This window comes from Mesorhizobium sp. M0019 (assembly GCF_040323975.1).
In the GTDB taxonomy this organism is placed as follows: domain Bacteria; phylum Pseudomonadota; class Alphaproteobacteria; order Rhizobiales; family Rhizobiaceae; genus Mesorhizobium.
This window is the reverse complement of the sequence record NZ_JAMYVK010000014.1, coordinates 1-114,257: the sequence shown is the minus strand read 5'-3', so window position 1 is coordinate 114,257 and position 114,257 is coordinate 1. Positions and strand designations below refer to the sequence as shown.

The 114,257-nt window shown below is 62.5% G+C and carries 100 protein-coding genes (1 of these 100 running past the window's edge); 41 read left to right on the top strand and 59 right to left on the bottom strand.

Features of this window, described 5'->3' with window-relative positions:
- Both NKK47_RS13075 and NKK47_RS13070 read left to right on the top strand, forming a co-directional pair.
- Positions 1-884, top strand: partial view of an FAD-binding oxidoreductase gene (locus NKK47_RS13075; RefSeq protein ID WP_352577117.1) — the 3' portion only. Its footprint begins 514 nt before the window's first position; the window shows 884 of its 1,398 coding nt (coding positions 515-1,398); its start codon lies off the left edge, out of view; it ends in the stop codon at positions 882-884.
- A 225-nt stretch (positions 885-1,109) separates the two neighbouring features.
- Positions 1,110-1,691, top strand: coding sequence for an NAD(P)H-dependent oxidoreductase (locus NKK47_RS13070; protein WP_023676544.1), 582 nt, complete (start codon positions 1,110-1,112; stop codon positions 1,689-1,691).
- A 214-nt stretch (positions 1,692-1,905) separates the two neighbouring features.
- Here NKK47_RS13070 and NKK47_RS13065 read toward each other — a convergent pair whose 3' ends face one another.
- From NKK47_RS13065 to NKK47_RS13045, 5 genes are all read right to left on the bottom strand, one after another.
- Positions 1,906-4,380: a GcvT family protein gene (locus NKK47_RS13065; RefSeq protein WP_352454635.1), complete on the bottom strand. Its 2,475-nt coding sequence runs from the start codon at positions 4,378-4,380 to the stop codon at positions 1,906-1,908.
- Entirely contained in the window at positions 4,377-5,558 is a 1,182-nt protein-coding gene (locus NKK47_RS13060) for a pyridoxal phosphate-dependent aminotransferase (protein WP_352454634.1), read from the bottom strand. Before NKK47_RS13060 ends, NKK47_RS13065 begins: the two co-directional genes overlap by 4 nt.
- Positions 5,558-6,457 carry a homocysteine S-methyltransferase family protein gene (locus NKK47_RS13055; protein ID WP_352454633.1) on the bottom strand — a complete coding sequence of 300 codons (900 nt, stop codon included), beginning with the start codon at positions 6,455-6,457 and terminating at the stop codon, positions 5,558-5,560. Before NKK47_RS13055 ends, NKK47_RS13060 begins: the two co-directional genes overlap by 1 nt.
- A complete protein-coding gene (locus NKK47_RS13050; RefSeq protein ID WP_352454632.1) occupies positions 6,454-8,907 on the bottom strand; it encodes a GcvT family protein in 2,454 nt (817 codons plus the stop codon). The genes NKK47_RS13055 and NKK47_RS13050 overlap by 4 nt, the downstream gene beginning before the upstream one ends.
- Before the next feature lie 77 nt (positions 8,908-8,984).
- Complete coding sequence (locus NKK47_RS13045) at positions 8,985-9,578, bottom strand: helix-turn-helix domain-containing protein (protein ID WP_352454631.1); 594 nt, start codon at positions 9,576-9,578, stop codon at positions 8,985-8,987.
- Positions 9,579-9,848: 270 nt separating this feature from the next.
- Between NKK47_RS13045 and NKK47_RS13040 the strand changes: the two genes are divergently transcribed.
- Complete coding sequence (locus tag NKK47_RS13040) at positions 9,849-10,547, top strand: nitroreductase (RefSeq protein WP_352452121.1); 699 nt, start codon at positions 9,849-9,851, stop codon at positions 10,545-10,547.
- A 19-nt stretch (positions 10,548-10,566) separates the two neighbouring features.
- Here the strand turns inward: NKK47_RS13040 and NKK47_RS13035 are convergent, their stop codons facing one another.
- The 4 genes from NKK47_RS13035 to NKK47_RS13020 form a co-directional block, all read right to left on the bottom strand.
- Positions 10,567-11,154: a sarcosine oxidase subunit gamma gene (locus NKK47_RS13035; RefSeq protein ID WP_352454630.1), complete on the bottom strand. Its 588-nt coding sequence runs from the start codon at positions 11,152-11,154 to the stop codon at positions 10,567-10,569.
- Complete coding sequence (locus NKK47_RS13030) at positions 11,147-14,143, bottom strand: sarcosine oxidase subunit alpha (RefSeq protein WP_352577091.1); 2,997 nt, start codon at positions 14,141-14,143, stop codon at positions 11,147-11,149. Before NKK47_RS13030 ends, NKK47_RS13035 begins: the two co-directional genes overlap by 8 nt.
- Positions 14,140-14,436: a sarcosine oxidase subunit delta gene (locus NKK47_RS13025; protein ID WP_023676536.1), complete on the bottom strand. Its 297-nt coding sequence runs from the start codon at positions 14,434-14,436 to the stop codon at positions 14,140-14,142. The genes NKK47_RS13030 and NKK47_RS13025 overlap by 4 nt, the downstream gene beginning before the upstream one ends.
- A gap of 70 nt (positions 14,437-14,506) precedes the next feature.
- Complete coding sequence (locus tag NKK47_RS13020) at positions 14,507-15,766, bottom strand: sarcosine oxidase subunit beta (protein ID WP_023676535.1); 1,260 nt, start codon at positions 15,764-15,766, stop codon at positions 14,507-14,509.
- A 250-nt stretch (positions 15,767-16,016) separates the two neighbouring features.
- Between NKK47_RS13020 and NKK47_RS13015 the strand changes: the two genes are divergently transcribed.
- The 9 genes from NKK47_RS13015 to NKK47_RS12975 all read left to right on the top strand — a co-directional run bounded on the left by NKK47_RS13015 (position 16,017) and on the right by NKK47_RS12975 (position 26,366).
- Positions 16,017-18,506, top strand: coding sequence for a mechanosensitive ion channel family protein (locus NKK47_RS13015; protein ID WP_352577089.1), 2,490 nt, complete (start codon positions 16,017-16,019; stop codon positions 18,504-18,506).
- 156 nt (positions 18,507-18,662) lie between these two features.
- Positions 18,663-18,926: a hypothetical protein gene (locus tag NKK47_RS13010; RefSeq protein WP_023676533.1), complete on the top strand. Its 264-nt coding sequence runs from the start codon at positions 18,663-18,665 to the stop codon at positions 18,924-18,926.
- Positions 18,927-19,194: 268 nt separating this feature from the next.
- Positions 19,195-21,756: a GcvT family protein gene (locus NKK47_RS13005; protein WP_352454626.1), complete on the top strand. Its 2,562-nt coding sequence runs from the start codon at positions 19,195-19,197 to the stop codon at positions 21,754-21,756.
- A 7-nt stretch (positions 21,757-21,763) separates the two neighbouring features.
- Positions 21,764-22,216, top strand: a complete 453-nt coding sequence (locus NKK47_RS13000; RefSeq protein ID WP_352454625.1) for a zinc metalloprotease — start codon at positions 21,764-21,766, stop codon at positions 22,214-22,216.
- Complete coding sequence (locus NKK47_RS12995) at positions 22,156-22,725, top strand: site-2 protease family protein (protein ID WP_352454665.1); 570 nt, start codon at positions 22,156-22,158, stop codon at positions 22,723-22,725. Before NKK47_RS13000 ends, NKK47_RS12995 begins: the two co-directional genes overlap by 61 nt.
- 100 nt (positions 22,726-22,825) lie before the next feature.
- A complete protein-coding gene (locus tag NKK47_RS12990) occupies positions 22,826-23,674 on the top strand; it encodes a DUF1194 domain-containing protein (protein WP_352454623.1) in 849 nt (282 codons plus the stop codon).
- Positions 23,675-23,788: 114 nt separating this feature from the next.
- Entirely contained in the window at positions 23,789-24,739 is a 951-nt protein-coding gene (locus tag NKK47_RS12985) for an ABC transporter substrate-binding protein (RefSeq protein WP_352452114.1), read from the top strand.
- 71 nt (positions 24,740-24,810) lie between these two features.
- Positions 24,811-25,587, top strand: coding sequence for an ABC transporter permease (locus tag NKK47_RS12980; protein WP_023676527.1), 777 nt, complete (start codon positions 24,811-24,813; stop codon positions 25,585-25,587).
- Positions 25,584-26,366, top strand: coding sequence for an ABC transporter ATP-binding protein (locus NKK47_RS12975; RefSeq protein WP_352454622.1), 783 nt, complete (start codon positions 25,584-25,586; stop codon positions 26,364-26,366). The genes NKK47_RS12980 and NKK47_RS12975 overlap by 4 nt, the downstream gene beginning before the upstream one ends.
- 26 nt (positions 26,367-26,392) lie before the next feature.
- Here the strand turns inward: NKK47_RS12975 and NKK47_RS12970 are convergent, their stop codons facing one another.
- From NKK47_RS12970 to NKK47_RS12950, 5 genes are all read right to left on the bottom strand, one after another.
- Complete coding sequence (locus NKK47_RS12970) at positions 26,393-26,884, bottom strand: GNAT family N-acetyltransferase (RefSeq protein WP_352454621.1); 492 nt, start codon at positions 26,882-26,884, stop codon at positions 26,393-26,395.
- The gene (locus NKK47_RS12965; RefSeq protein ID WP_352454620.1) at positions 26,881-27,171 is read right to left on the bottom strand and encodes a type II toxin-antitoxin system TacA family antitoxin; all 291 of its coding nucleotides are present in this window, start codon (positions 27,169-27,171) and stop codon (positions 26,881-26,883) included. The genes NKK47_RS12970 and NKK47_RS12965 overlap by 4 nt, the downstream gene beginning before the upstream one ends.
- Positions 27,172-27,252: 81 nt before the next feature.
- A complete protein-coding gene (locus NKK47_RS12960; protein WP_348625928.1) occupies positions 27,253-28,191 on the bottom strand; it encodes a GlxA family transcriptional regulator in 939 nt (312 codons plus the stop codon).
- 350 nt (positions 28,192-28,541) lie between these two features.
- A complete protein-coding gene (locus tag NKK47_RS12955) occupies positions 28,542-28,676 on the bottom strand; it encodes a hypothetical protein (protein ID WP_013894968.1) in 135 nt (44 codons plus the stop codon).
- A 335-nt stretch (positions 28,677-29,011) separates the two neighbouring features.
- Positions 29,012-29,197 (bottom strand): hypothetical protein, encoded by a 186-nt coding sequence (locus NKK47_RS12950; protein ID WP_352452109.1) that lies wholly within the window; start codon positions 29,195-29,197, stop codon positions 29,012-29,014.
- A 229-nt stretch (positions 29,198-29,426) separates the two neighbouring features.
- Between NKK47_RS12950 and NKK47_RS12945 the strand changes: the two genes are divergently transcribed.
- Positions 29,427-30,326: a LysR substrate-binding domain-containing protein gene (locus NKK47_RS12945; RefSeq protein ID WP_023676521.1), complete on the top strand. Its 900-nt coding sequence runs from the start codon at positions 29,427-29,429 to the stop codon at positions 30,324-30,326.
- Between the two features lie 6 nt (positions 30,327-30,332).
- Here the strand turns inward: NKK47_RS12945 and NKK47_RS12940 are convergent, their stop codons facing one another.
- The 10 genes from NKK47_RS12940 to NKK47_RS12895 form a co-directional block, all read right to left on the bottom strand.
- Positions 30,333-31,316, bottom strand: a complete 984-nt coding sequence (locus tag NKK47_RS12940) for an alpha/beta hydrolase (RefSeq protein ID WP_352454619.1) — start codon at positions 31,314-31,316, stop codon at positions 30,333-30,335.
- A 268-nt stretch (positions 31,317-31,584) separates the two neighbouring features.
- The gene (locus NKK47_RS12935; RefSeq protein WP_352454618.1) at positions 31,585-31,767 is read right to left on the bottom strand and encodes a hypothetical protein; all 183 of its coding nucleotides are present in this window, start codon (positions 31,765-31,767) and stop codon (positions 31,585-31,587) included.
- A 186-nt stretch (positions 31,768-31,953) separates the two neighbouring features.
- On the bottom strand, positions 31,954-34,023 hold the full coding sequence (locus NKK47_RS12930) for an ASKHA domain-containing protein (protein WP_352454617.1): 2,070 nt from the start codon (positions 34,021-34,023) through the stop codon (positions 31,954-31,956).
- A 113-nt stretch (positions 34,024-34,136) separates the two neighbouring features.
- Positions 34,137-35,111 carry a methyltetrahydrofolate cobalamin methyltransferase gene (locus NKK47_RS12925; protein ID WP_023676516.1) on the bottom strand — a complete coding sequence of 325 codons (975 nt, stop codon included), beginning with the start codon at positions 35,109-35,111 and terminating at the stop codon, positions 34,137-34,139.
- A gap of 80 nt (positions 35,112-35,191) precedes the next feature.
- Complete coding sequence (locus NKK47_RS12920) at positions 35,192-36,283, bottom strand: methylenetetrahydrofolate reductase (protein ID WP_023676515.1); 1,092 nt, start codon at positions 36,281-36,283, stop codon at positions 35,192-35,194.
- Complete coding sequence (locus NKK47_RS12915) at positions 36,280-36,903, bottom strand: methylenetetrahydrofolate reductase C-terminal domain-containing protein (RefSeq protein ID WP_352454616.1); 624 nt, start codon at positions 36,901-36,903, stop codon at positions 36,280-36,282. Before NKK47_RS12915 ends, NKK47_RS12920 begins: the two co-directional genes overlap by 4 nt.
- Positions 36,896-37,198 carry a virulence factor gene (locus NKK47_RS12910; RefSeq protein WP_352452105.1) on the bottom strand — a complete coding sequence of 101 codons (303 nt, stop codon included), beginning with the start codon at positions 37,196-37,198 and terminating at the stop codon, positions 36,896-36,898. The genes NKK47_RS12915 and NKK47_RS12910 overlap by 8 nt, the downstream gene beginning before the upstream one ends.
- 235 nt (positions 37,199-37,433) lie before the next feature.
- Positions 37,434-38,345, bottom strand: a complete 912-nt coding sequence (locus NKK47_RS12905) for a fatty acid desaturase (protein WP_352577087.1) — start codon at positions 38,343-38,345, stop codon at positions 37,434-37,436.
- A gap of 43 nt (positions 38,346-38,388) precedes the next feature.
- Entirely contained in the window at positions 38,389-39,171 is a 783-nt protein-coding gene (locus NKK47_RS12900) for a formyl transferase (RefSeq protein ID WP_352454614.1), read from the bottom strand.
- Positions 39,172-39,250: 79 nt separating this feature from the next.
- Positions 39,251-39,826, bottom strand: coding sequence for a DUF4893 domain-containing protein (locus NKK47_RS12895; RefSeq protein WP_352454613.1), 576 nt, complete (start codon positions 39,824-39,826; stop codon positions 39,251-39,253).
- Positions 39,827-39,947: 121 nt separating this feature from the next.
- Here NKK47_RS12895 and NKK47_RS12890 point away from each other — a divergent pair, with 121 nt between their 5' ends.
- Positions 39,948-40,871 carry an NAD-dependent epimerase/dehydratase family protein gene (locus NKK47_RS12890; protein WP_352454612.1) on the top strand — a complete coding sequence of 308 codons (924 nt, stop codon included), beginning with the start codon at positions 39,948-39,950 and terminating at the stop codon, positions 40,869-40,871.
- Between the two features lie 8 nt (positions 40,872-40,879).
- On the opposite strand, the gene NKK47_RS12885 is transcribed toward NKK47_RS12890, so the two are convergent.
- Positions 40,880-41,509 (bottom strand): DUF1638 domain-containing protein, encoded by a 630-nt coding sequence (locus tag NKK47_RS12885; RefSeq protein WP_352454611.1) that lies wholly within the window; start codon positions 41,507-41,509, stop codon positions 40,880-40,882.
- A 64-nt stretch (positions 41,510-41,573) separates the two neighbouring features.
- Here NKK47_RS12885 and NKK47_RS12880 point away from each other — a divergent pair, with 64 nt between their 5' ends.
- On the top strand, positions 41,574-41,714 hold the full coding sequence (locus tag NKK47_RS12880; protein WP_023676507.1) for an entericidin A/B family lipoprotein: 141 nt from the start codon (positions 41,574-41,576) through the stop codon (positions 41,712-41,714).
- An 81-nt stretch (positions 41,715-41,795) separates the two neighbouring features.
- Here NKK47_RS12880 and NKK47_RS12875 read toward each other — a convergent pair whose 3' ends face one another.
- Positions 41,796-42,494, bottom strand: coding sequence for a cobalamin B12-binding domain-containing protein (locus tag NKK47_RS12875; RefSeq protein ID WP_023676506.1), 699 nt, complete (start codon positions 42,492-42,494; stop codon positions 41,796-41,798).
- A gap of 308 nt (positions 42,495-42,802) precedes the next feature.
- Between NKK47_RS12875 and NKK47_RS12870 the strand changes: the two genes are divergently transcribed.
- The 5 genes from NKK47_RS12870 to NKK47_RS12850 all read left to right on the top strand — a co-directional run bounded on the left by NKK47_RS12870 (position 42,803) and on the right by NKK47_RS12850 (position 48,749).
- Complete coding sequence (locus NKK47_RS12870) at positions 42,803-44,377, top strand: trimethylamine methyltransferase family protein (protein WP_292654762.1); 1,575 nt, start codon at positions 42,803-42,805, stop codon at positions 44,375-44,377.
- 148 nt (positions 44,378-44,525) lie between these two features.
- Entirely contained in the window at positions 44,526-45,155 is a 630-nt protein-coding gene (locus tag NKK47_RS12865; RefSeq protein WP_352454610.1) for a hypothetical protein, read from the top strand.
- Positions 45,156-45,259: 104 nt separating this feature from the next.
- On the top strand, positions 45,260-46,015 hold the full coding sequence (locus tag NKK47_RS12860; RefSeq protein ID WP_352454609.1) for a dienelactone hydrolase family protein: 756 nt from the start codon (positions 45,260-45,262) through the stop codon (positions 46,013-46,015).
- A 68-nt stretch (positions 46,016-46,083) separates the two neighbouring features.
- Positions 46,084-46,644 (top strand): RNA polymerase sigma factor, encoded by a 561-nt coding sequence (locus NKK47_RS12855; RefSeq protein WP_352454608.1) that lies wholly within the window; start codon positions 46,084-46,086, stop codon positions 46,642-46,644.
- A gap of 2 nt (positions 46,645-46,646) precedes the next feature.
- A complete protein-coding gene (locus NKK47_RS12850; RefSeq protein WP_352577085.1) occupies positions 46,647-48,749 on the top strand; it encodes a vWA domain-containing protein in 2,103 nt (700 codons plus the stop codon).
- A 149-nt stretch (positions 48,750-48,898) separates the two neighbouring features.
- On the opposite strand, the gene bmt is transcribed toward NKK47_RS12850, so the two are convergent.
- Together bmt and NKK47_RS12840 are read right to left on the bottom strand one after the other, a co-directional pair.
- The gene (bmt, locus tag NKK47_RS12845; protein ID WP_352454606.1) at positions 48,899-49,915 is read right to left on the bottom strand and encodes a betaine--homocysteine S-methyltransferase; all 1,017 of its coding nucleotides are present in this window, start codon (positions 49,913-49,915) and stop codon (positions 48,899-48,901) included.
- An 88-nt stretch (positions 49,916-50,003) separates the two neighbouring features.
- Positions 50,004-50,846 (bottom strand): helix-turn-helix domain-containing protein, encoded by an 843-nt coding sequence (locus tag NKK47_RS12840; RefSeq protein ID WP_352454605.1) that lies wholly within the window; start codon positions 50,844-50,846, stop codon positions 50,004-50,006.
- Between the two features lie 236 nt (positions 50,847-51,082).
- Between NKK47_RS12840 and NKK47_RS12835 the strand changes: the two genes are divergently transcribed.
- Positions 51,083-52,084 (top strand): fatty acid desaturase, encoded by a 1,002-nt coding sequence (locus tag NKK47_RS12835; RefSeq protein ID WP_502903553.1) that lies wholly within the window; start codon positions 51,083-51,085, stop codon positions 52,082-52,084.
- Between the two features lie 83 nt (positions 52,085-52,167).
- Complete coding sequence (locus NKK47_RS12830) at positions 52,168-52,968, top strand: phosphate/phosphite/phosphonate ABC transporter substrate-binding protein (protein WP_352454603.1); 801 nt, start codon at positions 52,168-52,170, stop codon at positions 52,966-52,968.
- A 109-nt stretch (positions 52,969-53,077) separates the two neighbouring features.
- Here the strand turns inward: NKK47_RS12830 and NKK47_RS12825 are convergent, their stop codons facing one another.
- From NKK47_RS12825 to NKK47_RS12805, 5 genes are all read right to left on the bottom strand, one after another.
- Positions 53,078-54,391, bottom strand: a complete 1,314-nt coding sequence (locus tag NKK47_RS12825) for a M24 family metallopeptidase (protein ID WP_352454664.1) — start codon at positions 54,389-54,391, stop codon at positions 53,078-53,080.
- A 25-nt stretch (positions 54,392-54,416) separates the two neighbouring features.
- Positions 54,417-55,994, bottom strand: coding sequence for an ArnT family glycosyltransferase (locus NKK47_RS12820; RefSeq protein ID WP_352454602.1), 1,578 nt, complete (start codon positions 55,992-55,994; stop codon positions 54,417-54,419).
- 88 nt (positions 55,995-56,082) lie between these two features.
- Positions 56,083-58,668 carry a GcvT family protein gene (locus NKK47_RS12815; RefSeq protein WP_352454601.1) on the bottom strand — a complete coding sequence of 862 codons (2,586 nt, stop codon included), beginning with the start codon at positions 58,666-58,668 and terminating at the stop codon, positions 56,083-56,085.
- Positions 58,665-59,168, bottom strand: coding sequence for an endonuclease domain-containing protein (locus NKK47_RS12810; RefSeq protein WP_352454600.1), 504 nt, complete (start codon positions 59,166-59,168; stop codon positions 58,665-58,667). Before NKK47_RS12810 ends, NKK47_RS12815 begins: the two co-directional genes overlap by 4 nt.
- A gap of 130 nt (positions 59,169-59,298) precedes the next feature.
- Positions 59,299-60,876, bottom strand: coding sequence for a trimethylamine methyltransferase family protein (locus tag NKK47_RS12805; RefSeq protein WP_352454599.1), 1,578 nt, complete (start codon positions 60,874-60,876; stop codon positions 59,299-59,301).
- A 208-nt stretch (positions 60,877-61,084) separates the two neighbouring features.
- On the opposite strand from NKK47_RS12805, the gene NKK47_RS12800 reads away from it, so the two are divergent.
- The 3 genes from NKK47_RS12800 (at position 61,085) to NKK47_RS12790 (ending at position 66,024) form a co-directional block, all read left to right on the top strand.
- A complete protein-coding gene (locus NKK47_RS12800; RefSeq protein WP_352577083.1) occupies positions 61,085-62,245 on the top strand; it encodes an MFS transporter in 1,161 nt (386 codons plus the stop codon).
- A gap of 95 nt (positions 62,246-62,340) precedes the next feature.
- A complete protein-coding gene (locus tag NKK47_RS12795) occupies positions 62,341-64,410 on the top strand; it encodes a prolyl oligopeptidase family serine peptidase (RefSeq protein WP_352577082.1) in 2,070 nt (689 codons plus the stop codon).
- A 234-nt stretch (positions 64,411-64,644) separates the two neighbouring features.
- Positions 64,645-66,024: an aspartate aminotransferase family protein gene (locus tag NKK47_RS12790; protein WP_352577080.1), complete on the top strand. Its 1,380-nt coding sequence runs from the start codon at positions 64,645-64,647 to the stop codon at positions 66,022-66,024.
- 326 nt (positions 66,025-66,350) lie between these two features.
- Here the strand turns inward: NKK47_RS12790 and mmsB are convergent, their stop codons facing one another.
- Positions 66,351-67,235 carry a 3-hydroxyisobutyrate dehydrogenase gene (gene mmsB / locus NKK47_RS12785; protein ID WP_352577078.1) on the bottom strand — a complete coding sequence of 295 codons (885 nt, stop codon included), beginning with the start codon at positions 67,233-67,235 and terminating at the stop codon, positions 66,351-66,353.
- A gap of 147 nt (positions 67,236-67,382) precedes the next feature.
- Positions 67,383-68,549 (bottom strand): isobutyryl-CoA dehydrogenase, encoded by a 1,167-nt coding sequence (locus tag NKK47_RS12780; protein WP_352577076.1) that lies wholly within the window; start codon positions 68,547-68,549, stop codon positions 67,383-67,385.
- 152 nt (positions 68,550-68,701) lie between these two features.
- Here NKK47_RS12780 and NKK47_RS12775 point away from each other — a divergent pair, with 152 nt between their 5' ends.
- Positions 68,702-69,316, top strand: a complete 615-nt coding sequence (locus tag NKK47_RS12775; RefSeq protein ID WP_352577074.1) for a dimethylsulfonioproprionate lyase family protein — start codon at positions 68,702-68,704, stop codon at positions 69,314-69,316.
- A gap of 1 nt (position 69,317) precedes the next feature.
- Positions 69,318-70,787 (top strand): cobyric acid synthase, encoded by a 1,470-nt coding sequence (locus NKK47_RS12770; RefSeq protein ID WP_352577072.1) that lies wholly within the window; start codon positions 69,318-69,320, stop codon positions 70,785-70,787.
- Positions 70,788-70,839: 52 nt separating this feature from the next.
- On the opposite strand, the gene NKK47_RS12765 is transcribed toward NKK47_RS12770, so the two are convergent.
- From NKK47_RS12765 to NKK47_RS12755, 3 genes are all read right to left on the bottom strand, one after another.
- The gene (locus NKK47_RS12765; protein WP_352577070.1) at positions 70,840-71,259 is read right to left on the bottom strand and encodes a VOC family protein; all 420 of its coding nucleotides are present in this window, start codon (positions 71,257-71,259) and stop codon (positions 70,840-70,842) included.
- A 73-nt stretch (positions 71,260-71,332) separates the two neighbouring features.
- Complete coding sequence (locus tag NKK47_RS12760; RefSeq protein ID WP_352577068.1) at positions 71,333-72,160, bottom strand: helix-turn-helix domain-containing protein; 828 nt, start codon at positions 72,158-72,160, stop codon at positions 71,333-71,335.
- Between the two features lie 111 nt (positions 72,161-72,271).
- Complete coding sequence (locus NKK47_RS12755; protein WP_352451984.1) at positions 72,272-72,442, bottom strand: hypothetical protein; 171 nt, start codon at positions 72,440-72,442, stop codon at positions 72,272-72,274.
- A 153-nt stretch (positions 72,443-72,595) separates the two neighbouring features.
- Between NKK47_RS12755 and NKK47_RS12750 the strand changes: the two genes are divergently transcribed.
- Complete coding sequence (locus NKK47_RS12750; RefSeq protein ID WP_352577066.1) at positions 72,596-73,027, top strand: TerB family tellurite resistance protein; 432 nt, start codon at positions 72,596-72,598, stop codon at positions 73,025-73,027.
- A 173-nt stretch (positions 73,028-73,200) separates the two neighbouring features.
- On the opposite strand, the gene NKK47_RS12745 is transcribed toward NKK47_RS12750, so the two are convergent.
- The 7 genes from NKK47_RS12745 to NKK47_RS12715 all read right to left on the bottom strand — a co-directional run bounded on the left by NKK47_RS12745 (position 73,201) and on the right by NKK47_RS12715 (position 81,797).
- Positions 73,201-73,509 carry an immunity 53 family protein gene (locus NKK47_RS12745; protein ID WP_352577065.1) on the bottom strand — a complete coding sequence of 103 codons (309 nt, stop codon included), beginning with the start codon at positions 73,507-73,509 and terminating at the stop codon, positions 73,201-73,203.
- A gap of 818 nt (positions 73,510-74,327) precedes the next feature.
- A complete protein-coding gene (locus NKK47_RS12740) occupies positions 74,328-74,783 on the bottom strand; it encodes a CPBP family intramembrane glutamic endopeptidase (protein ID WP_352577063.1) in 456 nt (151 codons plus the stop codon).
- 448 nt (positions 74,784-75,231) lie between these two features.
- Complete coding sequence (locus tag NKK47_RS12735; RefSeq protein ID WP_352577061.1) at positions 75,232-76,851, bottom strand: ABC transporter ATP-binding protein; 1,620 nt, start codon at positions 76,849-76,851, stop codon at positions 75,232-75,234.
- Complete coding sequence (locus tag NKK47_RS12730; protein ID WP_352577059.1) at positions 76,848-77,717, bottom strand: ABC transporter permease; 870 nt, start codon at positions 77,715-77,717, stop codon at positions 76,848-76,850. Before NKK47_RS12730 ends, NKK47_RS12735 begins: the two co-directional genes overlap by 4 nt.
- On the bottom strand, positions 77,714-78,661 hold the full coding sequence (locus NKK47_RS12725) for an ABC transporter permease (protein ID WP_352577057.1): 948 nt from the start codon (positions 78,659-78,661) through the stop codon (positions 77,714-77,716). Before NKK47_RS12725 ends, NKK47_RS12730 begins: the two co-directional genes overlap by 4 nt.
- Before the next feature lie 236 nt (positions 78,662-78,897).
- On the bottom strand, positions 78,898-80,376 hold the full coding sequence (locus NKK47_RS12720; protein ID WP_352577056.1) for an ABC transporter substrate-binding protein: 1,479 nt from the start codon (positions 80,374-80,376) through the stop codon (positions 78,898-78,900).
- Positions 80,377-80,507: 131 nt separating this feature from the next.
- Positions 80,508-81,797 carry an acetylornithine deacetylase/succinyl-diaminopimelate desuccinylase family protein gene (locus NKK47_RS12715; protein ID WP_352577054.1) on the bottom strand — a complete coding sequence of 430 codons (1,290 nt, stop codon included), beginning with the start codon at positions 81,795-81,797 and terminating at the stop codon, positions 80,508-80,510.
- A gap of 222 nt (positions 81,798-82,019) precedes the next feature.
- On the opposite strand from NKK47_RS12715, the gene NKK47_RS12710 reads away from it, so the two are divergent.
- Complete coding sequence (locus NKK47_RS12710) at positions 82,020-82,448, top strand: L,D-transpeptidase (protein ID WP_352577115.1); 429 nt, start codon at positions 82,020-82,022, stop codon at positions 82,446-82,448.
- Positions 82,449-82,591: 143 nt separating this feature from the next.
- On the opposite strand, the gene NKK47_RS12705 is transcribed toward NKK47_RS12710, so the two are convergent.
- The 7 genes from NKK47_RS12705 to NKK47_RS12675 form a co-directional block, all read right to left on the bottom strand.
- Positions 82,592-83,584, bottom strand: coding sequence for a lipid A biosynthesis lauroyl acyltransferase (locus NKK47_RS12705; protein WP_352577052.1), 993 nt, complete (start codon positions 83,582-83,584; stop codon positions 82,592-82,594).
- Position 83,585: 1 nt separating this feature from the next.
- A complete protein-coding gene (locus NKK47_RS12700) occupies positions 83,586-84,614 on the bottom strand; it encodes a zinc-binding dehydrogenase (protein WP_352577051.1) in 1,029 nt (342 codons plus the stop codon).
- 83 nt (positions 84,615-84,697) lie between these two features.
- Positions 84,698-85,987 (bottom strand): beta-ketoacyl-ACP synthase, encoded by a 1,290-nt coding sequence (locus NKK47_RS12695; RefSeq protein ID WP_352577049.1) that lies wholly within the window; start codon positions 85,985-85,987, stop codon positions 84,698-84,700.
- 75 nt (positions 85,988-86,062) lie between these two features.
- The gene (locus tag NKK47_RS12690; protein ID WP_352454579.1) at positions 86,063-87,250 is read right to left on the bottom strand and encodes a beta-ketoacyl-ACP synthase; all 1,188 of its coding nucleotides are present in this window, start codon (positions 87,248-87,250) and stop codon (positions 86,063-86,065) included.
- Between the two features lie 39 nt (positions 87,251-87,289).
- Positions 87,290-87,574, bottom strand: a complete 285-nt coding sequence (locus tag NKK47_RS12685) for an acyl carrier protein (RefSeq protein ID WP_023676462.1) — start codon at positions 87,572-87,574, stop codon at positions 87,290-87,292.
- Positions 87,575-87,787: 213 nt separating this feature from the next.
- Entirely contained in the window at positions 87,788-88,336 is a 549-nt protein-coding gene (locus NKK47_RS12680) for a histidine phosphatase family protein (protein ID WP_352454578.1), read from the bottom strand.
- Positions 88,337-88,442: 106 nt separating this feature from the next.
- Positions 88,443-91,454 (bottom strand): caspase family protein, encoded by a 3,012-nt coding sequence (locus tag NKK47_RS12675; RefSeq protein WP_352454577.1) that lies wholly within the window; start codon positions 91,452-91,454, stop codon positions 88,443-88,445.
- Between the two features lie 149 nt (positions 91,455-91,603).
- Between NKK47_RS12675 and NKK47_RS12670 the strand changes: the two genes are divergently transcribed.
- From NKK47_RS12670 to NKK47_RS12640, 6 genes are all read left to right on the top strand, one after another.
- The gene (locus NKK47_RS12670) at positions 91,604-92,554 is read left to right on the top strand and encodes an AEC family transporter (RefSeq protein WP_352451970.1); all 951 of its coding nucleotides are present in this window, start codon (positions 91,604-91,606) and stop codon (positions 92,552-92,554) included.
- 210 nt (positions 92,555-92,764) lie between these two features.
- On the top strand, positions 92,765-94,222 hold the full coding sequence (locus tag NKK47_RS12665) for an NAD-dependent succinate-semialdehyde dehydrogenase (protein WP_352454576.1): 1,458 nt from the start codon (positions 92,765-92,767) through the stop codon (positions 94,220-94,222).
- A gap of 82 nt (positions 94,223-94,304) precedes the next feature.
- Positions 94,305-95,330 carry an aldose epimerase family protein gene (locus NKK47_RS12660; RefSeq protein ID WP_023676458.1) on the top strand — a complete coding sequence of 342 codons (1,026 nt, stop codon included), beginning with the start codon at positions 94,305-94,307 and terminating at the stop codon, positions 95,328-95,330.
- Between the two features lie 335 nt (positions 95,331-95,665).
- On the top strand, positions 95,666-97,594 hold the full coding sequence (locus tag NKK47_RS12655; protein ID WP_352577047.1) for an adenylate/guanylate cyclase domain-containing protein: 1,929 nt from the start codon (positions 95,666-95,668) through the stop codon (positions 97,592-97,594).
- Positions 97,595-98,909: 1,315 nt separating this feature from the next.
- Entirely contained in the window at positions 98,910-100,646 is a 1,737-nt protein-coding gene (locus NKK47_RS12645; RefSeq protein WP_352577045.1) for an adenylate/guanylate cyclase domain-containing protein, read from the top strand.
- A gap of 133 nt (positions 100,647-100,779) precedes the next feature.
- Positions 100,780-101,268 (top strand): GNAT family N-acetyltransferase, encoded by a 489-nt coding sequence (locus tag NKK47_RS12640; RefSeq protein WP_352577043.1) that lies wholly within the window; start codon positions 100,780-100,782, stop codon positions 101,266-101,268.
- A 548-nt stretch (positions 101,269-101,816) separates the two neighbouring features.
- Here the strand turns inward: NKK47_RS12640 and NKK47_RS12635 are convergent.
- The 5 genes from NKK47_RS12635 to NKK47_RS12615 form a co-directional block, all read right to left on the bottom strand.
- Positions 101,817-102,809 carry a phosphorylase family protein gene (locus NKK47_RS12635; protein WP_352577041.1) on the bottom strand — a complete coding sequence of 331 codons (993 nt, stop codon included), beginning with the start codon at positions 102,807-102,809 and terminating at the stop codon, positions 101,817-101,819.
- Complete coding sequence (locus NKK47_RS12630; protein WP_352577039.1) at positions 102,752-103,543, bottom strand: ABC transporter permease; 792 nt, start codon at positions 103,541-103,543, stop codon at positions 102,752-102,754. Before NKK47_RS12630 ends, NKK47_RS12635 begins: the two co-directional genes overlap by 58 nt.
- The gene (locus NKK47_RS12625; protein WP_352577037.1) at positions 103,536-104,423 is read right to left on the bottom strand and encodes an ABC transporter permease; all 888 of its coding nucleotides are present in this window, start codon (positions 104,421-104,423) and stop codon (positions 103,536-103,538) included. The genes NKK47_RS12630 and NKK47_RS12625 overlap by 8 nt, the downstream gene beginning before the upstream one ends.
- The gene (locus NKK47_RS12620; protein ID WP_352577035.1) at positions 104,420-105,457 is read right to left on the bottom strand and encodes an ABC transporter ATP-binding protein; all 1,038 of its coding nucleotides are present in this window, start codon (positions 105,455-105,457) and stop codon (positions 104,420-104,422) included. Before NKK47_RS12620 ends, NKK47_RS12625 begins: the two co-directional genes overlap by 4 nt.
- 127 nt (positions 105,458-105,584) lie before the next feature.
- Complete coding sequence (locus tag NKK47_RS12615) at positions 105,585-106,517, bottom strand: ABC transporter substrate-binding protein (RefSeq protein WP_352577033.1); 933 nt, start codon at positions 106,515-106,517, stop codon at positions 105,585-105,587.
- Positions 106,518-106,658: 141 nt separating this feature from the next.
- Here NKK47_RS12615 and NKK47_RS12610 point away from each other — a divergent pair, with 141 nt between their 5' ends.
- Positions 106,659-107,822, top strand: coding sequence for a LacI family DNA-binding transcriptional regulator (locus NKK47_RS12610; RefSeq protein ID WP_352454568.1), 1,164 nt, complete (start codon positions 106,659-106,661; stop codon positions 107,820-107,822).
- A gap of 12 nt (positions 107,823-107,834) precedes the next feature.
- Here the strand turns inward: NKK47_RS12610 and NKK47_RS12605 are convergent, their stop codons facing one another.
- The gene (locus NKK47_RS12605) at positions 107,835-108,419 is read right to left on the bottom strand and encodes a TetR/AcrR family transcriptional regulator (protein ID WP_352451959.1); all 585 of its coding nucleotides are present in this window, start codon (positions 108,417-108,419) and stop codon (positions 107,835-107,837) included.
- Between the two features lie 106 nt (positions 108,420-108,525).
- Between NKK47_RS12605 and NKK47_RS12600 the strand changes: the two genes are divergently transcribed.
- The 3 genes from NKK47_RS12600 to NKK47_RS12590 all read left to right on the top strand — a co-directional run bounded on the left by NKK47_RS12600 (position 108,526) and on the right by NKK47_RS12590 (position 111,382).
- A complete protein-coding gene (locus tag NKK47_RS12600) occupies positions 108,526-109,341 on the top strand; it encodes an oxidoreductase (protein WP_352454567.1) in 816 nt (271 codons plus the stop codon).
- Positions 109,342-109,427: 86 nt separating this feature from the next.
- Entirely contained in the window at positions 109,428-110,375 is a 948-nt protein-coding gene (locus tag NKK47_RS12595; RefSeq protein WP_352577032.1) for an alpha/beta fold hydrolase, read from the top strand.
- 5 nt (positions 110,376-110,380) lie between these two features.
- Positions 110,381-111,382 carry an NADP-dependent oxidoreductase gene (locus NKK47_RS12590; protein WP_352577030.1) on the top strand — a complete coding sequence of 334 codons (1,002 nt, stop codon included), beginning with the start codon at positions 110,381-110,383 and terminating at the stop codon, positions 111,380-111,382.
- Here the strand turns inward: NKK47_RS12590 and NKK47_RS12585 are convergent.
- On the bottom strand, positions 111,375-112,304 hold the full coding sequence (locus NKK47_RS12585) for a sugar kinase (RefSeq protein WP_352577028.1): 930 nt from the start codon (positions 112,302-112,304) through the stop codon (positions 111,375-111,377). The genes NKK47_RS12590 and NKK47_RS12585 overlap by 8 nt on opposite strands.
- 157 nt (positions 112,305-112,461) lie before the next feature.
- On the opposite strand from NKK47_RS12585, the gene NKK47_RS12580 reads away from it, so the two are divergent.
- Both NKK47_RS12580 and NKK47_RS12575 read left to right on the top strand, forming a co-directional pair.
- Positions 112,462-112,908, top strand: a complete 447-nt coding sequence (locus NKK47_RS12580; RefSeq protein ID WP_352577113.1) for a FixH family protein — start codon at positions 112,462-112,464, stop codon at positions 112,906-112,908.
- A 7-nt stretch (positions 112,909-112,915) separates the two neighbouring features.
- On the top strand, positions 112,916-114,115 hold the full coding sequence (locus NKK47_RS12575) for a cytochrome-c peroxidase (RefSeq protein WP_352577026.1): 1,200 nt from the start codon (positions 112,916-112,918) through the stop codon (positions 114,113-114,115).
- Positions 114,116-114,257 lie beyond the last annotated feature (142 nt).

Below are 114,257 nucleotides of genomic sequence, written 5' to 3'. Positions count from 1 at the left end.
TGAGGACCGTGACGATGGAGGCTGAGCCGCGGGTCATGGAGCTCACCGGCGAGGACGTGCTGAAGGTCATGCACGCTTACGGCACCAACGGCATCATCACCGAAGTCGAGATGCCGCTGACCGCCAGCTATGACTGGACCGACGTCATCGTCGGCTTCGACGATTTCATGGATGCGGCCGGCTTCGGCAACGATCTCGCCATCCAGGACGGCATCCTGGCGAAACTGATCACGCCGATCGCAGCACCCATCCCCTACGATTACTTCAAGCGCCACCAGCGGTTTTTCCGGCGCGGCCAAAGCATCGTCGTCTTGATGATCGCGCCGCATGCGATGGATGCCTTCCTCGCCTTCACGGCGCGCAGTAAGGGCGAGATCGTCTTTCGCGCCGACAAGGAGGCCGATCTCAAGGGGCTGCCGCCGGCCTATGAGCTGACCTGGAACCACACGACGCTGCGTGCCATCCGGGTCGATCCGACGATCACCTATCTGCAGACCCGCTATCCGTCGCCGGACCACCTCGGCCACGTCAAGGCGATGGTCGACCGCTTCGGCGACGAGGTGCCGGCACACCTTGAATTTATCCGCTTCGATGGCGCCATCGGCATCGCAGGGCTGCCGCTGGTCCGCTTCACCACGGCGGAGCGGCTGGACGAGATCATCCGCATCCACGAGGACAATGGCTGCTGGATCTTCAACCCGCACCGCTACACGCTGGAAGAAGGCGGCATGAAGCGCACCGACGAGGTGCAGCTCGCCTTCAAGCGCGAGACCGACCCGCAAGGGCTGCTCAATCCGGGCAAGATGATCGCCTGGGAGAACCCGGACTATGATTATCGCTCGGGCAAGTCGTTCCTGTTCAAGGGACTGGAGAAGGCGGGTTGAGACGATGACGGGCGTGTGGCGCTGTACCCCCCTCTGGCCTGCCCTCTTTGCCACCACTTGGCATCTCCCCCTCAAGGGGGGAGATTGGCAGTTCCATCGTCTCGACCATCTTCCAACGTCGTCAACTGGCGAAAGCGATACTGACAGCCGATCTCCCCACTTGAGGGGGAGATGCCCGGCAGGGCAGAGGGGGGTGCTTGGTGCCGACTTGCGAGATGTTCTCCTGTGAACGTCTTCGTCCTCTACGCTCATCCTGTGGAGACCAGCTTCAACGCCGATCTGCACCGGACGATCATCGAGCGGCTGAAGGCCGCCGGCCATGTCGTCGACGACTGCGATCTCTATGCGGAGGGTTTCGATCCCAGGCTGACGCGGGCCGAACGGCTGTCCTATCACGACGAACGCAGCGACGGCGATCCGGCGTCAGCCTATGTCGAGCGCTTACTGCGGGCCGAGGCGCTGGTGCTGTCGTTTCCGGTGTGGAACTTCGGCTATCCGGCCATTTTGAAAGGCTTTTTCGATCGCGTCTTCCTGCCCGGCGTGTCGTTCAAGCTGGTCAACGGCAAGGTGCAGCCGTCGCTGCACAACATTCACAAGGTCGCGGCGGTCACCACCTATGGCGGCAGCCGGTTCCGCGCCATGCTGATGGGCGACCCGCCGCGCAAGCTGGTCAATCGGGTGCTGCGCGCCACCATCAAGCCTGGCGGGTCGGTCTCCTATCTCGCGCATTACTCGATGAACCTGTCGACGAACGAGACGCGGACGAAATTCATCGCGAAGGTCGCTGCCAAGATGGACGCGTTCTGACGCGGGAGGGGACTTTTCCTTCTCCCCTTGTGGGAGAAGGTGGATCGGCGCGTAGCGCCGAGCCGGATGAGGGGTGCTGGAAGAAACGCGGCGTGGGAAGATTGGGACGGGAGCGCTAAACGCTAATTCCGTTGAGGTAGCGATCCTTCCAACACCCCTCATCCGACCGAGCTTCGCTCGGCCACCTTCTCCCACAAGGGGAGAAAGAAAAGAGTTACATCCGCACCCGTTCCGATTTCGGATCGTACATCGGCTTGAGCGAGGCCTCGGCGGCAAAGCGCTCGCCGGCGATCTCGATCTCGTAGGACGACGACAGCACGTCCGCCTCGCTCTCGCCCTGGCACGGCACGTAGCCAAGCCCGATCGCGCCGCCGAGATGATGGCCGTAATTGCCCGAGGTGATCGGGCCGACGATCGTGCCGTCGCGCAGGATCGCCTCATTGTGGAAGAGCAGGGGCTCGGGGTCATTCAGGCGGAACTGCACCAGCCGGCGTGACAGGCCGGTTTCTTTCTTCTTCAGCACCGCATCGCGGCCAAGGAAGTCGCCCTTGGCCGTTTTCACCGCGAAACCCAGCCCGGCCTCCAGCACATTGTCCTCGTCGGTGATGTCGTGGCCGAAATGCCTGAAGGCCTTTTCGATGCGGCAGGAATCCAGCGTATGCAGGCCGCATAGCTTCAGGCCGGCGTCAGTGCCGGCTTCCGCGATGGCCTCGAAGACATGGGCAGCCTGATCGGTCGAGACATAAAGCTCCCAACCGAGCTCGCCGACATAGGTGACGCGGTGGGCGCGGGCCAGGCCCATGCCGATCTCGATCTCCTGAAACGTGCCGAACGGGTTGTTGTTATTGGAGAAATCATTCGGGCTCAGCTTTTGGATCAGCTTCCTCGAATCCGGGCCCATCAGGCAAAGCACGGCTTCGGCCGCCGTCACATCGGTGATGACGACGAACTCGTCGGCAAGATGTTTTCTCAGCCAGGCCAGGTCGCGTTGCAGCGTGGCGCCGGGCACGACGAGGAAGAAGGCGGTTTCGGACAATCGCGAGACGGTGAGGTCGCTCTCGATGCCGCCGCGCTGGTTGAGCATCTGGGTGTAGACGATCTTGCCCGGCGTCACGTTCATGTCGTTGGCGCAGAGCCTTTGCAGGAAGGCGCAGGCGTCGCGGCCCTCGACGCGGATCTTGCCGAACGAAGTCATGTCGAACAGGCCGACGCCGTTCCTGATCGCAAGATGTTCCTCGCGCTGGTTGTCGAACCAGTTCTGCCGCTTCCAGGAATAGCGGTATTCGCGCTCCTGGCCGGGCCTAGCGAACCAGTTGGCGCGCTCCCAGCCGGCGACCTCGCCGAACACGGCGCCGCGCGCCTTCAGATGTTCGTGCAGCGGCGAACGCCTGACATTTCGCGAGGTTGCCATCTGCCGGTAGGGGAAATGATCGGCGTAGAGCAGGCCGAGCGTTTCGGAGACGCGCTCCTTGAGATAGCGGCGGTTCTTCTGGAACGGCTGGGCGCGGCGGATGTCGACCTCCCAGAGGTCGAAGGGCGCTTCGCCATCATTGATCCATTGCGCCAGCGCCATGCCGGCGCCGCCGGAGGAGACGATGCCGATCGAATTGTAGCCGGTCGCCATCCAGTAGCCGGAAAGCTCCGGCGCCTCGCCGAGATAGTAGCGATCGTCGGGCGTAAAACTCTCGGGACCGTTGAAGAAGGTGTGAATGCCGGCGGTGGCCAGCATCGGCATGCGGTTGACGCCCATTTCAAGGATAGGCTCGAAATGGTCCATATCCTCCGGCAACTGGTCGAAGCAGAACTCCTCGCTTATGCCGTTCATGCCCCAAGGCTTGGCCACTGGCTCGAAAGCGCCGAGCATCATCTTGCCGGCATCTTCCTTGTAGTAGGCGCACTCGTCCGGCACGCGCAGCACCGGCAAGCGGGAAAGCCCGGGGATCGGTTCCGTGACGAGATAGAAATGTTCGCAGGCGTGCAACGGGATGGTGACGCCGTTCTGGGCGCCAAGGTCGCGTGCCCACATGCCGGCGCAGTTGACGACGATATCGGCTTCGATCAGGCCTTGCTCGTCGCCCTGCGCCCAGGAAACGCCGGTGACGCGGCCGGCCCTGGTATGCACCTTGGTCACCTTGACGTTCTCGACGATCGTCGCACCGCGCTGGCGCGCGCCCTTGGCCAGGGCCATGGCGATGTTGGCCGGGTCGCACTGACCGTCGAGGGGCAGATGCACGGCGCCGACCACATCGGATACATTGAGATGCGGATACATCTGCTTGACTTCGTTTGGCGAAATCTCGCGCACGTCGACATCGAAGGCGCGGGCGAGAGATGCCTGCCGATAGATCTCGTGCTTGCGCTCCTCGGTCAGCGCCACCGTGATCGAGCCGACCTGGCGCATGCCGGTGCCGACATCGGTCTCGGCCTCCAGCTTGACGTAGAGGTCGGCCGAGTATTTCGCCAGCCGCGTCATGTTCTGCGAGCCGCGCAATTGGCCGATCAGGCCGGCGGCGTGCCATGTCGTGCCCGACGTCAGCTGCTTGCGCTCGAGCAGGACGATATCGGTCCAGCCGAGCTTGGCCAGATGATAGGCGACCGAGCAACCGGAGACGCCGCCACCGATGATGACCGCCCTCGCTTTGGGAGGAATGGCCTTGGTCGGAATGGTTTTGGTGGGCGAGGCGCTCATGCGGCCTCACGGCGATAGAAGGAGGCGAAGCGGCGCAGGCGTGTGGCAGCCTCCATCAGCACCGGCTCAGGCTGGCAGAGGCTGAAGCGGATGTGGCCGGCTGCAGCCTCGCCGAAGCTCGAGCCGGGCATGACGCCGACCTTCTCCTGGTCGAGGAAAGCCCAGGCGAATTTTTCGTCGTCCGGCTCGATCGCCGATATGTCGAGCATGACGTACATGCCGCCTTCGGAGCCGCGCACGGTGATGTTGTTCATACCGCGCATGGCATCGAGGACGACGGTGCGCCTCGCGGCGTAGCGCTCGGCGATCTCCTTGACGCCGTAACCATTTTTGAGCGCCTCAGCGCAGGCGAGGCTGATGAAGGCCGGCAGGCCGTAGGTCATCACCAGATTGAGGTCGGTCAGCAGCGAGACCATCTCCTCGGGCCCGGTCAGCCAGCCCATGCGCCAGCCGGTCATGCCGTGGCTCTTCGACATCGAATTGATGACCAGCGTGCGTTCCGCCATGCCGGGCAGCGAGCGTGGTGAGACGTGCTCGCCGCCGCCCAGCGTCCAGTAGACCTCGTCCGACAGCAGCCATAGGTCATGCTCGCGGCAGATCTGCGCCAGATCCTCCAGGCGCTCTCGCGAATAGACGGCGCCCGTGGGGTTGTTGGGCGTGTTGATCAGGATGGCGCGGGTGTTCGGCCGAAGGGCGGCGCGAATGTCGGCGGCGCGCGGCTGAAAGCCATCCTCGGCGGGGGTCTCGACGACGCTGAACTCGGCGCCCGCCGCACTGAAGGTGTTGGGATAGGTGGCGTAATAGGGCGCGACGACGATGGCATGGTCGCCCTGGTCGAGAACCGCTTGAATGGCCGCGTAAAGCGCGGCCTGCCCGCCCGGCGTGGCAATGACCTGGTCGGGATTTGTCGCAACGCCGGTGCACAGCGTCGAAGCCGCCGCCATCGCCTTGCGCAGGCGTGGAACGCCGGCAAGCGGCGTGTAGTGGTGATTGCTGGCGCGGACGGCCGTCACGCAGGCTTCGATCGTCTCGCTCGGCGTGTCGAAATCGTGGTCGCCGACCGACAGCATGATGATGTCCTCGCCGGCCTGCTTGCGCGCCCAGGCAGCGGAATGAACCTCCCAGCCATCCTTGCCCGAAGGCACGATGCCGGAAATGCGCGATGATGGCCTGGGCATTATGCTGCTCCCGAAATTTCATAACCGGCCTGTTCGAGCCGGTCGCGCAGCGCGGCGATGTGGGCCGGTCCGACTTCGCAGCAGCCGCCGACGATGCCGGCGCCGGCCTCGACCCAACCGACCGCCTGGCCGGCATAGGCATCCGGATCAAGGTCGTGGCGGGCGTGCAGCACTTCCACGGTTCCGCCATGCTTGAGCGCCTCAATCGAGGTGAAGCCGTTGGCATAAGCGCCGACCGGACCGCCGAGAGCGATCAGTTCGGGCAGCGCTGCAGCGATCGCTTCGGGCCGGCAGCAATTGATCAGCCGGGCCGCGACGGGCAGGCCGGCAAGAGCGTCCGACGCCGCCGCAATGGCTTCGCCGCTGCGCAGGCGCGGCGTGCCGTGGTCGGCAAGCGTCCACGAAATCCATACGGGCTTGCCGCTTTCCGACGCCGCGGTGACGGCGGCGCGCGCCTCTTCGGCCGACGCCATGGTTTCGCACAGAAACAGATCGACGCCGTCCGCCTGCTCGGCAACGATACGGCGATAGATGTCGAGCGTATCCTGGAAGGATATCGTCAGCGCCGGCGCATAGCTGCCGAACAGCGGCGACAGGCAGCCGGCGATCGCCGCGTCGCCGGCCTGGTCGCGGGCTTGCCTTGCCAGTTCGATGCCGCGCTTCTGCAGCGGCTTGAACAGCTCTTCCGCGCCTTCGCGTGCCAGCCGCTCCGGCGTGGCTGAATAGGTGTTGATGGTGATGACGCGGGCGCCGGCGCGGATGAATTCCGCATGCAGGTCGCGCACCAGATCCGGTTCGTCGATCAGCACCCTGGCCGACCACAGCGGCGTCGGCTCGGAACTGCTGCGGCGGACCAGCTCCTGGCCCATGCCGCCATCGGTTAGGATGACAGTCTTCATGCTCTGAGCCTTTCGTTCTTCGGATCCCATAACGGCTCATCCTTCTGCACGATCGCCCGAAAACGTTCGCCGAAGATCTCGACCTCGACCGCGGTTCCCGGCTCGGTGAGGTCGGCGCGCAGCATGCCGAGCGCGATCGACTTGTCGATGCGATGACCCCAGCCGCCGGATGTCGTCTCGCCGACGATGCGGCCGTCATGCCACAGCGTCGACATGTAGGGCGCATCGCAGTCGCGGGGGTTTTCGACGACCAGCGTGACGAAGCGCCTCTTGATGCCCTGCTGCTTCTCGTTCTGCAGCGCCGCCTTGCCGCGGAAGTCGGGCTTATCCCATCTGACGAAGCGCTCCAGCCCGCCCTGCAGGATCGAATAGTCGGTCGACAGGTCACCCTTCCAGGTGCGGTAACCTTTTTCGAGCCGCAGCGAATCCAGCGCGTACATGCCGAACGGTTTTAGTCTATGCCTCTTCCCGGCCGCCCAGACGGCGTCGAAGATGGCTGCGGTATCGTCGACCTTGCTGTGGATTTCCCAGCCGAGCTCGCCCGCGAAGGACACGCGCACCAGCTTTGCCCAACGTCCGGCGATACTGGTTTCCTGATGCGTCAGCCAGGGCAGGGTGAGGTCGGCTGCGCAGAGTTCGGCCAGGATTTTTCGCGAGTTGGGGCCGGCGAGGATCTGGGTGGAGTATTCCTCCGTCCGGTCGACCAGCTTGAATGTGGCGTCCTTCGGGATGCGCGATTTCAGCCATTCGAAATCATGCCACTGAGCCACAGCGGCGGTGATCAGCGTCATCAGGTCTTCGCCGTGACGGACAACCGACATTTCGGTGACGATGCGGCCCTTGTCGTCGGCAAAATAGACGAGGCCGATGCGGCCGGGTTTCGGCACCAGGCCTGTCACCTGGAGGCTCAGCCATTCGGCGGCACCCGGACCGTCGAGATTGAAACGGGAAAACCCCGGCAGGTCCAGAATGCCGGCGGCATCGCGGACGGCGAGGCATTCCTCGCGCACACGATGCTGCCACGGCCCGTCGCGGCGGAAAGTCAGCGTGGATTCTTCGGAGATGTCGTCGCCTGGCTTCGCATACCAGGTGGCGCGTTCCCAGCCATTATAGGCGTCGAACCGGGCGCCGAGTGCCTTGATGCGGTCGTGGAGCGGCGACAGCTTGCGGTCGCGCCCGGCCGGCCAGGCATGGCGCGGGAACTGGATGGCATATTCGTTGCCGTAGATCTCCATGCCCTTGGCGACGCAATAATCCGGGGCCGAGGCAAAGGCGGTGAAACGGCGCGGATCGCAGGACCACATATCCCATTCGGTCTGGCCCTCGGTCACCCATTCGGCCAGCACCTTGCCGGCGCCGCCGCCCTGGGCGATGCCGAAGGTAAAGATGCAGGCCTCGAAGGCGTTGGGCACGCCGGGCATCGGGCCGATCAGCGGGTTGCCGTCCGGCGCATAGGGGATCGGCCCGTTGATGACCTTGGACAGGCCGGCGGTGCCGAGGATCGGCACGCGGGCGACAGCATCGGCCAGGTATTGTTCCAGCCGGTCGAGATCGTCGGGAAACAGCTGGAACGAAAAGTCGTCGGGCATTGGGTCTTTGTGGCCGACCCAGTGGGCGCGGCAATTGCGCTCATAGGGGCCGAGGTTCATGCCGTTCTTTTCCTGGCGCAGATAATAGGACGTATCGACGTCGCGCAGCAGCGGCAGCTTCTTGCCCTGTTCCTTCGACCATGCGGCCAGTTCGGGGATTTCCTCAAACAATATGTATTGATGGCTCATCACCATCATCGGCACCTCGCGACCGAACATCCTGCCGACCTCGGCGGCGCGGTAGCCGGCGGCGTTGACGACGATCTCGCAGCGGATCTCGCCTTGCGCTGTCTCGACCACCCACTCGTCGTTGTCGCGGCGCACGCCGGTGACCGGACAGAAGCGGATGATCTTCGCGCCCATGTCACGCGCGCCCTTGGCCAGTGCCTGGGTCAATTGCGCTGGATCGATATCGCCATCATTCGGATCGTAGAGCGCGCCTTTCAGCTCATGCGTCTCGATGAAGGGGTAACGGCGCTTGATCTCGTCGAGCCCGACCACGTCGATATCCATGCCCTGGTAGCGGCCCATGCCCTTGGCGCGCTGGAATTCCAGCATGCGCTCCGCGCTATGGGCCAGCCTGAGCGAGCCGGTGACGTGGTAGTTCATGGGATAGCGGACCTCGTCGGCCAGCCGGCGATAGAGCTCGGTCGAATAACGCTGCATGTTCATCAGCGACCATGACGAGGAGAAAGTCGGCACGTTGCCGGCGGCATGCCAGGTCGAGCCGGAGGTCAGCTCGTTCTTCTCCAGAAGCACGCAGTCGGTCCAGCCCGCCTTGGCGAGATGGTAGAGCGAGGAGGCGCCGACGGCACCACCTCCGATGATCACAACGCGTGCCGTGGTCGGCAAACCGGCCATGTTCTTCTCCGACTATTTGTTTTGATGCATGTCGTTGTCCCAAAACCGCCACGCACTTTTGGGCGACATGCATTCGTTCAATAGACAGGCGGCGAAACCACCCAGATGACGACAGCCGGCTCGGCTCCAGGATTGCGCCAGCGGAACGGCTTGCCGTCGAAGCGGAAGGAGTCGCCTTCGCCAAGCCGGTGCCAGATGCCAGCAATTTCGATGTCGAAACTGCCCGAAGCGACGTAGCCGGCTTCCTCGGTCGGCCGGCGCGCCTCGGCCTTCATCTCGGCACCCGGAGCGAAGACCGAACGCAGCATCTCGAAGCTACCGCCGAGATCGGGCGACAGAAGCTCCTCCACCAGGCCGGAATCGCTTGTGCCAAGCGTGCGCCGGTTGCCGGCGCGCACGACCACGCCGCGCTCGGTCTCGACAGGCACGTCATGGCTGAAGAACAGGCTGACCGGCACGCCGAACAATTCGGCGAAGGCCCTGAGATCGCCGAGCGACGGGACCGACAGACCGCGCTCGACCTGGCTGACCCAGCCGACGGAACGGCCGAGCTTCAGTGCGATTTCAGCAAGCTTCAAGCCGCGCGCCTTGCGCAACGCGCGAATGTCGCCGGCCAGCAGCCGTTCGCCGCTGTCCTGTTCCGATCTGGCGGCGGTGGAGGGCAAAGTCATCCCTGTCTCGGTGAAAAATTCCCAGCAAATTTCATTTGATGGCGGGTTCATGAAAAAATCAAGAGGATTTTCACGCAACCACAAGATTTACTTGCGCCATTTTGACGGTTCGGGCAAAGGCTCGGCGCACGAGCGGCGAGTGGGGCGTCCGGTCGAGGCGGGTAGGCTATCGGGCGTTCAAAAAGACGCGCAAGGATGCTCCATCACTTCTAGTCGGCGCATGATCCTTCCGGAAAATCGGGTTCGGGATCATACGCAAAAGGACGGCCCATGCTGGAAAACAACTCCCGGATTGCGGCGGCGATCGTCGATGACGCGATCACCTCGCGGCGGTCGGTACGCGCCTTCTTGCCCGATATGGTCGACGACGAGACCATCCGCGATATTCTCGCCGTTGCCGCGCGCGCGCCCTCAGGCACCAATATGCAACCCTGGAAAGTCTATGTGACCAAGGGCGAGGTCAAGCAGCGCATCACCGACGCCATCCTCAGCTCGGGCATCCGCGCCGAAAAGGCCGAGTGGGACGAGTACCGCTACTATCCCGACCAGTTCTTCGAACCCTATCTGACGCGACGGCGGGCCAACGGCTTCGGCCTCTACGGCGTGCTCGGCATCGGCCGGCGCGAGGTCGACAGGATGCGTGCGCAGCACGACCGCAACTTCGTCTTCTTCGACGCGCCGGTCGGCATGATCTTCACCGTCGACCGGCGGCTGAACAAGGGGTCGTGGATCGACTACGGCATGTTCCTGCAAAACATCATGGTCGCCGCGCGGGGCAGGGGCCTGCACACCTGTCCGCAAGCTGCCTTCGCGCCCTATCACCGGCAGATCAGGCCGGTGCTCAACATTCCCGACGAGGAGATCGTCGTCTGCGGCATGGCGCTCGGCCATGAGGATACGTCCAAGCCCGAAAATGCCTTCCGCACCGACCGCGCGCCGCTGGAAGAGTGGGTGACGTTCGCGGAGTGACGTGAAGCGCCGTCCGGCTCTACTGCACTTCGTAGCCGACTTCCTCGCTCGCATGGCAGAGCGCTTTCCAGAACGAGCGGGCAAACGAACGGAACACATAGATGTCGAACTGATCGGCGCCGGTGCGCTGGATCTGCGCGAAGATGTCGTGATGCATGGTCGAGCGGCCGGCGCCGATCGGGAAGGCCGGCAGCGCGAAGTCGATGGCGAAGAATTTCGCCAGCACCCACTCGGCCTTCGGCCCGGCGATACGGATCGCGGTGCGGCCGTGCGAAAGGTCGGTCACCGTACCGATGGCCGAAGTGACGACATCGGCAAAGGCCGGCGCCAATCCCTCGGCTTCATCGACCACAGTGAACTTTCCCGGCGCAAAGCCGAACACCGACCTGGCGCCGTTCGTCACACCGCCACCGGCGCCGTCGGGCAAAGCCAGGCCGGTGACCGCATGGATGCCGGCCATCAACTTCTTCTCCTCGCCGGGCCAGGCGGCGAGCTGCAGGATCGAACCCGGCCTGGTTTCGGAGAGGATGATTTCGACACCATGCTCGAAATTGCCATGCGAGCCCGGATGCAGCACCGGCTCAAGCGGTGATTGGCGTTCAACCATGCATGCGGCTCCCGTCCGGATCGAAGAAATGGTTGGAGACGATCTCGACCGGCCCGAACCGGTTGCGCAACGGGTCGGAAACGTAGGCACGCGAGCCTCGCCGCGCCTTGCCGCCCTTGACCAGGGCAAGCGCGATATATTTGCCCAGCGCCGGCGAATAGCAGCAGGCGGTGATGTGGCCAAGCGAGCCGTGCGGATTGGCTTCGTCAAGCTCCTCGACGATGTGTGCGCCGCCATTGAGCGGCTGGTTGTCGAGCGAAACAATACCGACGAGTTCCAGGCGGTCGGGCGCGATCAGCCCCTCGCGGTCCATCATCGCCGAACCGATGAACGGCTTCTTCTTCGACAGCATCCAGTCGAGATGCAGGTCGCGTGCCGTGGTACGGCCGTCGATCTCGGCACCGGTGACGTGGCCTTTCTCGATGCGCATGGTGCCCAGCGCCTCCAGCCCGTAGGTCACCAGCCCGAACGGCTTGCCGGCTTCGATCAGCGCCTCCCAGACATGGGTGCCGTAGCCGGCGCCGGAGTAGACCTCGAAGGCCATTTCGCCGGAGAAGGACAGCCGGCAGATCATCACCGGCACGCCGGCGATTTCGCCGTGGACGATGCCCATGAAGGGCAGGGCGGCATTGTCGACGGCGGTGCCGCTGACGCAAGCAGCCAGTATCTGCCTTGCCTTCGGCCCGCCGATGGCGGCACCGGCCCATTGGTCGGTCACCGAGGTGACGTGGACCTTCAGCGCCGGCCAGATCACGTCGAGGAAATATTCCAGATGCTGCATCACCTTGCCGGCATTGGCGGTGGTGGTGGTCATCAGGAAATCCTGCTCGCCGAGGCGCCACGTGGTGCCGTCGTCAAAGGCGAGACCGTCCTCGCGCAGCATCAGCCCGTAGCGCGCCTTGCCGACGGCCAGCGTCGAAAACATGTTGGTGTATACGCGGTCGAGGAATTCCGCCGCGTCGGGGCCTTGCACCGCGATCTTGCCCAATGTCGAGACATCGACGATGCCGGCGCTCTCGCGCGTGGCTCTCGCTTCGCGCACATAGGCCTGCTCGATCGTCTCGCCGGGATGGCCGTAGATCATCGGCCGATACCACAGGCCGGCGGAATACATGGTGGCGCCGTTGGCGACGTGCCAGTCATGCATCGGCGTCAGCCGCTCGGGCTTCAGATCGCCGAAGCGTTCGGCGGCTAGCGAGCCGATCGACACCGCCGAAAAGGGCGGGCGAAAGCGCGTCGTACCGACCTCTGGGATCGGCTTGCCGAGCGCCTCGGCCATGATGGCCAGGCCGGGTATGTTGGAGCTCTTGCCCTGGTCGGTTGCCATGCCGAGCGTGGTGTAGCGCTTCAGATGCTCGACCGAGACGAAGCCTTCGCGATGCGCCAGCCGCACGTCATCCGCCGTCACGTCATGCTGGAAGTCGACGAAGCTCTTTCCTTCGGCCTTGATCTCGAACACCGGCGCCGGATCGGGATCGCCAGGTGCTGCCTCGACGGCAGGCAAGGCCGCCGGCGTGGCGGTTGCGCCCGCTGCGGAAAGACCGGCGGCGCGGCCTTCGGCGATCGCCTCGGCGGTGGAGAAACTGCCGGTGAAGGCGCCGGCGCCGATCCATTGCCGTGTCGTCGGCTTGGGCGGCAGGAACGCTTGCAATGCTTCGTTCCATTCCGCTTTGGCTCCGGCCTGGCTGGCCAGATGAATGGTCGGCGACCAGCCGCCCGACATCAATAGGCAATCGGCGTGGATGCTGCGCGCATCGCCGGAAAGCGCGCCGTTGACCATGTCGAAGCGCTGCACCTTGAAGCCGGAAAGCGCCTTGCCGCCCTCGGTGGCGATCACCGCGTGGCCAGAAAGGATCTCGGCCTCCGCTTCGCCGGCCAGCTTGCGCATTTCGCTCGAAAGTTCTGGGCGCACGTCGACGATGGCGACGACCACGGCGCCGGCCTTCTTCAGCGCAAGCGCGGAGCGGTAGGCGCTGTCATTGTTGGTGAACAGCGCGACCCTGTCGCCCGGCAGCACGCCATATTCAATGGCATAGCGCTCGGCAGCATGCGCCAGCATTACGCCTGGCCGATCGTTGCCCGGAAAGACCAGCGGACGCTCCAGGGAGCCGGTGGCCAGCACCACCGACTTGGCGCGGATCGTCCAATAGCGATGGCGCGATTCGCCCTTGCCGGGCGTTTCCTTGTGGTCGGTGACACGTTCGAGCGCGGCAAGCGTGTTGCCGTCATAATAGCCCCAGACGGTGGTGCGCGGCAGCAGGCGGACATTGTCACGGCCTTCGAGCTGGCCAGCGGCGCGCGCTGCCCAGTCGGCGGCCGGCATGCCATCGATCGTCTCGCCCGACCAATTGGCCGAGCCGCCGAAATGCGGCTCGAGCTCGGCCAGGATGACGCGTGCACCCTGATCGGCAGCCGCCCTGGCGGCCATCAGCCCCGCCGGGCCGGAGCCGACTACCAGCACATCGCAAAACGCGTTCATGCGTTCGTAGCGCGCCGTATCGGGAGCCGTGCCTGCCTTGCCCAGGCCGGCGGCACGGCGGATGAAATGCTCACAGAACATCCAGAAGCGAGTGCCCTTCAGCGGACCGATCACCGGTCCCATGAAGGTCTTGTAGTAGAAGCCGGCCGACAAAAGCTTGCCGCCGAGTTGGTTCACGGCACTGACGTCCCAGGCAAGCGAAGGGAAGCGGTTCTGGCTGATTGCGACCAGCCCGTCATAAATCTCGACCATTGTGGCGGGGATGTTCGGATCGCGAACCTCGCCCCTCAACACTGTGACCAGCGCGTTCGGTTCCTCGACGCTGGCGGTCAGCACGCCGCGCGGGCGGTGATATTTGAACGAACGCCCAAACAGGGTGACGCCGTTGGCCAGCAGCGCCGAAGCCAGCGTGTCGCCGGCATGGCCGGTATAAGGCGCGCCGTCGAAGGTGAAACGGATGGTCCGCAGCCGGTCGATGCGGCCCCCGGCCTCTGTACGGCGCGGGCTCATGGCTTGTCCTCGGCCCGGTGCCGCGCAACCGAGTTGTGGTCGCCGCGCGCGAACGCGGTGCTGGAGATCTCGTGCGTCAGCGTGTTGCGCACGACCCGGAGATGGGCGCGGCAGCCGCCGGAATGCTGCCAGATCTCATTGTGGTCGCCGGCTGGATTAAGCCGGTCGTAGACATAGGCGTTCCAGGCGTCGAGGTTCTGCGAGGCGGGCTGTGGGCGCTGGCGATTGCCGTCGCCCTGATAGGTGAATTCGATCACGTCGCGCGGGCCGCAATAGGGGCAGGTGATGAGCATGGATCTCTTAAACTTCTCGTTTGACCATGATCTTGTCCGAAAACCGGTTTCCACTTTTCGGGATCATGGCCTAATGCAGCCGGGGCGTGGCGCCCTGGCCCTTGTCGTCGATCACCAGGCCACGGTAGAAGCGGTCGAGCGTGAAGGCCGCGTTGAGACCGTGCGGCTCGTCCTTGGCAATGGTCCAGGCAAAGCACCAGCCGGAAGCCGGCGTCGCCTTGAAGCCGCCATAGCACCAGCCGCAGTTGAGATACATGCCCGGCAGCGGACCGGTGGTGATGATTGGCGAGCCGTCCATCGACATGTCGCAGACGCCGCCCCATGAGCGCAGCATGCGGACACGGGCCAGCCCAGGGAACAGCGCCAGCATCTCGCTCATCACCTCATCGACGATCGGCAGGCTGCCGCGTTGGGCGTAGCTGTTGTAGCCGTCGAGATCGCCGCCATAGACAAGGCCGCCCTTGTCCGATTGCGACATGTAGAAATGGCCCATGCCGAAGGTCAGGACCGTATCGATGAACGGTTTTAGCGATTCCGTGACGAAGGCCTGCAGCACGTGGCTCTCGATCGGCATCGTCTCGATGCCGGCAAGCCGCATGACCCGCCCGGTGCTGCCGGCAACCGCGACCGCTACCTTTTTTGCGCGGATTTCGCCGCGCGTTGTCGTGACGCCGGTGATGCGGTCGCCGTCGCGCAGGAAGCCGGTGACCTCGCAATTTTCGATGATGTCGACGCCGCGGCGATCTGCGCCGCGCGCATAGCCCCAGGCGACGGCGTCGTGGCGGGCGGTGCCGGCGCGCCGCTGCATCAGGCCACCGACGATCGGGAAACGCGCGGTGGCTGAGACGTCGAGCGCCGGCACCAGGCGCGCGATTTCGGCCGTGGTCATCAGTTCGGCGTCAACGCCGAGATGGCGCATGGCGTTTCCGCGCCGGGCATAGTCGTCGAGCTGAGCAGGTGTGTGGGCGAGGTTCAGGCAGCCGCGCTGCGAGAACATGACGTTGTAGTTGAGGTCATGGGCCAGGTTCTCCCACAGTTTCATCGAATGCTCGTAAAAGCGCGTGTTGGCCGGCAGGAGATAGTTGGAACGGACCGCCGTGGTGTTGCGGCCGACATTGCCGGAACCGAGCCAGCCCTTCTCCAGCACCGCGACATTGGTGATGCCGTGCTCCTTGGCTAGGTAGTAGGCGGTCGACAGGCCATGGCCGCCGCCGCCGATGACGATCACGTCGTAGGACGCCTTCGGGTCGGGCTTGCGCCAGGCCGGCCTCCAGTCCTTGTTTCCGGTCAGCGCGTTCTTGAGAAGCGAAAAGGCCGAATATTCCGCCATTCTTATTGTCATCCATTTCAGGCTTTGCGGCAGACTATAGAGCAGGCCGCCAACGCAAAGCCAAGATTGCGCCATCGCTTTTCGACTCCCCGACTTCGACTGGATTGGCCGACTTCGATTGGATTGGCCGACTTCGATTGGCGGACTTCGAAAACGAGCCGCCTGGCATGACTTGCCCCGTGATATGAGCGTCTTTATCAAGGACGTGCTTCAAAACTGCCGCTGCCGTCCGCGAGTCGCCAGAAAAATCATGTTCTTTCGCTTACTCCGCCTGGTCCTGATCGCTGCGCTTGTTGTCTTGGCGCCGCCGTCGTTCGACGCGATGGCGCAGGCGCTCGGGCAGGGTGCCGCCGGGCTGGTTACAGACCAGCAGAAGGTCATCCAGAGCCTGACGGCCAAAACCGACGGTCTCGAGAAGAAGATACAGCAGGACGGCCAAGACGATGCCACCCTCGTGGAAATCCGTCTGCAATTGGAGGATCTGTCGCGGGCGGCGCTCACCAGCGCACTGGCATTCCGCTCGCGTCTCGGCGATATCAACGATCGGATCGAGACGCTGGGACCTCCGCCGGCCGCGGGCCAGCCGGCCGAGCCCGACATCGTGACCGGCGAACGCCAGGCGCTGGCTTCCGAAAAAGCCGAGATTAACGCCGTCATTGCCAGCGCGCAGAACCTGTCGATCCGCATCAGCGGGCTGATCGAGAAGATCGGCAACATGCGCAGCGAGCTGTTCCGCAATCAGCTCACCAAGCGCTACGTGCTGTCCGATGCATTGAGCCCGGAGGTCTTTTCCGACGCCAATGACGAATTTACCAGTTTCTACAAGGCGGTATCGTCCTGGCTGAGCTTCGCCTTCAAGTTCAAGTTCCAGGCAATTCTTGCCGCGACGTTGATGGCGCTTGCGCTGGCCGCTGTGCTTTTTGTCGGCGGGCGGCGCCTGTTCGGCCGCGTCTTCGAAGCCGATTCTTCCGTCGAAGATCCATCCTATCTCAGCCGCCTGTCGGTGGCGTTCTGGTCGACATTGCTGCCGTCGCTGGCGGTTGGCGCCTTCCTTATCTCGACGGTCTTCTTCTTCAATTATTACAATGTCTTGCGCGGCGACATCGGCATCTTCCTGAATTCGCTGGTTGCCGTTATCGCGGTGGTGTTCTGCGTCAACCGGCTGACCAATGCGGCGCTGGAACCGCAATTGCCGAACTGGCGTCTGATCCCTGTCGAAACCGGCCCGGCGCGCTGGCTGGTGCGGCTGACGACTGCCATGGCCGTCGCCATCGGCATCAATTATTTCCTGTCGGTCGTCAACGACAAGATGGGCTCGCCGCTATCGCTGACCATCGCCAGAAGCTTTGTCGCCACCATCAGCGTCGGCGTCATCCTGATCCTGATGGGGCTGCTGAAGCCGTTCAAGGCTGCCGACGGGAGCTGGCGCCCGTGGCCGGCATGGCTGCGCTACACCGCCGTCGCGCTAGGGCTATTCACCATAGCGTCGGCGCTGCTCGGCTTTATCGGCCTTGCTATTTTCGTCTCGGTGCAGGTCGTGGTTACCGGCACTATCCTGGTCACCGCCTATATCGGCTTCCTGTCGGCGCGGGCGATCGGCATGGAAGGTGGTTTCGCCAACACTTCGATCGGGCGCTGGCTAGCGGCCAATTCAAGCTACGAAGAGACCGCGCTCGACCAGCTCGGGCTTGTAGTCAGCGCCGCCATAAACACCATGATCGTGCTGGTGTTCCTGCCGCTGATCCTGTTGATGTGGGGCTTCCAGCCCGGCGACATCCAGGCCTGGGCCTACAAATTGGCGACGGGCCTCACCATAGGCTCGGTGACGATCTCGGTCACCGGCATCCTCACCGGCGTCGTCGTCTTCATCATCGGCTATTTCCTGACGCGCTGGTTCCAGGGCTGGCTCGACGGTTCGGTGATGGCGCGCGGCCGGGTCGACACCGGTGTGCGCAATTCGATCCGGCTGGCGGTCGGCTATGCCGGCGTCGCGGTCGCGGCACTGGTCGGCATCTCGGCGGCCGGTATCGACCTCTCCAATCTCGCGTTGGTCGCAGGCGCCCTGTCTCTCGGCATCGGCTTTGGCCTGCAGAATGTCGTCTCCAACTTCGTCTCGGGCCTGATCCTTTTGGCCGAGCGGCCGTTCAAGGTCGGCGACTGGATCGTCGCCGGTGACATCAGCGGCACGGTCAAGAAGATCAGCGTGCGCGCCACCGAGATCGAAACGTTCCAGCGGCAGTCGGTGATCCTGCCCAATTCAAACCTGATCAACAATGCGGTCGGGAACTGGACGCACCGCAACAAGCTCGGCCGCATCGATATCAAGGTCGGCGTCGCCTATGGCAGCGACATCAAGCACGTGCATGGCGTCCTGTTGGAGATCGCGCGCAGTCATCCGCTGGTGCTGAAAAACCCCGAACCCTTCGTGCTGTTTTCCAATTTCGGCCCGGCCGCGCTCGAATTCGAGATCCGCGTATTCCTGGCAGACGTTCTTAGTGGCAATATCGTCCAGAACGACATCCGCTTTGCCATCTTCGATGTGTTCGCCGACCAGCATATCGAAATTCCGTCGACACCGCGCGCCGTCGTCGAGACCAAAAAGCACGAAGCGTGGCCGATCGACGACGACAAGATCGAAGTCGAATTCGCCGAGCGGGAACAAGCAAAAGCCCTAGCGGCGGTCGAGGCGAAACGTCTCGCCAAGTCGGGACGCAAGGTACGGAAGCCCGATCCTGACTAGCTGATTGGAGCTTGCCCTCAAGCCTTCGGAAACCAATTGCGGCATGAATGCGGCATTCAGTTGCCGTTCAGCTTGCATTGCATATAAGCTCACCTGCAAACGGCGAGAATGCCTTGCGAAATGCAACAGAGGCGGTGGCAACACCGATACTGCAAAATGTGGAAGTCTCTCGTCGCCGCCATCGCTTTTCTGGCCGTGGGCGGTTCGGCCCATGCCGCCAGCGCGGTCAACAAGGACGCCGAGACCCGCACGCTGATCGTGACGGAAGGCGGCGGCAAGACCGAGTTGGCGCTGGCCGCTGGCGAAACCGTGGAATTTTGCCCGAGCGGCTGTTTTGTTACCTTGCCGAATGGCGACCTCGAGGCGCTGACCGGTTCGGAGACGATTGAGATCTCGGGCGGCGTCGCGCGCATCAAGTAAAGTCGACGCCATGATTTTTGAAGGCCGGGCAAACGCCCGGCCTTTTATTTGCTTCCGGTAATCGGCGATGAAGGTATGCACTTTTCTTCGAAGCTGCGCAGGACGGGCTCTAGCAGCGCCTTCGTACCAAGCAGGGCGAAGGCGTAGGTCTAACTGCATTCGACGGGCTGGTGGCGCGGGCTTTTTTGGCGATGTCGCAAACAGGCTGCAAGCGCGGCGCCGCGCCGCCCTATAGTCTGCTCGCAATAGCATCTTGGAGTCGCGGGCAATGGCAGGGTTTCCGGAAAAGGCGAAGGTCGTCATCGTCGGGCTGGGCGGCATCGTCGGCGCATCGGTCGCCCATCACCTGATCGAGCGAGGATGGGACGATATTGTCGGCATCGACAAATCAGGCATCCCGACCGATATCGGCTCGACGGCACACGCTTCCGACTTCTGCTACACGACCAGCCATGATTTCCTGTCGTGCTGGACGACGCTCTATTCCATCGATTTCTACGAAAAGATGGGTCACTACGCGCGCATCGGCGGCCTCGAGGTCGCCCGCGTCGGCGACGACGCCCGCATGGCGGAGATCAAGCGCAAGATCGCCTCGGCGAAGGCCTTCGGCACACGCGCCCGCCTGATCGATCCCGCCGAGATCAAGGAAAAATTCCCGCTGATCGAAGAACAGATGGTACAGGGCGGCCTGTGGGATCCCGACGCCGGCCTCGTCATCCCGCGCTCGCAGACCGTCGCCGGCAAGCTTGTCGACCAGGCGGAAGCTTCCGGCAAACTCAGGGCGTTTGCCAATACGTCGGCCAGGTCGCTCGTCATCGAGAACGGCCGCATCAAGGGCGTGGTGACCGACCGCGGCACCATCGAGGCCGACTATGTTGTGGTCTGCACCGGCATCTGGGGACGGCTGATCGCGGAAATGGCGGGCGAGGACCTGCCGGTCATGCCGATTGACCATCCGCTTACCTTCTTCGGGCCGTACACTGAGTTCGCCGGCACCGGCAAGGAGATCGGCTGGCCGCTGCTGCGCGACCAGGGCAACTCGGCTTACATGCGCGATACCGGCGACCCCAAGACCGCCGAAGGCGGGCAGATCGAATGGGGTTATTACGAAGAGACCAATCCGCGCCTTTGCCATCCGCGCGATATTCTCGAGAAAAACGAGGCGCGGCTTTCGCCGTCGCAACGCGATCTCGACATGGAACAAATCCTGGCGCCGCTCGAGCGCGCCATGGAACTGACGCCGATCCTGGGCGAGCTGGGCTACAATGAGAGCCATTCCTTCAACGGCCTGCTGCAGGTGACGGCGGACGGCGGCCCCTCGATGGGCGAAAGCCAGAAGGTCAGGGGCCTATGGTATGCCGTTGCGATCTGGGTCAAGGACGGCCCCGGCATGGGCAAGCTCATCGCCGACTGGATGACGGACGGCCGCACGGCGATCGACCACCACGCCATCGACTATTCGCGCTTCTATCCGCACCAGACGAAAGAGCAGTTCATCTGGGACCGCTGCACCGAAACGGCGATGAAGGTCTACAACCCGGCTGTCCATCCGCGCGAACCCTTCTCCAAGGCCCGCAATGTCCGCCGCTCGCCCTTCTGGGAGCGCGAAAAGGAACTCGGCGGCTATTTCATGGAGCTCGGCGGCTGGGAGCGCGCCCACGGCTACGCCGCCAACGAGCATCTGCTCGAGAAATACGGCAACCGGGTGCCGGTGCGCCAAAACGAATGGGATAACCGCCACTTCTGGCGCGTCTCGAACGCCGAGCATCTCGCGATGAGCGAGGATTGCGGCATCGTCAACCTGTCGCATTTCGCCATGTACGACGTGGAAGGCCCGGACCATGTCGCGCTGATGGAATGGCTGTGCGCGGCAAAGATCGGCGGTGACGGCAATATCGGCAAGGGCATCTATACCCATTTCCTCGACGAGGAAGGCATGGTGCGCGCCGACCTGACCGTCATCCGCATGGCCGACCGCTGCCGCGTCATCGACGGCGCTGATGCCGGGCCGCGCGACTTCCAGTACATGCGCCGGACGGCAGAGGACAAAGGCTTCGACGTTACCGTCACCGATGTGACCGAGAGATATGTGACCGTCGGCATCTGGGGTCCGAACGCGCGGGCAACATTGGGCAAGGTCGTGGAAAACCCCGACGGACTGACGCCTGAGAATTTTCCCTTTGCCGCGATCAAGCCCGTCAGGATCGCCGGCAAGGACGTGACCGCCTTCCGCATCTCCTATGTCGGCGAGCAAGGCTGGGAACTGCATATGCGCTACGAGGACGGCCTGGCTGTCTGGGACGCGCTGCGGTCGACCGGCGTGATGGCCTTTGGCGTCGAGACCTATGCCAACAGCCGCCGCATGGAGAAGAGCCTGCGCCTGCAAAACGCGGACCTCTTGACCGAATACAATCTGCTGGAAGCCGACCTTGCCCGTCCGAAAGTCAAGGAGGCCGATTTCTGCGGCAAGGCAAAGCATCTGCAATATCGCGCCCGGGTGCATCAGCCGGCCATGCTTTGCACGCTTATCATGACGGACAATACAGATTCGAATGGTGTTCCCCGCTATCCGGTTGGCACGATGCCGGTGATGGACCCGCAAACCGGTGAGACGCTCGTCGACGAGCTCGGCCGCCGCTCCTTCACGACCTCGGTGGCCTATGGTCCGACCCTCGGCAAGAACATCGCGCTCGCCCACCTGCCCTGGGCGTATTGCCAGGAGGGCCGCAAGCTGAGCGTCGAATATTTCGGCGAGAAGTACCCGGTCGAAGTGGCCGCCGTCGGCTACAGGCCGCTCTACGACCCGGAGAACCTCAATCCGCGCAGCTAAGCGTTGCTTGCCTGCCGATTCTCCACACAGGCAAGCCGAGCAGTGCCAGCAGGACCTGAATGCAGAAGCCCGATTCATCGTCGGGCTTTTCGCTTTGTGGAGCGATGATTCTCGCTTACCGTCGCGCTGCGATTGGGGGGTGCCTTTGCGGCGGATCGGCTGGGACAGAAAAAACGATGCGCTTGTGTTTCAGCTGAACCGGAATATCCCGGTTCGCGTCAGCTGGACCTTCGCAATTCCCATTGTGCTGCCCTTCCTGAACGAGTGGGCGAGCCGACCCAAGGATGCACTGATCCATACCTCTATCTTTGCAGCGCTTCTGTTTGCGTCGATATTTCTGGACGAACTGGCACACGCCTGGATCGGACGCCGACAAGGCGTCGCCACTGACAGGATAGAATTAAATCTCTTCGGCGGGCTCACGCGTTTCAAACGCGCCGCAGCGCCATCGCCTGCCTAGGCGCGGATTGCGATAGCGGGTCCCCTGGCGAACGTCGCGCTCGCCGCGTTTTTCGATGCGGCCTATTATCTGGTTTTTGGAGAACTCATCCAGTTGCGCCCGAAAGGCCATTCGGGTGGCTGCCGTCAAGGTCGGCCGGTCCTCTGGAATGGACGCTTTGGATTGGCGCATTGTTGAACGTGTCACTTATCATTCTCAACATCCTGCCCGCCTACGATCTGGATGGCGGCGTGATTGCAAGACATTTGTTCCTGAGACGCTTCGGCGTCCGCCGGGCCGCGCAGATCGTCGGCATCTGCGGCATCGTACTTTCAATTCTGCGTTTTGCGATCATCTTGCCTGCCGCGGTTGCAGGTATTCTGTTGTGGCTTCCGCCGTCATTCAAGCCGAACTGGAGGGCAGCGCGCGGGGTCGGTGCTAGAAAACCGAAGCCGGACCCATCCTCCGAGACGGATGTCGAGAAGGCCGTGGAGTGGCGGGGACGGGGCGGGCACCGCATCCACCAATGAAATTCGTTTTCCGGCGGTTCGCAAAAATGTGACCGAATGAGCCCGGGTCTCCACCGGGCTTTTCTCTTTGTCGATCGGCGATTTTCGCTTACCGTGCGGCATGTCTGGTTTTGCCCGTGCAAGACATCTCGTCTCGGGTGCCGCCGCGCTGGCGTCGGTGCTATGGCTGACTGCAAACTCCCGCGCCGCCGAGCCGGTCGACGTCGAACTGGTGCTGGCAGTCGACGTTTCGCTGTCCATGTCGCCGGACGAGCTCGAAATCCAGCGTCATGGCTATGCGGCGGCGCTGACGCATGACGATGTCCTGCAGGCAATCGGCGAAGGCGCTCATGGCAAGATTGCCGTCACCTATGTCGAATGGGCTGGCGCGACCTGGCAGCAGGTCGTCGTGCCGTGGACGGTGATCGCCAATCGTGCCGACGCCGAGCGGCTGGCAGCGCAGCTTTCCGCTCATCCGCCGGCCAGTGCCAGGCGCACCTCGATCTCCGGCGCGCTGGAATTCGCCAGCGATCTCTTTGCTGAAAGCGGCTTCCAGGGCGTCAAGCGGGTGATCGACATTTCGGGTGACGGCCCCAACAACCAGGGCGCACCTGTCGATATCACCCGCGACGCCGTGATCAAGCAAGGCATCACCGTCAACGGCCTGCCGCTGATGACCAGGGGCGGGTTCAGCAGCGCTTACGATGTCAACAATCTCGACCGCTACTACAGCGACTGCGTCATCGGCGGGCCGGGCTCCTTCATGATCCCGGTCAATGACTGGACGCAGTTTCCGGAGGCCATCCGCCGCAAGCTGGTGCTGGAGCTTGCCGGTCCGGCCTCGCCGCAGCGAGCGGCGGAAGAGGCGGCGCATCCGCCATTGGTGCTGGCACAGGACATCCCCGTCACCGACTGCCTGGTCGGCGAAAAAATGTGGCGCGACCGCAGCTGGATGTACGACAGCCGCTGATGGCGGAGTTTGCTGTCGATAGTGACATACCGCAGTGCAGCATCTGCTTCATTGACAAGCCTGCGGGCGTCTGTGACACAATTCCCCATCCGAACACATAAAAGGGGAACCGACATGAACAGGATCGGAATTCTTGCCGCAAGCTTGACGCTTGCCGTCGGATTGTCCGCGCCGGCGATGGCCGCCACATCGGTCAGCATCGGCATCAGTGGATGGACCGGCTTTGCGCCGCTGACGCTCGCCAAGCAGGCCGGCATCTTCGAAAAGCACGGCCTCGACGTCACCTTGAAGAAGGTGCCGCAAGCCAGCCGGCCGCTCGCCATCGCCAGCGGCGACCTGCAATGCGCCGCCACCACGGTCGAGACCTGGCTGGTCTGGAACGCCAATGGCGTGACGACCAAGCAGATATTCCAGCTCGACAAATCCTACGGCGCGGACGGCATCGTCGCCCGCAACGACATCAAGACCGTCGCCGATCTCAAAGGTAAGTCGGTCGCGTCTTCGGCGCCGGGCACCTCGCCCTATTTCATGCTGGCCTGGGTGCTCAACAAGAACGGCATGTCGACCAAGGACGTGACGGTCGTCAACCTGGAGCCGGATGCGGCGGCGCAGGCGTTTCTCGCCGGCCAGAACGATGCGGCGGTCACCTATGAGCCGTTCATCTCGGCGGTGCGCGAAAAGTCCGACCAGGGCCATATCCTTGTGACCACTCTCGACTATCCGATGGTGCTCGATACCGTCGGCTGCACGCCGGAGTTCCTCAAGGCCAATCCGGATGCGGGCAAGGCGCTTGCCGACAGCTATTTCGAGGCACTCGACCTGATCAAGAGCGATCCGGCGAAATCCTATGAGACGATGGGTGCCGACGTGAAGCAGTCGGCCAAGGAATTCGAAGAATCGGCCAAATACCTGAAATGGGCCGACAAGGCTGAAAACAAGCAGTTCTTCACCAAGGAATTCCAGGACTTTTCCAAGACCGCCGGCGAGCTTCTGCTGCAGATGGGTTTGATCAAGGAAGCGCCTGACGTCTCGACATTGGCCGACACCAGCGCCGTCGCCGACTAACCGGCAGGATTGTCGCCCGGCGGCGGCGCGTGCGCCGCCGCTTTTTCATTCAGATCAGAGGACGGTCGAAGATGCCGCGCCCCTTGCATCCGGTCTCGCCGGGCATTCGAACCGTGCTCGGCATTTCGTTCTTCGTGCTGTTCGTGGCGTTCTGGGCGTGGATCACGCTTGGCGGCCATGTCAATCGCATTTTCCTTGCCGATCCGCTGTCGATGGTGAGAGACGGTTGGCGGCTGCTGGTCGAGGACCGCTTCTGGCTCGACATCCTTATCACCATCTGGCGCGTCTTCGGCGGGTTCCTGATGGCGGCCATCGTTGCCGTGCCGCTCGGCATCGTGATGGGTGCCTGGAAGCCCGTGGAGGCGTTTCTGGAGCCGTTCGTCTCCTTCGCCCGCTATCTGCCGGCATCGGCCTTCATCCCGCTGCTCATCCTGTGGGCGGGCGTTGGCGAGCTCGAAAAACTGCTGGTGATCTTCGTCGGCTCGGTGTTCCAGATCATCCTGATCATCGCGGTCAAGGTCGGCGGCACACGGCGCGACCTGGTCGAGGCGGCCTACACGCTTGGCTCGTCCGACAACGGCATCGTGCGGCGCGTGATCATGCCGGCCAATGCGCCGGAGATTGCCGAGACCCTGCGGCTGGTGCTCGGCTGGGCCTGGACCTATGTCATCGTCGCCGAGCTGATCGGCTCGTCGTCGGGCATCGGCTACATGATCATCAACAGCCAGTCGCGGCTGGCGACAGGGCAGATCATCTTCGGCATCATCGTCATCGGCCTGATCGGGCTGTTGTCCGATTTCGCCTTCAAGGCGCTCAACCGTTGGCTGTTTCCATGGAGCCTGGCGTGAGCAAGCTGCTCATCGAAGGCGTCTCGCGCACCTTCGCCGGTGTCGGCGGTGGGCAGCCGGTCAAGGCGCTGATGCCGATCGATCTGGCGGTTGCCGCCAACGACTTCATCACCATCCTGGGGCCATCCGGCTGTGGAAAGTCGACGCTGCTCAGGATCGTCGCCGGCCTCGAAGCGCCGAGTGGGGGACGTGTTCTGCTCGACGGTAGGGTGGTGGACCGGCCCGGTCCAGACCGCGGCATGGTTTTCCAGTCCTATACGCTGTTTCCGTGGCTGACGGTCGCCGAGAACATCGCCTTCGGCCTGCGCGAACGTGGAATGGCCGAGCACGAGCGCAGCGAAATCGTCGCTTCTTACGTCGATCTCGTCGGGCTGAGAGGTTTTGAAAACCATTGGCCGAACCAGCTTTCCGGCGGCATGCAGCAGCGCACCGCGATTGCCCGGGCACTGGCCAACGATCCGGAGATCCTGCTGCTCGACGAGCCGTTCGGCGCGCTCGACAACCAGACCCGCGGGCTGATGCAGGAACTGCTTCTCGGCATCTGGGAGCGCCGGCAAAAAACGGTGCTGTTCGTCACCCACGACATCGAGGAGGCGATCTTCATGGCGTCGCGCGTGGTCGTGATGACGGCACGGCCGGGCCGCATCAAATCGGACGTTGCCGTCGACCTGCCGCATCCGCGCCACTACACGCTGAAGACCAGCCCGGAGTTTTCGGCACTGAAGGCGCGGCTGACGGAAGATATCCGCGTCGAGGCGATGCGCACGGCGCAGATATAGTCGGGTCAGCAAGGCGCCTGAACGGCTCAGAGACTTCGTAAGTCCTTGATAAGCACGTAAAGATGCAGCGGGTCCGTCGGCGATTGCGCGAATCCGTAGTGCTCGTAAAACGTGCGGGCGCCGTCGTTCTTGGCGTGGACGACGACCGCGCGGATACCTGCAATATCGGCCGCCTGCAAACTGCGCAGGACGGCATCGCGCAACAGTCCGCCGCCGACGCCTTTGCCTTGCCAGTCCAGACTGACCGCAAGACGCGCCAGCAGCATTACAGGCACCGGATGGCGTGCGAGACCTTTCGTCAATCGCTCGGGCGCACCCTCATATTTAACTTCACCAACGACCAGGGTATAAAAGCCGATTACATCTTCGCCAGAGAGACCAATGTAGGTCAGCGAAGCATTGGCTTGCTGGTTTTGGAATGCATAGCGTACGAGAAAGCGATTGAGCGGTTCTTCACCGCAGTCGAACATGTCCACCAAATGCTTGCGGGCCAGTTTCTCGATCTGGAATTCGCTCACGCTGGATCGCGACCGGAAAAGATGCTTGGTTCGTTCAATAGGCGCTTGAGGCGGGGGAGATCACGCGTTGGCGCGTCGAGCGCTGCCATGAACGCGACCCATTTTTCGGCATCGAGATGGAGGCTGCGCCGGTCGGCTAATGTTTCTTCGGCTCGCGCAAGCGCGCTTTCAAGCACGAAATCGCTGAGCGAACGGCGTTCAGTCGCGGCGGCGGTTGCGAGTGTACGCTTTGCCTGGGGGGTAAGGCGCAAGTCCAGTTTTTCCGATCTGGTGGTTCTGGTCGTCATTGGTACCTCTCGATTGAAGGATACCACATTTCGCCAGACAATGTCATGACAATTTCGGCCGCGCCCGCGAAACGTGCTGGATCAGGCCGCCAGAAGCTGCTTGCGGTCGACGCGTTCCTGTTGCGGCGAGCGGGCGTACAACTCGCGATAGCATTTGGAGAAATGCGAGGCGGAAACAAAGCCGCAGGCGACCGCGACTTCGACCACCGGCAACGACGACTGGATCAGCAGGTGCCGGGCGCGGTCGAGGCGGATCTCCAGATAGTAACGGGCAGGGGAGCGCCCCATCTCGGTGCGGAACAGGCGCTCAATCTGCCGGCGCGACAGGTCGACATGGTCAGCGACCTCGATCAGCGAGAGCGGCTCGGAGAGATTGGCTTCCATCAGCTCGATAATGGTCAGAACCTTGGAATTCTGCACGCCAAGGCGGGCGCGCAGCGGCAGGCGCTGGCGGTCGGTCGGGCTGCGCACACGATCAGTCAGCACCTGCTCGCAGACGCGGTTGACGAGGCTTTCGTCGAAATCGTCGCCGATCAGCTTCAGCATCATGTCGAGCGCCGCGGTGCCGCCGGCGCAGGTGTAGATGTTCTGGTCGATCTCGAAGAGGTCGGCGAACACGTTGGCCTTGGGGAACGCCTCGGAAAAGCCCGGCAGGTTCTCCCAATGGATGGCGCAGCGCTTGTTGGACAGCAGGCCTGCGGCGGCCAGGATATGCGCGCCGGTGCACAGGCCGCCGACGGCAACGCCCCGATTGTACTCCTCGCGCAACCAGGCGAAGGCCGATTTGTTCTGGTAGCGCTCGACATTGATGCCGCTGCAGACGATGGCCATGTTCGGCCGGTCCGGTCCGGACATTTTCTTGCGCTCTTCCTCTAGCGAGGTGTTGACGGCGCATTCGACGCCGTTCGAGGCGCGCACCGGCTTGCCGTCGATGCTGGCGAGCCGCCAGCGATAGGCTTCATAGCCGAGCATGCGGTTGGCCGAACGCAACGGGTCGAGCGCCGTCGCGAAGGCAATCATGGTGAAATCGGGGACCAGGAAGAATACGAACGATCGCCGGATCGGGTGCTTTACGACGTTCACGGGTAGATCCTCACGCTGCAATGGCGCGAACAGGATGTCGCGATTAGCATAGCGACATCAGGAAAGACGTTTCCTGTCAATTGGCTAGATGGCAGCGGAGCGACTTTATTTGCGACACGGGTCGCAAATGGGCAATCGCTATGCGGCGAAGGACGCGACATGCCGCCGGATCGAGCAAACGAGCCTACGCAGTCTGCGCACACGAAAACGCCGCCTCGGCAAAACCGAAGCGGCGCTGGATCGACTTCGAAGCAGCGCTAGGCTGCTTCCGCCGGGATTGCCGCGTCTCAGGCGACGAAGCCGAGGCGCGCGGCAGCCATGGCACCGGTCTGGCCAGGCATGGTGTTGGCCAGGCGCTGGCGCTCGAGCGCGGTCGTCAGGTTCATTTCGCGACGGGCAAAGAGGCGGGCAAAAAGCTTCATGATCATCTCCATTCGGTTGCTCAGACGGGTCGCCTTCGCTTGATGGAGTGGGGCAGCTCGTTTGTTGATGATGATATAGGCTTACGTGAGGGGAAACTAAATCGCAAAAGCGAAGCACTTGATATGAAAAGCGACACGGAATGCGACAAATTTGGGCATTCTGCCCCGGATTTTCGATTATTTACAATGTGTTGATTGCCAGTGCGGGCTGCTATGCGACTTGCTCATATGCGGCATGCGACGGCGACATGGCTCGGGAAAATCATTGGAGTACAAACAAAAAGGCCTGCCGGGCTGATCTGCGCGGCAGGCCTTCAGCTGTTGATACACACGGTTTACTTTGCTCCAGCCCAGGATCCCACACCATGGCGAGTGCCGGCCTTAGCATCGGCAGCTTCGGGCCAGCCGATATCCTTCTGCAGTTCAATCGGCAGCGCGCGGATGGCGCGTTCCGTCTGGTAGCGGGCACGGGCCTCGCTGAACTCGGTCGCGATCCGACCGATGGATGACAGGATAGACATCTCATTCTCCTTCGCGTTGGGCCAGGTTGTCCCGGCGCTTGCAGCGTCAGGCGGTACACCGGGTTTGTTTCAGCTTCATTTCGTGTCGATTGCAGGTCCGTGTCATGGTTGTTTCGGGACCACTTCGATGCGTCCTGCCTTCGATGGAGTTGACTATCCTCCCAAACTGATGTTCAATCAAACGAAATGGAATGATGGTTTGCATCAGAAAAATTGAAGGTCGCTTGCCATGAACGCCCCACTCAATCATCCGCTGCCGCTGCTCGATCTGGATGTTCTGCGCACTTTCGTCGCGATCGCCGAGACCGGCAGCTTCACCACTGCGGCCAATGCGGTTTTCCGCACGCCGTCGGCCGTCTCCATGCAGATCAAGAAGCTGGAGGACATTCTCGGCCGCTCGGTGTTCGCGCGCGACGCCCGTTCGGTGACGCTGACCACCGATGGCGAGATGCTGCTCGGCTATGCGCGCCGGCTGCTGTCGATCAATCGCGAGGTGGTGTCGAAGTTCATCATTCCAGACATTGTCGGGGTGGTGCGGCTCGGCTCGCCGGACGATTACGGCGAACGTGTGCTGCCGCATGTGCTGAAGCGGTTCGCACAGTCGCATCCATCGATCGCGGTCGACGTCACCATCGACCAGAGCGTCAATCTGCGCCGGCGCATGGACGACCGGGCGCTCGACATCACGCTGCTCACCAACTCCTACAAGACCAGCGCGATCGGCGCCGAAGTGCTGCTCACAGAGCCGATCGTCTGGGCCGGTGCCAAGGGCGGTTGCGCGCATCTGCGCGAGCCGCTGCCGGTCTCATTGTGGGAAGAGGGCTGTGCCTGGCGGGCAGGGGCATTGGAGGCGCTTGGCCGCGAGGGCCGCAACTACCGTATCGCCTATATGAGCGCGCACACGGCCGGCCAGCGCGCCGCGATCATGGCGGATCTTGCGGTGGCGCCGCTGCCGAAATCCTTCCTCGGCAGCGACATGGTCGAGCTGTGCCCGAAGGACGGCATGCCTGACATCGGCACCTACAACCTCGCCATGGTGGTGACGCCGGACGCCAGCGCGCCGGTGAAGGCAGTCGCCGACCATATCCGCGCGACGTTTGAGATGTTCAGGGAAACTGGGAAGTTCTGAGCCAAACTACGACCTGAGCGGCGCAACCAGATCGCGAGGGGTTCCGTCGCGGTCTGTCCTCTGCAGCCACAACTCTCCTGCCTTGGCATGATAACTGTCAGTTTCGTTGGTCAAGAAGGCCACTATGCTGTCCCGCGCGCGTCGCGCCTCCGGCATGTCGATCAACGGCCAGACATGGAACATGCCTTGCTCGTGGACGACCTCAATTTCGACGCCGGCCGCGCGTGCCTTTTCCGCGAAGATCAGATTGTCGGGGGTGAGCAGATCGCGTGAACCGGTCAGCAGCAGCGTTTTGGGCAGCACCGACAGGTCGCCGTAAACCGGGCTGATGCGCCAGTCGGTGGGATCTATGCCGGCGCTGTAAAGCCGGATCGCCTCGCGGCCGCCGGCAATGCCCAGCCACGGATCGTTGCGTTCGGCCTCATACATTTCTGGGTTGGCGAGCGACACGTCGAGACCGGGCGAAATCAGCACGTGGCGTGATGGCAAGGGCAAGCCATTTTGCGCAGCCATCATCGTCAGCACGACGGCCATGTTTCCGCCGGCGGAATCGCCCATGAAGATGATATCAGTCGCCCTGGTTTCGCCGAACATCTGGCAGTAGACGGCGCCGACCATGCCGAACATGGCGTGAAAGTCGTGTTCGGGAGCAATGGGATAGATCGGCACGGTGATACCGAACCCGAGGCGGTCGGCCATGTCGGCGATCAGCCGCCAATGATAGGGTGTGATTTCAAAGACATAAGCGCCGCCGTGCAGGTAGAGAATCCGCCTCCGCTCACCAGCCTGGGGAGCGATCTCGTAGACGGGAAAGCCGTTGATCGTGCGGGTTGTGATCTCCAGGCGCGACCGCAGCGACGCAGGCGGCTGATGGTTTTCCGTCTTGCGCGCATAGGCGATCCAGCGCTGCAGGTTCTCGGGGCTGGAAAACGCCTTCTTGCGGCTGTACCTGAGGACGAACGACACGACGTGGCTTTTGAGACTGGGCATGCAGATACACGGACTTCGGCTGAGCCGACTAAGAGAACCCCCGACTATTTCGAAGATTGTGTCGCCACCAAAAAAGTCAAGATTGATGCAATCTCAACACGGTCGTTTGATCCCAGCTGTCGACAAAGCATCCGGCCATGAAGTCTCTGGCCTACCGGCGCAGCTCAACGCCGCGGCAGCAACGCGGCGCGCAGCCAATTGCTGGGTGCAGCCGGAGCCGCATTGCGGCTCCGGCGAATACCGAACAGCTTGCATTTGTCGATGAATTTCATCCGCGCTGCGTGCCCCATCCGACCGACGGCTGCCCTTCGCTCGAACGCGGCGACACCGGCCAGCCAATGTCCTTTTGGATCTCAGGCGGCAAGCTGTTGAGGATGCGCAGCGACTTGCGCGCTTCGCGTGTTTTCTTGAAGGCCGCACCATAGCGGCCGAAGCTTTCGAACATCGACATCTTGATCTCCTTGGAGCGTTGCGGTGGCCGAAAACTGTTTCCGCCTGCCGTTCGATGCCGGTTAAATGCTCCGCCTATGTATCTGGCGGATTTCACGAAAACGCGATTTCGTTTCCAGATCGGCGCGATCTGGAAACATTTGCATACAAATGAAAATGGAAGGTCTGACGGCCTATCGGAGGCGAGTCATCCCCGCCCGCGCCGCGCGGCGTGGCCTTCGCGCGAACGCCGCCGCGGGGCAGCGTCGCCGGCAATGCCGTCTTCGCTCACCGTCTTGCGCGGCGGCAGTTTCACCGCCGCCGACAGCTTGGGAAACGGGTCGATCTTGTTCGGGAGCGCCATGGCATAAACGAAATGTTCCTGGAATTTCGGCTCCAGCGCCGTCTCGATCTTCTCGATCTTGCTAACGGTTTCCTCGATCTCGCGGCGATAGCCACGGTTCAACAGCGCCATGCGGGCACCGGCACCGGCCGCATTGCCAACGGCCGAGACCTTGTCGAGGTCGCAATCCGGAATCAGGCCCAGCACCATTGCGTATTTCGGGTCGATGAACGAGCCGAATGCGCCGGCGAAGTGGATGCGGTCGACATGATCGGTGTGCTGCTTTTCCATCAAAAGCTTGGTGCCGGCATAAAGGGCGGCCTTGGCAAGCTGGATAGCGCGCACATCAGTCTGGGTGATGGTGATCTTGGGCTCGCCTTCCTTCAGCACATAGGAGAAGGTGCGGCCATTGGCGACGACGCGAGGCGAGTGGCCGCTCAGCGATCCATCGACGACGCCGTCCTCGGAGATGATGCCGGCGAGATACATCTCGGCGACCACCTCGATGATGCCGGAGCCGCAAATACCGGTGACGCCGGTCGCCTGCACGCTGTCGAGGAAGCCCGGCTCGTCGGACCAGAGTTCCGAGCCGATGACGCGGTATTTCGGTTCCAGCGTTTCAGGATCGATGCGGACGCGCTCGATGGCACCCGGTGCGGCGCGCTGGCCACCGGAGATTTCCGCACCTTCGAAGGCCGGGCCAGTTGGCGATGAGGCCGCCACGACCCGGTGGCGATTGCCGAGCACGATCTCGGCATTGGTGCCGACATCGACGATCAGCATCATCTCGTCCTGGCGGTGCGGCCCTTCCGACAGCGTCACTGCGGCAGCGTCCGCGCCGACATGGCCGGCAATGCAAGGAAGCATATAGAGCCTGGCGCCCTGGTTGAGCTTCAAACCGATATCCGATGCCTTGATGTGCACGGCGCCGGAGACGGCTAGCGCGAAGGGGGCGCCGCCGAGCTCGGTCGGATCGATGCCGAGGAACAGATGGTGCATGATCGGATTGCCGACGAACACGGAATCCAGGATGTCGTTGCGTTGGACGTTGCCTTCGGTGCAGACCTTGTCCACAAGCCCCGAAATGGCCTCGCGCACGGCGACCGTCATGCCTTCGCGGCCGTCCGGGTTCATCATCACGTACGAGACACGGCTCATCAGATCCTCGCCGAAGCGGATCTGCGGATTGGATGTGCCCGACGAGGCGGCGACGCGGCCCGACAGCAACGACACCAGATGCATGGCGATCGTGGTCGAGCCGATATCGCAGGCAAGTCCGTACGCCTCGTTCTTGAGGCCGGGCCACAAAGCGATGACCCGTGCGGTCTCGCTGTCGGTGTCCTTGTGGATCGCGGCGGTCGCGGTCCAGTTGCCTTTGCGCAAAATGCCTTGCACCTGCGGCAACAGATGGAAATCGAATTCGAGGCTCTTGAGGCCCCAGTCCTTCATCAGCGCGATCTTCAGACGGTCGAGGTCGCCGAGCGGCTTGTGCATGTCGGGTTCTTCGATCTCGACATAGCACATCCGGATTGCCGCATCGCGGGCGATGACCCTGGTGTCGGCGTCCTTGCGGATGGTCTGCGCGTTGATGACGGTGTCCTGCGGCACGTCGACGACGAGATCGCCGAGAATCTGCGCCGAGCAGGACAGCCGGCGGCGCTCGGGCAGGCCGCGTACGCGCTCGTAGCGCTCTTCCTTGGCGCCCTTGGGCGAGAGGTGATCGTTGGAGGAAACGATCTTGTGCTTGGCGAAATTGCCTTCCTGCACCTCGATCTGGCAACGCCCGCAAGTGGCACGCCCGCCGCACACGCTCTCGACATAGACACCGAGCTGGCGCGCGGCATCCAGAACCGGCGTGCCGACCGGAAACCGCCCGCGCTTGCCCGACGGCATGAACAGCACGAGCGGATCGGTGATGTTGACGGGAGAGTTCATACGTTCCAGACTTTACTTTCTACGCAGCTCGGGTCTTGGCCACGGCAGCGATGCCGCTGTGTCTCGGTTCCTCCCCAGTCCTAGGCCCCATATCGTGTCGGCCAAGACCTGGCTCAACCCCGCGCCATGCGCGCTTCGCGGCCGCCGCGCCTGCGTCCGCCATTGCCATTGCCATCGCCCGGCGCGTTGACCTGCGTCCGGGCGGCAACGGCCTGGCCGCCTTCAGCAGGCTTGTAGTCCTTGTAGGTCCTGATCCAGTTGGTGCAGTTCTCGTCGGTGCCGTTCAGCACGTTGGCGCCACGCACCGCTTCCATTTCCTGCGGCCGCACCGGGTTCATGATCGCCGAGGTCATGCCGGCGCCGATCACCATCGGGATGAAGGCGGCGTTGATGCCATGACGGTGCGGCAGGCCGAACGAGATGTTGGAGAGGCCGCAGGTGGTGTTGACCTTGAGCTCCTCGCGCAGGCGGCGTAGCAGGGCAAATACCTGGCGGCCGGCATCGCCCAGCGCGCCGATCGGCATGACCAGCGGGTCGACGACCACATCATGCGCCGGAATGCCGAAGTCGGCACAGCGCTGAACGATCTTCTTGGCGACGGCAAAGCGCACATCGGGGTCCATCGAAATACCGGTCTCGTCGTTGGAAATGGCGACGACGGGAACGTTGTATTTCTTGATCAACGGCAGGATGGCTTCGAGCTTTTCCTCCTCGCCGGTGACGGAATTGACTAGCGGCCGGCCCTTGGCGACCTTCAGCGCCGCTTCGATTGCCGCAGTCACGGAGGAGTCGATCGACAACGGCAGGTCGACCAGGCCTTGCACGATCTCCAGCGTCTGCACCAGCAGCGCCGGCTCGGTGGCGTTGGGATCGACTGCAGTGACGCCGGCATTGACGTCGAGCATGGTCGCCCCACAGGCGGCCTGCTCCAGCGCATCCTTGATGACGGTCTCAAAATTGCCGGCGATCATTTCGGCGGCCAGTTTCTTACGGCCGGTCGGGTTGATGCGCTCGCCGATCACGCAGAAGGGCTGATCGAAGCCGATGATGATTTCTCGTGTCGCCGAGGCGACGATGGTCCGGGTCATGAAATCTCTCCATCGTGATATAAAGAGTTCTTTATATCGTTATCTGTTTCTGATCAAGCGAATGCTGACGATTCGCGCTGTCAATGCGCGGTCTTGACCATGTCGACCTGGGTTTCAGTGAGGTCGTCATGCAGTATGTGATCGAGCCGGTCGGCAACGAGCTGGTCGTCGCGGCGGATTTCGCGTTTCCACGGCCGGCGACCCTTCAGCACGCCGGATTCGTCGACGATCTCGGCGACGTATTCTTCCTGGCGGTAGGCCATCACATGGACGCCGGATACACCGGGAATTTCCTTCACCTCATTGATGATGTCGATGCAGAGCTGCTTGCCTTCCTTCTTCTGATCCTGGGCGCCTTCCAGGCGCTTGACGATCTGATCGGGAATGTGAATGCCCGGCACGTTGGAGCGGATCCATTTGGCCGTCTTGGCCGAGGCCAGCGGCCCGACGCCGCACAGGATGAAGCATTTCTCGGTATAGCCGAGGTCGCGGACCTTCTGCATGTAGGTACGGAACATCGGCACGTCGAAGCAGTACTGGCTCTGCACGAACTGCGCGCCGGCGGCGATCTTCTTGCCAAGCCGATAGGGCCGGAAATCGATCGGCGGCGCGAACGGGTTGATGGCCGCGCCAAGGAAAAGCTGCGGCGGCGTCGTGAGTTTTCGGCCGGACAGGAATTTGCCGTTATCGCGCATAACGCGGCAGGTTTCGAGCAGCGACATGCAGTCGAGATCGAACACCGGCTTGGCGCCGGGCTGGTCGCCGGCCTGCACGCCGTCGCCGGTCAGGCACAGCATGTTGGCGACGCCCATCGCAGCACCCCCAAGCACGTCGCCCTGGATGGCGATGCGGTTCCGGTCGCGGCAGGCGATCTGCATGATCGGGGCATAGCCCATGCGGGTCAGCAGCGCGCAGATGCCGACCGACGACATGTGGCAGTTGGCGCCGGAAGCGTCGACGGCATTGATGGCGTCGACCCAGCCGTCGAAAATCCTGGCGCGGTTGTAGACGTCTTCCGGATCGGCGCTGTCGGGCGGATTGAGCTCGGTCGTCACTGCGAACTCGCCGCGCCTGAGGACGCGTTCCAGCCGGCCACGCGAGGTGTGGCCGGGCAGGGGATCGAGCGGCAAATGGATGCCGGCCGGATTCTCGTCTGGCTGACGGCCGATCATGCCGACGCTCCGGTCTTCGTAGTATTCCGGGCCGCATTGCGGGCGGCCGCGGCCTGCGCGGTGACCCGCAGCCAGGCGGAGGTTTCGCGCAAGGACTGATCCACCGGCTTCTGCACTTCCAAAATCTTGTCGCCATGCACCATGTTCCGCGAGCCTTCCCAGGCTTTGACCCAGACGCAAGGCATGTCAGGCTCGACCTCGCAATTGCCGTTGGCGCGGACACCGCCGCAAGGGCCGTTGCGCAATTGCTTGGGGCAGTTCATTGGGCACGACATGCCGGTCGAGGAAAGGATGCACTGGCCGCACATGCGGCAGTCGAACATGAAGCCCTTGACGCGCTTTTCGACGAATTTCACAGGCCCTTCGACACGGCTGTAGCCGATGCCCTTCCACAGCGGATGGAGGAGCAGGAACATGTCGGCGAATTTGCCGTAGAACCATTCGAGCAGCCGCGAATGCCGCACAGACCAAAGGCGCACCGCGAAAGAGCGCTGCACACGCCGCTGCGGCGACACGTCGGCCGGCTTGTAGTCGGATTTCGGCGCCGCCTTCTTGACGATGGTCGCCTGGGTCACGCCGGCTTGAGCCGTCGTCGCCGGCATTGATTGGGGATCAGACATTTTCTTTGCCCCCCGCCTTGACCAGAGCGACCAGCCGCTCACGGTCGTATTTCGCATCAAGTTCCTGAAGAGCCTTCTCGGCCTCGGCTTCAAGATCGTCACTGACCGGGAGGGGTTCTGCCTTGCGCCATTCGGCAAGATAGTCGTCGGTGCCGCCAGCGCCGGTGCGCATGGCGCACATGTCGATCGCCTCGGTGAAGCGCAGCGGCAGTTCGCGCTTGGCGTTCTGCCGGCCCTTCTTGACGATGACCTGGGCGGGGATGTCGCGCCAGTAGACGACGATCAGATCGGCCATAATTTCCTGCTCCTGCAGAGCGCCGTGCGTCCAATCAGACGCACAAACGATGCTCTACCACTTAACTCCGCTGCATCGTGCTCTCCGAAGATCGATTCCGATCTTTTGGCCAATGCAGTGGTTTCGAGCATTGCCGGAAGCGCTGTTGGGCTGCTTGTTATGGGACGACGCGGGGGCCTTCAAAAGCGACGCAATCGACGGCCGCGGTTGAAAGCGGAGTTTCTTCCAGCACTGGTCAGCCGGCGCGGCCATCGTAGCTGCCGACCAGCCTCCTGTGGAAGCGCACGTAACCTCGTTCGGTCGTGCGTAAATGCTCCGCGACGATGTCATGGAAGCGCGGCAGGCGGTGGAAGGGAACGGCCGGATAGGAATGGTGCTCGGAATGGTACGGCATGTTCCAAGCCACGAAGCGCACCAGCCTTGTGGTGAAGGTGGTGCGGGTGTTCTCGAGCATGTTGGTGACATGCGGGCACAACGCGTGCTCGGCCAGCAGGTAGGCACGCAAAAACGGCTGTCCGACCAGCACCGGCACGATCCAGACCCACAACAGCAGCGCCGACTGCGCGGCGAGCGATGCGGCCAGCAATGCCGCATAGCCGATCAGGAACAGCCGTGCTTCGACAAGCACCTTCCGGCGACCCTTTTCCGGCACAAAGCCGTCGCGGTTGCGGCCAGCCGCATTGGTTGCGATCACACGGCCCATGGCGATCCAATAGGGACCGCCGGACAGATAGCGCAGATATTGGCTGATGGTCTCCGGCTTCGGCGCCATCAGTTCGGGGTCGTTGTCCGGATCGTGCGTGTGGCGGTGGTGGGCGAAATGGAAGTAGCTGAACCATGCCGGCGGCAACAGGATCAGGAAGCCGGCCACGGTGGCGATGGTGCGATTGAGCAACGCCGTTCTGAACGCCGCTTCATGGATGGTCTCATGCAACAGCGTGAAGAAGAAGACGATCAGGATTCCCTGCGGCAAGATGAGAAGCGGCCAGAACGGGATGCGGGCGGCGATCAGCGCGCCCAGCACGACAACCAGCCCGCCATGGACGGCCAGCCGGATAATGCCGGGTCCGTCCAGCCTGGTGGTGAGGTCGCGACGGTCCTCGACCGAAAGGCCGGCAATGATGGTGCGGTGGTCGATGTCGCTCATGATGCAATGTTAGTGGCGGGTGGCTGTCCGGTAAATCGGCGCGTCACCAGACGCCGTGCCTTATCCCCGTCCAGAGATAAAACCATACCGTCGGATGATACCATTGTTTCGAAGGCAGGCCGGGATCCACCGTGCCGACCTTGCCGGCCAGCGCATCCCTGACCGCTTCGACGCAGATGTCGCGCGAGAAGGCCGCCTGCCGCAACGCGTAGCTTGAAATTGTGTCGCCCGGCTGCGGTTTGCCACGCGTCTGCCGCAGCACGCCGCCAGTGTCGACGCCGGCGTCGACCAGATGCACGGTGGTGCCGAAGTTCTCCGCATCGCCTGAAGCCAGCGCCCAGTAGCCGCCGTTCATGCCACGATATTTCGGGGCGATGCCGGCATGGTAGTTGAGGACCGGGCAAGGGATTTTGGCCAGCGTCTGCCGCGACAGCAAGCGGCAGCCGGCGAGCAGCACCACACCCGGTTGGATTTCCGCGATCGCCTGCAGGCACTCCGGCGCGTTGGCCGACGAGACATAAATGATCTTTTGCCCAGGCTTCGGTTCGGTTTGCAGCTTCTGCCCGGCGGCAAGCCGGGCTGCGTGGCCGGCGAAGAAGCGCTTGCCGAGGCGCGTCAGCACCATCGTGCCGAGTTGACCGATGGCCGAGGTCCAGCCTTGCCGCCGCGCCCGCGCGAGAAGCAATTGCTTTTTGGATTCAGGAGCTTCGAGGATGACGCTGACCGGGCCGAGTTGATCGGCGACGGCGTTGACGATCGCCCAGATATGCGGGCCGCCTTCGGTGACGACGACGATCGGCCGTTGGTTTGTTTTCGACAGTGCCATGCTCTGCGACCCCCCGCAAAGAACCTGTTCTTTGCGCGCGAATGCTAGGCTGACCGGGTTAACCCCTGGTGATCGGGGCTCAGCGCTTGAATTCGAGGATATCGAGCTTCGATTCGTAATAGGGCGCCGGGAACTCGATGCGCCATTCACTGGCGCTGTTGCGGAAGGCATAGCCGACCTGATCGCTTTCCGGCCCGCTGCCGTAGGGCTTTGCCGGATCGTCGTTGACGTGGAAGGAACCGAGATAGATCGCGCGTTTCTCGCCATCGTCGAAGAAGCGGCCCTTGGTGCGCTGCGAGCCGGTGATCTTTTCCAGTCTCCAGCCGGAACCGTCGTCACTCACCTTGCATTTGAACCAGCCATAGATGACGAGCGGGCTCAATCCGCCGGCCTTGATGGTGCGGCATTGCCATTTGCCGGTCAGGTCCTTGTCAGAGAAGGGAACCAGCGGCTTTGCCAGCAAGGCGTCGAGCTGCTTGACCTCGGCGGGATCGCCGGCCTTCGCCTCGTCAAGCGCTGCCTTGCGCGTCTCGCCATATTTGTTGAGCCGCGCCTTGTCGGCAGCCGTTATCAGCTTCTGCACCTCGCCATCGGCGAACGCGGGCATGGTCAAGCAGAGGACAGTTGCTGCGGCAAACATGAGGCGAGCGATCATCGGTGGCGTTTCCCTGTTGATGGCTGGAGCAGGCTGTTTTCTTGTCTGGCGCATACCTTAATGTTTCGCCGCGTTCTGTCATCCGTGCCTGAGCATCGACAGCAGAAACGAGGTGGAAAGAATGCGGATCTTGCTGACGGGATCGTCCGGTTGGCTGGGCAGCGCCTTGGCGCCGCGGCTGCGGGCTCTTGGTCATGACGTCACCGGCCTCGATCCCGTCCCATCCTCGGAAACGCGAATCGTCGGCTCTGTCGCCGATCGCGACCTGGTCATGAGGGCGGTCGAGGAGAACCGCATCGAGGCCATCATCCATAGCGGCGCGCTGCACAAGCCTGACATCGAACGTCATCGCAACGAGGATTTCGTCGAGACGAATGTGCGCGGCACGCTCAACCTGCTCGATGCGGCAGCAGCTTTTGGCGTTCAGCGCTTCGTGTTTACGTCGACGACATCGCTGATGATTTCCGAGTCCATACGCACCGGCTTCACCGGCGGGGCGCGCAAGGCGGCATGGCTGACGGAAGACATGTCGCCTGAACCGCGCAACATCTACGGCGTCACCAAGCTTTCAGCCGAACAGCTCTGCCGGCTCTATCATTTGCAGTTCGGCCTGCCGGTGATCGTGTTGCGCACCGCCCGGTTTTTTCCCGAGGCGGACGACATGGCGCACGTGATCGAACAGTCGGATGCCAACACCAAGGCCAATGAGCTGTTGTTCCGCCGGCTGACGGTGGAGGACGCAGCCGATGCCCATATCGCCGCCTTGGAGAAAGCACCGCAATTGGGCTTCGACACTTTCATCATCTCGGCACCGACGCCTTTCCAGCCCGAAGATTGCGCGGCCTTGATCGCCGACGCGCCGTCGGTCGTCGCGCGCTATTTTCCGGATTATCCGGCACTCTACACGAAGAAAGGCTGGACGATGTTTTCGTCGATCGACCGGGTCTATGATGCGTCGCGGGCGAGGGACCGGCTGGGTTTCGTCTGCAAGACGAGCTTTGCCGATGTGCTCGCCGGGCTCGAAGCTGAAGAACGCTTTGCCTAGAAATATCGTCAAGCCAGGATTGCAGCGCTGGCCAGTTCCTTCGTCAGGTCGCCATAGCCGGTCGAGCGGCGCTCATAGGCGAGGCCGAGCATTTTCGCCGCCTTTTCGGCGACCTTGTCGAGTTCCGGGTCATCGGTCTGAGCGATATAGATCAGCTTCTCGTAGTTGCCGAAATAGTCCTTGATCAGCTCCGGGTGCTTGTCGAGGCCGAGCGGCTTCATGAAGAAGGCATCGAATTGCCGGCAGAGGAAATCGGTCATGTAGAACGACATCATGTCGTCATCGGCGACCTTCGCATAGGCATCCATGCCCTGGTAGAAAGCAAAGCAATGCGGCCCGGCCATGCGCTCGACGCCATGCTTCTCGCAGATCCGATCGAGCAGGCCACCCGTGCCGCAATCGGCATAGCCGACGAAGATGTGTCTGTAGCCGTCGGTCTTGGCCTTCTCGATAGCCTTGTCCATGGCCGGCGCGATGCGGTCCGGATAGAAATGGAACTCCGCCGGCAGGCAAGTCAGGTCGAGGTGGTCGAGCCCGAGCTGCTCCTTGACCGCCAAAACTTCGCGCGCAATCATTCCGCAGGCGATGACGAGCAGCCTGTCGCCTTGATCGGATTGTCGTTTTCGCGCGGTAGTCATGGAACCAGTCTAATCCATCTTCGTTGCTGTCCAGCGAATTTATATCCTGAGGGAGACACTATTCATGAAATTGTTCCGCGTCGCGCCAATCGCTATTCTCGCCTGCGCCTTGGCTGTTTCGGCCTGCGCCAACACGGTGCGCGGCGTCGGTAAGGATATCAAATCCACTGCGAAGGCTGTTGACGATACCGTCAAGAAACCCTGATCCGCACAGCTCTAAACATTTGGGAATAAAAAAGCCGCACTGCAAGGCGCGGCTTTTCTCGTCGGTGCCGGACTTATTGGCTCAGGCCGAAGCGCGAACGTTGTGCTTGCGCTTCATGAAGTCCTTGGCAGTCTCGACCGCCACCGCGGCGTCGCGGCAATAGGCGTCGGCACCGACGGCTTTGCCGAATTCCTCGTTGAGCGGCGCACCGCCGACCAGCACGACATAGTCGTCGCGAATGCCCTTTTCCTTCATCGTATCGATGACGACCTTCATGTAAGGCATGGTCGTCGTCAGTAGCGCCGACATGCCGATGATGTCGGGCTGGTGCTTTTCGATTGCATCGAGATATTTTTCGACTGCATTGTTGATGCCGAGGTCAATGACATCGAAGCCGGCGCCTTCCATCATCATGCCGACCAGATTCTTGCCGATGTCATGGATGTCGCCCTTGACGGTGCCGATCACCATCTTGCCCTGCTTCGGCGCGCCGGTGGCGACAAGCAGCGGACGCAGGATGAACATGCCGGCCTTCATCGCGTTGGCCGACAGCAGCACTTCGGGAACGAACAGGATGCCGTCGCGGAAGTCCTCGCCGACGATGCGCATGCCCTCGACCAGAGCCTCGGTTAGCACCTTGTAAGGCGCCCAGCCGCGCTCGAGAAGGATATTGGTGCCTTCCTCGATTTCTTCCTTCAACCCGTCATAAAGATCGTCGTGCATCTGCTGCACCAACTCGTCGTCGGAGAGTTCCGAAAGGATGATCTCGTCGTCGGCCATTTTTTCTCAGGCTCCTTGCCGGCTACAACTGTTGCGGCAGCTTAAAAATATCGCGTCAATACCTAACCCGCACGGGCCGGTTGTCCATAGCTGATTTGCGACTTCCCGCAAAACGAAAGCGACCGTAAATCTCTTGGAATTCTTGTCGATTTTGCGACAGGCGTTGGCGCTGGCGGGCCGTTTCGAATAGGGTGCATGGCTACGATCCGGCCAGAGACCGCAATATGCGGCCGCAAACGGATTTCAGGCCGGTGCAAGAGCCCGGCCGGAGTAAATCAGGCCAGAACGAAAGCCAGGGAAGAACGATTATGAGTGAGAACGCGCCGGTCGATCAGGAAGCGTCAAACGCACGGCGCGGGCGCGCTGCCAGCGGTGGCGCCGCAGCCCGACGGGCTGCACGTTCGGGCGGCGGCCCCGGCACACAGCTCACCTATATCAAGCGCAAGATCAACGTCTATGAAGTGCTGGACGAGGAAGGGCTGGCGCTGATCGAAAAGAACACCGACACGGTGCTGGAGGAGATCGGCATCATCTTCCGCGACGACGCCGAGGCGCTGCAGCTTTGGAAAGAGGCGGGCGCCGACGTCAAGGGCGAGCGGGTGCATTTCCCCAAGGGCCTCTGCCGCTCGCTGTTGAAGACCGCTCCGTCCGTCTATACCCAGCACGCCCGCAACGGCGAGCGCTCGGTGCAGATCGGCGGCAACGCGACAGTGTTCGCGCCGGTCTATGGACCGCCCTTCGTGCGCGATCTCGACGGCGTCAGGCGCTATGCGACGATCGAGGATTTCCGGAATTTCGTGAAACTCGCCTATATGGCGCCGTCGATCCATCATTCGGGCGGCACGGTTTGCGAGCCGGTCGACGTGCCGGTTAACAAACGGCATCTCGACATGGTCTACAGCCATATCAAATATTCGGACAAGCCGTTCATGGGCTCGGTGACCGCGCCCGAGCGCGCTGAAGATACGGTGGCGATGGCCAAGATCGTGTTTGGTGACGATTTCGTCGAGAACAACACGGTGCTGACCAGCCTGATCAATGCCAACTCGCCGATGGTCTTCGACGAGACCATGCTGGGAGCGCTGAAGGTCTATTCGCGCCACAATCAGGCCTGCATCGTCACGCCGTTCATCCTTGCCGGTGCGATGAGCCCGGTGACGGTCGCCGGCACGCTGACGCAGGTTTTAGCCGAGGTTCTGGCGGGGGCGTCGTTCACCCAGCTGATCCGGCCGGGTGCGCCGGTGCTGTTCGGCACCTTCGCCTCGTCGATCTCGATGCAGTCGGGCGCGCCGACCTTCGGCACGCCGGAGCCGTCGCTGGTCTCTTATGGCGCGGCGCAGCTCGCGCGCCGGCTCGGCCTGCCGTTCCGCACCGGCGGTTCGCTCTGTGCTTCAAAAATCCCCGATGCGCAGGCGGCCTATGAAAGCGCCAACACGCTGAACTCGACGATCCTCGCCGGCACCAATTTCGTGCTGCATTCGGCCGGCTGGCTCGAGGGCGGTCTCGCCTCCTGCTACGAAAAGTTCATGATGGATATCGACCAGCTCGGCATGACGCAGAAGTTCTCCGAGGGTGTCGACCTGTCGGAAAACGGCCAGGCGATGGACGCCATCCGCCAGGTCGGCCCGGGCAGCCACTATCTCGGCTGCGATCACACCCAGGCCAATTTCCAGACCGCGTTCTACCGTTCCAACATCGCCGATAACAATTCTTACGAGCAATGGCTGGCGGAAGGCGAAAAAACCGCGCCGCAGCGCGCCAACGAGCTCGCCCGCCGCTGGCTGGAAAGCTACGAGGCGCCGTATCTCGATCCGGGCATCGACGATGGGCTGAAGGACTTCATCGCCAGGAAGAAGGCGTCGATGGCCGACGCCTTCACCTGAAAGGAGCCCGAATCAGGCGGGGCTAAAGTCGCCAACATCATCCACAAGGAAGTCTGGCGGAGTGCCTTCTCCGACCCGGACAAGAAGGGATGATCCCGAGCGCGGCATGACTGAAACAATCGCGGCTGCGCTTTCCGCTCACGGCCTTATGCTTCGCGGCGGCTTCGATTTTGCGGGCGGTGAGGAAACACCTTCCGGTCTCTCCGGCGCTGCCGCCAGATCCGTTCTGCTGGTGGGGCAGGCGGGTGCCGCACCTTGGCCGCACTTCCTGCGCTGGTTGGAGAAACAGTCACAGCCGATCGACGATCCGCTCGACAGATGGTCGCGCGAAGTGATCGGCGCGGTGGCCGGAAAATTCGGGGCGCGCGCCGTGTCACCGTCCGACAGGCCTTATCTGCCGTTCCAGCAATGGGCGATACGTGCGGAGGGGCTGAAGCCGTCACCGCTCGGCATTCTCATGCATCCGCAATACGGGCTCTGGCATGCCTATCGCGGCGCGCTGCTGTTCGAAGACGAAATTGCGCTCCAAGAACCCCGCGACGTGATTCACCTTTGCGATACATGTCTGGAAAAACCTTGCCTGAAATCCTGTCCGGTAGAGGCTTATTCTGCGGATGGTTTTGCACATGAAACCTGTCTGGCCCATGTGCGCGGGCAAAACGGCGCGCCCTGTCGGACCGGCGGCTGCCTCGAACGCAACGCCTGTCCTTACGGTACCGATTATCGCTATCCGGCCGAGGTTCAGGCCTTTCACATGGCAGCATTCGCGCGTCTGTAGCGTCGCCGAATGCCGCACGAAATCTTGAAGCAGATCGCCTCATTACAGCTTGCCGCGACGGTCACCGCGGGTATCTATCGCACGTCAGATCAACGGAGCGGATGATGGCCACGCAAGCGATGCAAATCAAGACAAGCGACGGCATTGCCAAGGCCCGGCTGTTCCGTTCGGCGGCCCCAGCCAAGGCAGCGATCATCCTCTACATGGACGTTTTCGGTCCGCGACCGGCGCTTGATCAGATGGCGGAAAGGCTTACGGGCGAGGGCTATGCGGTGCTTGTGCCGGACCTTTTTTACCGCAATGCGCCCTACGGTCCGTTCGATCCCAAGACTGCGTTCGGCGACGAGAGGAGCAAGGCCGCCATCACAGGTCTCCTCGGCGGCACGACCCAGGAGATGACGATCCGCGACAGCGGCGCTTTCCTCGATGCACTTGCTGCGCAAGGCCTGGCCGGGCCGGTTGGCATTGTCGGCTACTGCATGGGCGGAGCGCGGGCGCTGAACGCGGCGGCCAGCTATCCCGATCGCATCGCCGCTGCGGCCAGTTTTCACGGCGGCAATCTGGCTGGTGACGCAGCCGACAGTCCGCATCGGAAGGCCGCCTCGGTCAAGGCAAGGGTCTATATCGGCACTGCCGGTGTGGACCGCAGCTTTCCGCCGGAGCAATCGGCGCGGCTGGCCGAAACACTGGGCGCCGCCGAGGTCGATCATGTCATAGAGAACTATGCCGGCATGGCGCATGGCTGGTGCATGCCGGACCATAGTGCCTTCGATGCAGCCGGCGCCGAACGCCACTGGAAGCGGCTGACGACGCTGTTTGCGGAGACGCTCGGCCAAGGCACGCCAACCATTACGACGTGACCGCCCGCCAAAAAATTCTTTCCATCGCCCCAAGGAACCGCCATTAGCCTTCGTCCAACAGGCAAATGATGGCGATGATGCTGGACGAAAGCGAAGCCTCCGACGCCGAACTGATCGGGCGGGCGAGGGGCGGAGACCGGGGTGCTTTCGGCAAGTTGCTCGAAAGGCACTATGGTTTCGTCTATCGCGCCGCCTATCGTTGGTGCGGGAAAAAGGCCGACGCCGAGGACATCGCCCAGGAAGTCTGCGTCCGGCTCGGGCGGGCGATCCGCGACTATCACGGCAGCGGTGCCTTCACGACGTGGCTCTACACCATGACGCTGAATGCGGCGCGCGACATGATGCGCAAGACCGCCCGCGAGACGGTCAAGACCGAGGCCTATGGCGCCTATGCGCTGATTTCGGGGGAAATCTCGGCTGAGCCGGAAGACCCGGCCGAGGCGCTCTGGGCAGCGGTGCGCAAGCTGCCGGACAAGCAGCGCGATGCGGTGCTGCTGGTTTATGGCGAAGGGCTGAGCCACGCCGCCGCCGCCGAGGCGATGGCGATCTCGGAGACGACGGTTTCCTGGCACATCCATGAAGCGAAGAAACGGCTGAAGACGCTGATGCGTTCAGCCGGGGAAGTGTGACCATGGTCGACGACAATCAACTGAACAGGCTGCGCGATATCGCTGCACCGGCGCCCGATGCGGATGCAAAGGCGCGTGCCCTGCAGGCCGCGCTGCGCGCCTATGACATGGAAGAAAAAACTTTGCCGGGCGCCCAAGGATCGGTGAGCGGGCTTCGTCTCACAGAGCGAGCACAAAGGCTCTGGAGCGAAATCATGCAAAAGAAACTCTTCGCCACGCCGGCCATTGCCGGGCTCGTTGCCCTGCCGATCGCCGGATACGCTACCATTTATATGCTGGGGGAATCCAAATTCGGCGGGGGTAAGATCACCGAAACGCTGGCTGACAAACCGGCGACCGTCAAACCGCCGGTCGTTGCCGAAGCGGACAAGCAGAAGAAGGCGGACGCCGACAGTGAAAGCCGCGACACCGGCGAGGCGCTTGTGGCGCCGACATCGCCGCCGAAGGCGGAATCGACCGCGGTCGGCGGGCTGACGCAGCAGGATGTGCTCAGCCGCAATGCACCTGAACCGGCGCAGAGCGGCGAGTTCGCGCTGGATGGGGGTGCAAGCTCCGCGGCTCCGGCAGTCGATGGCGGCGCGCGGGTCGGACGCATGCCTGGCACGGTTGCCGAGCCCAAGCTGATGGCACAGCAGCCCGCCGCTGCGCCGGCCGACCAGATGCTGCCGCAAGAGGAAAACCGCGACCGTGTCGAGAATTTCAAGACCAACCCCGTGCATGCCGCACTTGAAGACCCGGTCTCGACCTTCTCGATCGATGTCGACACCGCTTCCTATTCCTTCGTCCGGCGCTCGCTGAAGGAAGGCTTTATCCCGCAGGCCGACACGGTTCGCGTCGAGGAGATGGTCAACTACTTCCCCTATGACTGGAAAGGCCCGGACTCCGCCTCGACGCCGTTCAACTCGACCGTCAGCGTCATGCCGACGCCGTGGAACGAGCACACCAGGCTGATGCATGTCGCCATCAAGGGTTTCGACGTGAAGCCGGCCGAGCAGCCCAGGGCCAATCTGGTCTTCCTGATCGATGTGTCGGGCTCGATGAACGAGCAGGACAAGCTGCCGCTCCTGCAGTCGGCCTTCCGGCTGCTGGTCAACAAGCTGAGACCTGACGACACCGTCTCGATCGTCACCTATGCGGGCGATGCCGGTACCGTGCTGGAGCCCACCAAGGCTTCGGAAAAGGACAAGATCCTCGCTGCCATCGACAATCTGACATCCGGCGGCTCGACGGCAGGCGAGGCCGGCATCAAGGAAGCCTACAGGCTGGCGCAGAAATCCTTCGTCAAGGACGGCATCAATCGGGTGATGCTCGCCACCGATGGCGACTTCAATGTCGGCCAGACCGACGACGACGACCTGAAGCGGCTGATCGAAAAGGAGCGCAAGACAGGCGTATTCCTGTCGGTGTTCGGCTTCGGCCGCGACAATCTGAACGACCAGATGATGCAGACCATCGCCCAGAACGGCAATGGCACTGCTGCCTACATCGATACGTTGGCGGAGGCCGAGAAGGTGCTGGTCGAGGATGCCTCCTCGACACTGTTCACCATCGCCAAGGACGTGAAGATCCAGGTCGAGTTCAACCCGAACAAGGTCTCGGAGTACCGGCTGATTGGCTACGAAACCCGCGCCTTGAACCGAGAGGATTTCAACAATGACCGGGTCGATGCCGGCGAGATCGGCTCAGGTCATTCAGTCACCGCGATCTACGAGATCACGCCTAAGGGCAGCGGCGGCGAACAGATCGACCAGCTGCGCTACGGCCAGGCCTCGGTGAACAATGGCGGTGTCGCCAATGCCGACGAATATGCTTTCGTCAAGATCCGCTACAAGCTGCCGAACGAGGACACCTCGAAGCTGATCACCACGCCGGTAACGTCAGCCAACGAGGTGGCGTCGTTCGACCAGGCCAGCACCGACCAGCGTTTCTCCGTTGCCGTTGCTGCCTTCGGCCAGAAGCTGCGCGACGAGGATGCGACCGCGAAGTTCGGCTACGACAAGATCATGGAGATTGCCACCGCCGCCAGAGGAGCCGACCCGTTTGGATACCGGTCCGAGTTCCTCTCGCTTGTGCGCCTTGCCTCGGCGCTCGGCGGTAACCGGTAGTGGCAATGACGGCCGGTTTCTTTCAGATGGGATCGTTCTGATAGGGGGAGCCGGCCTACGGGCGGGTGAGGCAGGCCGGCGAGGGAAACCTTGCCGGCCTTTTTTCGCGGCCGCACTGCTTCGCGCGGACCATGTCGCAGACGAAAGCGTCAGGCGCGTCCGCGGCGCCGCTCGCGGCGGGCTTCGCTGGTCTCGGCGACGTTGACCGTAGCCTGCTTGTTGCGCATCGGGCCGATGCGTTCGACGATCTGCTCGACGGTCGGGCGATCCGACTTGGTGTGCGCATCGAGCGCCTTGCGCATGGCGGCGAGGTGCTGGAACGAGGTGCCGCAGCAGCCGCCGACGATTTTGGCGCCGGCATCGACGGCGAGGCGCACATAGTCGGCCATCAGCTCGGGTGTGCCGGAATAGTAGATCTCGGCACCGCGAAATTCGGGAATGCCGCAATTGCCCTTGACGATCACCGTTGCTTCCGGCTTCGCCTCGGTCATGTCGAGCAGCGACGCGAGAATGTCGGAGGCGCCGACACCGCAATTGGCGCCGACACCGAGCGGTGTCTGCGACAGGCCATCGACGACGCCGTGGATGTCCTTCGGCAGCAGTCCCATCATGGTGCGGCCGGCGGTGTCGAAGGAGCCGGTATAGGTATAGGGCAGGCCGACGCGGATGGCGGCTTCGGCGGCGGCGCGGATTTCGTCAGGCGCCGACATGGTTTCGATCCAGGCGACTTCGGCGCCGCCGGCCTTCAGCCCCTCAATCTGCTCGGCAAAGGCTTCGACCGCCTCGTCATAGGTCATGGCGCCGAGCGGCACCAGCAGCTCGCCGGTCGGGCCGACGGAGCCGGCCACGATCACCTTGCGGCCAGCGTTGCCGGCGACGGCGCTTGCGATCTCGGCCGCGCGCTTGTTCAGCGCATAGACGCGGTCCTGCGCGTGGTGCAGCTTGAGCCGATGGCGGGTGCCGCCAAAAGAGTTGGTCAGGATGATGTCGGCGCCGGCATCGACAAAGTTCTGGTGCAGGCTGGTGATGGTGTCGGGCGCGGTCTCGTTCAAGAGCTCGGGAGCCTCTCCGGCCTCAAGGCCCATGGCGAACAGATTGGTGCCGGTGGCGCCATCGGCGAGCAGGACGCCCTTTTCGGCAAGCAGAGCGTCGATCGGATTGGTCATGTGAAATACGCCTTCGCGGAAGAATAACTGAGATAAGGATATAAAGAATTCTTTATGTGCCGTCAATGTCGGCGCGTAGAGCAACCGGTCAAAATCGCATCTCCGCCAGCTTTCGTGTGAAGCTGGCCGCTTCATGCGCGTTGACGTCCGCGGCACGGATCAGATTGTCGAAATGGCTGGTCAGGATGCGGATCGGCTGCGTGGCGTTCAGCACCAGATACATGTCGCCGACGTAAATGGCGGCGCGATAGGGTCCAAAGATGGTGTATGGGATCGAATAGCGCATCCGCCCGTCATAGAGAAACAGGCGGAAGGTGGGATAGAGGTCGTCGAGCAGCGTCGCCATATGGAGGAGCTGCTGGTGGCGGTCGGCCTCCGGAAAGCGGTCCCACACGCCCAGCCCACGCGAGAAGATCTCCAGCGTGTGGCGCGGCATACAGACTTCCATGTCGGTTTCGGGCCGGCGGTTATAGTCGATGCGGTACTGCGTTTCGCCGGCCTGTGCCTCGCGGCTCTTGTTGGCGATGACGGCTTCGTAGTCGACAAGCGCCTCGGTGCGCAGAAGGTCGGGAATGCCGGCCGGCACGTAGCGGATTTTCGTTCCCGCCGCCTCGGCATGCCAGCGAGCCAGCAGCGTGCGGTCGAAGCCGTCCGGCGCCTCCTCGATCTCAAGGCTCTCGCGGATTTCACCGGTGACGCCCTCATCGTGGCTGAGGCCGAGCAGCCAGTCGAGCGAGACTTTGAATTCGGCGGCGATGTTGAGCAGCGTTTCAGCACGGGGAAGGCGGGTCGAGGCGCCGGAGAGCAGCTGCGACAGTGCCGAACGGTCGATGCCAACCGCGGCGGCGAAGGCCGACTGGTTCAAATCGGACCTTGTCAAGAGCATTTTCAGGCGCTCGCGAAAGATCGTCGACAGGTCGCGCTTGTCCAAATCCCTACTCTCCCTGACGTAGCAAAATTTTGCGCCGAAGCGGTCTACATGGCGTTTCGAGCGCAAATGAATCTACGAGCTTGTTTACAATACATAACATATGCAGCTGAAAATGCGCAATCGCAACAGTTTGTGCGCTTTATCGCGTTGCGCCGACGCAACGCTCCTGACACAATGTTGTCAGGAATCAAACGGGTTCCGGCGACTGGAAGGCAGTGGTCGATAGCATGACGAGCATGGGCAACAAGCGACACGGCGCAGCGACCATCGAATGGCCGACCGTATTTCTCGCACTTCTCTGCTACGGCGGCTGGCTCGCTACCGGCTTCCTGCTCTGGCCCTCTTACCCGCTGCTGGCACTCGCCTTTCTGACCCTGATTGCGGCGCTGCAATCCTCGCTGATGCACGAGGTCCTGCACGGCCACCCAACCCGGAATGCGCGGCTCAACGAAGCCTTTGTGTTCCTGCCGATTGGCCTTGTCTGGCCGTTTCGCCGGTTCAAGACCATTCATCTGCGCCACCATGCAGACGAGCGCCTGACCGATCCGCTCGATGATCCCGAAAGCTATTACAAGGCTCTCTGGCAGCACGAGGAGCTGCCGTCGGCGATGAAATTCCTGCTGAAGGTCAACAACACGATGATCGGGCGTTTGGTGCTAGGCCCGTGGCTTTCCTGCATCGGCTTTTTCATCGACGACGCCAGGCAGGTTGCTGCGGGCGACAATTCCATCCGCAAGGCATGGCTGCTGCATGCGATCGGCCTCGTCGTGGTGCTGCCTGTCGTGCAGTTCGGCTTCGGCATGCCGTTATGGCTCTACATACTGGTGCCGGTGTGGCTTGGGCAGTCGCTGATTTCGATCCGCACCTACGCCGAGCACCAATGGTCTGAACATCCGGAAGGCCGCACGATCATCGTCGAGCGCTCGCCGCTGTCCTTCCTGTTCCTCAACAACAATCTGCATTTCGTCCATCACAAGAGCCCGACGGTGGCCTGGTACAGGCTGCCGAAGGTGTTTCGCGACCGCCGCGATGAATGGCTGCGGATGAACAATGGCTACGCCTATCCGAACTATTTCGCGCTGCTCAAGGCCTATGCCTTCAAGGCGAAGGAGCCGGTCGTCCATCCCGTGCTGCGGCGCATGCCGGAACCGGGACGCGCGTTCAAGCCGCGTGTCAGGGCACGCAGCCTCAATGGGCTTGGCAGTGCGCCGGTACCCGCCGAGCCGCCGAAAGAATGATTCTTGCGTTGTTGCAGGCGGTGCCGCGCGGACGACGCTTTCCTGACCTTGTCAATTTCCCCGCATAACGGTCAAATCCCGGCATGAGCGAATTCATTGCGGCTTTGCCGATGTACGACTGGCCGGAAGCGCGGGACGATGTCGACGCGCAATGGGCGCGGCTGCGCGATGCTTTCAGACAAAAAGGCATCGATGCGCCGGAGACGATCATCCGCCGCACCGGCGATTTGCCCCCCGTGCCTGGCGGTATTCGCGATGATCAGGGAAAACCCATCGCGCCCGATCCGGCGACATTGCCGCCGGACGAACTGGATTTTCACCAGCTCTGGCTGCATCCGGCGCTGCTCTTTGCGCAAACCTGCTGGGGACCGATGGAACTCGGCCTGTCGCAGCGTGTCCAGCTCGTCGGCCAGCCGCGTTACGACGCCTTCGAGGGTGGACAGGGCGAACTCTATTCGAGCGCCATCGTCATGAGGGCGGGCGAGGCACCGCCGGCAAGGGCGCCGGCCGACGGCGGTGCCGTCATTCCGCTCGATCAGCTTCGCAGCAAGCGCTTCACCTTCAACAGCCTCGATTCCATGTCGGGCATCATCGCGCCAGCCCGCGACCTGCAAGCATTGGGCGAGAGTTTGGATATCTTTTCCGCGCTGAGCGAAAGCTGTGGGCACCGTGCTTCGATCGTTGCCGTTGCCGAGGGCAGGGCGGACGTCGCGGCGATCGATTGCGAGAGCTGGGCGCTGGCGCAGAGTTTCGAGCCGGCGGCGCAGAAGGTGACGGTCGTCGGCTGGACAAGGCGGCGCAAAGGCTTGCCGTTCATCACGGCCAGGACAACGCCGGAAACGATCGTCGCTGCGATGCGCGAGGCGATCGCCGCGCTCGCATAGAGCGCGTCGCGTTCGGTCGGCCTCATGCGACGCGCTTTAGATTCTTGTTTTATGCATGTCGTTATCGCAAAGCCGCTGCACACTTTTGCGCGACATGCATTAGCGTCGCTCAGCCGCCAAGCAGCCGATTGTCGAGCGGGTAGGTCGAAAGCTTCTCGTTGCCGGTTTCAGTGATCAGGATCTGTTCTTCGATCTTGACGCCTTCGTAGCCGCCAAGCCGACCGATATAGCTCTCGACGCACAGCACCATGCCAGGTTCGAGCACTCCGTCCGGTGTGTCGTCGGTCCAGTCGCTAGCATGCGGCAAAGTCGGGTATTCGTCGGCAAGGCCGACGCCGTGATAGAGCACCCCGTAACGGGCCGGGAAGCAGTCTCCCGGTGGCACTGACGAGCCCTCGACGAGGTCGCGGAACGATACGCCCGGCCGCATCAGCTCGGTGTTGTGGGCGATCTGGTCGGCGGCGATGCGGAACAGGTCGCGCTGCTCCTGCGACGGCGGCGCGTCACCGCAAAGCCAGGTGCGCGAAAGGTCGGCGCAGAAGCCGTAAGGACCGATCAGGTCGGTGTCGAAAGCGACGAGCTCGCCGGCCTCGATCGTCCGCGACGAACACTCCTGGAACCATGGATTGGTGCGCGGACCCGACGACAGGAGCCGGGTTTCGATCCATTCGCCGCCGCGCGCGATGTTGCCGCGATGGAGTTCGGCCCACAATTCGTTCTCGGAGATGCCAGGCCTCAGCGCCTTCTCCATCTCGCCCATTGCCGCCTCGCAAGCGGCGATCGCCCGGCGCATGGCAAGGATTTCGTCGGGCGATTTGATCAGCCGCGCATTTTCCATCACCGCCTCGCCATTGCCGGTCGAGATGCCGAGGCGGGCGAGCTCTTCGATGCCCTCGGGATTGATGTGGTCGACTGCGATGCGGCGATTGCCGCCGCCATGTTCCAATACCAGGTCGGCGATGCCGGCTGCCCAGCGGCGGACTTTTTGACCGGTCAGCTCGCCGCTGTACAGATAAGCCCACGACACCGCCGGCCGCACCTCGTCGACGACGCCGGAATGATCGGAAAGGTGCTCGCAGGAGAAATAGTCGAACAGCACCACCGGGCCATCGGTGGCAACGAAACAATGCCTGGTCCGATTGTGTGCGACCCAGAGCTGCATGTTGGTTGCGTCGGTGGCATAGCGGATATTGACCGGATCGTAGAGCAGGGCTCCCGCATAGTCGCGGCGCTTCAGCTCGGCGCGGATGCGCTCGAGCCGGTATCGGCGCATGGCGGGCAGGTCAGGAGCAGCAATGCCCGCCGCCTGCCATTCGGCTTCCGCCAGCGCTCCATAGCCCAGCGCATGCTGGTTGAGTTCAGTGGCCTTCAGCTGCGATTTTTTGCGCAGCACATCATTCGAGCCGTCGGGCTCGAACGGCATGATCTTGCGGTGATGACGGGGCCGGTCAGTCGGGTTCCTGTCCACCCTCGGCTCCTCCGCTAACGCCTTCCTTGGGCGCCGTGGCTTCTCCCACCGCCATTCTCTTCAATCTTACATAGGCGCCGGCCCGGGCGGACTTGCCGGTGCCGCGCAACAGCGGAACCATCATTTGCCGTGGTTGGCCGTCCGGCTCATAGCCGGCCGCTTTGAGCTGCTCCAAAATGACCGGACGCGGATCGTCTCGGTCAAGCCAGACGAGTACGGCCGGCTCCTGCATCAGCGTTTCGAAATTAGGCACTTCCTGGTCAAGTGCGACCAGTTTTTCGTCGACCAACCGCAGGTTTCCGACCCATGCACCATCAGATATTGCGGTTTTGACCGGTCCGTCCGCAGTCAGTTGGCGATAGAGGGCGGGGTAATCCACGCGGATCATCCGCGAGAGGCCACTGGTCCCGTTTACCTGGACGTACCAGGTGGCGGGCGCGAGCAGCACGGCGATGATCGCTCCAGCCGCGATCACCAGGAGCTGCGCATTCCTGCCGCGCGGCGCCAGCCGTTCCATGGTGGCGACGATGGCCAGCGGCAACATGAACAGGACCGGCAGCAGCCAGCGGTCCTTGACCACCGTCACGCCGGTGGCAAGTACAAGTATTGCCAGCATGGCCAAGCCGAGCGCCAAGGTACGCCACAACAGAATTTCCCGGGCCGGACCTTCCGGATGCCGCTCCGAGAAACGGAACTTCGCCAGCCAGAAAGCCAGGGCGGAAACGAGCACGGGCAAGACCGCGAAATTGAAGGTGCCCATGATAAACTTGCCGGCGCCGACAAAGGCCGCCGCCACGCGCCCTTGTTGCGCGTCTATTCCGAACTTTTCGCCTCTCGACAATAAATCGGCGGGATGCATGAGGCTCCAATAGGTGGTTGGCGCCAGCACCAATATCGCGACCGCTATGCTGATGGCGAACTTCGGATCGAGGATCGCGCTGCGCCATTCGCGCAGCGACAGCACGGCCGCAACAAGGGCCACCACGAGGAAGACATCATTATATTTGGCAAGAATTGCCGCCGCGGTGGCCAAGCCAAACGCCGCATAGGCGATCATGCTTCGCCGCTCGAGAAGATAGGCCATGGCCAGCAGGAGCAGCGAGCAGAAGCCGACGACGGCGACGGAATGCGACAAGGCGCGCTGCGATTCCCAGACGATCTGCGGGATCGTAAACAGGCCGAACATGGCCGCCGCCGCTGTCGCTTTGGTGTAGCCGAACCGCCGCATGGCGGCGAACACGCTGCAGGCGGCAAGGAACAGCACGGAGTATTTGACGAGCTTCAGCGTGAAGATACTGGTGCCGAAAACATGCGCGGCCAGCCAGTTGATCCAGGTGTACAGGGGTGGTTGCGAGCCGCCATATCCAGCCCAGAGATACGGAACATAGATCAGCTGCTCCGCATCATCGATGCCGACGCCGGTTCCCGCCCAAGAGCTCAACAGGGACAGTATGATGGTCTGCAAGGCAAAGTAAGCCGCGACCATGACGATCGCCGCCGGGAACGGGCCGATCCGTCCCTCGGCCAGCCACTCGGCCCATCTCAGATTGTACTTCAATGAAATCTCATCGCCCTTGCCAGCAGAGTGTTGCCGGCTGCGCTAGCATGAAGAGTATGCTCCGCACAATGCGACCGGCTGGCTGCGCCTACGTCCTCATCTTTTCGCCGCTCGGGTCGAAGGGCGGCTCGACATTGATGCGTGCCGGCCGCCGTTGCCCGAGGATTTCGATCTCGAACAGCCCGGCGCTCTCGTTCTCGGCAAGCGCTGCCGGTACATAGCCTTGCGCCATCGACTTCTCGACATAATGCGCATAGCCGCCGGAGGTGACCCAGCCGACCACGCGCCAGTCGCCGTCGACGATGCCGCGCACGGCAGACGCGCCTTCGGCGGCGTTCGAGCCGCGCACTTCCTTGCCGCCCGCGTCGAAGCGCGGCGCGCCATAGCCATGCGGCTTTTCCACGGTGCCGTAATCCTTGCCGCCGACCTTGGCCCAGATCGGCTCGTCGCCCATGACGTCTGCATCCGCGGCATCGACGATGAAGGAGACACGGCGCAGTTTCGGCCCTTCTGCCTGTTCCTTGGCCGCTGCTTCCCGGCCGATGAAGTCGTTCTTCTCCAGCTTGATGAAGCGGTCCATCGAGCCTTCGAACGGTCCGTAGATCGGACGTAGCTCGCGGAACCAGGTCGGGAAGTTCTTCTCAAGGCGCATAGAGAGCAAAGCCCGCATGCCGAAATCGACAAGCCCAAACTCTTCGCCAGCCTCCTTGATCGCCTTGTAGACCAGGCGCTGGTAGGCAGGCGCCATCCATATCTCGTAGCCGAGGTCGCCGGTGTAGGTGATGCGATTGACCATGCAAGGCGCGCCGCCGACCGCCATTTCGCGGAAATCCATAAAGCGGAAGGCCTTGGTCGAGATGTCGACATCGACCAGTTTCTGCAGCAGGTCGCGGGATTTCGGCCCGGCGATGGAGAGACCGACCAGCGTCTGGTCGAAGCGGTGGATGCGGATGCTTCCATCCTTCGGCAGATGCTTCTCGAACCAGCGCATGTGGTATTTTTGCGCTGCCGAAGAACCCCAGATCATGAAGCGTTCTTCCCCACCCCTTGGGCCCGCCTTGGCGATGGTGAAGTCCCCGATCAGCCGGCCGAACTCGTTCAGCATGGGCGTCAGCACGATGCGGCCGGTGTTCGGCATGCGATTGGTCATCAGACGGTTGAGGAAGTCCTCGGCCCCGGGCCCGGAGACTTCGTATTTGGCGAAGTTGGCGATCTCGGTGACGCCGACCCTCTCGCGGGTGGCGCGCACCTCCTCGCCGATCGGGCGGAAATCATTGGAGCGGTGGAAGGACACGACGTCCTTCGGCTCCGAGCCTCTCGGCGCGAACCAGAGCGGGGTTTCGAGACCCCAGCTGTCGCCCATGACGGCGTTGTTGGCGAGCATGGTGTCGTAAAGCGGGGTCGTCTGCGCTGGTCTTGCCGCCGGTAATTCCTCGTTGGGAAAGCGGATGGAGAAGCGGCGTGAATAATTTTCGCGGACCTTTGCGTTGGTATAGCGCAGCGTTGCCCATTCGCCGAAGCGCGCAACGTCCATGCCCCAGACGTCGAAGCCGGGGTCGCCTTGGACCATCCAGTTCGACAGCGCCAGGCCGACGCCGCCGCCCTGGCTGAAGCCGGCCATGACGGCGCAGGCGCACCAGAAATTGGTCAGGCCCTGCACCGGGCCGACCAGCGGGTTGCCGTCCAGCGCGAAGGTGAAGGGGCCGTTGATGATCTGCTTGATGCCGGCCTTTTCGATGCCGGGGAAATGCTTGAAGCCGATCTCGAGCGACGGCGCGATGCGGTCGATGTCGGGCTGCAGCAGCTCGTGGCCGAAATCCCACGGCGTGTTGACCGGCGACCACGGCTTGCAGGCCTTTTCATAGGTGCCGAGCAGGATGCCGTTGCGTTCCTGGCGGGTATAGATCTCGCCCTTGAAATCGAGCACGCCAATCATCTCGCGGCCGGTCGACTTGTTGAATTCCTCGACCTCCGGCATCGGCTCGGTCAGGAGATACATGTGCTCCATGGCCAGCACCGGCAGTTCGACGCCGACCATGCGACCGATCTCGCGCGCCCACAGGCCGCCGCAGTTGACCACATGCTCGGCTTTGACTGTGCCTTGCTCAGTGACGACGTTCCAGGTGCCGTCGACCTCCTGCGTCAGTTCCACGACGCGGTTGCGCAGTACGATCTCGGCGCCTAGCTTCCTGGCGGCCTTGGCATAGGCATGGGTGGTGCCGGAAGGGTCGAGATGGCCCTCGACTGGATCCCACATGGCGCCGACGAAATTCGTCTCGTCCATCAGCGGGAACATCGCCTTGGCTTCGGACGGCGTGATCAGTTCGGTGTCCATACCGAGATAGCGGCCCTTGGCGTGGGCGAGCCGCAAGAAGTCCATGCGCTCGGGCGTGTCGGCCATCATCACGCCGCCGGTCAGGTGCAGCGAGCAGGATTGGCCGGAAATCTCCTCGATCTCTTTGTAGAGCTGCACCGTATAGGCCTGCAGCTTGGCGACGTTGGGATCGCCGTTCAGCGTATGGAAGCCGCCCGCCGCATGCCAGGACGAGCCGGAAGTGAGCTCCGAACGCTCGATCAGCATGATGTCGGTCCAGCCAGCCTTGGCCAGATGATAGAGCACCGAGCAGCCAACGACCCCGCCGCCGATGACAACCGCTTTTGCATGAGATTTCATGAAGATAGATCCGTTTTTGAAGAGATTGAATCGAGTGAGCGGGGCGCGAAAACAAAGCGGAGATCGGATACAGCGATGTTTCCGGCCAGCCTGCCATCAAGCGCGGCAAGAATGGTTTCACAGACGGAAGTACGATGTTTCAGGACGTCATGGTTCCAAAGACGCAGGATCGAGTAGCCTTGGGCGCGCATGAAATCATCGCGGCGGCGGTCATATGAACTGCCGGCGTGCTGTTGTCCGTCGATTTCAACAACAAGCCATTTTTCGCCGCAGACGAAGTCTGCAAAAAAGGCGCCGATGGAGAACTGACGCGTAAAGCGATAGCCGCCAAGCTTGTGCGCCTTTAGTTCAAGCCAAAGCAGTGCTTCCGCCTGGTTGCCTGCTTGCCTGAGTTTTCGTGATCGCTGCGTTGTACCTATTTTGCGGCGACTGCGCGTTTCATGAACGGCTTCCCCCACTCCGTCGCTGCTTCGCAGCGCCACCTCTCCCACCTCCGCCACCTCTCCCACCTCCAGAGGGAGAGGAAGGGGGCTGGCTGGAATAAGGTCGCGCCCTTCCTCTACCCCGTCGATCAGGGGAGAGGTGTCGAGCGAAGCTCGACGGAGTGGGGGTCGACTACTCATCAGATGATCAGAAATCGGTCGGCGCGCCGCCTTCGGCCCGGCGCTTGTCGACGAAGGCGTTGAGCTCCTCCCGGATTGCCGGATCCATGTAGGGCTCTTCATAGGACGCCAGCCGTTCCTTCCAGACGCGATTGGCCTTTTCGAGTGCCGTCGGCGACCCGGCCTCCGCCCAAGTCTCGAAATTGCGCCAGTCCGAGATAATAGGCGCATAGAACGCGGTCTTGTAGCGGTCCTGCGTGTGCTGGGTGCCGAAGAAATGGCCGCCGGGGCCGACCGACTGTATGGCGTCGAAACCGAGTGCTTCCTCGGAAAGATCGAGCGGCGTCAGGAACTCGGCGACCATCTGCAACAGGTCTATATCGAGGATGGTCTTCTCATAGGAGCAGCGCAGGCCGCCTTCGAGCCAGCCGGCGGCATGCATCATCAGATTGCCGCCGCCCTGGATGGCGCCCCACAGCGAGAACACGCTTTCATAGGCGGCCTGCGCATCGACCGTGTTGGCTGCGCAGGTGTTGGAGGTGCGGTAGGGGATGTTGTAGCGGCGGGCGAGCTGCCCGCCGACCAGCTGCGCCTTCATATATTCCGGCGTGCCGAAGGCCGGCGCGCCGGACTTCATGTCGACATTCGAGGTGAAGCCGCCGTAGCCGACAGGCGCGCCCTTGCGCACCATCTGCGCGAAGGCGATGCCGGACAGCGCCTCGGCATTCTGTTGCACCAGCGCGCCGGCAATCGTCACCGGCGCCATGGCGCCGGACAGGGTGAAGGGCGTCACGATGACCACCTGACCCTTGCTCGACATCTGGATGATGCCTTCCATCATCGGCACGTCGAGCTTGAGCGGCGAATTGGTGTTGATGATGGTGAATACCGACGGCTCTGCAAGCAACTGCTCATGGCTGATGCCACGTGCGATCCTGGTGATCTCGATGCCGTCGACGTTGCGCTCCTTGCCGAGCGAATAGATGTGGAACATCTTGTCGGTCAGCGTGGCGAGGTCACGGATGCATTCAAGGTGGCGGACGGACGGATGGATGTCGATCGGCTCGACCGGATAGCCGCCCGTGCAGTTCAATATGTTGTGCATCTGCGCAAGCTTGAGGAAGTTGCGGTAGTCCTGCTGGTTGCCCGGCCGGCGGCCGCGGTCGACGTCGGAGCAATTGGGCGCCGACGCCATCATCGAGATGATCAGATTATCGCCGCCGAAGCGCACGTTGTGCGCCGGGTTGCGGGCGTGGATGGTGAATTCCGGCGGGCAGTGCGCAACCAGTTCCAGGATCATGTCGCTGTCGAAGCGCACCCGCTCGCTGCCTTCGCGGACATCGGCGCCATGCGCCTTCATAATGCGCCGGGCTTCGTCATGCAGCACGTCGACGCCGATTTCCCGCAGCACGCGCAGAGAGGCGAGGTGGATAGATTCCAGCTCGTCGTCGGAAACCAGCCGGGTCGGCGCCAGCGGGTTCTTCAACTGCCGAAACGGAGGCTGCTCGAACGCCGCCGATCCGCCGGCACGCTTTCCCGCGCGGCCGCCGCGACGGGCGCGGTCGTTTGCCAATGCAGGTTCGGCGGGCTGAAGGGCGGCGGTCATGATAGTCCTCGTACGCTGCGGCAATGCGGCGGCATAATGGACTGCCGGTCGGCCAGCCATTGCGGAGGCGGCGACCACTAGGACGAGGGAAGCGACATGCCTGAAGGGCAGCCGGAGGGATCGTCAGGCTCTTATCTCTTCCGGCTGGCGCAAGCGGTTTTCGTTGCCGGTGCTTACCGCGATGAAAGCGAAACGCTAGTCCTGCATCATGGACCGGGCCGAACAGGACAGCGGCGAGACAGTGCAATTGGCGGCGATCACCGGCGTGATCGCCACCGTTTCGGTGTTCGCCATCGCGCAAGGGCTGAGCTATCCGCTGTTGAGCTTCATCCTGCAGCGCCAGGGCGTCTCGCCGGCCATGATCGGCCTGTCGGCGGCAATGACGCCGATCGGCTTCATCGTCTCGTCGCCGCTGGTTCCGGCGCTGGCACGGCGTTTCGGGGCAGGGCGCACCGCGCTTACTTGCGCGGCACTTTCCGCGCTGGTGCTGGCGCTGATCGGCTGGACGCAAAATGTCTATCTGTGGTTTCCTCTGCGCTTTTTGATCGGCGCCGTCACCAACCCGCTCTACGTGCTGAGCGAAGTCTGGGTGATCGCACTGGCGCCGCCGGCACGCCGCGGCCGCGTCATGGGCATCTATTCGACCATCATTTCGGCGGGCTTTGCGGCGGGGCCGCTGTGCCTGCTTGCGGTCGGCACCGAGGGATGGCCGCCGTTTCTCGTCGGCATCGCCGCATTCCTGTTTTGCGGCGCCTGCCTCGCCTCGGTGCTGGCACGGCTGCCCAAGGTCGACGAGAGCGGCCACCGCGTTTCGGTGCTGGGGTTCGTGCCGCAGGCGTGGCTGCTGTTATCGGCGGTGATCGTGGCCGCCGGTTTCGAACAGGCGGTGCTCGCCTTGCTGCCGGTCTATGGAACGCATTACGGCATTGCGGAAGCGCGCATGTCGGCGCTGCTGTCGGTGATGATCGCCGGCAACATCGCTATGCAGGTGCCGCTCGGCCTGCTGGCGGAACGACTGACGGCGCGGCTGGTGCGGTTCATCTGTGTTTCGATGACGGTGCTCGGATGCGTTCTGTTGCCGGTTCTCATCGAGACGCCGCTGATCTGGCCGTGCGTCTTCATCTGGGGCGCGGTTTCCTACGGCATTTACACGATGTCGATCATTGAACTCGGCGAGCGGTTCACCGGCTCGGCACTGGTCGCCGGCAACGCCGCCTTCTCGCTGATGTGGGGCGTCGGCGGCATCGCCGTGCCGCCGCTGGCGGGCAGCGCCATGGATGTTGTTGGCGCCGGCGGCCTGCCAATGACGCTCGGTGCCATTTGCCTGGCGCTGGCAGTTGTAACGGTCATTCGAAGACGGATGGTGTGAATGCCAGAAAGCCGCCGTTTCTGACGAATGACTTGAATGTAAGCGGCCCCATGTCGATCTTGGCTATGTCGCCACCCGACTCAACCGGAGACCTCATGACCAAATCGAATACCAAGGGCCAGCCGGGTTCGGCGGCCGAAGACCCGTTTCTCTGGCTTGAGGACAGGAGGGGCAAGCAGGCGCTCGACTGGGTGCATCACCAAAATGCAGTTACGGTCGGGGAGCTGCAGGGTGATCCGTCCTATCAGACGTCGTTCGAGACGGCGCTCGACCTGATGACAGCCGAGGATAACATCGCCGTCGGGGCCGCTATCAACGGCTATGTCTATAATTTCTGGCAGGACCGGACGAACGTACTCGGCCTCTGGCGGCGCACCACCGTCGCCTCCTACAAGACCGACAAGCCGGAATGGCAGACGATCATCGACTTCGACAGTCTGGCGGCGAAAGAGGGGGTGAAATGGGTGTTCAGCGGCGCCAGCCGGCTCTACCCCGACTTCAGCCGCTGCCTGCTCAACCTGTCGCCGGATGGCGGCGATGCCAGCGAGATGCGCGAATTCGATATCGAAAGCAGATCGTTCGTCGATGGCGGCTTTCGCGCTCCTGCCTCGAAATCGAGGTTTAGCTGGCTGGACGAGGACACGGTTATCGTTTCCGCCGCCTTCGAGGAGGACGACAAGACCCAGTCCGGTTATCCGCGCGTGGTCAAGCTTTGGCGGCGCGGCACGCCACTGGAAGCGGCGATGCCGATCTTCGATGCGCTGAAGCAGGATCTTGCCGCCGGCGGGTCCGTCGAATTCGACGGCGACAAGCGTCATGTTTTCCTCGCCCGGACCATCGACTTCTTCGCCTCGCACAGTTTCCTGCGGCTGCCTTCCGGCGAGAACAGGCGCATCCCGTTGCCGGACGACGTCACCGATACAGCGCTGTTCAAGGGCCAGCTCGTCTTCGGCGTGCGTACCCCGTGGACTGCGCCGGACGGCACGCTGTGTAAGCCCGACGGACTCTATTCACTCGATTTCGAGCGCTGGATCGAAACCGGGCTATTCAGATCCCTCGATACCGTGCTCGAGCCGGCGCACCGTGTCTCGATCGCCGGTATTGCCCGCACGCAGGACCGGCTGTTCATCAATTTGATGGACAATGTGCGCGGCAAGGTCGTCGCCGGCAAGCGCAGCGACAGCTGCTGGGAGTTCAAGCCCGTGGCGTTGCCCGAAAACGGCAATGTCGGCATCAGCCATGCCGAGCATTTCGGTTCCAGCGTCTCCTTCTCCTTCACCGATTTCCTGACGCCGAGCTCGATCATCTGGTCGGACGACAACGCCGCGGGGCTGGCAACGGTGAAGTCGCAACCGGCGCGTTTCGATGCGTCGTCCCTGGTCTCCGAACAGTTCGAGGCGCGCTCGAAGGACGGCACGATGATCCCGTACTTCGTCGTCAGGAGGCGCGACTTGCATGGACCCGTGCCGACATTGCTTTACGGCTATGGCGGCTTCGAAGTGCCGCTGCTGCCCGGCTATGCCGGCGTGCGCGGCAGGCTGTGGCTGGAGAAGGGCAATGCCTATGTGCAGGCCAACATCCGCGGCGGCGGCGAGTTCGGCCCGAACTGGCATCAGGCGGCGCTCAAGGCCAATCGCCAGAATGCCTTCGACGATTTCGCCGCGGTCGCGCAAGATCTGGTCAAACGCGGCATCGCCACGCCCGCCACGCTGGGCATCCAGGGCGGATCGAATGGTGGCTTGCTGACCGGCGTCTCGCTGACCCAGCACCCGGAATTGTTCGGTGCAGTGATCATCGACGTGCCGCTGCTCGATATGCTGCGCTACACCGAACTGCCGCCCGGCGCGTCATGGATGGCCGAGTATGGCGATCCGGCGAAGCCGGAAGAGGCAGCCTGGCTCGCCGCCTATTCGCCCTACCAGCATGTAGACACGGATGCAGCCTATCCGCCGGTGTTGCTGACGACCTCGACCGCCGACGATCGCGTCCATCCCGGGCATGCGCGCAAAATGGCGGCACGGCTGCAGGCGGCCGGCCACGGCAAGACGCTGTTCTTTGAGGAGACCGAGGGCGGCCATGGCGGACGCGGCGATCGGCGGCCGCAGGCCGCACAGGCGGCGATGAAGTACGTCTTCCTGCAGCGGGCCCTGACTGGCACCAATTGACCGCTTGACCGGCACGGCTTGAACTGAGGGCTCGAGGCAGCCTAAGGTGCATGCATGGCTCGGCTGGCGAAATCGGGTTGCGCATTTGGGGTGGCGGTGACGCCGTCGTCGCGCACGCTACGCGCCGAGCTGTTGCGGCTCTGCGCTCGCATCGGCTATTCGCCGCCCGTTGTCCTCTGACGAATCCGCCCCGGCGCGAAAGCTGCCGGATTGGTTCAAGAGGAAAGACCAGACATGACCTACCAGAATTATTCGCTGAAGCAGCTTCAGCAGATCGATGCCGCGCATCACCTTCATCCGTTCACCGACCACAAAGAGATGCGCGAGATCGGCTCGCGCATCATCACCCACGCCAACGGGCCGTTCATCTATGATGCCGAAGGGACGGAAATCCTCGACGGCATGGCTGGGCTGTGGTGCGTCAATGTCGGCTATGGCCGCGACGAGCTTGCCGACGCCGCCTACGCCCAGATGAAGGAATTGCCCTACTACAACTCTTTCTTCAAATGCTCGACGCCGACGCCGGTTCTGCTGTCGAAAAAGCTGGCGGAGATCGCGCCAAGGCACATCAACCAGGTGTTCTACGGCTCGTCCGGTTCGGAGGCCAACGACACGGCGCTGCGCCTGGTCCGTCACTATTGGGTGCTGGAAGGCAGGCCCGAGAAGAACCGCATCATCTCACGCAAGATGGGCTACCACGGCTCGACCATCGCCGGCGCCTCGCTCGGCGGCATGGATTTGATGCACAAGCAGCTCGGCGGCGCCGTGCCCAACATCGTCCATGTGATGATGCCCTATGCCTATGAGCTCGCACTGCCCGGCGAAAGCGACCATGATTTCGGCCTGCGCGCGGCAAAAGCGGTCGAGGACGCGATCCTCGAAGCCGGCGCCGACAAGGTGGCCGCCTTCATCGGCGAGCCGGTGATGGGGGCAGGCGGGGTGAAGATCCCACCGATGAGCTATTGGCCGGAGGTGCAGCGCATCTGCCGCAAATACGATGTCCTGCTGATGCTGGACGAGGTCATCACCGGATATGGCCGCACAGGCGAGTGGTTCGCCGCACAAGCCTTCGATGTCGAGCCCGACACCATCACCACGGCCAAGGCGCTGACCTCTGGCTATCAGCCGCTGTCGGCGCTGCTGGTCGGCGACCGCATCGCGGCGACGCTGGTCGAAAAGGGCGGCGAATTCTATCACGGCTACACCTATGCCGGGCATCCGGTGGCCTGCGCGGTGGCGCTGAAGAACCTCGAGATCATCGAGCGGGAAGGCTTGGTCGAGCGCGTGAGGAACGACACCGGGCCTTACTTCGCCAGGGCGCTGCAGGAACGCCTCGGCGGCCACGATCTGGTCGGCGAGGTGCGCTCGTTCGGGCTGATGGGGGCGATCGAGATCGTCAAGGACAAGGTGACCAAGGAGCGCTTCCTGCCGGCCGGCAGCGCGGCGGTGATGGTTCGCGACCACGCGATTGTCCAGGGCATGATGCTGCGCGCTACCGGCGACACGATGATCCTGTCGCCGCCGCTGATCTGGACGCGTGAGACGATCGACATGGCCTGCGACCGCATCGCCACGGCGCTCGACCTGGCGCAAGCAGATTTGCGCAAGCATTAGGGAGGCGATCGCCGGGCGCTCCATGTCGGGCGCCCGGCGTTTGAATGGGCGCTCGCCAGGCGAGGATGCGAAAACGCAAAAACCGCGCTCCATCGGAACGCGGCTTTGCCAGATACGCATGGCGCTTCGCCAACAATACACTTGCGAAACTAACGGCGGAACTTACGGGCTCCGGTACGCGAGACCTGATCCGGAGCGCCGGGCGGATGTCCGCCTCGCAATCCGTTTTAAACGCATATCGTTACTGCAGGGTTAGCAAGAGCTTAAGCAAACCTAAATTTGCCGGCTTTCCGCTTTGGGCAGATCGAAACCTGTGAACTTGGAGCTTACGCGGGGTCACCACGGAGGAAATTAATGATGCCGGAAAAATCCGCGCCGGCATTCCCTTGTGCGTTGAACAGCGCATAGAGCTGGGCTGCCTCGGCGCCGAGCGGCGTTGCTGCACCGACGCTCTGTGCGGCCTCCTGTGACAGTTTGAGGTCCTTCAGCATCAGTGCCGCGGCAAACCCCGGCTTGTAGCCTGTGTTGGCGGGCGATGTCGGCACCGGGCCGGGCACCGGGCAATAGGTGGTCAGCGACCAGCACTGGCCGGACGAGGTCGAGGCGACGTCGAACAGCGCCTGGTGCGACAGGCCGAGCTTTTCCGCCAGCACGAAGGCCTCGGCAACGCCGATCATCGAAATGCCCAAAATCATGTTGTTGCAGATCTTCGCCGCCTGTCCGGCGCCGTCGTCGCCGCAATGAACGATGCGGCCGGCCATCGGCTTGAGGATTGGTTCGGCCTTGGCGAAGGCATCCTTCGAACCGCCGGCCATGAAGGTCAGCGTGCCGGCCGCCGCACCGCCCGTGCCGCCGGAGACCGGCGCGTCGATCGACAGCAACCCGTGCTTGGCGGCGATGGCATGGGCCTTTCGAGCCGACTCGACATCGATGGTCGAGGAATCGATGAACAGCGCGCCTTTTTTCGCCTTGGCCGCGATGTCTGCGTAAACCGACAGAACATGCTTGCCGGCCGGCAACATGGTGATGACCACATCGGCATCCTTCACCGCCGCAACGGCATTGGCCATGACGACGACGCCGTGCTCCCTGGCAATGACGAGGTTCTCCGGCACCAGGTCGAAGCCGTGCACGGCATACCCGGCCTTGACCAGGTTGGAGGCCATCGGATTGCCCATATTGCCGAGGCCGATGAAGGCGATGGTGGTCATAATGGCGCTCCGTGAGTGGAATAGTGAATAGTGAATAGTTAGTAGTCAGTAGTCAGTAGTCAGTAGTCAGTAGGGATCATGTATTACTCATGGTCTATATGATAGCCTCACCATTCACCATTCACTGTTCACTATTCACTAAATTCTCTATCGTCCGATCAGGGCGCGAGCGACGATGACGCGCATGATCTCGTTGGTGCCTTCGAGGATCTGGTGGACACGCAGGTCGCGCACCAGCTTCTCGATGCCGTAATCGTGCAGATAACCATAGCCGCCGTGCAGCTGCAGGGCGTCGTTGGCGACATTGAAGCCGGTGTCGGTGACGAAGCGCTTCGCCATCGCCGACCATTTTGAGGCATCCGGCGCGTTGCGGTCGAGCTTCGAGGCGGCGGTGTAAAGGAAAACGCGCGCTGCCTGCAGTTCGGTCTCCATGTCGGCAAGCTTGAACTGCAGCGCCTGGAACTGGTTGATCTTCGAGCCGAAAGCCTTGCGCTCGGCGGTGTAGGCGAGCGCCTTGTCGAGTGCCGATTGCGCGCCGCCGAGCGAGCAGGCAGCGATGTTCAACCGGCCGCCATCGAGCCCGGCCATGGCGATGCCGAAGCCGGCGCCTTCTGCCGACAGAAGGTTTTCCGCCGGCACCTTGCAGTCCTCGAAGACGACCTGGCGGGTCGACTGCATGTGCCAGCCCATCTTGTGCTCGTTGGCGCCGAAGGAAAGGCCGGGCGCATCGTTCGGCACGACGAAGGTGGAAATGCCTTTCGGCCCGTCGGCGCCGGTGCGCGCCATGACGACATAGAGGTCGCTGTCGCCGGCACCGGAGATAAACTGCTTGGCGCCGTTCAGCACATAATCGCCGCCGCTCTTTGTCGCGCGCGTCTTCAGCGCAGCCGCATCTGATCCCGAGCCCGGCTCGGTCAGGCAGTAGCTGGCCAGCCATTCCATCGAGGTCAGTTTCGGCAGGAAGCGCCGGCGCTGTTCGTCGCTGCCGAAGCGGTCGATCATCGATGCCGCCATGTTGTGGATCGAGATGAAGGCGGAAAACGCCGGATCGGCACGCGAAAGCGCCTCGAAGATCAGCACGGCGTCGAGCCGGCCGAGCCCCGAGCCGCCGACGTCGTCGCGGACATAGATGCCGCCAAGGCCGAGCGGACCTGTCTCGCGGATCACATCGGCGGGGAAATACTTGTTGCGATCCCAGTCGAGTGCATTCGGCGCCACACGGTCGGCGGCGAAGGCTTGCGCCATCTCCTGGATGGCGCGCTGGTCTTCGTTGAGTTCGAACTGGCTGGTGCCCGCATCGACAGCGGCGTCCATGGCGTGCTCCCTGATGTTTCCGGCCTGCTGGCCTGTCGTTTTTGGCTTTGCGCGCCGTCCAATCTAGACCAATGATGCCGCCGCGCAACCCGATCCGTCTAGATCCAACTATCTGCGCAGCCGCTGTGCGCGAATGCGCTTTGGAGCAAAGTGTGACGACAAATTTCGACGAACTGCTTGGATGCTTCCATGCCTATCTCCAGACGTTCGATGATGCGCTGGTGCGCGACGCCGTGGCCCGAATCGGCTGGGACATGCCAGGCCGGCCGCTCGAACCGCATGCACTGCCTTGTCTCCTTCAGCTCGACCGTATCGTCGAACTCGCTCCCGCTGCGGCCAAGCCGCTGGCGCGGCTGGTTGCGGAGCGTCGCGGCGATCTGCGCTGGGGGCAAACCTATGGCGAGGCGGATTTCGGCAAGGTTTTCATCGACAATTACGGCTGGCTGGAGGTGTTCGGTACACGCGGGCATTTCGTCAATGAAGAGGTTGCGGCCGGCCTGCTGATCCTTGGACCCGACATCGTCTACCCCGATCATCACCATGTCGCGGAGGAGATCTACATCCCGCTGACCGGCGGCACCGAATGGCGCATGGGCGACGGCGGTTTTCGCCTTCGAGCGGCGGGCGAGGTGATCCATCATGCCTCTGACATCAACCACGCCATGCGCACCGGCAAGGAGCCGCTGCTGGCGCTCTATCTCTGGCGCGGCGGGCCGCTGGCGGCCAAGTCGACGATCACCGGAACCGTTGCGCAGGGCAGGGACTGATATGGCCAAGGCGATCATGCTGCAGGGCACGGGTTCGGATGTCGGCAAGACGGTGCTCGTCGCCGGTCTGTGCCGCGCGGCGAAGAAGCGCGGCTTGAAAGTGCGGCCGTTCAAGCCGCAGAACATGTCGAACAACGCCGCTGTCGCCGATATTCCAGGCGATTCAGGCGGCGGCGAGATCGGCCGCGCGCAATGGCTTCAGGCGATCGCCTGTGGCGTGGCACCGACCGTCCACATGAATCCGGTGCTGCTCAAGCCGCAGACCGATGTCGGCGCTCAAGTCGTCGTGCAGGGCAAGGTGTACGGCGAGGCGCGGGCGCGCGACTACCAGGCGCTGAAGGGCCGGCTGATGGATGCGGTGCTGGACTCCTGGGCGACGGTCGGCGAGGACGCGGACCTGGTCATTGTCGAGGGCGCGGGATCGCCGGCCGAGATCAATCTCAGGAGCCGCGACATTGCCAATATGGGCTTTGCGACGCGCGCCGGCGTGCCGGTGATCCTGGTCGGCGATATCGATCGCGGCGGCGTCATCGCCTCGGTCGCCGGCACCCATCTGATCCTGCCGGACAAGGACCGGCGCATGATCGTCGGCTACCTCATCAACAAGTTCCGTGGCGACGTCTCGCTGTTCGAAGACGGCATCAAGGCGATCGAAAAATTCACCGGCTGGCGCTGTTTTGGCGTCGTGCCGTGGCTGAAGGCGGCGGCGCGGCTGCCGTCGGAAGATTCCGTCGTGCTCGAACGACTGGCGTCCGGCGAGAAGCGCGCGCTGAAGGTTGCCGTGCCGATGCTCTCGCGCATCGCCAATTTCGACGATCTCGACCCGCTCAAGGCCGAACCGCAGGTCGAGGTGGTGTTCGTGCCGCCTGGTGAGCGCTTGCCCGAAGATGCGGGTCTGGTGATCATTCCCGGCTCGAAGTCGACGATCGGCGATCTCCTGAAATTGCGCGAGAACGGCTGGGACCGCGACCTTGCCGCGCACAGGAAACGCGGTGGCCACATCGTCGGCATTTGCGGTGGCTTCCAGATGCTCGGCCGTAGCGTGCGCGATCCCGACGGCATCGAGGGCAGCGTTACCGAGACACAAGGGCTTGGCCTGCTCAACGTCGAAACAGTGATGGAGCCGGAAAAGACGGTGCGCAATATCAGCGCGCGCTCGGTGCCGTTCGATCTGCCGCTCGAGGGCTACGAAATCCATCTCGGCCGCACCACCGGTCCGGATACGCTGCGGCCGTCCGCCGTTATCAACGGCGTCGATGACGGCGCCATCTCGGCCGACGGCAAGGTATCGGGCACCTATATGCACGGGCTGTTTTCCGCCGACGCCTTCCGGGCGAAATTCCTCGAAAGCCTCGGCGTCAAAGGCGGCGGCATCGACTACCGCGCCGAGGTCGAACGGGCACTGGACGAGATCGCAGCCGAGCTGGAAACCCACCTCGACTGCGACGCGATTTTTGGGCTGGCGCGTTAGATACTTTGCTTGAGCATGATCTTGTCCGAAAACCGGTCTCCACTTTTCGGGATCATGCTTTCTCGTCAGCCTTCGGCCAGTAGGTGCCGAACGACCAGACATTGCCTTCCGGATCGCGGCAGATGAATTCGCGGCTGCCATAGTCGCGGTCGGTGAGTTCTTCCAGAATCTCGGCGCCGGCGGTCTTTGCCCGCGCGTATGCCGCGTCTGCGTCAGCGACCGCAACGTAGATCGACTTGCCGCCGCCCGAACCCGGCGCGCCGACCATCTTGCCATAGGCGTCGTCGCGCGCCGTGCCGAGCATGATGATCGAGGACCCGAACGCGAGTTCGGCGTGGTGCACCACGTCGCCTTCGCCATGGCGGGCGCGAACGCTGAAGCCGAAGGCCTCGCACAGCCAGTCGATCATCTTGCCGGCATTCCTGTAGCGCAGCGCCGGATAAAGCCGAGGTGGTTCAGTGGTGTTCGGCATGGCTGATCTCCTTCAGCGGGTTGGTCGATCAACCCAGTCTGCGCGAAGGCCGGTTGCGCGTCTTGAAGAAATGTTACCTCACGGCGACAGTGGTCGGGGTGACGCCTGCGAGGTCGCGAAACTCGCGCACCAGATGCGCCTGGTCGGCATAGCCGCAGTCTGCGGCGATGTCGGCCCAAGCGCTGTTGGCTTGTCTCGACAGGCCAAGCGCATGGTTGAAGCGGACAATTCGCGACAGCGTCTTGGGTCCAACGCCGATCGCATCCGAAAATTTTCCGGCGAGATGCTTGCGGCTCCAGCCAAGCTTTTCGGCCAGCGTCGAGATGCGGGTCCGCCCACGCGTCGAGACGATCGTCTCATAGGCCCAGACTATGTCGGCTTGAGTGCGGTCTGCGGTTGCCAACCGATCGGCGACGAAGGCCTCGGCGATGGCAAAGCGTGAGCTCCAATCCGGCGCATTGCCAAGCCTTTCGCGAAGCGCGATGCCTTCGACGCCGAGCACGTCATCCAGGCCGACCATGCGGTCGGTCAGTTCGCTCATCGGCCGTCCGAAGAAGCGACGAGCGCCGAGCGGGCTGAAATTGATCTGCACACAGCAGGCGCCGCCGAAGGATTCGATCACTACCGGCCCGGCATAAAGGCCGGCGGCAAAACTGGCGAAGCGGTCATTGTCGCCCGGGTCATGGCCGAGCCTGATGGCAAAGGGTTCGGCAAAGCTGATGACCAGCGGCACGGTCAGCGAGGCATATTCGATGGCGCGGAAATGGCCTGGCATGGTTTCGCGAAAGCCGCATATGTCGGTGACGGCGCCCTGAAGCCGATGGCTCGGCGCGCGCCGCACCATCTCGAACCGATCGAGGCCTGGGCTTTCGTGGCGGCTGCCGTCTTCGCTGTCGGGCATGCGCTTTCCTTCCGCCACGCGACTTTAACAAAGCATCCGTCGGAATCAAAAGCGGCCCGCTTTTTGCCGGGCGCTCCGCGGTGGCTGTGGGTGGTAATTGTCTGGACGTGTTTAGGCGCCGCGCATCAGGCAGCCGGCGGCCAGCACGATGTAAGCGATGACGACAATCCACACAGCAGCCAAAGGGATGAACGCAAGGACGCCAAGCGCGGCGAGAACGCCGATAATGGCGATAACAAGGGATATAATGAAAATAAGCTGGGTAGGCGCACTGAGATTCATGTTCGGTCCCTCCTCAACATGATTCGTACAACGGCATAGTATCAGGCGCGCGGTCACACACCAATGAGCGCACGCAGGCGGCTTTTCCACCATCGCACCCCGTTTGCGCCAAGCCGATTCCGCGCTACCTTCCCGACGAATCGGAAGGGGCTGATGGCGATGGGATTGCTGGACCAGATACGCTCGATCTTCGACGGCGACCCCGGCGTGCGCAAGGTCGCGGACGATCCGGTGCTGTCGGCGGAATTGCTGATGCTGTTCCGTATGATCCTGGCCGACGGATCGGTCAGCGAAAGCGAAATGACCGTCTTCAGGCGTATTTGCCGGGACGCCTTCGGCATTCCGGAAACCAGCATCGACAGCGTCATCGAATATCTCAACGAATTCGGCTACGAGACCAACGGCTCGCAGGCCGTCGCGCAGTTCCGCGACCTCGACGTCGAACGGCGCAAGCTGCTCGCCCGCCACATGGCCGAAATCGCCAAGGCCGATTCGCAACTCGCCGGGAGCGAAATGCAGCTGTTGCGCCGCACGCTCGACCTGCTCGACATCAGCCCGGCCGACGTGGTCAAGCCGCAAGGCTGAGGCATCGGCTGACTGTTGACGTTCTGAACGTCACTTTGTCTGTCATAGGCCAATCCTCCAAGGATGGCCTGTCACAGAAATTACCGTGTCTCACTTACGGGGTGCAGTCCAGCACTGTCACCGTAGTTCCCGTTTTCTGGCGAAAAAAATCTTGAGGCATCTAATTGCTCTATTTACCTTTGCGTATCCATCGCAAACTTTTTAAACTCTTCGACAATCTTCAACAAGTTCCTTGCCCCTCCAAATCCCTTGAAAGTACCGTCCTTTACTGTTACAAAAGACCAATCTATTTCGTCGCCATACTGAAAGCTTACGTCTGTAAACTTTCTTCCATAGAGCTGCGTCCCGTGCAAATCTATTGAAACTTCCCATCCAGGGTTGTCGATCGTATCAATTTTTATGCCGTATTGGTGTTCCCAATCGCCGTTGCACTGCCCTTGGTACCACTCCTTTAACCACTCGAGCATTGATAGGTCGACCATTAGCCCCTCCTGTTAGTCGTTTGGAACAGAGGGAGATTTATCGCCTCCTTTGTTGGGGGACTAGGCGAAGGCGACAAAGTGCACCCGTCACCCCATCCCCTAATTCGTCACCGCAATTTAGAAAAGTTCGCCGGCAAAGTCCCGTCGCGCAATCAGATGTCGTTCAGGCCGAAAGCTGGCGTCCTGTAGCCTTGGGAGAAGGACAATGCCCTCGAAGTAGTCACGTATGCCACGTCTCACAGTCGAAGCCGCTACAATCTCCATGATCTGACTTCATTTACTTATTGAATTATCCACTATTATTATGTTATCCTCGCCGTGATAGACAAAGCTCTCCGGAGAAATCCCGCGCTCAATTACTCGCGATATGCGAATCTCAGATCTGTCAGAGAATATAATGGAAACCCGTCCGGAGTCGGTGACAACGTCAATAATATTGATAGACTGCATGTATGCCAGGATAGAGCATGAAATTTTGGTATTTACTGCGATGGAACCTCTCTCAAGTACGATCATGATACTGCCGTTTTCGTACTTAATTGATCGAAATTCTTTTCCAATGAGATTTTCCTTTAGGTAGTCCATATGACGTTTACCCTCTCGCGTTCAGTTTGGAATGTGTGCGAATTGACGTTCCCTTGAACTCGCCCCCCCGGAAGGTACCAAAAGTGGGCCCCGGTGTAAGGGTTCAGAGATTGTCTGGCAGGACTTGAACTGCCGCACTCGGGTTTGTCGCGTTCATCATTCTCAGATTCGTCGTTTCCTTGGTCCGGCAGCTTTGCTCCGCTCCGCGTCAAGCCCTTCACTTCGTGCGGCATTCATGCAAGCCCGAACGCCAGGACCAGGAAGCCCATCGCTCCGAACCCGGCGTGGATAACCATCCCGGCCCATGTGCTGCGACGCCGCTGGACGACATAGGGCAGCAGCAACGTGATCGGCACAAGGGTCAACAGGACTTGCCAGGGGAAGGCAGCGTGGAACAGCAACCACGGGATCCCATTGACCAGCCAAGCCCGCCTGCCGAAGGCAATCTCTTGCCGCGGCAGCGCGAAACCCCGCCAGACAAACTCTTCCCCAACGATGTTCAGCACAAAAAACGGAAGCCACGCGCCGAGAATCCAGTATCGGCCGGGACCGAGCGGCTCGAAAGCCATGAACGAGGGATTAAAATTCTTCCCGTCTTGCAGCATCCGGAGCGCGGCGCCAATGCCGCCGGTCAGCACGCCGACGGCCGCCAGCCCTCCAACAGCCCAGAGCCAGTCGCCGCCATTCATCGGGCGAAGCCATAGTCGCGCGCCCAACGACCCCGGCCTTCCTGAACGCCGTTCCCGATACAACAGCAGGGCAGCCGTGAGAAGCAGGGGGCCGAAAAGGACGATGCTTGCGGCCAGGAACCACATCACCACAGGCTCTGCCCCGGTGGCGGAGACGAACGCCGGGACGGCTACCCGCGTTGTCAGGAACAGCAGCAGAGCACCCGCGCCGAACAGAGCAGCGGAGCCGCCCAGGCCCAGCGGAGGAACCCGATCAGGCCCCGGCCCGTCGCGCCTTTCATAACCGTTTGCTGTCAATGGCCATTCTCCCGCCCGTGCGCCGAACGAATAAGGTTAAGCCGTGCCACGAAGCGACACAGCCGGGTCCCCGCTGCTCCGCAGCGTCCCGGCGTTCGCTGGCCTTTCATCGTGCCACCGGCACGATGAACTCGCTTTGCGAACCGGCTGCTCACCCCTGTTCCTGCAGCCGTTTTGCAATCGCCCGGTGCAGGTCTGGAGCAGCAGTGACCAGCGCCTTGGCCGCTTCGGATTGCGGGTGGTCGAGCACTTCGCTCGTCCTGCCGCGCTCGACGATCTTGCCGTCATGCATGACCATCACTTCGTCGGTGATGGCGCGGGCGACGGTCAGATCATGGGTGATGAACAGATAGGCGATGCCGAGTTTTTGGTTGAGCTCGGCGAACAAATCGAGGATCTGCGCGCGGATCGAGACGTCGAGCGCCGAGACCGGCTCGTCGGCGACGACCAGTTTCGGCCGCGTGATGATGGCGCGGGCGATCGAAAGGCGCTGGCGCTGGCCGCCCGAAAACTCATGCGGGTATTTGTCCATGTCGCCTGGTGAGAGGCCGACCTCGTGCAGCGCATACGCCACCATCTCGCGCCGCGCGGCGGGCGCCGGCTTCTTCTCCAGCACATGCAGCGGCTCGGCCACCAATCTCTCGACCTTCTGGCGTGGGTCGAACGAGCCATACGGGTCCTGGAACACGACCTGCATGTCGCGCCGTGCCGGCTTCAGCTCCGCCTCGCTCTTGCCGGTGAGGGTATCGCCGCGGAAGCGGATCGTACCTGATGTCGGCTTGTCCAGTGCCAGAACCATGCGGGCAAGCGTCGACTTGCCACAGCCGGAACGGCCGACCAGCGCCACCGACTGACCGGGCGCCATGGAGAAGGAGACATCGTCGACGGCGCGGATGGGAGCCCCTCGCTTGAGCAGCGATGTGCGCCGTGCCGGATAGTCGCGCGTCACGCTGTCTACCTCAACCAGAGGTTTTCCTTGGCCGACGCTGTGCCTAGCCCGCGCGGGCACATGCATCGAGGCCTGCGCCAGCTGGCGCGTATAGGGATGAAGCTGTCCGGACAGAATGCGCGCCGTGTCGCCGGCCTCCATCACCTCGCCATGGCGCAAGATGGTGATGCGATCCGCCATCTCGGTCACCACGGCGAGGTCATGCGAGATAAGCAGCAGCCCCATGCGGTTTTCCGCAACGAGGTCGCGCAGCAGGTCGAGGATCTGCGCCTGCAGCACCACGTCGAGCGCAGTCGTCGGCTCGTCCGCAACCAGCAGCTTGGGCTTCAGCGCACAGGCGATGGCGATGACGACGCGCTGGCGCTGGCCTCCGGACAACTCGTGCGGATAACGCGACAGCGGGAACTGCGCCGCCGGCAGGCCGACCCGGTCGAGCATTTTTCGCGCCCGTTCCTCGGCGTCGGCGCGGCTCGCCCTGGTGTGCCAGCGAATACCCTCGGCAACCTGCTCGCCGATGGTCTTGACCGGGTTGAGCGCCGTCATCGGCTCCTGGAACACCATGCCGATGTCGTCGCCGCGCAGTGCGCACATCTGGTCCTCGCTCGCCGCCAGGATGTCGATGCCGTCGAAGGTAACGCGTCCGGTTGCGCGTGCCGCCCACGGCAGGAGCTGCATCACGGTGAGCGCCGTCATCGACTTGCCGGAGCCGGATTCGCCGACCAGCCCCATGACTTCGCCGGGCGCGACGGACAGCTCGATGTCCCTGAGGATGGGCGTGCCGCCGATGGTCAGCGACAGCTTCTCGATTTCGAGCAGGCTCATCGCTGCCGCCGCGATTTCGGATCGAGAATGTCGGCAATGCCGTCGCCAAGCAGGTTCAGGCCAAGCACGGTGATGACGATCGCCATGCCCGGAAAGATCGCCATCCACGGCGCCACCACCATGCGGGTCTGGGCATCGAACAGCATGCGGCCCCAACTCGGCATCGGCGGCTGCGTGCCCAGCCCGACATAGGAAAGCCCGGCTTCGGCCAGTATGCCCAGCGCGAACTGGATGGTGCCTTGCACCAGCAGCAGCGTGGCGATGTTGGGCAGCACATGTTCGATGCTGATCAGCGTCCTGCTCTTGCCGGCGGCGCGGGCGGCGAGGATGAATTCGCGCGGCCAGATCGCCAGGGCGCCGGCGCGGGCGACGCGCGCGAACACCGGGATGTTGAAGATGCCGATGGCAATGATGGCGTTGAACGCGCTGGGCCCGAAGATGGCGGTGATCATGATTGCCGAAAGCAGCGCCGGAAAGGCGAAGACCAGATCGTTCAGCCGCATCAGCACGTCGTCGGCGATGCCGCCGCGCGCCGCGGCAAAGGCGCCGAGCGGCACGCCGACGCCCATGCCGATGCCGACCGCCACCAGCGCCACGGCAATCGAGTTGCGGGCGCCGACCATGATCATCGACAGGATGTCGCGACCGAAATGGTCGGTGCCGAACCAGTGCGCCAACGATGGCGCCTGGGTCTTGTCGGAAATCACCAGCCTGGTGACGTCGTAAGGCGTCCACAAGAAGGAGAGGATCGCGACCGCGGCCACCAGTGCGGTGACGACGAAGCCGGCGAGGAACGAACGGTTTCGAAACGCCTTGGCCAGGATGCTGGCAAGGTTCTCGTCGGGGATGTCGATGTGCAGCGTCATTGCCTGCCTCTCAGGCGCGGATCGACCACCGCATAGGAGAGATCGACAATGAAATTGACGATGATGACGGCTGCAACCAGCAGCATGACGACGCTCTCGACCACGATCAGGTCACGCTGGTTGATTGCCTGGAACACCAGCCGGCCGAGGCCGGGCAAATAGAAGACGTTCTCGATGATGATGGTGCCGGCAAGCAGGAAGGCGAATTGCAGGCCTAGAATGGTGACCACCGGGATCATGGCGTTGCGCAGCGCATGCCGCCACAAGACAAGACGATAGGGCAGGCCCTTGGCGCGGGCGGTGCGGATGTAGTCCTCGTTCAGCACTTCAATCAGCGCCGAGCGGGTGACCCGGGCGAGGATCGCCGCCTGCGGCAGAGCAAGTGCGACCGCCGGCAGGAGCAGCGATTTCAGTGCCGGCCAGACGCCGGCGCCCCAGCCGGGAAACCCGCCGCCCGGCACCAGCCGCAGCCAGACGGCGAACAGATAGATCAGCATCAGCGCAAACCAGAAATTGGGCACGGCGACGCCAAACTGGGCGGCACCCATCGCGATCGTGTCGCCGGGGCGGCCCGGCCGGCTGGCGGAAAACAACCCGACCGGGATGGCAATAACGGTGGACAGCGCCAGCGCCATCAGTGCCAGCGGCAGCGAGACGACGAGGCGCTCACGGACCAGATCGATGACCGGCACCGAATAGGTATAGGAACGGCCGAAATCGAGGCTCAGCAAGCCGCCGGCCCAATGCAGGTAGCGCAGCACGACGGGAGCGTTGAGACCCATCTGGTTGCGCAGCAATTCGATCTGGTCGGCGCTGGCGTTCAGGCCAAGCATCAGCCGCGCCGGGTCGCCGGGAATGATCTCCAGCACGGCAAAGACCACGATCGAGGCCAGAACCAGCGTGACGATGGCGATGGCGAGGCGCTTTAGGAGGTAGGCGGTCATGAGGAGACCGGTGCAAGCACCGGGCGAAGCTTGCGTTCCCGCCCACCCCCCTCTGTCCTGCCGGACATCTCCCCCTCTAGGGGGGAGATTGGCAGTTTCCACGCTGGCACTGTCCTTGCAACGCTAGTGGTTAGCGAAAGCGGCGATGAGGGCTCAATCTCCGCCCCTGAGGGGGAGATGTCCGGCAGGACAGAGGGGGGTGTGACGGAGTGCAACTTTCGCCTTTCTGTCAGCGATCAATCCGTCCACTTCACCTTGGTCAGGTCGTTGGCCTGGATCGGGGCGTTTTCCCACAGGCCCTGCAGTTTGGCGTCCCAGACGCCGACCTTCGGCAGTTCGTAGAGGAAGCCGACCACGGCGTCATCGGCCAGGACCTTCTGCGCCTCGCCGAGCAGCGTCGTGCGCTTGGCCTCGTCGGAGGTAAGGTTCAGCTCGTCGATGATCTTGTCGAAGGCCGGGTTGTCGTAGTTGAAGTAATAGTCCTTGCGCGAATAGATATCGATGTCGTTAGGCTCGGTGTGGGAAACGATGGTCAGGTCGTAATCCTTCTTGGTGAAGACCTGGTCCAGCCACTGCGCCCATTCGACCGGTATGATCTCGAGATCGATGCCGATTTCGCGAAGCTCGGAGGCGATGATCTCGCCACCAAGCCGCGCATAGGAGGGCGGCGGCAGCTTCAGCGTCGCCATGAAGCCATTCTCCAGGCCGGCTTCCTTCAGCAACTCCTTGGCTTTCTCCACATTGTGCGGGTAGAGGCCGGTGAGGTCGACATAGGCCTTGCTGGCGGGCGACATGTGCGAGCCGATCGGCACGCCGAGGCCGGCCGAGGCGCCGTCGATGATCGCCTTGCGATCGAGTGCAAAGGAAATAGCCTGCCTGACCTGCAGCTTGTCGAAGGGCGGCTTCTTGTTGTTGATCGACAGGATGGTTTCACCCTCGGTCGAGCCGATTACCACCTTGAAGCGCGGGTCGTCCTTGACCTGGGCGACACTGTCAGGATCGAAGAACGGAAAGGCCTGGACGTCGCCGGAAAGCAGCGCCGGAACGGCGGCGGCGGCATCTGGAATGATGCGGAATTCGGCCTTGTCGAGGAACACCGGGGCGCCCCAGTAATTGTCCGACTTGACCAGCGTGATCGACGAGCCCTTGGCCCAGTTCTGGAACTTGAACGGGCCGGTGCCGATCGGTTTTTCCTTGTTGGTGTCGGCTGTCTCAGGCGCGACGATCACCGCGTCGCCCCAGCCCATATTGTAGAGGAACGAGCCTTGCGGGTTCTTCAGCGTGACATTCACCGTCGTGGGATCGACGACCTCGACCTTGTCGATGGCGGCGAACAGGCTCTTTTGCGCGTTGACGGAATTGTCGGCGCCGGCACGATCGAGCGAGAATTTCACGTCGTCGGCGTTGAAGTCGCTGCCGTCATGGAATTTCACGCCTGTATGCAGCTTGAAAGTGTAGACCTTGCCGTCGTCGGAAATGCTCCAGCTTTCGGCGAGATCGGGCAGCACCTCGCCGTTCGGACCGATGCGGGTCAGGCCCTCGAAGACATTGGCATAGAGTACCTCGTCGATTGCCGCGGCGGCACCCGCGGTCGGGTCGAGATGCGGGGGTTCGAGCGTAATGCCGATGACCAGGTCGGTGCGCGCGGCCATCGCCGAGGTTCCGGCGGCCAACGCCAGCGCCGCGGCGGCCAGAATGGTTTTCCACAATTTCATCGTGCAACTCCCCATATGCTAAAACACGTGCTCAAAACCCGGCGGATAGAAGCGTGAATTCGCCGCCGAGTAAATTGCGTTTCGTACCGTCCGCCAACGCCGGGAGGAATGTTTTTCCGCCCATGGCCGGATCATAGCGGGCCGGCGCCCCTCAGCAGAACGCCGAGGCCGATGGCCATCACCTTCGCCGAGTCCAGCATGTCGGCAATGCCGACCCATTCATCGGGCCGGTGGGCGAGATCGAGGATGCCCGGGCCATAGGCGATGCAGTCATAGATGTGGCCGATGCGGGCGATGTGCTTCTGGTCGTAGGTGCCGGGCGAAATCACATAATCCGGCTCGCGGTCGAATATCTCCATGATGCCTTGCGCGACCGCCTTCACCACCGGTGCGTCGCGCTCGGTCATCAGCGGCAGCACCTCCATCAGATCGCGGATCTCGTAATCGAACTTTTTGCGCTCGCGCTTCAGCCGTTCCAGGATATCGGTCACCTCGCTCTTGACCGTAGCGAGATCCTCTTCGAGCAGGAAGCGGCGGTCGATTGTCAGCCGGCAGGAATCAGGCACATTGGGCGAGGGCAGGCCGGGCCGGAAATCCTCCGTCTGGCCGCCATGGATCGAGTTGATGTTCATGGTCGAGCGTTTTGCGCCTTCGGGCACGACCGGCATGCGCGTCATCTTGCGGTCGAGCGCCGGAAACAGCTCATCCTCGAAGGCCCGCAGCACGGCGCCCATATGGCGCACTGCGTTGTCGCCGAGGAACGGCATCGAGCCGTGCGCGATCTCGCCCTTGGTCTCGATCTCCGCCCACCAGACGCCGCGATGGCCAAGGCAGATGCGATCCTTGTTGAGCGGCTCGGGAATGATGACGTGGTCGACCTTCGGTCTGGAGAAATAGCCGAGCTTCGCCAGATGGGCGACGCCGCCAAAGCCGCCGGACTCCTCGTCGACCGTGCCTGAAATCTCGATGGCGCCGGGAAAATCGGGAAAGACCTCCATGAAGGCTTCAGCGGCAATGATCGAGGCGGCAAGCCCGCCTTTCATGTCACAAGCGCCGCGGCCATAGACCTTGCCATCCCTGACGATGCCGGCGAACGGATCGAGGCTCCAGCCGTCGCCGGGCTCGACGACGTCGATATGCGAATTGAAGTGCACGCAAGCACCCGGCGCCCGGCCATCGAAACGGGCGACGACGTTGACGCGCGGATAACGGTCAGTGTCGCCGTGCGTGCCTTCGGCACGGATGAATTCGATCTCAAAACCACGCTTCTTCAGCCGCGCGCCGATATATTCGGCACATGGCCGATAGGCTTCGCCGGGCGGATTGATGGTCGGAAAGCGGATCAGATCCGCAGTCAGTGCAACCAGATCATCGGCTCGGTCATCGATAGCCTTGAGGAGCCGTTCGTTCGGTTCGTTCATTCGGCGAATTGAGCAGCGGATGAGGGGGTTTTGCAAGCCCGATGGCGAATTGCGAGGCGATTGCGTGTCGTTACAGCAACTATTGCGGGAAATCGTTCAAATTCGCTGCTTTGGATTGGTGAAATCGTCAGGGAGTGGGTGTTAGCTCGCTGGCTTGCCATCAAAACGCTGGAGAACAGCGCGAGGGCAGGCAGGCAAGGGGCATCAAAGGGGTTTGATTGCATGAAAAACAGTGTTCTCATGGCAGCGGCATTGATGGCGATGCTGTTCGGTTCGTCGTTCGAGAGCCGGGCGGCCAGCCTGGTCGCGAACATCGATATTTCCTCACAGACGATGACGGTAAGATACGGGCTTTCGTATTACCGGTGGAGCGTTTCCACCGCCCGCAAAGGCTACATCACGCCGCGCGGCAGCTATCGCCCACAGCGGACGGCCCGGATGTGGTATTCGCGCAAATACGACATGTCGCCGATGCCCTATTCGGTGTTCTTCCGCGGCGGCTATGCTATCCACGGCACCGGCGCGATCCGGCAATTGGGACGCCCGGCATCGCATGGCTGTGTGCGCCTCCACCCCAGCAACGCCGCCGCATTCTATTCGATGGTGCGCAAAGCCGGCTTCGGTAATACGCGGATTCTCGTGACGAATTAGGGCCTGCTCCTCGGCCCGCAATAAAAAACCCGCCGGAGCGGCGGGTTCGTCGGGGCCAAATAGCACCATACCGAAATTAATAGCATAGCTGCCGGCACAAATCAAGAACAAAATAGGGCCTGTGCCCAAAAAGATCGTTCCGCTCAGGCGACTTTGTCGCGCACTGTCGCCGGTCGACGCTTTTTGCGGCCGCTGATCTCCCAGCGCTTGTGGAACCACATCCACTGGCCGGGGTCTTCTCGCACCCAGCGCTCGACCACCTCGTTGAGAAGCTGGGTGGTGGCGCGGACGTCGACACTGCCGCCGGCGGTGCGCGGCAAGGTGAGCTTGTCCTCGATCTCGAGCCGGAAACGGTTGTTCGGCAGGCGCACGCAGCGCGCCGGGTAGACATCGCAATCGTAGTGCCGCGCCAGGGTGCCGAGAACCCGGTTGCTCTCGCAGGGGCGGCCGAAGAATGTCGTCTCGAGCCCGCCCGTGAATTTCTGGTCGACCAGCACGCCGATATTGCCGCCTTTCTCGAGGATGGCCGCAAGTGCGAACGAGGCACCGGTCGAAGACGGCAGCAGCGATCCCATGCTCGAGCGGCGGGTCGAGAGGATGTAGTCGGCGAGGTAAGGGTTGTTGGGCGGGCGAAAGAGCGCCGTGATGTTCATGCCGAAGGTCGCCGCCGCCACTGGCAGCAGCTCGAAATTGCCGAGATGCCCGGTGAAGACGATATGCGGCTTGTCCTCGCCGGCAATGCGCACGAAATGCTCCACGCCCTTGACCTCGACACGGCCCGGCTTCGTCGCAGCGGGATCGTAGTCGAACAAAGCATCGAGAAAGATGTATTCGGCGGCCAGGCGGGCCATGTTGCCCCACATGTCGGAAGCGATCGCCTCGATCTCGGCATCGCTCTTTTCCGGATAGGCCTTGCGCAGATTGTCGACAGCAACCTGATGGCGCGCTACCCAAGGGCCGATGCGGCGGGCGGCGCGGTCGGCGAAATTGAGCGCCCGGTCGGGCGGCAGCAGCCGCAGCGCGGAGATGATGATCATCGCAACCCGCGCGACCAGCCAGTAGTTGAACTGGCGAAGCCGCCTGCCATAGCGGAATCCCACGTCCCTGCGGATCTTCCTGAAGGCGTTGCCGATCATTTCAGCCGACGCGCAGGATGATCTTGCCGAAGACGTCGCGGCCTTCCATGCGCTTCAGCGCCGCATCGATGCCGTCGAAGCCGACCTCGGTGTCGATCACCGGCGCGACAAGACCCGCCGCCATCTTCTGCATGGCGTCGGCCATGTTTTCCATGCGGCAGCCGAACGAGCCTAGCAGCTTCAGCTGCTGCTGGAACAACTGCATCAAATTGATCTGCGTCGACACGCCGGAGGTCGAGCCGCAGGTGACCAGCCGACCGCCGCGTTTGAGGCACAGCATCGAGGCGGCAAAGGTGTCGGCGCCGACATGCTCGAACACCACGTCGACGCCCTTCTTCTTGGTCAGCTTGCGCACGACGCCTTCGAAGCGGTCGTCGCGGTAATTGATGACGTGGTCGGCGCCGAGTGCCTTGGCCTTGTCGATCTTGTCGTTCGAGCCGACGGTGGTGATAACCGTGCAGCCCATCTTCTTGGCCAGCTGAATCGCGGCGGAGCCGATGCCGGAGCCGCCGGCATGGACCAGTATCGTCTCGCCGGGCTGCAGCCGGGCATTGTCGAACAGCATGTGCTCGACTGTGCCGAAGGTGACAGGCGCCACCGCCGCGCCGATTTCGCTCACGCCGGGCGGGGCGGGGACCAGAAGGCGCGCCGGCAGGTTGATCTTTTCCTGCGCAAAGCCGTCGAGATGGAAGCCGTGCACGCCCGAAACATGCTCGCAGAGATTGTCGCGGCCTTCGCGGCAGGCGCGGCAAAGACCGCAGGTGCGGGCGCCATAGATCGACACCAATTGCCCGGTCACAAGGCTGGAAACGCCTGGGCCGACCGCCTCGACCTCGCCCGACGCCTCGGCGCCGACGACCAGCGGCAGCTTGCGCTTGGCGAAGGCCATGCCGCGCCAGCCCCAGACGTCGATGTGGTTCAGCGCCACGGCCTTGATGCGCAGCGTCACCTCGCCGAGCGAAGGCGGCGGCGGTGGCGGCAGGTCCACCGTTTCAAGCCGGCGATCCTCGATAAGTTGCAATGCGCGCATGCCAGATCCCAGGTTGCGCATGACCGAGAACCGTTTCGGAAGGGATCATGCGCACGACAACAGTGCTAGAGCGGAACGGTCGCTTAGACCGGTTCCCGCGCCATGACAAGGCAGGTGTTCTGGCCGCCAAAGCCGAAGGAGTTCGACAGGACGGTGCCGACCTCGGCATTGCGCTTGGTGTTCGGCACCACGTCGAGGACGATCGCCGGGTCGGGATTGTCGTAGTTGATGGTCGGCGGAATGACGCTTTCGCGCATGGTCATCAGCGAAAATGCAGCCTCGACGGCACCGGCTGCCGATAGGGTATGGCCGATCATCGACTTGTTCGACGAGACCGGCATTGCCGAGATCCGCTCGCCGAACACCGTCGACAGCGACAAATGCTCCATCTTGTCGTTTTCGGGCGTCGAGGTGCCATGGGCGTTGACATAATCGATCCCGTCCTCGCTCAAGCCGGCATCGGCAAGAGCGGCGCGCACCGCCGCGATCGCCGGCGAACCGTCCGGCTTGGAGCGGGTGCGATGGAAGTCGTCGGCCTTTTCGCCGCAGCCGCGCAATATGCCGAGAACGGTGGCGCCGCGGGCAAGTGCTGCCTCCAGCGATTCCAGCACAAGGGCGCCCGAGCCTTCGGCGAGCACGAAGCCGTCGCGATCCTTGGAGAAGGGTTTTGAAGCCTTTTCAGGGATGTCGTTATGGGTGGAGAGCGCGGACAGAAGCGAGAAGCGGATCAGCGCCTCGGCGGTCGCCGAGCCGTCGGCGCCGATCGACAGCGCCCTGTCGCATTCGCCGCGGCGGATCGCCTCGACGCCGAGCTGGATCGCCGTGGCGCCCGAAGCGCAGGCGGTCGACAGCGTGATCGGCAGGCCGCGCGTGCCGAAACGGTCGGCAAGCCGGTCGGCAATCGAGCCGAACTGGGTGGTCTCGAAGATGTCGAGTTCTCTGAGGCCGCGCGCTACCCGCAGCAGCCTCTCGGCGCCGGAATCGTGCCTGTCTGAATTATTGGGCTTGTCGGAATTGTAGAGCGAAAAGCGCTCGCTCCAGTCGAGCTCGACCGGCGGCGAAGCGAGGAAAAGCGGTCCGCCGAAATCGCCGGCATCGAGGGCTGCCTCCGACATCGCTTCCTGGGCGGCGGTTTCGGCAAGCTCATAGGTGAGGAGACTGGCGCCCTTGGAACTCGACGGCAGGAAATCGACCATGCCGGAGATGCGGGTGTTGAGATGATCGACCGGGAAGCGGGTGATCGGATGGATGCCGGATTTGCCGGATGTCAGCGCCGCCCAATTATCGGCTTTGCCGACACCGAGCGAGGTCACCACGCCGATGCCGGTGACGGCGACGATCGGCCTGCCCATATGGTCGTTCAGATTGGCCATTTGTTGTCCAAAAACCTGTTTCTCTTGGAGCGTCGGATCGCCCGAAAACCACGCCACACGTTTCGGTCCGATGCTCTAGGCGGCTTTGATCAGCGCCATGCCCTCGAATTGGTGATAGCCGATCGCCGTTGCAAGGACGGTCTTCGGGACGCCGGCAAACGGTTTTTCGACTGTGGCGTCGAAGACAGGATAGGCGGCCTTGCGGTCGACAGCCAGTGCCGCCAGCGCAACGGCAAAGGGGAACTGCGCTTCCTTCATGTGGCCGGTCAGCGTCGAAAAGCCGCGTGCGGCGATCGCCGGATTGGCGTCGAGCGCCAATTTCTCGGCGGCGGTCGCGGCATGGGCGCCCGAAGCGCCGGAGATCGCCAGCAGTTCGCCGTCCGGCAATACCGCTTGCTTCAGCAGCGCGGCGATCTCACCGTCGAGTTCGCCCCGCCGGCGCCTGGCACGGCCGGACAGGATCGGGCCGAGTTCCGCATAGATCTTCCGGCCACGGCTTTCCGCGTGCTCGCGCTGCTCCAGGACGAGAAACGCGCCGCCGGATCCGGTCACCACGCCGCCGCCCTCGGCACCTTGCCTTTGCCAGACCGGCGTCCACGGACCGCGATGCAGGTAGCCGGCCAGTTCATAGCCGAGCAGCATGTCGGAGTGTTCGGTCTGGAAAGCGCCGCCGACCAATATATGCGTCGACTGGCCGGAGCGGATGCGCGCGGCCGCCGTCTCGACAGCGGCAACGCCGGCACCTTCCTCGCCCATGAAGGTGCGCGACGATCCCGTCACCTTGTGGACGATCGAGATGTTGCCGGCGAGCAGGTTGGAGAGCTGTGCCAGAAACAGCGTCGGGCGCAATTCCGTGGTCAGCTTCTCGTTGAGCAGCACGTCGCGGTCATTGCGGCTTTCCGATGCCGCGAGAATGGCCGCGTCGACCGCCTCGTCGCGCTCGCCGCCGCCGGCGGCCACCACCATGTCCATGGTCGCGCAGAGTTCGTCATTGCCCTTGATGCCGGCATCGTCGAGCGCAAGGCCGGCCGCATAGGTGCCGAGCCTCTGCCAGGTCTCCATCTGCCGCTGGTCGCCACGCTTGGCGATCTGCAGGTTCCAGTCGATCTCCGGCAGCGGGTGGACCGTATAGGGCGAGAAGCGCGAGGCCTCCAGAACCGGTTCAAGGCGCGGCTGGACGAGCTTTTGCCAATGCGCATCCGGACCCTCGCCCAACGACGAGACAAGGCCGATGCCTGATATGACGACGTCGCGGGGGTTCATGGGCGGCTGTTGTGGGTGAGGGCGCGTCAAGCGCTGTGCTTAGATGGCGTTCTTGGCGGCGACGAGCGCGTCGATCTTGGCGCACAGGTTCTTCATGACGAAATAGTCGTCGGTCGAGGCCTTGCCGTCATTGACCTCCTGCGTCCACTTTTCCAACGGCACCTTGATGCCGAATTCCTTGTCGATGGCAAAGACGATGTCGAGGAAGTCGAGGCTGTCTATGCCGAGATCGTCGATGGTGTGGCTTTCGGGCGTGATCGTCTCGATGTCGATCTCGCTGGTGTCGGCGATGATCTTGGCGACTTTGTCGAACGTGGTGGACAAGAGCTTTTCCTTCGATTGCGGGCGGAATCTGTCCGCATGTGTTTTGGGCTGTCTAATCGGTTTTTCCGGGCAGGAAAAGGCCTGATGCGCCGGGCGCAGATGGGATTGCTGCCCAGGCAGAGCAAGATGAGATCGGAATCCAATCACGGCTTCTCGTGGCAGTGGCATTTCGGCAACACCTATCTCGCTCGACGCGAGGAGCGACCGGCCCGGTCAGAAGGTAACGCGGCCGAGCACGCGCAGTCCGTCGCCTTGCGGCTCGACGACCACGGCTTCGCCTTCGCGCGGCGAGATGCCGGTCAATTCCTTGATGTCTTCGAGATGCGTGACCATGACCAGATTGTCGGAGCCGGAATAGCCGCGGATCTCTGCCAGGATCGCCGCGATCTGAGCGGCCTTCTCTTTTTCGTCGGTCTTCAGCAGGTCAAGCGGTGCGAACGGCTCCGGTTCGCTTTCGAAAGCTATGCGCGCGGTTTCGAGGCAGCGGCAATAGCGGCTGGACAGCACGCGCTCGACCGGTGCCGCGCGGGCGCCAAACAGCGCGCCGATCTTGCGCGCCTGTTGCTTGCCGCGCTCAGAGAGATTGACCTGGGTGGCGCATTTGCCGAGGTCGAAATTGGCCGCATCGGTGGTGCCGGTGACCATGGCATGGCGAAGCAGGACCACATGCCCGCCGTCGCGCAGCAGCGCCCAGCCGGCTTCCGTCGCATGGGCTGTGGCGGAAACGGCAAGCAACAGCAGCGCCAGCACAAATCGAAGCATCAGACATCCTTTTCGGGTGACCGGCAGGCAGGTCCCCGGTGACCGGCATATAGGGACGGCAAAGCCGGCTGAAAGACAAGCCGAGTGCAACCTGCGGCCGAAAAGCCTATTTCCTCGCTATCTGCTTCTTCACCAGATCAATCTTGCGGTCGGTCAGCGGGATCGGGAGTGTGTAGCCGGCTTCGGTAAAGCCCTGCTTGGCGTTCTCGAAGAATTCGATCGCCTTTTGGAATTCGGCATTGCCACCGCCATAGCTGCCGCGGTTCCAGTGGACGTCGCCGAGATTGTTCTGCTCGAAGGCCCATTGCATCGGCTGGCTTTCGCGGGTGAAGACCTTGAGCGTTGCCTCGAAGGCGGCTTCGGCTTCGTCCAGATATTTGCCGGTGCGTTCGAGATTGCCTAGATTGATCAGGCTCATGCCGATGCCGTTCTGCGCGTTCGCCCAGTCGACGGGCGAGGTCTCGAAGGTCAGTACCTCCAGCGCCGCCCGGCGCGCGGCGATCGATGCGGCCAGTTTGCGGGGATCGGCCTCGCTCATGCTTAGCCATTGCAGCGCCGAGCCTAGACCGGCCTGCGCCAGTGCCCATTGCCGCGGCGTCGTCTCGCGCTTGTATTCGCGCAGCGCATCGTGATAGGCCTCGATCGCCTCCTCGTAATGCACCGGCTTGTCGGTCACGCCGCCGAGCAGTTGCAGCGTGTTGCCGAGATTGTAGTGGGTCATCGCCCAGTCGAGCGGAAACTCCTTTTTGGTATAGACGCGCCGTGCCGCCCGGTATGCAGCAGCCGATTGCTCAAGCCTGGCAGGATCGCGCGTGCGCTGGCCGAGCGTCTGGTAGATCGAGCCGAGATTGTTCTCCGCCGAAGCCCAATCCGTCGGAAAGCGCTGGCGGGTGAAGATGGTCAGCGCATCGCCATAGGCGGCAGCCGCCTCTTCGAGCAGGCCGGTGCCGAAATCGAAACGGGCAGCACTGCTCAGCGCGTTACCGAGATTGAGACGGCTGCTCGCCCAGGAGAGCGGGAAGGTGTCGCGGGTGCGGATTTCGAGCGCGGCGCGGAACGCCGCGGCTGCCTCGGTGATTTTCGTCTTGTCGTTGCGTTGCGTGCCGAGAGACACCAGCGTGTTGCCGAGATTGTTCTGGACCATCGCCCACTGAACGGGGGCTTTTTCGCGCGTGTATTCTTCAAGCGCCAGCCGGTAGGCGGCCTCGGCCTCGGTCAGGCGCTCGCCGTCCGGTTCGCGCTCCGAAAGCGCGTAAAGCGCAAGGCCAAGGTTGCTTTGCGAGGCGGCCCAATCCAGCGGGACTTTGTCACGCGGCCGCTTCTCCAGCGTGGCGCGCATCGCCACCACCGCCTCGTTCAGGCGTTTCGGGTCGCTCTCGCGTTCGCCGATCTTCAACAGCACATTGGCCAGGTTGTTCTGGGCCGCGGCCCAGTTGATGTCGTCCTTCTCGCGCTCGAACACGGCAAGCGAATCGCGAAAGATTTTCGCTGCCTCTTCCAGCCGGTCGGTTTCGCGCTCGCGCTCGCCGATGGTCTGCAGCACCACCGCCATGTTGTTGCGGGTGATCGCCCAGTCGCGGTTCTGCTCGCCATTGGGGATGAAGTTCAGGATGACGCGGTAGGCGTCGATGGCGCGCTGCAGCGCTTGCCTGTCGCCGGTGGCGCTGCCATGCGCGTTGAGCGCTTCCGCCTCCTGGTTCTTGTAGTTCCAGCGCAGCCTGTCGTCCCATCTCTCGACCAGCGAGAAGGCCTTGCCGTAATCGTTGGCGGCCGACAGATAGTCGAAGACCAGCGCCGAGGCGTCGGCACGCCTGGCATAGATCGCCGCGTCGGCAAGACGCTTCTGCCTGACCAGATCCTCTGCCCGATCGACCACGCCGCTGGCCTGCTCGACCCGGCCCACCGCCTGGTCGAGGAAGTTGCGCGCGGTGACGATGGCGCCCTGGCCGATCGCCTTGTCGGCCGAGGCGACGAGGCGGCTGATCTCGGGGTCGTCGGTGCGCAGCGCGTCGCGCTCGGAGATCATCTTCTTCAGGCGCTCGGCCTGGGCGTCGAGCAGCTTTTGCAGGTCGGTGGGGTCCTCCGGCATCTTTTCGGTGCCGAGCGCCTTCAACACGCCATAAAGCGCGTCGAGCGGCACGCCGTCCTGCAGCGAGGCCAGTTCCACCTGTGCCCGCTTGGGGTCAGGCAACTCGGCGATCGTCAGCAGCAATTGCCGCCGCTCGCCGGTGATCAGGCCGTCGTCGCCGGTCGGTTCCTGCGGTGCTACGCCGAAGTAGAGCAGCCGGCGCAGGCTTTCATTGACCCATGGCCGCTGCTTGGCCTTGGTGTCGAGATAGACCTCCTCGGTCACCATGCGCATGACCGAGCCGAACTCGGTGCCCTTCATCGCCGCGAGGTGGCGCAGAAGTGCCGCTGCGTAGGGGCTGTTTTCGCCGACGATGCCATCGAGTGCCGGCCGCCCCGGCTCGGCGGCAAAGCCGATCACCGTTCCCAGATTTTCCGTCGCGGTCGCGTTTGCCAGTGCCCTGGCACCGCGCACCGGCTCCAATCCGCCGGCGCTGATCGGCGAGGCCGAGGCCGTCGGCGCCCGGCGCAGCACCGCATCCGCCGGAAACGGGTTGGTGCGGCAGGCATCGAGCAGCATGATCGTTACCGGCACGGTCGTCTTCAATTCGTCCATGACGGCGGAGATCGGCACCAGGGCCTGATCGGCGTCCTTCAATGAAGAAACGTCGGCGTCGACCGGCACCAGATAGTTTTCGCCGCCGGCCTCGATGCCGTGGCCGGAATAGTAGATCAAGGCGACGTCGGCGTCCTCTGCATCCTCGGCGAAACGCTCGAGGTCGCGCTTCAGCTTTGCCGTGTCGCGGTCGGTGACGCTGCGCGCGTCGAAGCCGAGATCGGTCAGCATCTTGGCGATGTCGCGGGCGTCGTTGGCGGGGTTGGGAAGAGCCGCTATGTGCTGGTATTTCGACTGGCCGACAATCAGCGCCACGCCCTTGAGGCTCGCCGGCTCCGCGGCATGAGCCGAGGTCACCACGAGGCAAAGCATGGCGCCGACGAAAGCCGTCAGCCACGCCTGCTTGAAGAAGTGCTGATTTCCGACAAGGCCCATTCGCCGCGTGTCCCCCGACAACCCTGTATAGCGCTGGCATCCAACCATGAGCAAATTCGGGCAAGATCCGAGCGGCCGGATTGTTGGCCGGTACATTCGCGAGGGAAGGGCGATTGCGCCGCCGCCGGGGCTCGCCTATCACGGGAAAAATGTCTCCGCTTACCGAAACCGTCCTCTTCGTCTTCAGTCTCGTCGGGCTCGGCTATCTTGCCGGGTTGACCGGCTATTTGAAGCCGGCGAGCGGCGAGGGCGTATCCGAATTCGCCATCAACGTGGCAATGCCGCTTTTGCTGTTCCAGACCATGGTAAAGGCCGATTTCCACGGCGTGGCGCCGTGGTCGCTATGGGGCGCTTATTTCGCGGCGGTCGCGCTCACCTGGGCCACCGGCCATCTGGTTATTACGCGCATCTTCGGACGAGACGCCCGCGCCGGCGTCGTCGGCGGCGTATCGTCGTCCTACTCCAACGTTGTCCTGCTCGGCGCGCCCTTCATCATCGGCGTGTTCGGGCCGGCGGGGTTCGAAGTGCTGTCACTGCTCGTCTCCATTCACCTGCCGGTGATGATGATGGCCTCGATCATCCTTTTTGAGATGTTCGGCCGCGGCGGCAGCGAACCTGTGCATCCGCTCCGCGTCGTCAGGAGCTTTCTCAGGAGGGTATTCATCAATCCGCTGATCATCGGCATACTGGCCGGGCTGGCGTGGCGCTTCACCGGTGCGCCGCTGCCGGTGCTTGCGACGCGGCTGAGCGACGCGCTGGCAGGCACGGCCGCCCCGGTGGCGCTGTTCGCCATGGGGCTCAGCCTGCGCCGTTTCGGCATTTCCGGCAATGTAAGGCCGGCGCTGGCGCTGTCGGCGCTGAAACTGTTCCTAATGCCGGCGCTGGTTCTCGGCCTGGTCTGGCTGATCGGCCTGCCGCCATTGACGGCCAAGGTGGCGGTCATGGTTGCGGCGTTGCCGTCCGGCATCAACTCCTATCTCATCGCCGTGCAGTTCAACACCGGCCAGGCGCTGGCATCGAACCAGATGACCATCGCCACCGCCTGTGCGGTCGTGACCACTGCGTTTTGGCTGACAGTGGTCGTCCATGTTTTTGGATAAGAGCCCGGGTTTTTGGATAAGAACCCGGGTTTTTGGATAAGAACCCGGCTGCATCGCTCTCGCTTTGGCTGGCCCAAACCCTATATGCCATCTTGTGATTGCTTGCGGGGCTTGCCCTGGGCTAAGAGCAGTGGCTCTAGCGATGCTATCGCGCACGTCCATTCACGAAATCAGCGACCGGCCCGCCAGGTGCCGAACGGAGGCGAGATCATGCTTCAGAAAACCAGCCATTTCATGCGGCAGGCCAATCTCATCAATGGCGAATGGGTGCAGGCCGATTCAGGCCAGACGGTCGACGTCAACAATCCTGCCACCGGCCTCAAGATCGGCACCGTGCCGAAGTCGGGCAAGGCCGAGACCCGCCGCGCCATCGAGGCCGCCGACGCTGCCTTCAAGACATGGCGCAAGACCACCGCGCTCGAACGCTCGAAGCTGTTGCGCAAGCTGCACGACGCGATGATGGACAATCAGGACGTGCTGGCCGAACTACTAACCATCGAGCAGGGCAAGTCGCTGTTCGAATCGAAGGGCGAGATCGGCTCGGCCGCGTCCTACATATTGTGGTTCGCCGAGGAAGGCCGCCGCACCTATGGCGACGTCGTGCCGTCGCCCTGGGCTGACCGCCGTATCCTGGTGACCAAGGAACCGGTCGGCGTCGTCGCCGCCATCACGCCGTGGAATTTCCCATCCTCGATGCTGGCCCGCAAGCTTGGCCCGGCGCTTGCCGCCGGCTGTACCGCCGTGGTCAAGCCGGCGTCGCAGACGCCTTATTCCGGCCTTGCCTGGGGCGCGCTTGCCGAGGAAGTCGGCTTCCCCAAAGGCGTAATCAATATCCTGACCGGCGCTGCCGGTGAGATCGGCGACGAGATCTGTGCCAACCCGCTGGTCAAGAAGATCACCTTCACCGGCTCGACCGAGGTCGGCAAGATCCTGATCCAGAAGTCGTCGGTGACCGTCAAGAAAGTGTCGATGGAGCTCGGCGGCAATGCGCCGTTCATCGTCTTCGACGACGCCGACATCGAGCGGGCCGTCGCCGGCGCCATCACCGCCAAGTACCGCAATTCCGGCCAGACCTGCGTCTGCACCAACCGCTTCCTGGTGCAGGCCGGCATCTACGACCGGTTCGTCGAAAAATTGGCTGCTGCGAGCAACGGACTGAAGGTCGGTTCCGGCCTCGAAGACGGCGTCCAGCAGGGGCCGCTGATCGACGAAAAGGCGGTGGAGAAGGTCGAGGAGCTGATTGCCGACGCTACCGCCAAGGGCGGCAAGGTCGTCGCCGGCGGCAAGCGCCACGCGCTCGGCGGCTCGTTCTTCCAGCCGACGGTGATCGCCAATGCGACGCCGAAGATGCGCTTCATGAAGGAAGAAATCTTCGGCCCGGTGGCGCCGGTGTTCAAGTTCGAGACCGAGGAAGAGGCCGTGGCACTCGCCAACGACACCGAGTTCGGCCTGGCCTGCTACTTCTACACCGGCGATCTCGGCCGCGCCTTCCGGGTCATGGAAGGACTCAAATACGGCATGGTCGGCGTCAATGAAGGGCTCATCACCACACCTGAGGCGCCGTTCGGCGGCGTCAAGGAATCGGGCCTCGGCAAGGAAGGCGGCCATCAGGGCATCGAGGACTATCTCGACACCAAATATGTCTGCATCGGCGGACTTGGTCTCTAGAAGCCTCATGCGGCAATACCGAAAAAGACCCTGAGCCGCTTCGGAAAAGGCCAGGCTGGCATCGATCAATGAACTTGCGGGCATGGCGATGAAGGACGGCGAGGTTTTCGGCACGACGCAGGCGGGCGAGGAAGTCCGCCGTTTCACCATTCGTGGCGGCGGCCTTACCGCCAACATCATCGGCCTGGGTGCGATCATCCAGGATCTGCACCTGGCCGGGCACGAGGCGCCATTGGTGCTCGGCTATGATCGTTTCGAGCACTATGAGACGGACACCGCCTTCTTCGGCACTGTCGTCGGGCGCTATGCCAACCGTATCCGCGACGGCCGCTTCACGCTTGCCGGCAAACGCTACCAGACCGAGCGCAATTTCCTCGAAAAGCACACGCTGCATGGCGGTTCGCAAGGTTTTTCGCGCCGTGCCTGGGCGGTTTCGCTGCATGGCAGGGATTTTGTCACGCTGACCCTGCACGACCCCGACGGCATGATGGGCTTTCCCGGCGCGCTCGACGTGACCTGCACCTACCGGCTCAAGATCCCCGGCACGCTCAGCGTCGAACTGACCGCCACCTGCGAGGAGCCGACGCTCTGCAACCTCACGCAGCATTCCTATTTCAACCTGGATGACGGCGGCACCGGCGACATTCTCGACCACCGGCTGATGCTGAATGCCGGCGCCTATCTGCCGGTCGACGCGGATCTGATCCCGACAGGCACGGTCAAGCCGGTCGACGGCACCCCCTTCGATTTTCGCCAGGCGCGGCCGCTGCGCATGGAGACCGAGGGCGAGCAACTCCCCTACGACCAGAATTTCTGCCTCGCTTCGACGCGCGGGCCGCTGAAGCAGGCATCATGGGCGCAAGGCGCGAATTCCGGCGTCGAGATGGAGCTCTGGACGACCGAGCCGGGCGTCCAGCTCTATACCGGCCAGTATCTGGCACCGTCCTCGCCTGGACTGGGCGGACGCCAGTACAAGGCGTTTTCAGGCTTCTGCCTGGAGCCGCAAATCTGGCCGGATGCGCCGAACCGGCCGTATTTCCCGCAAGCCACGCTGTGGCCGGGCCAGATCTATCATCACGTGACCGAATACCGGTTCAGGCTGCCTTAGGGCATGACCCCCGGAAACCGGCATGGTTTTGCTGCGCTGACCTCCGGTTCGGAAAGGATCATGCAAAATTCAAAGTGTTATAGCGTCCTTTGCGCGTCCAATGACGCGCGGCGCTCTGGAGTCAAAACGCAATCACTCTGAACGACCGACTTCGAACCCTCTCGGACCTTTGACGCCGAGAGCCCTGACGACGCAAGTTGACCCGTTGAAGACGTTCATCCGCACCCGGTCGAAAGTCAGGAACGGCTGACGAGCGGTCATTCACCGCGCGGCCAACGGCGCGTTCTGGCTCCGACGCTTCCATGGGTGTAGGGTTGTGCCATAAAGAGGCGCATATGGCGGTTCCCCCTCTCAATCGGAAGCTGCTGGCGATCCTGGCGGCCGATATGGTTGGCTACTCGAAGGCGATGGAGGCCGATGAGGCCGGAACCATTGAGCGATTGAAAACCGTTCGTTCCGAGGTGTTCGACCCCGCCATCTCCCAGCACCATGGCCGCGTCGTCAAGTTGATGGGCGATGGCGCGCTTGTCGCCTTCGAAAGCGTGGTCGACGCAGTCGCCTGCGCAGCGGAAATCCAAAGCGCGGCGGCCGCGCGCAATGAAGGTCTGCCAGAGCCTGAGCGCATCGTGTTCCGCATCGGGGTCAATCTGGGCGACGTTGCGCTGGTTGACGGCGATGTCTATGGCGACGGCGTCAATGTCGCCGCGCGGTTGCAGCAACTCGCTGAGCCGGGCGGCGTGATCGTATCGGGCACGGCCTTTGACCATCTGCAGGGCAAGCTTGATTTGCCCCTCGATTTCGCCGGCGGGCAGCAGGTCAAGAACATCAGCCGCCCCGTGCGGATGTACCGACTGAGGCTCGATGGCAAGCGGGTGCGTTGGACCTTACGCAAGGCGATGCCGCGCTGGACCAGGACGACTGCAGCGGCCATCGTCGTGCTGGCTCTGGCGGGTGGAGGGACCTGGTGGTTCTTTCAGCCCGCGCCGCTGGGGGCCAAGCCATCGGTCGCGGTGCTGCCCTTCAATAATTATGGCGGCGACGAGGCCACCGGGCGTTTGGCCGATGGCTTGACTGAGGATATCATAACCGACCTCGCGCGGTTTCCCGAACTTGAGGTCGTGGCCCGGAATTCGACGGAAGTTTACAAAGGCAAGCCGGTGGATGCCCGCCAGGTAGCAAGTGCGCTCCATGTCGGCTTCGTACTAGAAGGCTCTATCCAGCGGCAAAATGGGCGGGTGCGGGTCACCGCGCAGTTGATCGATGCACAAACCGGCAACCATCTTTGGTCGGATCGTTGGGACCGGCCTGCTGAGGACGTTTTCGCCGTCCAGACCGAGATCGCAGAGCAAGTCACCAACCGTCTGGGCGGCGGCGTAGGGTTGATTCAGGCGGCCGGGCGGGCCGCGGCCAAACGTAAACGACCTGAAAACCTGAATGCTTATGATTATTATCTGCTCGGGACCGAGAAGATTGAAAAGATCGCCATAGCGGATGAGGAGGAGGCCATCGCGCTTCTCAACCGCGCCGTTGAGCTGGACCCCGGGCTGGCCCGGGCCTGGGTAGAACTTTATCATGCTCATGGTATATTGGCTGGCTTCGGTATCAATCCCGAGAGCGAGATCAAGGCGGCTGCCGATGTGGCCGAACGCGCGGTGCGGCTCGATCCAAGTGACGCTGAGGCACACGCCGTGTTTGGTATGAGCCTCAGCCAGAAGGGCGACAACGCCCGCGCCAAGGCTGAGCTGGACACGGCCCTTCGTCTAGCTCCCGGTTCGTCCGAAATCCTGACATTCTATACCGGCTTTGCGGCACGCTTCAATGAACCCGAACGCGGCGCTCAGATGGTCGACCAAGTAATGCGGCTCGACCCGAACTACCCGATGTGGACGTCCAACTTCTTCGCCCCTGCCTATTTTATGGCCGGCCGATATGAGGACGCGTTGAAGATGCTGGAGCGCATGACGCCTAACAACTACGACAAGTGGAAGTGGGTGGTGCTTAGCAGCTCCCTTGCGGCTCTGGGTCGAATGGATGAGGCGAATGCTTCGGTTAGGGAAACTCTCAAGCAGTACCCGGACCTGACCGTCGAGAGCATGATTAATGAAGTGGGCTTGAGCACTAAAGAGCGCAGCCGGTTTATTGAAACAATGCCGCTCGCCGGCTTTCCGGCTTGCGCCAAGCCCGAGGCGCTGGCGAAACTCGCCAAACCTGTGCGATTGTCGGAATGCGAGGCGGGGGAGGCGAAGCCTCTCGGGCAGCCATAGAACACCCCTGTGCAAAGAAAGGCGAGGGTCGCTGCTCGCCAGCGCGCGAACGGCGCGCGTTGCCAGGAACGACCGCTGTGCATCGAAAGCGACAGTTCACTGGCCAAACGATGAATGGCGGCAAGTGGCGCTTAAATTTGGATCCTTATCGGCTGCCGGAGAGCCAATCGCTCTCGAGTGCAGGCACTCCAGTGGAGTCCAGACGTTGGATTGGACCCTCGACCTCTACAAAAGCTCACTGAGCTTCGGGTCGGGCTACGACGGCATTCCGAAGCGATCGCTTCGGCGAGAAGTCGTCGTTCTCAATCGGGCGAAGGGGGAGACATCGGCGAAGACGGCATAAGGGAGGATGGGCCAGACCGAGCCGACGGAAAGGTCGTAGCCATTGGAGCGCATAGCGCCTGGCCGGGAGGCCGCCGCCAGCCAGACTTACGCGGCGCGTCGTTGAGCGAGGTGGAGACCCGAACGGGCTCGACGAGGGTCCACGGCGGTCACAATGTGGTGGTGGTGATCGCAGTAGACGCGATCCGGCGAAGTTGGCCCAGCACAAAAACGATAGCCGCCGGGTACTGACGGGTCTTCGCTCACCGGGAAGCGGCACTGATAGAGGCCTAGCTGAATGAGAGGGACGTCTCTCGAAGTTAGTCTGATATTTTCAGGCATGATGGTTTCCTAGTTCACAGCAATTGCCGGCTGACGGCCGCAGTGCGACCCGTCGGGGCGAGCTTCTCTCGTTTGGGAGGGCTACGGACCATATGGTGTTGGTAGCACCGTCAATGAAGCCCGACGCCCTGCTTCTGAAGCCAATAGTTTGCGACTTAAGGCCACACCCGCGAACGCATTGGCAATCTACCATCGTGTCCCCGAGGCACCCGCCCGCCGGTGTTTGTCGGCGGCGGGGCACTGGCTTGTAGCCCCCTATGAGACGCGCTCTGCCGACACCCTCGTTCACAGTCCGGACCACCTCATGCCGGGTCGCTCTAGCCGCCAAAACCCAAATCACTCTAAGACGACCGAGTTCCGACCCTTGCAGTCGATCAGTTGCGAGCGTCGCATGACGCGATCTGACCCTGAGCTGCCCTTCGTCAGCCCATTTTACCCCCGATAGCCGACATTCGCGGCACTCGGCACTGACGCCTTGCTGACCTTCTCCAAGACGAGCCCCAAGCGCAAGTCGTGGCCCCAGTGGGGACAATCGACAGGCGCGATCACCCTATGTAGCTGCTTGGCGATCGAGCCTCGAAGTCAACCTGATAGACTTTTGAAATGGGCGGCATAAAATTCGCTCTTCTGCTTTCAATGAAAGCAACGCGAAATGGCCGAAGAACGCGCCCAACGCCGCCTTGCCGCCATATTGGCTGCCGACGTGGTGGGCTACAGTCGACTTCTGGACCTGGACGAGCAAGGAACGTTGGCCGCTTTAAGGAGGAGGAGGAAGGAAATCCTCGAACCACTCGTCCGCGACCGTCATGGCCGTATTGTGAAAGTGATGGGTGATGGCGTTCTGGTCGAGTTCGGAAGCGCGGTGAACGCCGTGTCATGCGCCGTGGACCTTCAGAAGCGGATGGCGGCCGCAAACGAGGGTGTGACCGCCGACCGGAGAATCTACCTGCATATCGGCATCAATCTGGGCGATGTCGTTGTCGAGGACGGCGATCTGTTCGGCGACGGCGTCATTGTCGCAGTGCGGCTCCAGGCAATGGCCGGGGCAGGAGATGTCTGTGTGTCCGGCAGCGTCTACGACCAAGTCAAGCGGAAGCTCGATTGCGGCTTCGACGAACTTGGTCCGCAAGCGATCAAGAACGTCACCGAACCAGTGTCTGTCTACCGGATCCGGCTGTCGACCGCATCGGACGATGGCGGGCTCGCGGAGAAAGCGCCTCTGCAGCTCCCCGCCAAGCCCTCCATTGCCGTCCTCCCCTTTACGAACATGAGCAATGATCCGGAGCAGGAGGCATTTGTCGATGGCCTCACCGAAGACTTGATCACGGATCTGTCGAGGACAAGCGAGTTGTTCGTCATCGCCAGCAACTCGGCATTTGCATACAAAGGCAGGCACGTGGATGTGCGTCGCATCGCGCGAGAACTGGGAGTTCGCCATCTTCTTGAAGGTAGTGCACGGCGGGCCGCTGGACGGGTGCGTATCAACGCCCAACTGATCGACGCGATCGCGGGTGACCACCTTTGGGCCGAAAGATTCGACCGGAGCCTAGAGGATATCTTCGCCGTTCAGGACGAGGTGACCGGCAAGATTGTCGAGGCTCTGGTTGGCCGCCTGACCACCGCGCCGGCGCGCAACAGACCGAGCAACCTGGAGGCCTATGATCTCTGTGTGCGTGCCCGGGTCCTTGGCCTGCAAACGGCGCTCACCGCGAAAGAGGCCATTTTGCTGCTAGACCGGGCAATCGCGCTCGACCCGGAATACGCGGAGGCGCACCGTTGGCTGGCACTCAACCTCTGGCTGGGCTGGGAGTTCTGGGACGAACCGATGGACCCCAACCGCGCAAGAGCGCTCGCCGAAGCACAGCTGGCGGTCGAACTCGACCCGAACGACGCCGGGAACAGATGGGTATTGGGCGTCATACTTGGACATGAGAGTCGCTGGGTGGAATCGGATGCCGAATTCGATGCTGCCCACGAGTTGGACCCCAACCACGCCGACGCTTGGGCAATGCAGGCCGAGTTGACGACGGAAAAGGGCCGACCTGCCGAAGCCATAGAGCAGGTCCGCAGGGCACTGCGACTCAACCCTCACCCGCCCGGTTGGTATTACTGGATGTTGGGCCAGGCCCAATATGCCATGGGCGACTACGAATCCGCGATCCAAACGCTGCGCAGGCCCGAAACCTATCGCACGACTTCACGACGCCTGCTTGCAGCAAGCCTTGCGCAACTTGGCCGTTTGGAGGAAGCGCGCTGGGAGGCGAAAATGTTCATGATAAGCAATCCGCACTTCACTATCCGGCACTGGTCGGATTCGCAGCCATTCCCAGCCGAAGACGTGCGCCGGCATATCGTGGAAGGTTATCGCATGGCGGGGCTGCCAGAATGACTGTCATTGGTTATACCTTCGGCCTGCTGTCGACAGGCGTCCCAAGGCTGCCGCAGCAGCGAATATTTTGGTCTTCTGACGGAACGAAATTCGCCATATCGTGCGTTTGTTTCGCCTCATGGTGTGCTTGAACATGGCCAGTGAAGATTTTCGGCACCGGATAGCGCGACGCGAGGACCTCGCCTTCATGATTGCGCTCATGGATGCAGCGATCTCCGAACTCCAGAAACCGTTTCTCGACGATGACCAGATCCGATCCAGCCGCGCAATCATGGGGCTGGACACGCAGCTTGTCGATGATGGCACCTATTTCGTCGTGGAGCACGACGGCGTCCTGGCAGGGTGCGGTGGCTGGAGCCGGCGCACGACCATGTATGGTGGTGATCAGTCACCGGGACGCAACGCGGCACTGCTTGATCCAGCCACGGACGCGGCGCGTATCAGAGCCATGTATACGCATCCGGACTTTGTCCGGCGAGGCGTCGGCCGCCTTATCCTTTCACTGTGTGAACGTGCCGCTAAGGCTGAGGGCTTCCGCCGTGCCGATCTGGCAGCCACGATGGCAGGAGAGCCGCTCTATCGAGCCTGCGGCTACCAACCCCGCCGAGAAATTCGTCGATGACCGTGGCGGCGCTCCGGTTCCGATCCTGATGATGAGCAAGACGCTCTGAGCTACGCTCAAAGGCCACTCGCTCGCGGCTGGCACTCGCTCCGGCCAGTATGGCAGGAGGAGGATGCTGGAGATTGAACCAGGCCATCTCGAACGAAACAGTACTTCGCCTGTACTTCCGCTCCATGGTCGAGTCGCGACCGACGTGGAGGTTTTCGCGAACGTCTCGAGATGGCGCACGTGGTAGGGTGGCGCGTTGAGTTTAACCGGATCAAACGACCATCCGCTTCGGGTCCGCATCAGGTCGTAGCGAGAACGACCGCAATGGTGAAGCGCCATGATTGTCAGCAAATGGCGCTCTGTGCTCATTCCCGCCGACTAATTCAAACGGCAAATTCCGCCCATCCGGGCCATTGGCGGCAGCCAGTCTGATTGAGTTTTGATCCTAATCCTCAAACGCCGCCCTCAGCGTTTCGAACGTCGCAAACACGCCCAATGCAGCGCCCTCGGGATTCTTGGTCGGTGGCAGAGCTTCAGCTATCCGGCGCACCAAGGTCGTCTCAGAACCGGCTGGAGCGTTCTTTCGGCTGAGGCGACTTCAAGCCGTGACAGGAGCATTCCGGATCAGCGGGAAGTCGCGCGGCGGTCTCCAGCGCGACCCGCGAGGCCGTCATGGAGAGACTGGGCAGCACGTCCTCCTGCAGCAATTTCTGGCGATTGCGATCCATATAGTCGTTGAAGCCCGCCGTCACGAACGCGCAAGGCACGAAACACGCGCCGATCTCGCGCGACAGGGTCGCCTCAGGGGCGATGGAATGGTTGAGTACATCCGCCCCCATGCCCCGATACGCCAAGGCTTCGGCAGGCGTTGTCAGCCGCGGCCCATAACAATGGGCAGCCACCAACTGCTGTTCGATGCCATAAACGCGGCATTCGGCTGGCCAATGACGGCGCGCCGTTTCGACCAGAACCGCCGCACATCTTGGACACACGATTTGCTTGCCCGAACAGTCAAAGCTCTGACGGTCAGGAAGCAGTGAAAACGGGGTCTGCGTCAGTTCGATGATATCGGCGGTCACCACCATGTCGCCCGGCTGGATCGCCTTGTTGACGGCGCCTACAGTCGAGCAGGCGAGAACTTGCCGTACACCCGCCCGCATCAATACCCAGAACGCGCGGCGATGGCAGGAATGGTCGATACGGTCGCGGGGATTGCCGTGCGAATACATGCACAGCGCGCGTTTTGCTCTCCCTTCGGCTGTGATCGACGCATCGAACTCGAGCAGCTTCCAGTTGTCGGTGCGACCAAAAGGTGTTTCAAAACTCATGTCGCGCCGCAAGGTGCGCACACCATCGAATTCGACATCTTCCGGGAAGGCAAGCCCCCAGTTTGCCGACCCGGTGATGATGGCCAACCCTACCTGAGGGATGTCCGTCGAATGATCCGTCAGATCGTCGGCTGCATGGTAATTGGTGGGCATGTTTCCAGTCTCGGTCAGGATTTTTGGCGAAGGGTCACAATCAGGACCACGGCCACGACGATGACGGTCCACAATGTCGAGATCGCCGCAATGGTCGGATCGATCTGATCGCGCAGCGACAGGAACATAAGCTTCGGCATCGTGCTGTTGCGACCACTTGCGATGAAGATCGAAATCACAGACTCGTCGAGCGAAGTCAGGAACGCCATCAATGTCGCCGACAGCAAGCTGATCCGAAGTTGCGGAACGATGATTCCGCCAATGGACCTGGCCCAGTTTGCACCGAGGCTGCGCGCCGCCTGAACCTGGTTCCAGTCAAAGCGGGCGAGAGCGGGTAGCAACACGATGCAGGCGACCGGAACGGCCAGCACCACATGTCCGACCAGCACACCGAATAGCGTTCCGATCAGATGTTGTGCGGCCAACACAAAGAAGAGACCGATCGCAAGCAGGATACCTGGGGTGATCGAGGGGGTCAGCAGGACGCTCTGGATGGCCGCAGCGGTCTTTCCGCCCAGCCGATTCATTGAAATGCAGGCGAGCAGCGCGAAAGGCACCGCGATCGACGCCGTCAACGTCCCAAGGATCAAACTCGTTCTGAGAGCGGCCATCCACGTTGCCGAGCCGAAGAAGTTCTCGTACCAGCGCAACGAGTAGGCGTGCGGCGGAAACTCGAGGAGATTCGACGCCGAAAAGGAAAGCGGCACCACCACGAGCGTCGGCAGCATCAGAAATGCCATGACAAGAGCGGCAAAGCTCCAGAGCAAAATGCGGGCGAGCCTGTTTTGCGGATAGGCTTCAAGCATGGGAGGCTTCCACGGTGTTCTGGGCCACCAGACGGCGTGCCGCCAGCAACATCACACCGATCAGCGCCATAAGAACGAGGAGCAGAATGCCCAGGACGCTTGCCGACCCCCAGTCCTGAAAGGTCGATAGTGTACGCTCGATCCGGGTAGAGAGCGGATTTACCTTGCCGCCGCCAAGCACCGCCGGCGTGATGAAAAAACCTATGGCGTAGATGAGGACGATGATCGAACCCGAGAAGATGCCGCCCGCCGAAAGCGGCATAATGACTGTGCGGATGACCTGCCTGAGAGTGGCTCCCATGCTCGCAGCCGCGCGAATGAGATTTGGGTCGATATCGCGCATCGCAGCATAAACAGGCAGCAGAAAAAGTGGCAGCATGTAGTGCACCATGCCGATGAGCGTTCCCGTGAAGTTGTAGACCAGCGGCAATGGCTCCGCCGTCAGGCCTGAACCGGTCAAAGCCGCGTTGATCAGGCCGTCGCGCCGCAAGAGCACGAGCCAACCATAGGTACGCACCAGAATAGAGGTCCACAGCGGCAGCATGACGAACGCCATGAGCACGTTGGCCAGCCTTGGTCTGACGCTGGCTAGCGCCAGCGCCAGAGGAGTGCCGAGGAGAATGCAGCCCGCCAGCGTACCCAAGGACAGTTCGAGGGTCGTGACGAGCGCCGACCACGTCAGTCCGCTCGAAAGGACCTTCTGGTAGTTGCCGACGGTGTACTCACCCCCGGTGGTCAGGAAGGATTGCCGGATGATCCAAAGGATGGGCAGTATCGCCGCCAGTCCAACGATGAACAGCGCCGGGAGCGAAAGTGAAAGAAAAAACCGCCGCTCGCGCCGCGCATCCGCCGCGAGCACCGGGTCTCGGACGACGGTCACGCCATCGCTCCCGGTATCGCGTGAACCTTCGCTGCCGGTGCATATGCGGTCATCCGCTGACCGGCGGCAAGCTCGGCGCAGCCGCCGGCCAGCGCTGCCGGAATGCAGACAAGAACCTCTTGCCCGCCGTCAAGCGCCAGCGTCAAAAGCCAGTTCTCGCCGCGGAACGCTTTGGCGCGCAGTATTCCTTCGAGAGCCACTCCGTCTCCCCCGACGAGCTTCGCATCAAGATGGAAGCTTTCGGCGCGGATCATCAGGGTTTCGCGTGATGCTTCGGCGCCGTCGATTCTGCGCGCTGAGCCCGGGGCCACAATGTTGGCCTCGCCCATGAACTCCGCGACGAAGCGGGTCGATGGACGATCATAAATCCGCTGCGGCGTATCTATCTGCTGGATGCGGCCAGAATTCATCACCGCAATCCGGTCAGACATAATCAGCGCTTCGCGCTGGTCGTGGGTTACATAGATCGTGGTGATCCGTAGATGATCATGCAGACGCCGGATCTCATACTGCATGGTCTCGCGCAGGTTCTTGTCGAGCGCCGACAGCGGCTCGTCCATCAACATCACGCGCGGTTCGAAGACGATAGCCCGCGCCAATGCCACCCGTTGACGTTGGCCGCCGGATAGTGCGGCAATATTGCGCTCCGCCAGACCATCCAGCTTCACGCGGGCCAAGGTATCAAGCGCCCGCTGACGCGCCTCCGCTCTCGGTACCTTGCGCAGCACCAGCGGATACGCGACGTTCGCCAGGACATTCATGTGGGGAAACAAGGCGTAATTCTGGAATACTATGCCGATGTCTCGTTTGTTGGGCGGCAGGCGGGTGATGTCTCGATCGCCCAAGAAAAGTTTACCGAAATCCGGCCGGATAAAACCGGCCAGAGCCATGAGTAACGTGGTCTTGCCCGATCCCGATGGCCCTAGCAGCGTGAGGAATTCGCCAGCCTGAATGTCGAGCGAAACATCATCCAGTGCGACGTAGGACCCATAAGCCTTGTGCACGCTTTCGATGGTGATCGCGAGCGACTTCATGATGTGCTCCAGCCTTGAAGCGCGTCGCGTTCGACCGGCTTCACGCGACGCGCTTTAGGTTCTTGTTTTCATGCATGTCGTTGTCGCGCGCTGCACATTTTTGCGCGACATGCGTTACAGCTGAGACTCAGCGGGCCATCATCTCATCGAAGGCTTTTTGGGCAGCCTCGCCGTTCTTGACCCACCATTCTGAATTCGAAAACACCGAAGTGCCAGCATTTTCAGGCGCGGTCGCAAGGGTCTTCAGACGGTCCCCGGGAATAAGGCCACCCTCATATGCCGCAGGATTGACTGGGCCGTAGGCAATGAAATCGGTCAGCTTCGCAACCCGCGCGGGCTGCGTCATCGCTGCGATGAGCTTCATCGCGGCTTCCTTGTTCGGCGCTCCCTTCGGCACCCCAAGACAGTCCGTGCCGATGACCGAACCCTTGAACGTGTAGTCAGCCGCGCCGCCATCAGCTTTCACGGTTTGGGCGCGTCCGTTCCAGGTAATGACCAAATCCGCCTCACCGTCTTTCAGCAACTGCGCGGACTGGGCGCCCGAGGTCCACCACACGGCGACATCTGGTTTGATCGCTTCAAGCCGCTTGATGGCGCGCTCTAGCCCTTCCGGGGTGCTGAGCACGGAATAGACGTCCGCCGGTGCCACGCCATCGGAGAGAAGCGCGATCTCGATCGAGTCTTGCGCATTGGCGCGCAACGCGCGACGGCCAGAAAATTTGGCAACATCCCAGAATTCCGCCCACGTCTTCGGCGGGTTCTCGCCATAGGTCTTGGTGTTCCACGACATGACGGTGCCATAGGAGTCGAACGGATAGCAGTAGTCGGACTTCGCGCCGTCCGGCACGGATTTCGGATCGATGATCTTGTAGTCGAGCGGCTCCAGCAGCGATTGTGCGGCCGCCTGGGCACCTTCCGGCGAACCCAGGTGAATGACGTCGGTCGTGACCGCACCCGAGGTGACCTGCATCTTCAGGGCGGCCAGGCCGTCGCTTAGGGTCTCCTCGCGGACATCATAGCCAAGCTCTTTTGCAGCAGGGCCCCACATGGCTTCCTTCATGGCGTTGCCATAGTCGCCGCCTGCGGTGGTGATGGTGACCGTCTGCGCATGAACGGGCAGGGCAGCCGAGATTGCGAATGCTGTTAAGGAAATGCGTAGCCAGGACATAGGTTCTCCTCCCCAACTTTTATGGAATATCGCTTGAAAGAGCCATTATTTTGTAATCGTAACGTTACGATTGCATCTGAATACGCCGGAGTCAAGCTCCTTGCTGCGGGAGTTTGGATTGACCGGGATGTCGAATTCGGTAACGTTATGGCGGTCAGCAAATCAGCCGGCGCTTTCGCAAATGAAGTCGGGCGAACAATGGCCAATCTAAAGCAGATCGCCGCTGAACTTTCCCTGTCGGTGACCACCGTATCCCGCGCTCTGAAGGATGGGCCGGAGGTGCAGCCCTCGACCATAGCCCGCGTCAAGGAGGCGGCTAAGCGGGTCGGCTATTTACCAAATCATCATGGTCGCGCGCTCAAAACCGGTCGAACGCAGACGCTGACGGCCGTACTCCCGATGGAAACACGAGACCATCTGTCCGATCTATTAAAGCTTCCTTTAATCGAAGGCATGACGCTGGCGGCGCGGCAAGCCGGTTATAGTCTGTCCATCTATTCCACCACTCCCGACGACGATCCCGTTGAGAGTGTGCAGCGGCAGCTTCAGGCGCACAGCGCAGACGGCCTGGTCATCACGCGCCTGGTGTCGGCTGATCCGCGCGTCAAGCTGCTGCTGGATAAACGCATGCCGTTCGTCGCGTTTGGAAGAACCGACCTGGATATCGCGTATCCTTACGTCGATGTCGACAATGAACAGATTGCCTACGAGGCGACCCGGCGGCTCATGGATAAGGGCTGTCGACGTATTGCGCTGCAACTTCTCGTTCCGGAGGACCAGGCGAGTGCCACGCGTCTTTCCGGGTATGGAAGGGCAATGGCCGAGGCTGGCATTCCGATCGACCCATCGTTGATCGGTCATGGCATGTTCACCATGGAATCGAGCGCAGGCTGGTTCGATCGCTTGCTGGCGTCATCAGATCCGCCAACGGGCTTGGCGTGCGCCAACGAACTGGGCCTTCTGGGAGCGTTGCACGCTCTCGGCAAGCGGGGTCTTACACCAGGCCGCGACGTCCACATCGTCACCCGTGACAGCACACGGCTGGCACGCTTCCTGCCGGCAAAGATCGGAGTTCATTCCGTGGATATGGCGGGTGTTGGACGCAAACTTATCGAAGTCCTGGTTAGCCGGATCATCAATCCGCTTGGGCCGGTGGAGACAGTCTTGGTGCAAGGCAGATTCGAGCCGGCCGAATAATCCGGGCTGCCATCAGGAGGCCACCTCGTCTTGAACCGGCCGGATCAGCGCCTTTGCGGCAGCTGCTCCCGCCGCTAGGATACGATCCGATAATTCCGTTCCTTCCACGGCGCGCGCGAGTTGAAGCGCGCCGATGAGCGTTGCAAACATGCCCAACGCAGCGCCCTCGGGATCGTTCGTCTGCGGCAGAGCTTCAGCTATCTGGCGCACCAGGGATTGAGCGCGCTCGGCATAGAGGGCTCGCGTTTCAGGCGGCTGCCGCGCGATTTCCGGCAACAACGCGGCCGAAGCGCAACCCTTTCCAGGATTGTCCCGGTGCTCGGCCGATAGATACGTCTCTATGGCCATTTCCGGACCGCCGGCGGCCAATGCTTCCTGCACTTCATGCGACTGCGCGTCCAAGGCCGCCGCCACGCTTTCACGGACGAGCTCCGCCTTCGACTGGAAGTGCGGATAGAAGGCGCCGTTCGTCAGCCCGGCGTCGCTCATGATGGTTGCCAGCCCGGACGCCGCGATGCCGTCAGATCGAAAACGTTCGGCGGCGACCTCCATGATCCGGCTGCGTGACGCGTCTTTTCGGCCCTTTTCGTAGCGCATGGTCTTTCTTTCCTGTCCTGCTATTGCATTATGCTCATAATCTGATATTACGATCATAATTCAATTCGCGGAAATAAGCTAGACCTCTCGAACCTGGAACATCAAAATGAATGGGAATTCTGAAAAGACCGCAATCGTGACCGGAGCCTCCTCGGGCATCGGCCGCGCCAGCGCCGAGGCCTTGGCGCGGGCGGGTTTCACTGTCTTCGGGACAAGTCGCCGCAAGACCAGTAATGGTCCGGGCGGAGTGACCATGCTGGCATGCGACGTGACCGATGATGCGGCCGTCAATGCGCTCGTTGCCAACGTGCTCGCGCAGACCGGCCGGATCGATCTCCTGGTCAACAATGCCGGTGTCGGTCTGCTAGGCGGCGCCGAGGAATCCTCGGTCGCACAGGTACAAGCCCTGTTCGACGTCAATCTGTTCGGCGTCATGCGGATGACCAATGCGGTGTTGCCGTCGATGCGGCGGCGCGGCGAAGGGCGCATCATCAATATCGGCTCGATTCTGGGACTGGTACCCGCGCCATACTCAGCTCATTACTCGGCGGTCAAGCACGCGCTCGAAGGCTATTCGGAATCGCTCGACCACGAGGTGCGCGCCTTCAACGTCCGCGTTTCCGTCATCGAGCCGGCATTCGTGCGCACCGTCTTCGACCAGAACGGCATCGAGCCGGATTCGCTGTTGAAGGAATACGATCGGGCTCGAGCCGGGTTCAAGGCGCTGCTGGGCGATGTGATGCCCAAGGCCGATCGGCCGGAAGTGGTGGCGGATGTGGTTGTCAAGGCAGCGACCGATGCCCGTCCGCGGCGGCGCTATACCGCTGGCAAGGCAGCGCGCCAGGTCAGCCTGCTGCGCCGCTTTGCCCCCGCGGGGATTTTCGACAAGAGCCTGCGCAAGCAGTTCCGACTGCCGGTCTGAACAACGGTGAGCCAGAGGATTTCACGCGCATGCGACTAGCAACCACAACACGTTTGGCCAGGCCCTACGAAACGGAGGCGCCAAGCATGATACATAGATTCAATCATCTACCCGGTTCACCGGCATTGTTCCAGGACGCGCCAACGCTCTCGATCGATGTCGGCGGCACAGCCTTTGCTTACAGGGAACTCGGGCCCAGGGCGGGCGTGCCGGTGATCCTGCTCAACCATCTGGCTGCTCAGCTGGACAATTTTGATCCGCGCATCGTCGATGGCCTCGCTGCGACCCGGCGGGTAATTGCCTTCGACAATCGCGGCATCGGTGCTTCGGGTGGCAAAACTCCGTCGACCATTTCCGGCATGGCGCGGGATGCAATCGCCTTTGTCCGGGCGCTGGGGTTCGAAGAAGTCGATCTCTTCGGCTTTTCACTCGGCGGCTTCGTGGCGCAAGAGATTGTGCTGACCGAGCCCAAGCTTGTGCGCAAACTCATCCTGGCTGGCACGGGGCCGGCCGGTGGGCAAGGCATCGACAAGGTGACGCCGCTGACGATCGTGGACATGATCAAGGGCGCGCTGACTTTTCGGGATCCGAAGTACTATCTCTTCTTCACAAGAACGCCGAATGGGCGCCGCGCCGCAAACGCATTTCTGCAACGGTTGAAAGAGCGCCGGAATAACCGGGACAAAGCGGTATCGCTGAGCGCGTTCGGCGCGCAACTCAAGGCGATCAAGGCCTATGGACTCCAGGCGCCTCAAGACCTGAGCACCATCCGCATTCCCACTTTGGTTGCGAATGGCGACCAGGACAGGATGGTGCCGAGCAGCAATACCTATGATCTCGCCGGGCGTATCCCGGGGGCGCATCTGGTTATCTATCCGGATGCCGGGCATGGCGGGATATTTCAGAACTACGCCGATTTTGTCCCGAAGGCCCTGTCCTTCCTCGAGGCTGAGGCCTTGCCGCAGGGCGGCCATGCAGCTGAAAACGTTCGGCTTGTTTCATCCCGAACAGCAACAGACATTCTTAGAAAGTAACTGCCATGAAGGCATTCGTTGTCGATAAGTATAATAAAAAGGGCACCCTGCGGCTGGCCGAAATGCCGGAGCCGGAGCTCCAGGATAGCGATGTCTTGGTCGAGGTCCATGCCGCAGGGGTGAACCTGCTCGATTCCAAGGTCAAAACCGGAGAATTCAAGCTCATCCTGCCCTACCGCCGGCCCTTCATCCTGGGCCACGACGTGGCTGGGAAGGTTATCCGCGTGGGATCGAAAGTCAGCAAGTTCAAGGCCGGCGACGAGGTCTATGCGCGGCCGCGCGACGGCCGGATTGGGACATTCGCCGAATTCATTGCCGTGAATGAGGCCGACGTAGCCTTGAAGCCCGGGAATCTCAGTATGGAAGAGGCGGCGTCGATTCCCCTGGTCGGTCTCACCGCCTGGCAGACGCTCATCGAACGGGCAAACCTGAAGAAGGGACAGAAGGTCTTCATTCAGGCTGGTTCCGGCGGCGTCGGGACATTTGCTATTCAGTTAGCCAAGCACCTCGGCGCGACCGTTGCGACAACCGCGAGCGCGGCGAGTGCCGATCTGGTCAAAAGTCTCGGCGCCGATGTCGTCGTCGACTACAGGAAAGACGACTTCGAGAAAGTTCTGTCGGGCTACGATGTCGTCTTGAACAGCCAGGACGCCAAGACACTGGAAGAATCCCTGAGCGTGCTGAAACCGGGTGGCAAGCTCATCTCCATCTCCGGTCCACCGGATCCCGAATTTGCCAGGGAAAAGGGACTGAACTTGATGCTGAGGCTGGTGCTGCGCTTCCTGAGTCGCGGAATTCGGGCCAAAGCCAAGCGCCGTGGCGTGCAGTTTTCGTTCCTTTTCATGTGGGCGCAGGGCGATCAGCTGAGCAAAATCACCGCTCTCATCGAAGCCGGCGCGATCCGCCCGGTTGTGGATCGGGTCTTCCCATTCGAAGCGACCAATGACGCTCTGGCCTATGTCGAAACAGGACGCGCCAAGGGCAAGGTCGTCATCAAGGTCAGATAGCAGTTGCCTCGAACGCAGCCTTGAGCGTCTCGAACGGCGCCAGGGCGCCGCGCACCTGCACGACGGCGGCGGCGACGCGATGGGCGCGCAGCACCGCCTCTGCGGGGGCATGGCCGGCAAGGCGAGCGGCGAGATAGGCGCCGTTGAAGGAGTCGCCGGCGCCGGTGGTGTCGACCGGGGTGGCGACGTGTACCGCCGGTACCGATTGCAAGGTTCCGTTTTGCGCGATCAGCGCCGGTTCCTCGCCGTTCTTGACGACGACTTCGCCGACCAGCTTTCGCAGCCGTTCAGCTGTTTTCTGCGGTGTCGTATCACCAAACAGCATCTGCTCGTCGGGAAAGGTCGGGAGCGCGATGTCGGCGACGGCGAGCGCCTCGAGGATCGCGGCCTGCGCTTCCTCGCTTTGGCGCCATAGCCGCGGCCGGTAATTGGGGTCGAAGGCAATCAGCGAGCCGGCCGCGCGCGCCTTGGCCACGGCCGTCAGCAGGACCTTGCGTGCGTCGTCGTCGAGGATTGCCAAAGTTATACCGGAAAAATAGACAAGCGCCTGGTTTTCAAGGCTTTTCTGCAAAGCGGCTGAGTCCGAAGCCAACTGCCTTGCGGCCGCATCGGCGCGCCAATAGGTGAAAGAACGTTCGGCGCCGGTCAGCGTGATCGCATAGAGGCCGGGGCGGGCGCCCGCTATCACCGGGCTGGCGCCGATGCCGATGCCGTTCTCGGCCAGGAACTTGATCTGGTCGCGTGAGAACGGGTCGTCGCCGAAGGCCGACACATAGGTCGCCGGCCGCTCGCCGCTCAAGGCATGCAGCGCCCACAAAGTGTTGAACGTGTCGCCGGCAAAGCCCATGCGCCAGTTCGGCCCGGCCTGGCCCGAAAGCTCGAGCATGCACTCGCCGATCGAGGCGATGCCGTTTCCTGCCATGAAGCACTCCTCCATCCTGCAATTGCGGTGCTGTAGCTTTTTGCAGCCGGCAGCGCCATGCTTGGCGACGGCGGATTCTTGCACTGGGGGCGATTTCCCACAGGGGCGTGGGACGCGATCTGCCCAGCGAAACGTTATCCGCAGAACAGGAATGGGTTTGGCATCGTTATGGCGTTATCTTCTTGGAGGCCTCGGCCTGGCTGCCTTGCTCGCCGGCGTGCTGGCAATCGTCTATCTGACGGCGCCGCATGCGCCGCAACCAAGCTCGGATGTCGGCCGTTCCAAGACGACGGCGAACAAGCTGTTCGTGGCGACTTTCGAGCCCGAGAAAGGCGTCATCCGGCAGGGCGAACTGGAATCCTGGCTGCTCACGCTCAAAACCGTCGAGAGTGCGCCGGTGGAAGGTGCTGCGATAACGATTTCCGGCGGCATGCCGCAGCACAAGCACGGTCTGCCGACCAGCCCGCAGGCGACCGATTACCTCGGCGCGGGGCGCTATCGCATCGACGGGGTCAAATTCACGATGAGCGGGTGGTGGCAATTGCATTTTGCCATTTCCGCTGCGGCCGGTTCGGACACTGTCGTCTTCAATGTGGTGCTGTGAGCCACTGATGAGCCGGTTTCCCAGTCTTCTCGCGTTGCTGGTGGTGGCCGTGCTTGCCGGCTGCGGCAGACCGGAGTTTTCCGATGCCGAAAAGCAGACCATCGCCTCGCTGGCGCTGTCCAAGCTGCCGCCACTGAAGCCCGATACCACCAATCGCTTCGCCGATGTGCCGGCCGCCGCGGCACTCGGCTCGACGCTGTTTTTCGACACCGGGATGAGCGGCGACGGCACGGTATCGTGCTCGACCTGCCACAAGATCGACCGGCAGTTCCAGGACGACCTGCCGCAAGCGGTCGGCGTCGGCCGCACCAACCGTCGTACCATGCCGTTGGCCGGCGTCGCGCATGATCCCTGGTTCTTCTGGGACGGGCGGCGCGACAGCCTGTGGGCGCAAGCGCTGACACCGCTCGAAAATCCGCTGGAGCAGGCCGGCAACCGCGCCGCCTTCGCGCATTACATCAAGGCCCGCTTCGGCGAGCGCTACGAGCGCATCTTCGGGCCGCTGCCGGACCTTTCGGGCGTGCCGGCCAATGCCGGCCCGCTCGGCACCGATGCCGAGAAGGCGGCCTGGAACGCCATGCCCGCCAGCCAAGCCGAGGACGTCAACCGCGTCTTTGCCAATATCGGCAAGGCGATCGCTGCCTTCGAGCGCTCGATCGCGCCGCCGCAGACACGCTTCGACCGCTTTGCCATCGACCTGGCTGCGGGCGCCGAGCCGAAAGGCGGCGCCGCCTTTTCGCCGGAGGAAATCCTTGGCCTGAAGCTGTTCATCGGCAAGGCCAATTGCGTGACCTGCCACAATGGCCCGCGTTTTACCGACGGCAGCTTCCACAACACCGGCGTGCCGCCGGTCGCGGGCCTGCCGCCGGATCGCGGCCGCGTCGAGGCGGTGGCGCAGGTCGAGGCCGATCCGTTCAACTGTTTCGGCGCCTTTCGCGACGGCGATGCCAGCGCCTGCCGCGAGTTGCGCTTCATGGTCAAGACCGGGCCGGAACTCGTCCGCGCCTACAAGACGCCGTCGCTGCGCGGTGGCGCCACCCGTCCGCCCTACATGCATGCCGGGCAGTTTTCCTCGCTGGACGAGGTGGTGGCGCATTATTCGAAGGCGCCGGCAAGTGTCGAGGGTGTGTCAGAGGTCCACCCGCTGCAGCTTTCGGACCGCGAGCGCGCGGCGCTGGTGGCGTTCCTGAAGACGCTGGCGGAGTGAAGGCGGCGGGGTAGCGATCCTTCGCGCCCCCCTCTGTCCTGCCGGACATCTCCCCCTCTAGAGCGTCGGACGTTCAGTTTGAATCGCGAGGGATTCCAGTGAGGCGTGGTTCATGATTCACTTCCTGTAGGAGGTGATTTGC

Bases quoted from the DNA above. Each gene is read 5' to 3' on its own strand.
- NKK47_RS13065 (WP_352454635.1), bottom strand. From the start codon at position 4,380: ATGAGCGCCTCGCCCACCAAAACCATTCCGACCAAGGCCATTCCTCCC.
- NKK47_RS13060 (WP_352454634.1), bottom strand. From the start codon at position 5,558: ATGCCCAGGCCATCATCGCGCATTTCCGGCATCGTGCCTTCGGGCAAG.
- NKK47_RS13055 (WP_352454633.1), bottom strand. From the start codon at position 6,457: ATGAAGACTGTCATCCTAACCGATGGCGGCATGGGCCAGGAGCTGGTC.
- NKK47_RS13050 (WP_352454632.1), bottom strand. From the start codon at position 8,907: ATGGCCGGTTTGCCGACCACGGCACGCGTTGTGATCATCGGAGGTGGT.
- NKK47_RS13045 (WP_352454631.1), bottom strand. From the start codon at position 9,578: ATGACTTTGCCCTCCACCGCCGCCAGATCGGAACAGGACAGCGGCGAA.
- NKK47_RS13040 (WP_352452121.1), top strand. From the start codon at position 9,849: ATGCTGGAAAACAACTCCCGGATTGCGGCGGCGATCGTCGATGACGCG.
- NKK47_RS13035 (WP_352454630.1), bottom strand. From the start codon at position 11,154: ATGGTTGAACGCCAATCACCGCTTGAGCCGGTGCTGCATCCGGGCTCG.
- NKK47_RS13030 (WP_352577091.1), bottom strand. From the start codon at position 14,143: ATGAGCCCGCGCCGTACAGAGGCCGGGGGCCGCATCGACCGGCTGCGG.
- NKK47_RS13025 (WP_023676536.1), bottom strand. From the start codon at position 14,436: ATGCTCATCACCTGCCCCTATTGCGGCCCGCGCGACGTGATCGAATTC.
- NKK47_RS13020 (WP_023676535.1), bottom strand. From the start codon at position 15,766: ATGGCGGAATATTCGGCCTTTTCGCTTCTCAAGAACGCGCTGACCGGA.
- NKK47_RS13015 (WP_352577089.1), top strand. From the start codon at position 16,017: ATGTTCTTTCGCTTACTCCGCCTGGTCCTGATCGCTGCGCTTGTTGTC.
- NKK47_RS13010 (WP_023676533.1), top strand. From the start codon at position 18,663: ATGTGGAAGTCTCTCGTCGCCGCCATCGCTTTTCTGGCCGTGGGCGGT.
- NKK47_RS13005 (WP_352454626.1), top strand. From the start codon at position 19,195: ATGGCAGGGTTTCCGGAAAAGGCGAAGGTCGTCATCGTCGGGCTGGGC.
- NKK47_RS12990 (WP_352454623.1), top strand. From the start codon at position 22,826: ATGTCTGGTTTTGCCCGTGCAAGACATCTCGTCTCGGGTGCCGCCGCG.
- NKK47_RS12985 (WP_352452114.1), top strand. From the start codon at position 23,789: ATGAACAGGATCGGAATTCTTGCCGCAAGCTTGACGCTTGCCGTCGGA.
- NKK47_RS12980 (WP_023676527.1), top strand. From the start codon at position 24,811: ATGCCGCGCCCCTTGCATCCGGTCTCGCCGGGCATTCGAACCGTGCTC.
- NKK47_RS12965 (WP_352454620.1), bottom strand. From the start codon at position 27,171: ATGACGACCAGAACCACCAGATCGGAAAAACTGGACTTGCGCCTTACC.
- NKK47_RS12960 (WP_348625928.1), bottom strand. From the start codon at position 28,191: ATGATTGCCTTCGCGACGGCGCTCGACCCGTTGCGTTCGGCCAACCGC.
- NKK47_RS12955 (WP_013894968.1), bottom strand. From the start codon at position 28,676: ATGAAGCTTTTTGCCCGCCTCTTTGCCCGTCGCGAAATGAACCTGACG.
- NKK47_RS12950 (WP_352452109.1), bottom strand. From the start codon at position 29,197: ATGTCTATCCTGTCATCCATCGGTCGGATCGCGACCGAGTTCAGCGAG.
- NKK47_RS12945 (WP_023676521.1), top strand. From the start codon at position 29,427: ATGAACGCCCCACTCAATCATCCGCTGCCGCTGCTCGATCTGGATGTT.
- NKK47_RS12940 (WP_352454619.1), bottom strand. From the start codon at position 31,316: ATGCCCAGTCTCAAAAGCCACGTCGTGTCGTTCGTCCTCAGGTACAGC.
- NKK47_RS12935 (WP_352454618.1), bottom strand. From the start codon at position 31,767: ATGTCGATGTTCGAAAGCTTCGGCCGCTATGGTGCGGCCTTCAAGAAA.
- NKK47_RS12930 (WP_352454617.1), bottom strand. From the start codon at position 34,023: ATGAACTCTCCCGTCAACATCACCGATCCGCTCGTGCTGTTCATGCCG.
- NKK47_RS12925 (WP_023676516.1), bottom strand. From the start codon at position 35,111: ATGACCCGGACCATCGTCGCCTCGGCGACACGAGAAATCATCATCGGC.
- NKK47_RS12920 (WP_023676515.1), bottom strand. From the start codon at position 36,283: ATGATCGGCCGTCAGCCAGACGAGAATCCGGCCGGCATCCATTTGCCG.
- NKK47_RS12915 (WP_352454616.1), bottom strand. From the start codon at position 36,903: ATGTCTGATCCCCAATCAATGCCGGCGACGACGGCTCAAGCCGGCGTG.
- NKK47_RS12910 (WP_352452105.1), bottom strand. From the start codon at position 37,198: ATGGCCGATCTGATCGTCGTCTACTGGCGCGACATCCCCGCCCAGGTC.
- NKK47_RS12905 (WP_352577087.1), bottom strand. From the start codon at position 38,345: ATGAGCGACATCGACCACCGCACCATCATTGCCGGCCTTTCGGTCGAG.
- NKK47_RS12900 (WP_352454614.1), bottom strand. From the start codon at position 39,171: ATGGCACTGTCGAAAACAAACCAACGGCCGATCGTCGTCGTCACCGAA.
- NKK47_RS12895 (WP_352454613.1), bottom strand. From the start codon at position 39,826: ATGATCGCTCGCCTCATGTTTGCCGCAGCAACTGTCCTCTGCTTGACC.
- NKK47_RS12890 (WP_352454612.1), top strand. From the start codon at position 39,948: ATGCGGATCTTGCTGACGGGATCGTCCGGTTGGCTGGGCAGCGCCTTG.
- NKK47_RS12885 (WP_352454611.1), bottom strand. From the start codon at position 41,509: ATGACTACCGCGCGAAAACGACAATCCGATCAAGGCGACAGGCTGCTC.
- NKK47_RS12880 (WP_023676507.1), top strand. From the start codon at position 41,574: ATGAAATTGTTCCGCGTCGCGCCAATCGCTATTCTCGCCTGCGCCTTG.
- NKK47_RS12875 (WP_023676506.1), bottom strand. From the start codon at position 42,494: ATGGCCGACGACGAGATCATCCTTTCGGAACTCTCCGACGACGAGTTG.
- NKK47_RS12870 (WP_292654762.1), top strand. From the start codon at position 42,803: ATGAGTGAGAACGCGCCGGTCGATCAGGAAGCGTCAAACGCACGGCGC.
- NKK47_RS12865 (WP_352454610.1), top strand. From the start codon at position 44,526: ATGCTTCGCGGCGGCTTCGATTTTGCGGGCGGTGAGGAAACACCTTCC.
- NKK47_RS12860 (WP_352454609.1), top strand. From the start codon at position 45,260: ATGGCCACGCAAGCGATGCAAATCAAGACAAGCGACGGCATTGCCAAG.
- NKK47_RS12855 (WP_352454608.1), top strand. From the start codon at position 46,084: ATGGCGATGATGCTGGACGAAAGCGAAGCCTCCGACGCCGAACTGATC.
- NKK47_RS12850 (WP_352577085.1), top strand. From the start codon at position 46,647: ATGGTCGACGACAATCAACTGAACAGGCTGCGCGATATCGCTGCACCG.
- bmt (WP_352454606.1), bottom strand. From the start codon at position 49,915: ATGACCAATCCGATCGACGCTCTGCTTGCCGAAAAGGGCGTCCTGCTC.
- NKK47_RS12835 (WP_502903553.1), top strand. From the start codon at position 51,083: ATGGGCAACAAGCGACACGGCGCAGCGACCATCGAATGGCCGACCGTA.
- NKK47_RS12830 (WP_352454603.1), top strand. From the start codon at position 52,168: ATGAGCGAATTCATTGCGGCTTTGCCGATGTACGACTGGCCGGAAGCG.
- NKK47_RS12825 (WP_352454664.1), bottom strand. From the start codon at position 54,391: ATGCCGTTCGAGCCCGACGGCTCGAATGATGTGCTGCGCAAAAAATCG.
- NKK47_RS12815 (WP_352454601.1), bottom strand. From the start codon at position 58,668: ATGAAATCTCATGCAAAAGCGGTTGTCATCGGCGGCGGGGTCGTTGGC.
- NKK47_RS12805 (WP_352454599.1), bottom strand. From the start codon at position 60,876: ATGACCGCCGCCCTTCAGCCCGCCGAACCTGCATTGGCAAACGACCGC.
- NKK47_RS12800 (WP_352577083.1), top strand. From the start codon at position 61,085: ATGGACCGGGCCGAACAGGACAGCGGCGAGACAGTGCAATTGGCGGCG.
- NKK47_RS12795 (WP_352577082.1), top strand. From the start codon at position 62,341: ATGACCAAATCGAATACCAAGGGCCAGCCGGGTTCGGCGGCCGAAGAC.
- NKK47_RS12790 (WP_352577080.1), top strand. From the start codon at position 64,645: ATGACCTACCAGAATTATTCGCTGAAGCAGCTTCAGCAGATCGATGCC.
- mmsB (WP_352577078.1), bottom strand. From the start codon at position 67,235: ATGACCACCATCGCCTTCATCGGCCTCGGCAATATGGGCAATCCGATG.
- NKK47_RS12780 (WP_352577076.1), bottom strand. From the start codon at position 68,549: ATGGACGCCGCTGTCGATGCGGGCACCAGCCAGTTCGAACTCAACGAA.
- NKK47_RS12770 (WP_352577072.1), top strand. From the start codon at position 69,318: ATGGCCAAGGCGATCATGCTGCAGGGCACGGGTTCGGATGTCGGCAAG.
- NKK47_RS12765 (WP_352577070.1), bottom strand. From the start codon at position 71,259: ATGCCGAACACCACTGAACCACCTCGGCTTTATCCGGCGCTGCGCTAC.
- NKK47_RS12760 (WP_352577068.1), bottom strand. From the start codon at position 72,160: ATGCCCGACAGCGAAGACGGCAGCCGCCACGAAAGCCCAGGCCTCGAT.
- NKK47_RS12755 (WP_352451984.1), bottom strand. From the start codon at position 72,442: ATGAATCTCAGTGCGCCTACCCAGCTTATTTTCATTATATCCCTTGTT.
- NKK47_RS12750 (WP_352577066.1), top strand. From the start codon at position 72,596: ATGGCGATGGGATTGCTGGACCAGATACGCTCGATCTTCGACGGCGAC.
- NKK47_RS12745 (WP_352577065.1), bottom strand. From the start codon at position 73,509: ATGGTCGACCTATCAATGCTCGAGTGGTTAAAGGAGTGGTACCAAGGG.
- NKK47_RS12740 (WP_352577063.1), bottom strand. From the start codon at position 74,783: ATGAATGGCGGCGACTGGCTCTGGGCTGTTGGAGGGCTGGCGGCCGTC.
- NKK47_RS12735 (WP_352577061.1), bottom strand. From the start codon at position 76,851: ATGAGCCTGCTCGAAATCGAGAAGCTGTCGCTGACCATCGGCGGCACG.
- NKK47_RS12730 (WP_352577059.1), bottom strand. From the start codon at position 77,717: ATGACGCTGCACATCGACATCCCCGACGAGAACCTTGCCAGCATCCTG.
- NKK47_RS12725 (WP_352577057.1), bottom strand. From the start codon at position 78,661: ATGACCGCCTACCTCCTAAAGCGCCTCGCCATCGCCATCGTCACGCTG.
- NKK47_RS12720 (WP_352577056.1), bottom strand. From the start codon at position 80,376: ATGAAATTGTGGAAAACCATTCTGGCCGCCGCGGCGCTGGCGTTGGCC.
- NKK47_RS12715 (WP_352577054.1), bottom strand. From the start codon at position 81,797: ATGAACGAACCGAACGAACGGCTCCTCAAGGCTATCGATGACCGAGCC.
- NKK47_RS12710 (WP_352577115.1), top strand. From the start codon at position 82,020: ATGAAAAACAGTGTTCTCATGGCAGCGGCATTGATGGCGATGCTGTTC.
- NKK47_RS12705 (WP_352577052.1), bottom strand. From the start codon at position 83,584: ATGATCGGCAACGCCTTCAGGAAGATCCGCAGGGACGTGGGATTCCGC.
- NKK47_RS12700 (WP_352577051.1), bottom strand. From the start codon at position 84,614: ATGCGCGCATTGCAACTTATCGAGGATCGCCGGCTTGAAACGGTGGAC.
- NKK47_RS12695 (WP_352577049.1), bottom strand. From the start codon at position 85,987: ATGGCCAATCTGAACGACCATATGGGCAGGCCGATCGTCGCCGTCACC.
- NKK47_RS12690 (WP_352454579.1), bottom strand. From the start codon at position 87,250: ATGAACCCCCGCGACGTCGTCATATCAGGCATCGGCCTTGTCTCGTCG.
- NKK47_RS12680 (WP_352454578.1), bottom strand. From the start codon at position 88,336: ATGCTTCGATTTGTGCTGGCGCTGCTGTTGCTTGCCGTTTCCGCCACA.
- NKK47_RS12675 (WP_352454577.1), bottom strand. From the start codon at position 91,454: ATGGGCCTTGTCGGAAATCAGCACTTCTTCAAGCAGGCGTGGCTGACG.
- NKK47_RS12670 (WP_352451970.1), top strand. From the start codon at position 91,604: ATGTCTCCGCTTACCGAAACCGTCCTCTTCGTCTTCAGTCTCGTCGGG.
- NKK47_RS12665 (WP_352454576.1), top strand. From the start codon at position 92,765: ATGCTTCAGAAAACCAGCCATTTCATGCGGCAGGCCAATCTCATCAAT.
- NKK47_RS12660 (WP_023676458.1), top strand. From the start codon at position 94,305: ATGGCGATGAAGGACGGCGAGGTTTTCGGCACGACGCAGGCGGGCGAG.
- NKK47_RS12655 (WP_352577047.1), top strand. From the start codon at position 95,666: ATGGCGGTTCCCCCTCTCAATCGGAAGCTGCTGGCGATCCTGGCGGCC.
- NKK47_RS12645 (WP_352577045.1), top strand. From the start codon at position 98,910: ATGGCCGAAGAACGCGCCCAACGCCGCCTTGCCGCCATATTGGCTGCC.
- NKK47_RS12640 (WP_352577043.1), top strand. From the start codon at position 100,780: ATGGCCAGTGAAGATTTTCGGCACCGGATAGCGCGACGCGAGGACCTC.
- NKK47_RS12630 (WP_352577039.1), bottom strand. From the start codon at position 103,543: ATGCTTGAAGCCTATCCGCAAAACAGGCTCGCCCGCATTTTGCTCTGG.
- NKK47_RS12620 (WP_352577035.1), bottom strand. From the start codon at position 105,457: ATGAAGTCGCTCGCGATCACCATCGAAAGCGTGCACAAGGCTTATGGG.
- NKK47_RS12615 (WP_352577033.1), bottom strand. From the start codon at position 106,517: ATGAAGGAAGCCATGTGGGGCCCTGCTGCAAAAGAGCTTGGCTATGAT.
- NKK47_RS12605 (WP_352451959.1), bottom strand. From the start codon at position 108,419: ATGCGCTACGAAAAGGGCCGAAAAGACGCGTCACGCAGCCGGATCATG.
- NKK47_RS12600 (WP_352454567.1), top strand. From the start codon at position 108,526: ATGAATGGGAATTCTGAAAAGACCGCAATCGTGACCGGAGCCTCCTCG.
- NKK47_RS12595 (WP_352577032.1), top strand. From the start codon at position 109,428: ATGATACATAGATTCAATCATCTACCCGGTTCACCGGCATTGTTCCAG.
- NKK47_RS12590 (WP_352577030.1), top strand. From the start codon at position 110,381: ATGAAGGCATTCGTTGTCGATAAGTATAATAAAAAGGGCACCCTGCGG.
- NKK47_RS12585 (WP_352577028.1), bottom strand. From the start codon at position 112,304: ATGGCAGGAAACGGCATCGCCTCGATCGGCGAGTGCATGCTCGAGCTT.
- NKK47_RS12575 (WP_352577026.1), top strand. From the start codon at position 112,916: ATGAGCCGGTTTCCCAGTCTTCTCGCGTTGCTGGTGGTGGCCGTGCTT.